Origin of the sequence: Streptomyces sp. NPDC059875, from assembly GCF_042731085.1 — a bacterium.
In the GTDB taxonomy this organism is placed as follows: Bacteria; Actinomycetota; Actinomycetes; order Streptomycetales; family Streptomycetaceae; genus Streptomyces.
On record NZ_JBHWJZ010000008.1, the window covers coordinates 109,225 to 219,439 of the forward strand.

Here is a 110,215-nt window from a genome sequence, read left to right on the forward strand (position 1 = left end):
GGTGGCGATCATGGAGGAGTTCATGGGGAGCCAGGTGCGGCGCTGGCCGGCGAGGGAGGCGGTGAAGCCTTCGGTGCAGCGCAGGACGTACGGGGCGCGGACGGTGCCGTACGGGGTGATCGCGTGCTTGGGCTTGATCTCCGTGACGGGGGTCGATTCGTGGATGGTGACGCCGAGGGCTTCGACGGCGGCGGCGAGGCCCTTGACGAGTTTCACGGGGTGGAGGCGGGCTCCGTGGGGGGTCCAGCTGGAGCCGACGGCGCCGGTGACGCGGATGCGGTCGGCGGTTTCGCGGGCGCCGTAGAGTTCGCGGTCCTTTTCGCCGAAGGCGAGCTCGACGGTGTGGAAGTCCTTGAGGCGGGCGAGCTGGGCGGGGGAGTGGGCGATCTCGAGGACGCCGCCTTGGTGGATGTCGGCGTCGATGCCTTCCTCGGCCGCGGCGCGGATGACTTCGGTGACCGTTTCGTTCATGGCGTGCTGGAGGCGGACCGCTGCTTCGTGGCCGTGGAGTGTGGCGTAGCGGTCGCGGCCGGCGATGCCGTTGTAGAGCCAGCCGCCGTTGCGTCCGGAGGCTCCGTAGCCGCAGAACTTGGCTTCGAGGAGGGTGATGTTGAGGAAGGGGACGGCCTTCTTGAGGTAGTAGGCGGTCCAGAGGCCGGTGTAGCCGCCGCCGACGATGCAGACGTCGGCGGTGGTGTCGCCGGGCAGCGGCTCGCGGGGGGCGGGGGTGCCGTCTTGTGCGTACCAGAACGAGATGCCGCCGTTGACCGTGCTGCTCATGGTGTTCCTCGATGCGAGTCATGCGTACGGAGAGGTGTGGGCGGGAGGTTACTGGATGGGTTGGGGGCCTTGGGCCCTTGGATCGGGGTCTTTCGGCGGCGGGGTGGGCGGGGGGTGCGCGCCTAGGTTCGGGGGTGCGGATTTCGTCGTTCCGAAAGGACCGTTTCATGCCCGTACGCAGGAGGGTTCGTGCTGTCGTGGCGCTGGCCGTGGCCGGGGTCGTCGGGCTTGCGGGGGTGGGGTGTTCGGCTTCGTCCGTCGAGGTTGCGAGGGTGGCCTCGGCCGGTCTGTCGACCGTGGTGGAGGGGCCGAGGATCGTTGTCGGGGAGGCGAAGGCGCCGCACACGGTGCGGGTGTATCTGGATCCGCGGTGCAGCTACTGCGCGAGGTTCGAGGAGGGCGGGGGCGTGGCGCTGGCGGAGGCGGCGGCCGCGGGGAAGGTGCGGATCGAGTACGTCGTGGCGTCGTTCCTGGACGCGCGGACGGGGGGTACGGCGTCGGCGCGGGCGGCGAACGCGTTGCGGGCGTCGGTGGAGGCGGGGAAGTTCGTGGAGTACCAGGCTGCGTTGTTCGCGGGTGGTGGGGCGGAGGATCCGTTGCGGGTGGCGGATCGGGTGGAGGGCTTGCGCGGGGCGGTGTTCGACCGGGCGGTGCGGGAGGAGACGTACAAGGGGTGGGTGGCGTCGGCTGAGCGGGCGTTCGAGGAGTCGGGGGTGGGTGGGACGCCGACGGTGCTGATCGACGGGGAGGCGGTGGCGGCCGGGAACGCGTTGTACGACCAGGAGGGTTTCGCGCGGGTGTTGAGGGATGCGGGGGTGTGAGTCGTCTGAGACGCGGGTCACATGGGGGTGTGTCACAGGGGGTCGGGCTGTCTCGTCTCAGGGGGTGTAGGCACGGACGACGACGGAGGAGCACACCATGGACGCGCGACTGAACTTCCTGACCAACCCGGCCGCGGGCAAGGCCATCAAGCACCTCATGGCCGCGGGCAAGGCGATCACGGACTCGTCGCTGCCGGCCGCGACGCGGGAGCTGGTGTCGCTGCGTGTGAGCCAGATCAACGGCTGCGCCATGTGCATCGACATGCACACGAAGGAGGCTGCCGCCGCGGGGGAGACTTCGGTGCGGCTGCACCTGGTGGCGGCGTGGCGGGAGGCGACGGTGTTCACCGAGGCCGAGCGTGCCGCGCTGGAGCTGGCGGAGCAGGGGACGCGGATCGCGGACGGGGCGGGCGGGGTCGGTGACGAGGTGTGGGCGGTTGCGGGCAAGCACTTCGACGAGGATCAGCTCACCGCTCTGGTGTTTCTGATCTCCTTCATGAACGCGGCGAACCGGCTGAACGTCATCACCCAGCAGCCGGCCGGCCACTACGTGGCCGGGCAGTTCCACTGAGAATCGGATCGGGGAAGAGGGGGGTCGGCGTGAGCAAGGTCGAGGAGTTCGAGGAGCTGCGGCCGCTGCTGTTCTCGATCGCGTACCGGATTCTGGGCAGTGTGAGTGAGGCCGAGGACGCGGTGCAGGAGACGTGGCTGCGCTTCGACGGCTCGGGGACCGTGCCCACGTCGACCAAGGCCTTTCTGTCGGCCGCGGTGACCCGGATCTCGATCGATGTGCTGCGTTCGGCGCGGGTGCGGCGGGAGGAGTACGTGGGGCCGTGGTTTCCCGAGCCGTTGCTGAGTGATCCGTACGAGGATCCGGCGCGGTCGGTGGAGCTGGCCGACTCGGTGTCGATGGCGGCGCTGTTGCTGTTGGAGCGGCTGAGTCCGTTGGAGCGGGCGGTGTTTCTGCTGCGGGAGGTGTTCGGCTTCGGGTTCGACGAGGTCGCCTCGGCGGTGGGGCGTTCGGAGGCGGCGTGCCGGCAGTTGCTGGTGCGGGCGCGGCGGCACATGGAGGCGGGGCGGCCGCGGTTCGACGCGGACCGGCGGGAGCGGCAGGAGTTGGCGACGCGGTTCTTCGACGCGTTGAGGGACGGCGATGTGGGCGGGCTGCAGGATCTGTTGGCCGCGGATGTGCAGCTGGTCGGGGACGGCGGCGGCAAGACTCCGCAGTTGGCCAGGACGGTTGTGGGTGCGGAGAACGTGGCGCGGCTGTTGGGTGCGTTCTTCCCGTGGTTGATCCGGGTCGATGTGACGTTGGAGCCGTCCGAGGTCAACGGCCAGCCGGGCGCGATCCTTCGTGACCGGGACGGCGGGATCCTGCAGGCGATGGTCCTCGATGTGCTCGACGGGCGGATCCAGGCGGTCCGGTCCGTGAGCAATCCCGACAAGCTCGGCCACTTGGGGCCGGTGGCGGACGCGTGGGCCACCCACGACGAGGTGAAGCAGGTGCGCCGTCAGGCGCACTGATCGCGGGGGCCTTCGATGTACGGGGTGGCGTCGCCGGTCCTGCGGACGGGGAGTCCGCGCTGGGCGGGGAGCAGGTGCTCGTCGCACGGGTGCTGCTGGCCCGGGCGGGGTGATCGGGTGCAGGCTGGGGGCATGATTCGTACTGCCACACCTGCCGATGTCCCCGCGATCCACGCGATGGTCCGTGAGCTCGCCGCGTACGAGAAGGCCTTGGACGAGGCCCGTGCGACGGAGGAGCAGCTGCGCGAGGCGCTGTTCGGGGAGCGTCCGGCGGCGTTCGCGCACATCGCGGAGTCGGACGAGGGCGAGGTGGTGGGCTTCGCGCTGTGGTTCCTGAACTTCTCGACGTGGCGAGGGGTGCACGGGATCTACCTGGAGGACCTGTACGTGCGGCCGGCGTGCCGGGGTGGCGGGTACGGGAAGGCGTTGCTGCGGGAGTTGGCGCGGATCTGTGTGGAGCGGGGGTACGGGCGTCTGGAGTGGTCGGTGTTGGACTGGAACACCCCGTCGATCAACTTCTACAAGTCGCTGGGGGCGAGGCCGCAGGACGAGTGGTCGGTGTACCGGTTGACCGACGAGGCGCTCGAGTCGTTGGGGGCGCGGGGGTAGGGACGTGCCGGCGGGCGCGGGGCCTTGCCCGCCTCCGCCTTCACCGGGTCCGGGCAGGCTCCTCTCAGGTGACGGGAGCCGACGACGGCCTCAGTCCCTGTGGACGGTCGGCGAATGCCTTCTCCGAGTCGACCTCGTAGCAGACGTTGATGCTCGAGTCCCCCAGGGTCGTGTCGACGTAGCGCTGGACGTCTTCGACGGACTTCGTCTCCCAGAGGCACGTCACCGCGGATCCTTCGACGTGCGGGTAGAACTGCAGCACCCGGGTGCCGTCGGGCGCTCCGGTGCCGTCGATGAGGGCCTGGCCGCGGGGAAACGCTGTTTCCGGATTCACTATCTTGTGCTGGGCCACGACGTACATGCGGTCCTCCTCGTCTGCCATCGCCCTACCTGGGGTCAGCCCCCGTCGGGGGACGTGGGCGTCAGGCCTGCGGGGCCGGGAGGTAGAACTCCAGCGCGATGTTGTCCGGGTCCTTGAAGTTGAGATGGAGCCCGGCCGGGTCCTCGACGACGGCGGAGTGGGTGATGTCCTGCTCGTCCAGCCGGGACTCCCAGGCCTCCAGCGCGGCCCGGTCGGCGACGTGGAAGGCGACGTGGTCCAGGCCGACCCGTGTCGGGTCGAAGACGTCCGCCTGGGACGTCGTCCCGTGGTTGCGGAAACCAAGGACGAAGGCGGGGGAGGCGACGGCCGTGAAGGGGCCGAACTCGTCTTCCACATCGAGAACTGTCTGGGTGTCAAACAGGCGGTTGTAGAAGTCCGCGCTTCGTTTCACGTCGCTCACTGTCAGAGTGAGGTGCCCGATTCCAGGGGCTTCAGGCATCGACGTCACCTCCTCACGGCGCACTCTGCCCTCCGATTCTACGCCGCGCGGTAGTCCGTGTATGGCACACGGTTCGCCGGGTCCTAGGGGATCAGGACCACCTTGCCGATCGTGCCCCGGGTCTCCAGGGCGTGGTGGGCCGTTGCCGCGTCGGCGAGGGGGAAGCGGTGGACGGCGGGGCGGAGGGTGCCTGCGGCGGCTGCGGCGAGGGAGGCGAGTTCGAGGTTGCGGACGTCGCCGCCCGCCTTCTGGATCATGACGGGGCCGAGGACGCTCTCTGAGGTGATGCCGCGGGTGGCGAGTTCCTCGGCGGTGAAGGTGAGCGGTTCGCCGTCGTGGGGACCCTTGCCGGACCAGCCGAAGACGACGTGGTGGCCACCCTTGCCGAGGAGGTCGACGGCGGCGCGGCCGGTGTCGCCGCCGACCGAGTCGAAGACGACGGTGGCGGTCCGCCCGTCGAGGAACGTACGGACCTTCTCCGGCCAGTCCGGGAGCTTGTAGTCGACGGCGAGGTCGGCGCCGTTCTCCCGTACGAGGGCGACCTTCTCGGGGCCGCCGGCGAGGCCGATGACGGTGGCGCCGGCGTTCTTGGCGTACTGGACGAGGAGGGTGCCGATGCCGCCGGCGGCGGCCGGGACGACGGCGATGGAGTCGGGGCCCAGGTCGGTGAACTGGAGGATGCCGAGGGTGGTGCGGCCGGTGCCGATCATGGCGACGGCTTCGGCGTCGCCGAGGGTGTCGGGCAGGGCGTGGAGCCTGGTGGTGTCGACGACGGCGAGTTCGGCGTAGCCCCCGGGGGCCAGGCCCAGGTGGGCGACGACGCGCTTGCCGAGCCAGGTCGGGTCGGTGCCCTCGCCGAGCGCGTCCACGGTGCCGGCGACTTCGCGGCCGGGGATCGTGGGGAGCTCGGCGGGGGCGGGGAACGGCCCGGTCCGGCCCATGCGCAGGGCGGTGTCGAGGAGGTGGACGCCGGCTGCGGTGACGGCGATCCGTACCTGACCGGGGCCGGGGACGGGGTCAGCGGTCTCCTCGTAGGTGAGGTTCTCGGCGGGGCCGAAGGCGTGGAGGCGGATGGCGTGCATGGCGGACTCCCCGAAATGTCGGTCGGTGGGTTACGGGCACCAGCCTCCGACCTCAAGCGGACTTGAGGTCAAGCCTCTTCGTGCGCAGCGCCAGCGAGACCGCCTCGACGGCGCTCGTGAACGACACCTCCGACAGCACTCCGGGCGCGGCGACCTGGTCGCCCGCGAGGTAGACGCCGTCGCCGCGGTCGATCGCGGGGCGGTCGCGCCAGGTGGTGCCGGGGCGGTCCAGCGCTCCCGTACGGCCGGCGCAGACGGCCTCGCGGCGCCACACCGTGCGCTCGCGCCAGCCGGGGAAGCCGAGGTCGAGCAGGCGCTCGGCGTGGGCGACGCCGTCGGCCTTGGAGGCGTCCGGTCCGATGGGGAGCTGGGCCTGGATCAGTTGCTCGCCGGCCGGGGCGAGGGAGGGGTCCTGGGCGGTGAAGCGCTCGATCCAGCCGGGTGCGTCGAGGTCCGAGACGACGAACGGGTCGCCCTTGCGCGTGCGCAGCGCCAGGTCGAACAGGACGGTGCGGCCGCTCTCCCAGGTCAGGCCGGGGTCGCCGAGGAGCCGGCCGGCCGCGGCGAGGGAGGTCGCGACGACGACCGGGCCGTCGGCGAGCGGCAGCTCGTCGAGCCGGGACGACATCTCGATCCGTACACCGAGATCCCACGCGCGCGAGGCCATGCGGTCGATCAGCTGCCCCCAGCCGCCGCGGATGTAGTGCGCCTCGGGCGGCATCGCGGCGGCCGCCCGGTGCAGCCGCTCCTGGACGAAGCGGGCGGAGAGCGCGCCGGGGTCGTGGTGGAAGAGGGCGACTGCGCTGTACGCGGCGGCCTGGCGGGCGGCCTCGGGGCCGGCGACGCGGGTGGCCCAGGTGTGGAAGTCGGTGTCGACGGGGGCCTGTTCGGCGGTCCGGAGGGTGTGGCGGAGGAAACCGAGGGGCGGGGTGCGGCGCAGGGCTCCGGCGTGGTGGAAGCGGAAGCGGGCGGCTTCGCGCAGCGGCAGGGGCGCGAGCGGGCCGAGGAGATCGCGCTGCGTGAGCCAGGTCCAGTGGGGGCCGCGGTTGTAGATCGCGTGCGGGCCCTCGTTGGTGCGGTACGGGCCTTCGGCCGTACGGGCGCGGCCGCCGAGGGTGTGGTGGGCCTCGTGGAGGGTGACCGCGGCCCCGGTCTCGGCGGCGGTGATCGCGGCGGTGAGTCCGGCGAATCCGCCGCCGATGACGGTGATGTGCTTCCTGCTGCGCTGCATGTGGTGCTCCCTCGTGTCGGTCTTACGGAGGGGACGGGGGAGGGGGCGCGGTTTGTGACATCGGGGCGTTGTCAGTGGCGTACGTCACGATGGGGGCATGGCGACAGGGAAGAAGAAGGTGGCGGGTGCGCGGCGGCCGGAGGTGCGGTTGCCGCCGCTCGTCGCGTACGACGGGGGGCTCGAGCCGGACGGGGACTACGACGGGCTGGAGTTCGCGGGGCTCGATCTGACCGGGCAGGACGGGGGCGGGGCGCGGTTCCTGGACTGTGGGGTGTGGGACTGCGGGGTGGACGGGACGCGGCTGTCCGGGGCGCGGGTGCTGGACTCCGTGCTGCGGGGGATACGGGGCGTGGGCACGGACCTGGCGGGGGCGTCGCTGCGGGACGTGGAGGTGGTGGACGCGCGCCTCGGGGGGACGCAGTTGCACGGGGCGGTCCTGGAGCGGGTGCTCGTCCGGGGCGGGAAGATCGACTATCTCAATCTGCGGACGGCGAAGCTGAAGGACGTCGTCTTCGAGGGGTGCGTGCTCGACGAGCCCGACTTCGGGGGCGCGGTGCTCGAACGGGTCGAGTTCCGGGACTGTGTGCTGAAGGGGGCGGACTTCAGCGGGGCCCGGATGAAGGACGTGGATCTGCGGACGGTGGAGCGCCTGGAGATCGCGCGCGGGGTGGACGCCCTGTCGGGCGCGGTGATCAGTACGGCGCAGCTGCTGGACCTGGCTCCGGTGTTCGCGGCGCAGTTGGGGGTGCGGGTGGAGGACTGACGTACGGACTCGGCTACGGAGTACCGATGACGAAGTACCGGTTACGGAGTACCGGTTACGCGAGTCGGGGGAAGCGGGCCTGGAGGTCCCAGACCACCGGGTTGTCGCCGAGGCCCTCGTGCATGTCGGTGAGGTCGGCGATCAGGTCGTGCAGGAAGTCACGGGCCTCGCGGCGCAGTTCGCGATGGCTGAAGGTGAGCGGGGGCTCGTCGCCCGGCATCCAGTCGGCCTCGACGTCCACCCAGCCGAAGCGCCGCTCGAAGATCATGACGTCGGAGGACTCGGTGAAGTCGAGCTCGGCGTACTGGGGCTTCGAGGACCGGCTGCCGCGCGGGTCGCGGTCGAGCTGCTCGACGATGTCGCACAGCGCCCAGGCGAAGTCGAGGACCGGCACCCATCCCCAGGCTGTGGACACCTCGCGGTCGGCCTTGGGGTCGGCGAGGTACACGTCCCCGCAGAACAGGTCGTGGCGCAGGGCGCGGACGTCCGCGCGGCGGTAGTCGGTCTGCGGGGGGTCGGGGAAGCGACGGGAGAGGGAGTAGCCGATGTCGAGCACGTCGTCGATGGTCCCACGCGCCCGGGACTCCGTCGCCCGCCCGGGACCCCGTCGCCCGCCCGGGGCCACCGCGCGGGCGGGACCACCGAGCGGGCGGGGCCCGTCGTCAGGTGCGCGTGCGGGCGGCGAGGAGGGCGCGGGCCATGCGGGGGCCCAGCCAGCGCTTGAAGCGGCGCAGGGGTTCCAGCTGCTCGGCCACCCGGTCGATCCGGTAGTAGAGCTGCGGCGGGACGTGGGGGAGCAGGGGCGAGTGGCGCTGGCCCAGGAGCGCGAACATCTGGCGCGGCTCCAGGCGCATGTAGCGGGGGAGGTTCTCGTACCACTGGGCGCTGTAGCGGGCCGCGCTCTGGGCCGACAGGAGCTCCGCGCGCCGCCGCCGCCCGTACCGGGTCAGGGCGGAGTCGAGGTCGCCGGCGGGGTCCCCGGCACGGGTCCCGCCGTCCCGCAGGGCGTCCGCGAGGGCGAGGGCGTCCTCCAGGGCCAGGGTGGTGCCGGCGCCGATCGAGTAGTGCGTGGTGTGGGCGGCGTCGCCGAGCAGGACGAGGTTGCCGCGGTGCCAGGCGCGGTTGGTCAGGGTGCGGAAGTTCAGCCACTGCGCGGCGGCCTCGTCGTCCTGCGCCCGGCCGATCAGCGCCTGGCCGTCCAGGAGGTCGGTGAAGATCTTCTCCAGGACGTTCAGGGTGTCCGCCTCGGACATCCCGTCCAGGCCGAGCCCCCGCCAGGTCTCCGGCGAGCACTCGACGACGCACGTGGACTGCTCACCGCTGAAGCCGTACGCGTAGCACCAGATCCAGCCGTGCTCGGTCTCCTTGAAGGCGAAGCTGAAGGAGTCGAAGACCTTGGTGGTGCCGAGCCAGATGTAGTGGTTGCGGCCGGTGGCGACCTCGGCGCCGAAGTGGGCGGCGTGGGCCTCGCGCAGCACGCTGTTGACCCCGTCGGCCGCGACGACCAGGTCGGCGTCCGCCAGTTCCGGGGCGTCGGGGCCGCTGATCCCGTGCTCGAACGCGACCCGCACGCCGAGCGATTCGGCCCGCTCCGCGAGGAGGGTGAGCATGCGGCGGCGGCCGATGCCGAAGCCCTCGTCGCCGCGGTGGACGGTCCGCTCGTCGCGGACGATGGCGACGCCGTCGGTCCACCGGACGGAGGCCTCGTCGATCGCGCGCGCCGACTCCGGGTCGCCGGCCCGCAGCTTGTCCAGGAGCCCGGCCCAGTAGGTCACGCCCCAGCCGTATGTGGAGCCGGCCGGGTTCCGTTCGTAGACGGTGATGTCGTGGGACGGGTCCTGCCGCTTCATCAGGATCGAGAAGTACAGGCCGGCGGGCCCGCCGCCGACGCAGGCGATCTTCACGTGCGCTCCCACTCAACGAACTCAAACGAGACGAACTGACACCCTGCGATGGATCGGCAACGCAGAGTAGCAGCGTCAGGGGAGCAGGCGCTGTTCCTTCGCCACGGCGACGGCGCCCGCACGTGTGTCCACGCCGAGCTTGGCGTAGATGCGGCCCAGGTGGGTCTTCACGGTCGCCTCGCTGATGAAGAGCGCGCGGGCGATCTCGCGGTTGGCGAGGCCGTGCGCGAGCTGGCCGAGGATGTCCCGCTCGCGGTCGGTCAGGGTGGGCCCGGCCGCTCCCCGCATCCGGTCCATGACCCGGCTGGCCACTGGCGGGGAGAGGGTCGTACGGCCCTGGGCGGCCGAGTGGATCGCGGCGAACAGCTCCTCGGGGCGCTCCGCCTTCAGGAGGTAGCCGGTCGCGCCGGCCTCGATGGCGCGGGTGACGTCCGCGTCCGTGTCGTACGTGGTGAGGACCAGGACGTGCACGCCGGAACCCGCCCCCGCGATCCGGCGGGTCGCCTCGACGCCGTCGATGCCGGGGCCGAGCTGAAGGTCCATCAGGACGACGTCCGGGCGCAGTTTGGCGGCCATCGCGACCGCCTCCTCGCCGCTGCCGGCCTCGCCGACGACCTCGATGTCGGGGGCGCTGCCGAGCAGGGCGAGCAGCCCGGCGCGGACGACGGCGTGATCGTCGCAGAGCAGGATCCGTACCGTCACGAGGGGACCTCCAGAGGGATGGCGACGGACAGCACCGTCCCCTCGCCGGGCGTGGACTCCACGGTGAGTGTGCCGCCGAGCTGCTCGGCCCGCACCCGCATCGCGGGCAGGCCGTGGCCGCGGACGCCGCTGCGGCGGGCGGCCCCGGCGTCGAAGCCGCGGCCGTCGTCGGCGATGTCGAGGACGACCTGGTCGTCGAGGTACGTCAGGGTCAGGGCGGCTGAGCCGGCGGCGGCGTGCTCGCGGACGTTGGCGAGCGCGCCCTGTGCGATGCGCAGCAGCGCCGACTGCACGCGTTCGGGCAGCGGGACCGGGGCGCCGTCGACGCGGAACGCGGCGGACTCGCGGCCCGCGAGGGTGCGCAGCGCCTCCTCCAGGCCGCCGCCCTCGGCGAGGTCGGCCGGGGCGAGGTCGTGGACGAAGCGGCGGGCCTCGGCGAGGTTGCGGTCGGCGATGGACTCGGCCGTACGGACATGGCGGCGGGCGGTCGACGGGTCGCTGTCCCAGGTGCGTTCGGCCGCCTGGAGCAGCATCTGCTGGCTGGACAGACCCTGGGCGAGGGTGTCGTGGATCTCCATGGAGAGCCGCTGGCGCTCCGCGAGGGTGCCCTCGCGGCGCTCGGTCGCGGCCAGTTCGCGCCGGGTGCGGATCAGGTCGTCGATCAGCGCCCGCTGGCGGTCCGCCTGGCGTTGCGCGTGGATGAAGACGGCGGTGGCGATCGCGGCGACGGCCGGCGGGGCGACGACGAGGTTGGGGTCGAAGCCGTCGTCCGAGAGCTGGGCCTGCGCGGTGACGACGAAGGCGGTGAGGAGGGTGACCAGGACGAGGGCGGCCCGGGGCCGGAGGGTGCGCAGGCCGGTGTAGAAGAGCGGGACCGCGCACCAGGCGAAGCTCGGCGCGAGGACCACCAGGACCATCCAGACCGCGACGACCGTGAACAGCCAGGCGATCCGGCGGGGGGTGGCGCGGGTGCCGAGGACGGGCCCCAGGAGGTACAGGGCGGCGAGGGCGCCGGAGAGGGCGACGATCCAGGGGCTGCGGTCCTCCCAGGGGTGGCGCAGCAGGAAGCGGGCCAGGGACGCGCCGAGGAGGAGGAAGAAGGCGACGTGCATGACCCGCGCCAGCCAGCGGGCGTCCGGGTCCTGCTCCACTGCGCGCCTCCTCTGACCTGGGGATACGTACCCATCCTGGCCCGGGAGGACCACGGGGGCATCAACCGATCGGCTGACAGCCCCGTCGTCCATCATGCGCGACGGGGGCAGCCGGTCCGTGGACCGTACGGGCCCGGAAACGGCCGGAGGATCGATGGCAGAGCGAACGAACGACACGCCTCGCCCACCGCCACAGCCTCAGAAGCCTCAAGGAGCCCTCCATGAAGAAGAAGATCCTCTTCGGTGCCGCCACCGTCGCCGTCGCCGCCGGTACCTTCGGGGCCGTCTCCGCGAACGCCTCCGCCCCGGCCGCCGCTCCCGCCGTCGCCGCCAAGGCCGACGCGACGGACAAGAACCTCCAGCAGACCACGCACCTGACGATCGAGGCCGCCACCAAGGCCGCGCAGGCCACCCTGGACGCCGCCGAGGACGAGAACCAGCGCGTCACGGTCGCCGTCGTGGACCGCAACGGCAACACCATCGTGACCCTGCGCGGCGACGGTGCGGGCCCGCAGTCCTACGAGTCCGCCGAGCGCAAGGCGTTCACCGCGGTCTCCTGGAACGCCCCGACCTCCGTGCTCGCGGAGCGCCTCGCCCAGGCCCCGAACCTGAAGGACATCCCCGGCACCCTGTTCCTCGCCGGCGGCGCCCCGGTGACCGTCAAGGGTGCGCCGATCGCCGGCATCGGTGTCGCCGGTGCGCCGAGCGGCGCCCTGGACGAGAAGTTCGCGCAGGCGGGTGTCGCGGCGCTCGCCCAGTAACACCCCTGCGTGCGCTCGCCGAGCACGTCCCGCGATCAGGACTCGGTGCCGCCCGGACCCCCGCCGGGCGGCACCGATCCCGTACCCCTGCCTAAGATCGGCAAGTGGATGTACGCAGCCGAGCCGCCCTGGCCGCCGTCGCCGCGCTGCTCGTCCTCGCCGGCTGCACCGGCGGTGGCGAGGACGGCGGGGGCGTCGGTGTGGACGTCGGCGGGGTGCGCGGCACCCCCGGCGCGGCGGGGCTGCGCGACCCGTTCTTCCCCAAGCTCGGCAACGGCGGCTACGACGTCACGCACTACGCGCTCGACCTCGCCTACGACCCGCGGAGCGGTCGGCTCGACGCCACCGCCATGATCACGGCCCGTGCCGGCCAGGACCTCAGCGCCTTCAACCTCGACCTCGCCGGCCTCACCGTCGCCTCCGCCTCCGTCGACGGCGAACCGGCCGCCGTGAACCGGGCCGGGAACGAGCTGACGATCCGGCCGCACGAGGACATCGACAAGGGCGCGGTCTTCCGTACGACGATCGCGTACTCGGGGGTGCCCGAGACGATCACCGACGCGGACGGCTCGCGGGAGGGCTGGCTCAGGACCCAGGACGGGGCGGTCGCGCTGGGCGAACCGGTCGGCTCGATGACCTGGTTCCCCGGCAACCACCACCCGTCCGACAAGGCGACGTACGACATCACCCTCACCGTGCCGCAGGGGACGCAGGGGATCTCCAACGGCGTACGGACGTCCGAGCGGACCGCGAACGGCCGGACCACCTCCGTCTGGCACTCCGCCGAGCCGATGGCGAGCTACCTCGCGACCGTGGGCGTCGGGCGGTACGAGACGAAGGTGTCGGCCACCCCCTCCGGGCTGCCCGTGCTCACCGCCGCCGACCCGTCCGTCGCCGAGAAGAGCGCCCCGCTGCTCGACCGGATCCCCGAACTCCTCGCCTGGCAGGAGGAGAACTTCGGGCCGTACCCGTTCTCCGCCACCGGTGCGATCGTCGAGCGGACCGGCGACGCCGGCTACGCGCTGGAGACCCAGACCAGGCCCGTCTTCCCCGAGGACTCCCTGACCCCCGAGATCCTCGTGCACGAGCTGGCGCACCAGTGGTACGGCAACTCGGTGACGCCCGCGACCTGGCAGGACATGTGGCTGAACGAGGGCTTCGCGGTGTACGCGGAGTGGCTGTACGCGGAGGACTTCGAGTCCGTTCCGGCGCAGGTGAACTTCGAGGCGGCCTTCGCCGTCGACGCCAACTGGGCCTTCCCGCCCGCCGAACCGCCGGCGGCGGAGAACCTCTTCGACCCGCCGGTGTACCAGCGGGGCGCGATGGTGCTGCACAAGATCCGGCAGCAGGTCGGCGACGACACCTTCCACGAGATCCTGACCGGCTGGGCGGCGGAACACCGTCATGGGAACGCCTCCACCGACGACTTCACCGCGTATGTGGACGAGGTGGCGGGCGAGGACCTCGACGAGGTGTGGGACGTGTGGCTGTACGGGGACGGGCGGCCGAAGAGCTCGGGTTAGCGGGGAAGAGCCCCGGCGCGGTCGTCGCGCCGGGGCTCTCCTGGTGTTCCGTACGTCAGAGGCGACGTCTCAACGGTCGCCTCTCAACGGTCGCCTCTCAGCGTTCGCCTCTCAGAGGTCGCGTCTCGGCGGTCGGCGTCTCAGAGGTTGACGCCGAAGTCGCGGGCGATGCCCTCGAGGCCGGAGGCGTAACCCTGGCCGACCGCGCGGAACTTCCACTCCGCGCCGTTGCGGTACAGCTCGCCGAAGACCATCGCGGTCTCGACGGCGGCGTCCTCGGAGAGGTCGTAGCGGGCGATCTCGCTGCCGCCGGCCTGGTTGAGGATGCGGATGTACGCGTTGCGGACCTGGCCGAAGTTCTGCGAGCGGTTGACCGCGTCGTAGATGGAGACCGGGAAGACGATCTTGTCGACGTTCGGGGGCAGCGCGGCGAGGTTGACGTTGATCTGCTCGTCGTCGCCGCCGCCCTCGCCGGTGCGGTTGTCACCGGTGTGGACGATGGTCTGGTCCGGGGTGGCCTTGTTGTTGAAGAAGACGAAGTGCGCGTCGGAGGCCACCTTGCCGGCGCCGTCGACGCCGATGGCGGAGGCGTCGAGGTCGAAGTCGGTGCCGGTGGTCGTACGGACGTCCCAGCCGAGGCCCACGGTGACGGCGGTGAGGCCCGGGGCCTCCTTGGTCAGGGAGACGTTGCCGCCCTTGGAGAGGCTTACAGCCATGGGAAGTGCCTTTCTTCGTGACCTTCGTGATGTCGTCACACGGGATAACGCGGACGGCGCCCTGCCGGTTCCACGGTGCGGGACCGGTGCGAAAACAGGATGACGGGTGGGAGCCGCTCCGGGGAACATGGATGGCATGTCCGGTCCGTATTTCATCCGCGGCTCCGTCTCGCTCCCCGAGGCCGAGCTCATGTGGCGTTTCTCGCGGTCGTCGGGGCCGGGCGGGCAGCACGTCAACACCAGCGACTCGCAGGTGGAGCTCCGCTTCGACCTGGCGTCGACGGAGGCGCTGCCGGAGGTCTGGAAGGCGCGCGCGCTCGAACGCCTTGCGTCGCGCATGGTCGGCGGGGTGGTGACCGTCCGCGCGTCGGAGCACCGCTCGCAGTGGCGCAACCGGGAGACGGCGGCGGTCCGCCTCGCGGCGCTGCTCGCGGAGGCGACGGCGCCACCGCCGAAGCCGCGCCGGGCGACGAAGATCCCGAGGGGGATCAACGAGCGCCGCCTGCGGGTCAAGAAGCAGCGCTCGGAGACGAAGCGGGGGCGGCAGGGGCGCGACTGGGGCTAGGCCCCGCCCCTGTGTGAGCGTCAGCCCAGGCGGCGGTACTTGCCCCTGAAGTACGTCAACGGCGCGCCGTCGGAGGACGGGAACGACGCCGTCAGGACACGGGCCACGACCAGGGTGTGGTCGCCGGCCACCACGCGGTTCTCCGTGCGGCACTCGAGGGTCGCCAGCGCGCCGCCCACGAGCGGGGCGCCGCTCTCCTCGCCACGGGTGTAGGGGACGTCCGCGAAGAGGAGACGGTCGCTCACCCGGCCCTTCATCGCGAAGCGGCCAGCGATGTGACGCTGGCTCTCGGAGAGGACCGAGACCGCCCAGACCGGGACCTCCGCCAGCAGGTCGTCCATGCGGGAGCCGTTGCGGAGGCTGACGAGCACCAGCGGCGGGTCGAGGGAGACGGACATGAAGGCGGTCGCCGTCATGCCGACGTCCTCTCCGCGCGGACCGTCGTCGGGGTCGTGGGCCGTCACCAGCACCACACCCGCCGCGAGGCGGGACATCGCCGCCCGGAACTCGTCGTTGCTCACCCCCTCAGCATGAGGGATCGCCAGATCCGAGGCGGGGGGCGGGGCGGGGGTCGTCGTCAGCACACCCCGCACGCTAGCCGCGCCCCGCGCCCCCGGCATCGGGCCCTGGGACCACTCCGGTCCCCCTCGCCGGACCTAGGACCTCCGCATCGGACGCCGCTCCCGGAGCCGTACCGCACCGTTCTCTTTGCGTTCAAGAAAGAACGGGAGCGCTTTCCGGCACCCCCTGCAACGCTTCATCACCTGTTGTGACTTGAGTCACAAGGGGCAGTATTTGTTGACCCTGTGTACCGGGTGCACAGCTCGCTGTGATTCAGTGGCAAGGACAATGCAGCACGAGAGCCGATGAGAACCCTGGAGTTGCTGTCGAGGTCTCGGGGAGAGCGAGCGATGGAGACCGAGTCGGAGCCGTACGTCCGTCTTGCGACCCTGCGGCAGCTGCATCAGGTCGTGGCAGACCTCAATACAGCCCGCAGTCTGGCGGACACCCTGCAGACCGTCGCCGACGGCATCGTCGCCGGCCTCAACTATGAGCTGGCCTGCGTCAACCTCGTGCGCCCCGACGGCGACCTCGTCGTCGCCGCCTTCGCCGGCAGCCCCGCCGCCGAAGCGCTGATCACCGGCCGCGTCGGCTCCCGCGAGTCCTGGGAGCGCCGCCTCACCATGGGCGTCGCCTGGGGTGACCTGCGGTTCATCCCGCACACCGAGGGCTGGGTCCTCATCGAGGACGACGTCCCGCAGTGGCACACCGAGGGCCCCGCCCCCCGCTTCGAGGACGAGTGGCACCCCCACGACCGCCTCTATGCCCCCATGTACGCCTCCGGTTCCGGCCGCGAACTCCTCGGAGTGATCTCCGTCGACCGCCCGCGCAACGGACGCCACCCCGGCCCCTGGGGCCAGGAGGCCCTGCAGATGTATGCCTCCCAGTCGGCGATTGCGATCAGCAACGCCCGGCTCCGAGCAAACATGCAGCGCGCCCTCGTCCGCCTCGAACGCGAGCAGCAGGCCCTGCGCGCCAGCGAAGAGTCCTTCCGGCAGGCCTTCGAGTACGCCCCCTCCGGCATGGCCATCGCCGAGATGGGCGGCGACCAGCACGGCCGCCTCCTGCGCACCAACGACGCGCTCTGCCGCCTCCTCGGCCGCCCCGCCTCCGCGATGCGCCGCTACTCCTTCGCCGACCTCGTCCACCCCGAGGACATAGGGACACTCCTCCGCACCTCAGCCGAGGGCGGCCGCGCCGAGCTCCGCCTCGGCCGCCGCGACGGCACCTACGTCTGGGTCTCCCTGCGCAACTCCGTCGTCGCCGACACCGCCGACGGCCCCCGCTTCCTCCTGACCCACGTCGAGGACATCGAGGAGCGCAAGCGCCACGAGCTCCAGCTGGCCCACCGTGCCTCGCACGACGCCCTCACCGGCCTGCCCAACAGCGCCGAACTGCGCTCCCGGCTCAGCGCCCGGCTCTGCGAGCGCCCGCACGCCACACCGGAGAGCGACTACGACGCCCCGTACGGGCACGAGCACAACTTCGGCTTCGACGCCGGTCCCGGCGCCGGCGGACCGTACGACCACCACGTCCACACCGTCGCGCCCGCCGGGGGCGAGGTCGACGACGGGACGAAGGGGCTCGCCGTCCTCTTCTGCGACCTCGACGGCTTCAAGTCGATCAACGACCGCTTCGGGCACCACACCGGCGACGCCGTCCTCATCGAGGTCGCCCGGCGGCTCACCACCGGCGTACGGGACGGGGACACCGTCGCCCGGCTCGGGGGTGACGAATTCGTCGTCCTCGCCGACGGCCTCGGCGCGGCCGACGCCGCCGACCTGGCCGTACGGCTGCGCAACGCGATCATTCCGCCGATCCGGGTCGACGGACGGGCGGTCAGGGTCGGGGCGAGTTTCGGCATCGGCTGGGCCGAGTGCGGCATGACCGTCGAAGAGGTCCTGAACTCCGCCGACCAGCGGATGTACATAGAGAAGCGGTCCCGGGCGAAGATCCACCGCCGCGCCGGATGACCCGTTTCGCGCCCGTTCCGTACGCCCCCCGTTACCCGTGGGTCACCTCCCGCTCGGTCAAGGGACGGATCGGCGGGTGGCCCGTTCGGGGTAGGCTCGGCCGGTCGGCGACGGCTGGCGAGCATGGATAGGAGTGACCAGGGATGGCTGCCGGTAACGACGGCGCGAACACGCCCGAGGACGACGATCCGTTCGGCTACCTGTACGCGGACGGCCAGGCGGCAGGCGCCCAGCCGCCGGGGCAGGCCGGTGGCTACGGCTACCCCGGACCGGCCGCGCAGCCGGGTGTCCCCAGAACCTCGTACAACCAGGTCAGGACCGTCGGGGAGCGCCAGTACGGCGGCCAGCAGCAGTACGGCCAGCCGCACGGGCAGGTCCCGCACCAGCCCGCGTACGGCCAGCCGAACCCGCAGTACGCCGCGCCCGAGACGTACCCCGGTGGCGAGCGGACCCGGCAGGCGCCGATCCCGCACCAGCGCGGTGGCGGCGGCGGTCGCGGACCCAACACCAAGGGGCTGCTGATCGGCGCGATCGCGGTCGTCGCGGTCGTCGTGATCGGTATCACCGCCGCCGTCATCAGCAACAGCGGTGGTGACAACACCGACGGTGGCACCGCGGGCGGCAAGCCGACCGGTGGGTCCACGCAGGTCCAGGAGACCCCCTCCACCAAGCCCAGCGCCGAGGAGACCCCGGCCGCGCTGCCGCAGCAGGACGCGGCGACGCTCAAGCTCGGGGGCACCGCGCTGCTCGCCAAGGACATCAAGGGCGCGGAGGGCCAGGACGGCCTGTACGTGACCGGATTCAACGCGGTCGGCTCGTCCGTGACCTGGCAGACAGAGGTGCCCGAGGCCGGCAATTACAAGATGGAAGTCCGGTACGCGATCCCCGCCAAGGACGCCAACGCCACCGTGACCGTCAACGGCAAGGCGAACACCAAGCCGATGAATCTGAAGAACTTCATCGGCTCCTCGGACCCGAACCCCGAGAAGAACTGGCAGACCACCTGGTCCCAGGTCTCGCTCGAGAAGGGTCAGAACACGATCATGCTCTCCTGCGCGGCGGGGAACCAGTGCGACGTGATCTTCGACTGGGTGAAGATCAGCAACCTCTGATCGGTACGGCTTCGGCAGGGCCCCGTGGAACAGGTTTCCGCGGGGCCTTCGCCGTGCCGGCTATGCCGCCTCGGCCTGCTCCGTCACCTTCACCCGGGTGAGCAGCTCCTCGTACGCCGACCGGTCGAACTCGCCCGCGACCGGTGAGAGCACCGTGGCCGCCGACAGGGCGACCGCGCGGGTCAGCCGGTCCGGCCACGGGAGCCCGTCGGTCAGCCCGGACAGCAGGCCCGCGACCGCCGAGTCGCCGGCGCCGGTCGGGTTGCCCCGCACCGCGGCCGGCGGGGCGGCGCGCCAGAGGCCGTCCGGGGTGGCGGCGAGCATCCCCTCCGGGCCGAGCGAGGAGACGACCGCGTGGGCGCCCCGGCGCCGGGCGTCGCGCGTGGCGCGGTGCGGTTCCCGGGAGCCGGTGAGCTGGGCGAGCTCGTCCGCGTTCGGCTTGACCACGTCGGGGCGGGCCGCGATGCCGCGCCGCAGGGGTTCGCCGCTGGTGTCGAGCAGGACCGGGACGCCGGCGCCGCGGGCGATCCGGATCAGCTCCGCGTACGCGCCGACATGGATACCGGGCGGCAGGCTGCCGCACAGGGCCACCGCCTCGGCGCCGGCGAGCAGCTCGGTGTAGCGCGCGGTGAACCCGGACCACTCGGCCGGGGTGAGCGTGGGGCCGGGCTCGTTGAGCTGGGTGGTGTCGCCGGTCGTGGTGTCGACGACCGCGACGGTACGGCGGGTGGTCCCGGTCGTCGGGACGAGCGCGTCGGTGAGCGGCAGCTCGGCGAGGTGGGCGCGCAGGACCTCGCCGGTCGGGCCGCCCGCGAAACCGGTGACGACCGTCTCGTACCCGAGGGCGGCGAGGACGCGGGCGACGTTGAGGCCCTTGCCGCCGGGGCGTTCGATCACCTGGGTGACGCGGTGGGAGGCGTGCGGGGTGAGGGCGGGGACGCGGTAGGTGAGGTCCAGTGCCGTGTTGAGGGTGACCGTGAGAATCACCTGCCGTACCCCCGTACGCCGTCGAAAGATCATGGAACAGCCGTAGAACGCGCCCCGATCATGCCAAACAGGCGGCGGTTGGCCCAGCCCCCGGACCAACCGCCGTGCAGGGAGTCCCTCGAAATCAGGCCACTTGGGGCTCAACCACCCAGGCGCCCTTGCGCATCACGCCCTTGACGTCGAAGTTCTCGTCGAGGACGACCAGATCGGCGTCCTTGCCGGGCTCCAGCGAACCGACCTTGTCGTCGATGCCGAGCACCCGCGCCGGGTTGGCGGAGATGGCCTGCACGACCGACTCGACGGGCAGCTTGTCGATCGTCGCCGCCCGCTTGAACGCGCGGTCCAGGGTGAGGGTCGAGCCCGCGATGGAGCCGCCCTCGACGAGCCGCGCGACGCCGTCCTTCACCTCGACGGCCAGCGGGCCGAGCGAGTAGAGGCCGTCACCGAAGCCCGCCGCGTCCATCGCGTCCGTGATGAACGCGACGCGCCGCGGCCCCGCGTGATGGAACGCCAGCTCCAGCGAGGCCGGGTGCAGATGGGTGCCGTCGTTGATCAGCTCGACGGTGATGCGCTCGTCCTCCAGGAGCGCGGCGATCGGGCCGGGGGCGCGGTGGCCGAGGCCGGGCATCGCGTTGTAGAGGTGGGTGGCGACGGTGGCGCCCGCGTCGATGGCCTCGACGGTCTGCTCGTACGTCGCGTCGGTGTGGCCGATCGCGGCGATCACGCCGTGTTCGGCGAGCAGGCGTACGGAGTCGATGCCACCGGGCAGCTCGGTCGCGAGGGTGACCATCCTGGCCTGCCCGCGGGCGGCGTCGATGAGCTTGCGGACGTCGGCCGGATCGGGGTCGCGCAGCAGGGTCTCGTCGTGGGCGCCCTTGCGGCACGGGGAGATGAACGGCCCCTCGAAGTGGATGCCGGCGATGTCGCCCTGCTCGGCCAGCTCGGAGAGCAGACCGGCGCGCGTGCTCAGGAAGTCCAGCTCGCCGGTGACGAACGAGGCGACGACGGTGGTGGTGCCGTGCAGCCGGTGGGTGTGGACGCCGGTGAGGATGTCCTCGACGGTGCCGGAGGTGAAGGAGGCTCCGCCGCCGCCGTGGTTGTGCATGTCGACGAAGCCGGGGACGACCCAGTGGCCGGTGAGGTCGAGCGAGGGTGCGTCGGAGGGCGCTCCCCCAAGCTCTCGGCTGCGCTCGAGCAGGGAGGTGCCCCCATCCGCGATGCGACCGCCGTCGACGATCACCCGTCCGTTCTCGACGATGCCGGTCGGCAGCACCACGCGGGCTCCGGCGAGAACTGTGCGATCGGCCATCAGGCGGATACCTCCGAGTCGGGCTCGTTGTGGGCGTGGGGTGCGGTCGGTCGCTCGGCGAGCAGGTCCCAGGCGAGGAGGCCCGCGCCCAGGCATCCGGCGGTGTCTCCGAGGGCCGCCGGGACGACGGCGGGCAGCTTCTGGAACGTCACGCGTTCCTCCACCGCGGCCCTCAGTGGTGTGAACAAGGTTTCCCCGGCCTCGGCGAGACCGCCACCGATGATGAGCGTGCGGGGGTCCAGCAGGGTGAGCGCGGTGACCAGGCCGTCCGCGAGGGCGTCGACGGCGTCCTGCCAGACCTGGACGGCCCGGGCGTCCCCGGACTCGACGGCCTTGGCGCAGTCGGCGGCGTCGGCGTCCGGGTCGCCGGAGGCGGCGGCCCAGGCGAGGGAGACGGCGGAGGCGGAGGCGTACCGCTCCAGGCAGCCGCGCTGGCCGCAGCCGCACTCGGCGCCACCCGGGCGGACCACGATGTGGCCGATCTCGCCGGCGTAGCCGTGGGCGCCCGCCTCGATGGCTCCGCCGATGCCGATGGCGCCGGCGATCCCGGTGCCCAGGGGCACGAAGAGGAAGCGGTCGGCGCCGTTCCCGGCGCCGATGCGGCCCTCGGCGAGGCCGCCGGTGCGGACGTCGTGACCGAGGGCCACGGGGATGCCGTCGAGGCGTTCGCTGAGCAGGGCGCGCATCGGTACGTCGCGCCAGCCGAGGTTGGCGGAGTAGGCGGCGATGCCGTTCGCGGCGTCGACGATGCCGGGGACGGCGACGCCGGCGGCCGCGGCGGGCTGCCCGTACCGCTCCAGACCGTAGGCGCGCAGCTCGGCGGCGAAGTCGAGGATCGTCTCGACGACGGCCTCGGGGCCGCGCTCGCGCCCGGTCGCGCGCCGTGCCTCGTGGAGCAGGGTGCCGTCCGCCCCGACGAGGGCGGCCTTCATGCCGGTGCCGCCCACATCGAGGGCGATGACGTGTCTCACGGGGACAGTCTCGCGTGTCACGGCCCGAAAGGTCTAGTCCACTGGACGATATTGTTGCGCGGTCATACAAATGGCCCGCGGGTGGTGCGCGCGATCCCGAAGCGATACCCGAGTGGTGTAGACCTTATGCTTCCTCTCCTGTGAAAATCACAGCTCAACGACGAGCAAGAGGGTGGGGCAACGCTGTGCAGCGGCGATTCCTTGGACTGACCGCGACGATCGCCGCGCTGGGCCTGACCGCGGGTCTCTCCGGCTGCGGCCTGACCGGCGCCGACAACGACGGCGTGACCCTCGAGCTCGTCGCCGCCGACTACGACCTCACCGGCGGCGACACCACCAAGAAGTACTGGGACGAACTCACCGCCGCCTACGAGGCCACCCACCCCGGCGTGCAGGTCGAGGTCCAGATCGAGTCCTGGAACGACGTCGACCGCAAGGTCGCCGAGATGGTCAAGGCCGACCAGGCCCCCGACATCGCCCAGATCGGCGCCTACGCCGACTACGCCGCGGCCGGTGAGCTCTACTCCGCCGACGAGCTGCTCTCCATCCCCGTCCAGGCGAACTTCCTCGCCCCGCTCAAGTCCGCAGGCGAGACCAAGCGCACCCAGTACGGTCTGCCGTTCGCCGCCTCCACCCGGCTGCTCTTCTTCAACCAGGAGCTCTTCGACCGGGCCGGGATCACCGAGGCGCCGAAGACCTGGGCGGAGCTGGCCGCCGCCGCCCGGAAGCTGAAGGACGACGACGTCCCCTACCCCTTCGCGCTGCCGCTCGGCCCCGAGGAGGCGCAGGCCGAGACGATGATGTGGCTGCTCAGCGGTGGCGACGGCTACACCGACGCCACCGACCGCTACCGCATCGACTCCGACCAGAACATCCAGACCTTCGACTGGCTGAAGAAGAACCTGGTCGAGAAGGAGCTCACCGGCCCCGTCGCCCCCGCCAAGCTCAACCGCAAGGACGCCTTCGCCGCGTTCTCGCGCGGCGAGGTCGGCATGCTCAACGGGCACCCCTCGCTCATGCAGGAGGCGGAGAAGAAGGGCGTCAAGGTCGGCAAGGTCGCGCTGCCGGGCGTGAACGGCAAGGCCAAGGCGTCCATGGGCGTCGCCGACTGGATCATGGGGTTCAAGCAGAACGGCCACCGCAAGGAGATCGGCGAGTTCCTCGACTTCGTCTTCAGCGACGAGAACGTGCTGAAGTTCGCGGGCGGCAACGACCTGCTGCCGGTGACGGTCAGCGCGTACTCCCGGATGCAGAGCGAGGAGGAGCACAAGAACCTCCGCGAGTTCCTCAAGGAGCTGCCGAACTCCCAGCTCCCGCCGGTCGGCAAGACGTCCTGGGCCCAGGTCAGCGAGAACATCAAGCAGAACATCGGCAAGGCCGTCACTCCGGGGCAGAAGCCCGCCGAGGTGCTGGGGAAGCTCGCACGCGAGGCGACGGAGGCGGAGAGCGCGGAATAAGTTGGGTCGTATGACCAACGATGAGGAACTGGGCGGCGCCCTCGGCCTCGGCGAACGCGAACGCGCCGTGCTCGCCCTGGAGCGCCGCTCCTGGCCCGGTCCGGGCGCCAAGGAGCGGGCCGTCCGCGAACAGCTCGGCCTGTCCGCGACGCGCTACTACCAGCTCCTCAACGCGCTCCTCGACGACCCGCGGGCCCTGGAACACGACCCGGTGACCGTCAACCGGCTGCGCCGGGTCCGTGCGGAGAAGGAGCAGCGCCGCTGAGGGGCGGCGTCGCCAGGGGCGCAGCGGTCGAGGAGCACCGCCGCTCTCGGGCAGCGATGCCAAGGGGCAGCGCCGCCGGGTCCGCGTCGGTAGGGTCGTCGTATGGTCAGCAGCCTTCCGCACCCGACCACACCCGCAGGCCGCGACGGCCTGGCCGCGCTTCTCGCGCGGCCGGACAAGGCCGTCGTCGCCCTCGACTTCGACGGGACGCTCGCCGAGATCGTCCCCGACCCCGAACAGGCCCGCGCCCACCCCGGCGCCGTGGCCGCGCTCACCGCCCTCGCCCCCGAAGTCGCCTCCATCGCGGTGGTGACCGGCCGCCCGGCCGGGGTCGCGGTCCGCTACGGCGGCTTCGCCGGCGTCCCCGGCCTGGAACACCTCGTCGTCCTCGGCCACTACGGCGCGGAGCGCTGGGACGCGGTCACCGGCACCGTCCAGGCCTCCGCCATCCACCCCGGCGTGGCGTCCGTCCGCGCCGAACTCCCCGGCTTCCTGGACAGCGTCGGCGCCTGGCCGGGCACCTGGATCGAGGAGAAGGGCCGCGCGGTCGCCGTCCACACCCGCCGCTCCACCGACCCCCAGGCGGCCTTCGAGGCCCTCAAGGCCCCCCTCTCCGACCTGGCCGCCCGCCACGGCCTGGTCCTGGAACCGGGCCGCATGGTCCTCGAGCTGCGCCCGCCGGGCATGGACAAGGGGGTGGCCCTGGCGGAGTACGTACGGGAGGTGGGCGCCGGTTCCGTGCTGTACGCGGGCGACGACCTGGGCGACCTCCCCGCCTTCGCGGCGGTGGAGAAACTCCGCTCGAACGGCACCCCGGGCCTGCTGGTCTGCAGCGGCTCCACCGAGGTCACGGAACTCGCCGAACGCGCCGACCTGTCGGTCCCGGGGCCGGGGGCGGTGGTGGGGTTCCTTTCGGCCTTGGCGGAGCGTATTCGGCCACATTCCGGCTAAGGGGCTCGGCCGTCGTGCGGCGGTGGCACCCTGTGGCGGCAGTGATGTGGCGGACGTGATGTGGCGGACGACGGGGGTTGCAGTGGCGGACGACGTGGCCGACGGCGCTTGGCTCGACCTCTCCGACGCCGTGGGGCTGCTGCGGGACCAGCTGGCGTCCGCGCAACGCGCCGCCGACGGATCCGACATCCGCTTCCGCGTCGGCGAGGTCACCGTCGAGTTCGCCGTCCAGCTGACCCGTACCACCGGGGGAGGCGGCGCCCTGCGCTTCGGGGTGGTCGGCGCCGACGGCAAGCGGGAGCACGCGAACAGCACGACGCACCGCCTCCAGATCACGCTCCACCCGCGGTCGGGTGGCGCCGGCGGCGGAGCGGCCGGCGGGGGAGACCTGGAGATCGGCGACACCGACTGGGCGTGACGCGGACCGGCCTCGGGGGTGGCTGTGAAGTTCGAGCGTGTGGTGCAGGTCCACGGGTCCGATGACGGGGCGGGCGGCTCCTTCGGGACCGGCTGGCTCATCGGCCCCGGACTCGTCCTGACCGCGGCGCATCTCCTGCGTACCGACAAAGGACGGCTCCGCCCGGCCGCCGTCGAGTTCCCCTGGGCCACCGGGGCCGGGCGACGGCGGGCGGCCACCGTGGTGTGGATCAGGTACGACGACATCGTCGACGCCGCGCTGCTCGCCGTGGCCGAACCCGACGGGCACGACCTGGGAGCACCGCTGCGCTGGGGCGACCTGGTCACCGCCCGGCCCGCCCACCCCGTGGAGTCGTACGGCTTTCCCCGCCTGCAGGCCGTCCCGGCGGCCGGCCGGCGCCACGAGGAACACCTCACCGGAAGGATCAGCCCCGGCACGGTCGGCTCCGCCCGCCGCTGGGAGCTGCTGAGCGACGACCCGCTCCCCGCCGGGGACGGCGCCGGTGCGGGCTGGGCCGGCATGTCGGGCGCCCCCGTCTTCAGCGGCGACCTCCTCCTCGGCGTGATCCGGCGCGACCGGCGCGCGCCCGCCGGCTCCCGGCTCGTCGCCACCCGCGCCTGCGAACTCCTCGCCGACGAGAGCTTCCGCACCGCCCTGCGTGGCCGGTCGCCGGCCGGCCCCGAACCCGTCGCCGAACCCGCCGAGCTCGCCCCCCTCCTCGAACCGACCGTGCCCGAGCGGGATCTGCGTTCCCCCGCGATGCTGCTCCGCGCGGACGTCGAGGCCACGCCGTTCCGGGGCCGGCAGTCGGAGTGGCGGCAACTCCTCGACTGGTGCCTCGGCCCCAGCGGGGCCCGCGGCCCGAACCTCACCGTCCGCGTCCTGACCGGTCCCGGAGGCCAGGGCAAGAGCCGACTGGCCAGACGGCTCGCGGCGGCCGTCATGAAGGAACCGGGCTGGGCCGGCGGCCTCCTGCGCGCCGATCTCGGCGACGAGACCTGGCAGGGTGCGGGAGCCGGGTCCGCGACGGACGAGGGACTGGCGGTGATCGGCGCCTGCACCCGGAACCTGTTCCTCGTCGTGGACTACGCCGAGTCCCGCCCCCGTTGGATCCGCCGTCTCATCGAGCAGGCCCGCAAGGTGGCTGCAGCCGGCCGCACCGTCCGGATCCTGCTCGTCGCCCGCTCCTCCGGTGGCTGGCAGCTCGATCCGTACGACACGAGCGCGGCCACCCACGAGATCCTCGCCTCCGCCCTCACGTACGAACTCGGCCCGCTGGACGTGACCGCCGAGGACCGCCGCGCCGCCTTCGACGCGGCACTCCACGGACTCGCGGGCCTCCTCGGACGGACGGAAGGCCACGAGGGGCACGACTGGGGCGCCGTCGCCGACCGGGTCGAAGCCCCCGCCGACCTGACCGGCAGCCGCTACGCCACGGCCCTGAACGTGCAGATGGAAGCCCTGGCGGCGCTGCTCCAGGCGGGCCCCGAGCCCCTGGTGCCGGAACCCGGCGAGGCGGTCGAGGCGACCCTCCTGCGCCACGAGGAGCGCTACTGGGCGCGCGCGTTCGCCGCGCGCGGCGAACAGCCGCTGCCCATGCCGCTCCTGCGCCGGATCGTCGCGGCGGCCACGTTGTGCGGCGCGGCCGACGAGGACGAGGCGATGGCGGTGGTGTCCCGGGTGCCGGGGCTCGGCCCGGTCCGGGCGTGGGAGCTGGCGGAGTCGATCCGCCGGCTGTATCCGGCGGCGCACGACGCGTACTGGGGGATGCTGCAGCCCGACCGGGTCGGGGAGTTCCAGGCGTCGCGGGTCGTGGGTGAGGTGCCGGGGCTGCTGCCCGCGCTGATCGCCGGCGCGACGGCCGCTCAGCAGGTGCAGGCGATGACGGTACTGACCCGTGCGGTGGTGGCCCACGCGAACGGTGGCCGGACGGGACAGCGGGATGTGGTGCTGGGGCGGCTCGGGGCGCTGGTGGACGGGCCGTTGCTGGGCGTGGACGTGCTCAGGACGTGCGCGGCGGCGCTGCCCCCGAGCTCCGACGCGCTCGCCCGGTTCGCGGTCCGCCTCACGGATCGGCTGGTGCGGAGGTATCGCGAGGGGGTGGGGGAGGAGGACGGACTCGCCTGGGCGTTGGGGCAGTTGGCCGAGCGCAGGGACGCGGTCGGTGACTGGCGCGCGGCGCTGAAGGCGGCCGAGGAGGCGGTGGCCCTGCGGCGGGCGGAGCCGAGGGCGGGGAGCATCGCGTACGAGCGGCGGCTCGCGGAGGTGCTGGTGCCCCTGGCGACCCTGTACTGGAGGCTCGAGCAGTGGCGAGAGGCTCTGACGCTGGCCGAGGAGGCAGTGAGGCTGAGCCGGCACGTGGCGGAAGCCGAACCGGAGGTGGGCCAGGAGCCGTTGGCGAAGGCGCTGCTGCTTCTGGCGAGGACGTACCAGGACGCGGCCAGGCCGGAGGAGTCCGTACCGCTGGCGAGCGAGGCCGTGCGCATCCGTCGGACACTGGCGGACGGCGACCCCGCGCGCGAGCCGTTCTGGGCGTCCGCGCTGCGTGTCCTGGCCAACAGTCAGACGCTCATGGGGGCCACGGCGGAGGGGTCGGCCACGGCCGAACGCGCGCTCACCGTCGAGCGGAGGCTGGCCAGGGAGAACCCGGATGCCCATCTGGCGTCGCTGGCCGGCGCGCTGCACGCGTTGTCCTACCACTACTGGCGCGCCGGCGCGGACGAGGTGAAGTCGAAGGCCGCGTCCGAGGAGTCCGTGCGCCTCCGGCGTCGACTTGCCGTCGGCAACCCGGACACATACGGACACGGTCTCGCCGGCGCGCTGGTGAACCTGGCGGCGAGTCAGCCCGACGAGGAGGCTCTGCGGACTCTGGACGAAGCGCTGGCGATCCACGCGGAGCTGGACGACCCCCCGCTGGTGAGCGGTGGTTCGCTACGGCTGCTGCACAGCAACCAGGCCTACTGCCTGTGGCAGCTGTCGCGGACGGACGAGGCGATCGAAGCGGTGACGAATGCGGTCGCACTCGGACGGATGCTGTACGCGGACAACGCGGCGCTGTACGGCGAACGGCACGCCAACGACCTCGAGAAGCTGGCGCGGTATCTGCACGATTCGTCGCGACGGACGCAGGAGGCGATCGACGCGATCCGCGACTGCGTGGAGGTCCGGCGGTTTCTCGCGGCGGCCCAGCCGTCCGCGGCCGAAGCCGACCTCGCCTTCGCCTGCTATCTGCTCGGCTGGTACCTCAACGAGGCGGAGCGGAGGCGGGAGGCGGAGGAGTCCGTGCGGGAGGCGCTGGAACGGTACGCGCCGTGCTGGACCGTCGCACCGGACCTCGTGGCGAGCGACTACGCCACCTGTCTGGGGCTGGCCGCCACGATCAAGGAGTCCGAGGGCCGCTACGGCGATGCGCGTGCCGATCGGGAGCGTGCCGTGGAGATCCTCCGTGCCGCGGCGCGGAGATCGCCCGAGATGCGTGGGTCGCTCGCTTGGCACCTGTGGGCCTCCGCCGAATCCGCGTTCACCGAGGGCGGGATGCGCCAGTACCTGCGGGGGCTTCCCGCCGCCCGCGAGGCCACCGAGATCTACGCGCTCCTCGCCGACAGCCGACGGCCGAGGCCCGACGCCAACCTCCAGGGCGCGGCGAGCATGTGGGTGATGCTCCTCACGGCCTGTGGACGGTGGACGGAGGCCGCCGAACTGCGGCACCGGTACGGATTGCACGGTTTCTGAAGAGCCGGAAGAAGAGCCTGAAGGAGAGAGGTCACATGGCAGAGGGTCAGGACGCGCCGGAGACGGACGACGAACCGGAGCTCATCTTCGAATCCCTGGACAAGTTCGTCGGCGAGTACCTGTGCGTGATCCTGCGCCGCCGGGTGGACGGGGAGCACCTCGCCTGGTGCGCCGACTGGTGGCGGCACCCCGAGGCGGTCGCCCGTCTCGCCGCACTCTGGCGTGCCTTCGAGTACCTGAGCACGGACCCGGCTCTGGGGTTGACGAGCTGGTGGGTGCACCACGCCGATCCCCACCTGGCTACCCTGCTGAACCCTCTTTGGGGTCCGTTCGCGCTGTGTACGGGCACCGACGGGCACAGCGACGCGCTGGGCGAACTGCCGAACAACCCTGCCCCGCCGGAGATGTGGGACCACCCCGCGTTCTCGTTGTCGGCCGCCGACCGGCCCCGGGATCAGACCTGACGCAGCGCCTCCAGCTGCTTCAGGAACCACTGCTGCGGCGGCAGCGCCGTCGCCGCCGCGGCCAGGCGCTTCGAGCGGTCCGCGCGCTCGGCGGCCGGCATCGTCAGGGCCCGGTGCAGGGCGCGCGCGGTCTCGGAGACGTCGAAGGCGTTGACCGTCAGCGCGTCCTCGCGCAGCTCGTCGTACGCCCCCGCGCCGGTCGAGAGGACCAGCGCACAGCCCGCCTCCGACACCACCGGGATCTCCTTCGCCACCAGGTTCATCCCGTCGCGGACCGGGTTGATCAGCGCCACGTCCGCCATCCGGTAGGCCGCGAGCGAGCGCGGGAAATCGTCCTTCACCGAGAGCAGCACCGGCTGCCAGTCGTGCGTGCCGAACTCCGCGTTGATCCCCTGTGCCAGCTCCGCCACCGACGCCGTGTACGCGCGGTAGACCGCCAGGTCCTGGCGGGACGGGTAGGCCGAGGCCAGGTGAACGACTTTCCCCCGCCATTCCGGGTGCTCCTGGAGCAGCTCCCGGTAGGCGAGGAGGCCGCGCGCCACGTTCTTCGACAGCTCCGTACGGTCCACGCGCACGATCGTCATCCGGTCGCCGACGTCGGCCCGCAGCGCGGCGAGGCGGTCGTCGACCTCGGAGGTGTGGGCGAGCGCCCGGAGATCGTCCCCGTCGACGCCCAGGGGGTGGATCTGGACGCGGGTGCGCCGGGGCTCGCCGCCCGCGCGGCGGTGGTGCACCCCGCGCCAAGGGTCGCCGGTCGGCCAGTGCCCGTCGGCCGCCCCTTCCGCACTGTCGATCTGCGCCCCGGCGATGAACGAGGAAGCCCATCCCCAGGTGTGGAAACCGAGCTCGTCCGCGCCGAGCATCCCCCACAGCAGCTCCTCGCGCACGTCCTCCGGAAGCATCCGCAGATACTCCGGCGACGCCCACGGCGTGTGCGTGAAGTGGCCGATCCGCAGGTCGGGACGGAGCTCCCGCAGCTGCCCCGGCACCAGCGCCAGGTGGTAGTCCTGCACCAGGACCGCCGCGCCCTCGGCCGCCTGGGCCGCCAGTTCCTCGGCGAAGGCCCGGTTGTAGGTCCGGTACGACTCCCAGCGGCGCCGGAACTCCGCGTCGAAGACCGGCTCGTGCGGGATGTCGTACAGGTGGTGGTGCAGGAACCACAGCACCGAGTTCGCGATCCCGTTGTACGCGTCGGCGTACACGTCCGGGTCGATGTCCAGCATCCGTACGCCGGGCTCGGACACCCCGCGCCGGACCGCCTCGCGGTCGCCGTCCCCGAGCGCCGCGCACACCCACACGCTGTCCTCCGAGGACACCGCACTCAGCCCGGACACGAGGCCGCCCCCGCCGCGCCGGGCACTGAGCGTGCCGTCGGCGGCGAGGGCGTACGAGACCGGACCCCGATTGGACGCCACAAGCACAGAAGCCATGTCGCGAACCTAGCCCGTCACGTAAACGCTCAAACGTACGTATACAAGTGTGGCGAATCCACGCCTTCGCGCCTAGTGTTCGCGCCGGCCGCGCAGCGCCGCCTTCGCCACCACGCCCGTCGCCGCCAGGGCGAGGGCGACACCGCCGAGCAGCCACAGCCGTTCATCACTGCTGCCGGTCTCGGCCATCGAGCCGCCGGGGCCGTGCGGCGGGATCGGGCGCGGCTGGTGGGTGGTGGGGGCCGGCGGCGACGAGGGGATCGGTGTGGGCGAGGTCGCCGACTCCGAGGGCGACGGCGACGGATCCACCGGGTCCGTCGGCGAAGGCGTCGGGCTGGGGCTCGGGTCCGGCTTCGGCGGGGTGATCACCGGCGCCACCGCGCAGGCCGGGTCCGCGCTGCCGTCTCCGCAGTTCAAGCGCGGCGACTCCACCTCGACGCTGTTCAGGAGCTTGCCGTCCCCGCTCACCGGGTCCTTCACCGGTACGGAGAAGGCGAGCCCGGAGGGGACGTACGTGTCGCCCGTCGTGGTGAAGGTCAGCTCCGCCGACCGGGCACCGACCGGGATCGCCCCGTCCGGGATGTCGAAGGCCTTGGCGTCGATGCCGAGGTTGTTCGTCAGCTCGGGCGCGAGGGCACCGTCGTCCTCGCTGACGAAGAAGTTGTTCGTGTTGCCGGTGTGCGCCTCGGCGACGTTCCTGCCGTCGACCAGGAACCTGTCCCCCGGCGTGTTCCAGTCGCCCTCGTACGCCGTGACGCTCGCCCGCGCCTTGCCGGTCGTGCGGTGGAAGCCGTCCACGGTGACCGTCGTCGCGGGGGAGGTGGAGCGCTGGAGCACGTGCCCGCCGTAGACGTACACATGGCGGCGGTCCGGCGCGTGCGTCGCCTCGGGCCCGGGGAACTCGTAGACGACCGTCAGGGACCAGCCCGCCACGCAGCCCTTGCCGTTCGGCGCCCAGATGTTGCCGACGGCGACCTGCGTGTCGCCGCCGCGTACGCCCGCGAAGGCGGCGGTGACGTCCGACTCGCCCGTGTAGTAGTGCGGGCCGCTGGTGTCCGGCGGGTCCGTGACCATGGAGTCGATGGAGACCGTCGTCTCGGCGCCCGCGCCGACCCGGATGTGCGGCGCGGTCGTCGCGTGGTCGCCCGCCGAGGGCACGACGTCGGCGCCGGAGATGTCGCAGCGCCCCAGCTGCGCCCCGCTCGGCCCCTTGTACGTGCCGTCGTTGCCGCCCCAGAAGAGCCGGGCGTAGGCGACCTTCGCGCCCGCCGGGATCTCCACGCGGCCGGTGCTGGAGCCGTAGCCGTCGGCCATGGAGGCGGTGTTGATCCGCTCCATGACGAAGGTGTTGTTGTTGTCGCCGCCCTGGCCTGCGGCGGCGGCGACACAGCGCGCGGCCAGGTCGGCAGGGGCGGTGGGGCAGCCCATGACCGTGTTGCCGATGGTCCTGAAGTCGCCGTACAGGGACTCCTCGTACCGCTTGCCGAAGGGCTCCACCACGTCCGCCGTGGCCGGACCGGCCGGACCGGCCACGGCGAGGGACAGCGAGCCGAGCACCGCAAGCATGGTCATTCGATATGTGAACCGCATAAAACGGAAATTTAGGCAAAATGCGTCATCATTTGGTGTTACGCCACGCGGCGGTGCGCGTACTCCGTGATGTCGAGCATCGGCGGCCGCTCCTCGGTGTCCACGGCGTACGTCCGCGGCGTGAAGCCCTTCCCGTCACCCCGCTCGAACTGCGTCAGCCGCGGCCGCACCAGATGTCCGCGGGACAGTCGCAGCTGCGCCGTCCGGTAGATCGCCGCCGCCATCCGGCCGAGCGCCTGCCCGTCCTGGTGGCGGTGCTTGCGGACCCCGACGTCGACCTGGGCGAGGGCGTCGAGGCCGACGGTGTGCAGTGCGTCGACGAGGAGGCCCAGCTCCACTCCGTAACCGACGGGGAAGGGCAGCCTCTCGAGCAGCGAGCGCCGCGCCGCGTACTCTCCGCCCAGCGGCTGGACGAAACCGGCCAGTTGCGGCCAGTGCAGATTCAGCAGCGGGCGGGCCACCAGCTCCGTCACCCGGCCCCCCTGGCCTGGAGTCTTGCCGGAGGCGAGCCCGTCGAATTCCGTGCCGAGCGGGCGGTCGTACATCGCCTTCACGAAGTCGACGTCCGGCTCGGTGAGGAGCGGGCCGACGATGCCGGTGACGAAGTCGGCGGAGAAGTCCCTCAGGTCCGCGTCGACGAAGCAGACGATGTCACCGTCGGTCACCATCAGTGACCGCCACAGCACCTCGCCCTTGCCGGGCACGGCCGGTATCCGCGGGAGGATCTCGTCCCGCGCCACCACCCGCGCCCCCGCCGCCGCCGCGACCTCCGCGGTACGGTCGGTGGAACCGGAGTCGATCACCACGAGTTCGTCGACCAGCGGGACCGCCTCGGACATCAGCTCGCGGCGGATCACCGAGACGATGTCGCCGACCGTCGCCTCCTCGTCGAGCGCGGGCAGCACGACGCTGACCGTCGTGCCCCGCTTGGCGGCCAGCAGCTGCTCCAGCGGACGGTCTGCCACGGACCAGGACCGCCGGGCCAGCCAGCGCTCCACTTCATCCAGCAAGGTGATCTCCATCTCGCGGTTCGGACGACCATCTCAAGCGTCCATGCCTTCGGTTACAGTCTTGAACAACGCGGAAGCCCGATGCATGTCGGGGTGCCACCCGCGTCCTACAACCGAATACCGCTCATCCAGAGGGGCAGAGGGAAACGGCCCGTTGAAGCCCCGGCAACCCTCCAGTCGGTCTCGTCCGCAGTCGTCGCACTGCGCCCGCGAGGCTCCCGGCTAGGGAAGGTGCCAAATCCGTCTCATGGCGACGTTCGTCATGGGAAAGATGAGGAGAAAGGGCCTCGCCTCCATGGCTGTACAGACTGTTTCCACCACCACTCAGACGGTTGACCTCGGTCCGGCTTCCGGACTCTCCTGTCGTGAATGCGGTGAGAAGTTCCCCCTCGGCCCCATTTTCGCCTGCGAGCTGTGTTTCGGCCCGCTCGAAGTCGCGTACGACCTTCCCACCGGTGACCCCGAGGCGCTGCGCAAGCAGATCGAGGCCGGCCCGGCGAACATCTGGCGCTACGCCCCGCTGCTGCCCGTCCCCGCCGACGTCGCCGAGAAGCCGAACCTGAACCCGGGCTGGACCAAGCTCGTCCAGGCCGACAACCTCGCCCGCGAGCTGGGTGTCGAGCCGGGCAAGCTCTACGTCAAGGACGACTCCGGCAACCCGACGCACTCCTTCAAGGACCGCGTCGTCGCCCAGGCCCTCGAGGCCGCCCGCGCCTTCGGCTTCACCACCCTGTCCTGCTCCTCCACCGGCAACCTGGCCGGCGCCGTCGGCGCCGCGGCCGCCCGCGCCGGCTTCCGCTCCTGCGTGTTCATCCCGCACGACCTGGAGCAGGGCAAGGTCGTCATGGCCGCCGTCTACGGCGGTGAACTCGTCGGCATCGAGGGCAACTACGACGACGTCAACCGCTTCTGCTCCGAGCTCATCGGCGACCCGCTCGGCGAGGGCTGGGGCTTCGTCAACGTCAACCTGCGCCCGTACTACGGCGAGGGTTCGAAGACGCTCGCGTACGAGATCTGCGAGCAGCTGGGCTGGGTCCTGCCCGACCAGCTCGTGATCCCGATCGCCTCCGGCTCGCAGCTCACCAAGATCGACAAGGGTCTGCAGGAGCTCATCAAGCTCGGTCTCGTCGAGGACAAGCCGTACAAGATCTTCGGCGCCCAGGCCGAGGGCTGCTCCCCGGTGTCGACGGCCTTCAAGGCCGGCCACGACGTCGTACGGCCCCAGAAGCCGAACACCATCGCCAAGTCCCTCGCGATCGGCAACCCGGCCGACGGCCCGTACGTCCTCGACATCGCGCGCCGCACGGGCGGTGCGGTGGAGGACGTCGACGACGAGCAGGTCGTCGAGGCGATCAAGATCCTGGCCCGTACCGAGGGCATCTTCGCCGAGACGGCGGGCGGCGTGACGGTCGGCGTGACGAAGAAGCTGATCGAGGCCGGTCTCATCGACCCGAGCCTCACCACGGTCGTGCTCAACACCGGTGACGGCCTCAAGACCCTGGACGCGGTGGCAGACACCTCGCAGGCGACCGCCACCATCAAGCCGAGCCTGGACGCGTTCCGCGACGCCGGCCTGGCCCACTGACCCCCCTCGTTACGGAAGGCAGCACCACATGAGCGTCAAGGTCCGTATCCCCACGATCCTCCGTACCTACACGGGCGGCCAGGCCGAGGTCCCGGCGGAGGGCGCGACCCTGTCCGAGGTCATCGCCGACCTGGAGAAGAACCACACCGGCATCGCCGCCCGCGTCCTGGACGACCAGGGCAAGCTGCGCCGCTTCGTGAACGTGTACGTCAACGACGACGACGTCCGTTTCGAGCAGGGTCTGGAGACGGCGACGCCGGACGGCGCCGGAGTCTCGATCATCCCGGCCGTCGCCGGCGGCTGCTGAACCACACGGACCGCTTCGAGTTACCCACGGTCATCTGAATTGCCCCCTCCGCGAGTAAGCGGAGGGGGCAATTCTGCATGGTTGAGCGCGGTAGAGTTGGGGAAGTCCCCCCGGCTCCTCTCCGCTGCTTGTGCCAGACGCATATGAGAATGCGTCCGCACCCGACAAGATGCAGCCAAAGTGTTCGAGTGTTGTGTACCTTCTGCGCACTTTGCCGGGCCCGACTTGCCCCGGAATTCAGTGAATTCTCCTCAATTCTCCTTTACGGCGTGCCCAGAATTCTCGTCCGATTGACCTGTTGCAGAGGGCAGTTGGGCAGATACATTCAGCCGCGGTCGACGCGTTCCGGCGCAGGGTCTGACCCGGGTCCGCGAAGTGCGGTCCCGCGCAAGGGCCAGTAATAGGGGAGTTAGGCATGGCTCAGGGCACCGTCAAGTGGTTCAACGCGGAGAAGGGCTACGGCTTCATCGCGGTCGACGGTGGTGCGGATGTATTCGTCCACTACAGCGCGATCCAGATGGACGGTTACCGCACCCTTGAAGAGGGTCAGCGGGTCGAGTTCGAGATCTCGCAGGGCCAGAAGGGTCCGCAGGCGGACATGGTCAAGCTCGCCGTCTGAGCACGGCGCGATCGGCCACCACGTACGCACTCACGCCGAGGGGTCCGCATCCTGACCAGGATGCGGACCCCTCGTGCGTGTCCGGAGTCCCCCCGTGGGCCCCTTCCGATCTGTGGGAGTCGCTTGCACTCGCATGGGCCGAGTGCTAATCATTGGCGTTAGCACTCTGAAGGTGAGAGTGCTTACGAGGATCGGGCAGACGAGGTCCGCGGCCAGGTGGGGCAAGGAACCATCGGGTACGCAGGCCGTCCGTCGCGGGCGTCGGCGCGGTCCTGGAGCGTTATCCACCCCATGTCCGGGAGGACCACTTCACATGGCCAAGATCATCGCGTTCGACGAGGAGGCACGGCGCGGTCTCGAGCGCGGGATGAACCAGCTCGCCGACGCCGTCAAGGTCACCCTTGGCCCCAAGGGCCGGAACGTCGTCCTCGAGAAGAAGTGGGGCGCCCCCACGATCACCAACGATGGTGTGTCCATCGCCAAGGAGATCGAGCTCGAGGACCCGTACGAGAAGATCGGCGCCGAGCTGGTCAAGGAAGTCGCCAAGAAGACGGACGACGTCGCCGGTGACGGTACGACCACCGCGACCGTCCTCGCCCAGGCGCTCGTCCGCGAGGGCCTGCGCAACGTGGCCGCCGGCGCCAACCCGATGGCCCTCAAGCGCGGCATCGAGAAGGCCGTCGAGGCCGTCTCGGGCGCCCTGCTCGAGCAGGCGAAGGATGTCGAGACCAAGGAGCAGATCGCTTCCACGGCCTCCATCTCCGCCGCCGACACCCAGATCGGCGAGCTCATCGCCGAGGCGATGGACAAGGTCGGCAAGGAAGGCGTCATCACCGTCGAGGAGTCCCAGACCTTCGGTCTGGAGCTGGAGCTCACCGAGGGTATGCGCTTCGACAAGGGCTACATCTCGGCGTACTTCGCCACCGACATGGAGCGTATGGAGGCGTCCCTGGACGACCCGTACATCCTGATCGTCAACTCCAAGATCTCCTCCGTGAAGGACCTGCTCCCGCTCCTGGAGAAGGTCATGCAGTCGGGCAAGCCGCTGCTGATCATCGCCGAGGACGTCGAGGGCGAGGCCCTGTCGACCCTGGTCGTCAACAAGATCCGCGGCACCTTCAAGTCCGTCGCGGTCAAGGCTCCGGGCTTCGGCGACCGCCGCAAGGCCATGCTGAACGACATCGCCATCCTCACGGGCGGCACGGTCATCTCCGAGGAGGTCGGCCTCAAGCTCGAGAACGCCGGCCTGGACCTGCTGGGCCGCGCCCGCAAGGTCGTCATCACCAAGGACGAGACCACGATCGTCGACGGCTCCGGCGAGAGCGACCAGGTTGCCGGTCGCGTCAACCAGATCCGTGCCGAGATCGAGAACTCGGACAGCGACTACGACCGCGAGAAGCTGCAGGAGCGCCTGGCGAAGCTCGCCGGCGGTGTTGCGGTCATCAAGGCCGGCGCCGCGACCGAGGTCGAGCTCAAGGAGCGCAAGCACCGCATCGAGGACGCCGTTCGCAACGCGAAGGCGGCCGTCGAGGAGGGCATCGTCGCCGGTGGTGGCGTGGCCCTGCTCCAGGCCTCCTCGGTCTTCGAGAAGCTCGAGCTCGACCTGTCGGGCGACGAGGCCACCGGTGCCGCGATCGTGAAGCTGGCCCTCGAGGCCCCGCTGAAGCAGATCGCCGTCAACGCCGGCCTCGAGGGCGGCGTCGTGGCGGAGAAGGTCCGCAACCTGCCCGTCGGCCACGGCCTGAACGCCGCGACCAACGAGTACGTGGACCTCATCGCCGAGGGCATCATCGACCCGGCGAAGGTGACGCGCTCCGCCCTGCAGAACGCGGCCTCGATCGCCGCGCTGTTCCTGACCACCGAGGCCGTCATCGCCGACAAGCCGGAGAAGGCCTCCGCGGCCGCTCCGGGCGGCATGCCGGGCGGTGACATGGACTTCTGAGCCACGGCTCGGTAGATCCTGGTTGTACGACGAGGGCGGCACTCCCTGCTGGGGGTGCCGCCCTCGGGCGTTCGGGGTGATGCTGGGAAGAGAGTCCCCAGAGGCGGGAGCGATCCATGATCACGCTGCTGACGACACCGACCGACCGCGAGCTGGTCATCACCCGAACCTTCGACGCCCCGCCCGCCCGCGTCTGGGAGGCGTGGACGAAGCCCGAGCACGTCCGCCGGTGGTACGGGGTCGCCGCCCTGACCACGACGGTCTGCGACATCGATCTCCGGATCGGCGGCGCCTGGCGCTGGGGCCAGCAGGCGCCGGACGGACAGGAGATCGTGTTCTCGGGGGCGTACGAGGAGATCGTCCCGGGCGAGCGGTTGGTCTACACGGAGACCTTCGAGCTGATGCCGGGTCCGCCGGTCCATGTGACCCTCACCTTCGACGACACCCCGGACGGCGGCACGGCCCTGACAAGTACGTCGCTCTGGCCGTCGACGGAGATCCGGGACCAGGCGCTGGCCACCGGGATGGAGGACGGGGTGAAGGAGGAGTACGACCGGCTGGCCGAGTACCTTCGCACGATGTGAGCCTGATCGTTCCCCGGCTGGCGGCCGGGGCCTTTGAACTGCGCCGCTGGGAGCGGGCCGACCTGCCCCTCGTGGAGGAGGCGTCGACGGACCCGTACATCCCGCTGATCACCACCGTCCCGCCGGTGTACTCGGAGGCGGAGGGCGAGGCGTTCGTCCGCCGCCAGTGGACCCGCTCCGAGACCGCTGCCGGCTACCCCTTCGTCATCGTCCGGCGCCGCGACGCGCGGCCGGTGGGCATGATCGGCCTCTGGCTCCGCGACCTCACCGAGGGCCGCGCGACCCTCGGCTACTGGATCGCCCCGTCCTGCCGCGGCGAGGGCGCGGCCGGGGCGGCGCTGACGGCGGTGAGCGCGTGGGCACTGGGTGAACTGGGCATCCCGCGCCTCCAGTTGCTCGTCGAACCCTGGAACGATGCCTCGGCCCGGACGGCGGAGCGGGCGGGCTTCGTACGGGAGGGGGTGCTGCGGTCCTGGCAGGAAGTGGGCGGGGAGCGCCGGGACATGGTGATGTACGGGAGGGTGCGGGGCGGAACGCTTCGGGGGCCGGGGGCGGGGGAAGGCTGAGGGGAACGGGATCGTGGGGGTGGAGTCGATGGGTCGGTTACAGCCGCTGTACCTCACTCACCACGGGAAGCTGTTGCCCCGGCAGACGCGTCACGATCCGGTCGCCCCGCTCGACGGGAAGGTCCGCGTCCACGAGCACTCGTTCCATCGGCTGCTCGACGGGCGGCGGGCGCCCTCCCTCTTTCTTGTGCGGACTCCGGGGCCCCGTGACGGTTCGGGGGACCTCGTCTCGTGCACGGCGGAGGCCTGCGGCCGGTGGGTGACGGCCGCCGTCGCGTACGCCACCGCCGTGGACGACGTCAGCGCCGAACTGGAGGCCGCCTACCGTCGGGCCGTCGCCGTCCCGGGGTGGAAGCAATTCGCTCTGCGCCGCGCCATGGGCGAGTGGGAGGAGACGCGGCGGCGGTACGAGTGGGTGATGCGGGAGGCCGGTGAGGCGTACGAGCCCGTCGGCCGGGAGATCCGGCAGGCGATCGAGGCCGAGAAGAGGAAGGCCGCCGCGCGGGCGCGGGAGCTGGCCCGGGAACAGGAAGAGGGCAGGCGCCGCAGGGCGCTGCTCGCCGAACGGCCGCTCTGGGGCTGGGCGGTGGTGACGGAGGTGGGCTGGCGGGCCGCGTACGCCTTCCGGCACGACGTCGCCCACGGCGAAGCGCCCGCGACGACTCCCCTGGACGAGAGCCCCCGGGTGGACCTGTCGGGGCTGCGGCAGGCGCTCAAGGACCTGGATCTCCCGACCGTGGTGTGGGACGACGCCGCGCTCGCCGAGACGGAGCGCGAGCTGGAGGGCGTCGGCTTCGGGAGCTGGTGGCAGGAGCTGTTCCACGAGAACTACAAGACGTTCACCTCGCCCCCTCCCCGCCCGGCCCCCTTCCCGCGGAGCAACCCGTCCGGTGGCACCGCCACCGGAGGCTCGGGGGGCTTCAGCAGCGGCTACGGCTGCGGTGGCTTCAGCTGCGCCGGCGGTGGCTACTGATGGTGGCGAGTTGGCGTGTGCTGACGGCGTCGACCTCGGCCCGGAGCGCTGAGGCCGACGCCGACGCGTACGCAGACGGGGCAGTCACCTCTTGAGGCTCACCAGGTGACCGGACGGCCGCCGAAGGCCACCGCGAGGCGGCCGTCCGAGGCGTAGGACCAGCTCAGGGCCCCGGTGTACGAGGAACACCGGGAGCCGTTCGAGCCGGACCAGAACTGGTTCGAAGCGTCGACGTCACCGATGGTCCGGTCGTTCGTCCCGCTGCTGGTGGGGCGGCAGGAGGTGTTGCCCCGGAACACCGAAGTGCCGGCGTCGAACGAGAAGTTGCGCTGGGCATTGTCGATCGCGATGTTGTTCGACACCGTCATCGTGCCCGGGTTGCTGTTGTACGTGAACCCGTGCTTGCCGTTGTGGAAGGCGATGCTGCGCCGGACGACGTGGTCGACCGCGATGTCCTCGCCGCCGAGCTTGTAGCCGTTGCGGTCGCCGTTGCCGGCCTGGGACCCGTCGCTGAGGGTGCCGTTGTCGTACGCCAGGGAGTCCTCGATGGTCACCGGGCCGATCGGTCCGGTGTCCGTCTTGGTGTACAGGTCCCAGCCGTCGTCGATGTTGTGGTGGGCCACGGCGTAGCGGAAGACGTTCCCGGTGCCGACCGTGAGCTTCGCGGCGAAGCCGTCGGCGTCCTCACCGTCGGAGTCGGCGTTGTCGTGCGACTCCGCGCTCAGGACGAGGTTGTCCGACGGCCACTGCTCGCGGGGCGTGGTGGAGGCGATGCGGCCGAGCTGGAGGCCGGTGTCGCGGTTGAAGCGCGTGACCGTGCGCTCGATGACGTTGTCGCTGCCGCCGACGTAGATGCCGTTGTCGCCGGCGCGCTCGACGACGATGCCGTTGACGTGCCAGTACGAACCGTTCAGGGCGAGGCCGCGGTTGGCCGGGTCCTCGGTCATGGCGGAGAAGTTCAGGACCGGGGTCTCACCCGGGTAGGCGGACAGCTTCTTCAGCGCGCCGGCCGTGCCGTTGTTGCCGGGCGGGATGGTGATCGTCGTGGAGTGGCTGTAGGTCCCGCCGCGGAGGTAGATCGTCCCGCCGGCGGAGATGCGGGTGATCGCGGAGGTGAGCGTCGTCGGGTCGGACTGTGTTCCGGCGGCGCTGTCCGTTCCGTTGGGAGCGACGTACAGCGCGGTGCCGGCCGGCGGCGGGCCGTCGGCGGTCGTGACGTTCAGGGAGTCGACGTTGGGCAGGCCGGCGGCGGTGGTGGGGTTGAGCCGGATGGTGTTGCTGCCCGCGTTCAGGGTGACGGTCAGGGTCTTGGTGGCCCAGGTGGTCCAGGCGCCCGTGGCCTCGAACGACGGCGTCTGCACGGTGGATCCGTTGACGACGAGGCCGGCCGGCCTCGCGGCGGTGGTCCCGTTGGCGAACCGGACGGCGAGCGTCGCCGTTCCGGCGGCCGGAGCGTTCACGGTGAACTGGACAGAGGCGCCTACGGCGTTGGTGCCGTTGCAGAACCCGCTGCCGGAGAAGCCGGACCAGTCGGAGTCGATGGTGCCGGTGCAGACGGCGGGGGCGGCCTCGACTTCGTACAGAGTGGATGCGGCGTGCGCCGTGCTTCCGGACAGGGCGACGAGGGTTCCAGCCAACAGGCTGACGCAGGCGGTGACGGATCGCAGATGCATCGTGGGCATCGTGAGGTCTCCTGTGGGGGAGGGAAGGCGTTCCGGGACTGGACGAGAAAGCGCTTTCCCCGGAAGCTAGGGGTGCCGTCACGGACGCGTCAATAGTCATGTACGTGATTACTGTTCAGATGGCTGAACTTCGAGGGGTGGTGACGCCGCCCCGTGCGGCTCGCCGGCCGGGGCTCCTCTTCGCGGGCCCCGGCCGTCTCGGGGGCGGTCGTGCTACTCGTCCCGTTCCCAGCCGAGGTGCTCGAAGACCTCGTCCCAGAACGCGGATTCGGCCACGTTCCAGTCCTGGCCGATCATGCGCTCACGCAGATCGGCGGCGGCCGCCGCGCATACGGCGTCGTCGGTCGATTCCAGGGCGTCGCTCGACTCGGCGATGAGGCCGAGGAGCAGGGCCAGCTGAGGGAGGGAATCGGCGGCAGGGCCCTGCCAACCGTCCGCGTGGTCCCAGCCGTTGGGGTCGTAGTGGGTGATGCCACCGTCCGCCGCTTCGAGCATCAGGTGCTGGTCGCCCCGGACGACCACGGTGAAGCTGAAGTTCTTGGGCGGGGAGTCGTCGTCGGGGTAGCGGCGGCCGTAGATCTCGTCGGAATCGAACGGTTCCAGCCCGTCCTCGTCCCGCACGTGCCGCGTGTCGATTCCCGCGACGCCGAGGTGGACGGCAGGGAAGCCGACCGTGAGCAGGAACTCCCTCGACGGGGCATCGGTCAGCTCGGCCGGCAGGTCGGCCTCGTCCGGTCGCCAGAGCGAGCCCTCGCCCAGCCGTTCCTCCAGCCACACCGCGTCCGGTATCAGCGGAGTGTCTTCGCTCTTCATTGCGTGGCCCCCATGAGTTACGCGTCGTCCCTTCATTGCCGGCCCCAGTCAATCGCACAGCCGCTCACGACGGCGGCGCCGGGGGGCTAGCCCCACCCCGTACCGTCCTGGTCGCCGGATGGGAGCGTGAGGCCCCGTCAACAAAGCTTGTCGCATGACGACTTACGGACGTACCGGCCTCGTTCTCGCCCTCTCCGCCGCCGCCGTCGCGGCCTCCCTCACCACCGTCGCCCGAGCGGCCGACACCGGCGCGGGGCTCGACTGGGAGCGCTGTGGACCCGTGGGGCTCGGGCAGGAGTGCGCGACGCTCTCCGTGCCGCTCGACTACAGCGACCCCGACGGCCGGCAGGTCCCCCTGGCCGTGTCCCGGATCCGCAGCACCAGTCCCGAGGCGCGGCGCGGTGCGCTCGCGGTGATCCCGGGCGGGCCCGGGAGCTCCGGCGTGCAGCGGCTCTCGCAGAAGGGCGCGGCGCTGACGAAGGAACTGGGCGGGGCGTACGACCTCGTCGCCATGGACCCGCGCGGGGTCGGCGGCAGCGTGAAGGCGAGCTGTGGGCTCGACGAGGACGACCGGTGGATGGTCAACCTGCGGTCCTGGCCCGGCGCCGACGGGTCGATCGACGAGAACGTCGAGCGCTCCCGGCGGATCGCCGAGACCTGCCTGCGCAACGGCGGCGACGAGCTGCGCAGCATGACCTCGGCGAACCAGGCACGGGATCTGGACCGGTTCCGGCAGGCGCTCGGGGAGGAGAAGCTCTCCGCGTGGGGGGTGTCGTACGGCACGTACGTCGGGGCCGTGTACGCGCAGAAGTACCCGCAGCACACCGACCGTTGGGTCCTCGACAGCAGCAGTGACCCGAACCCGAAGCTGGTCGCGCAGGGCTGGATGCGGTACATGGCGCAGGGCGCCGAGGACCGGTTCCCCGACTTCGCGGCGTGGGCGGCGCACCCGGACCGGGCGAAGGAAGGGCTGCGGCTCGCCGAACGGCCCGCGGACGTACGGTCGTCGATCCTGGACCTGGCCGCGCGCCTGGACCGCGAGCCGAAGGAGTCGACCACCCCGGGCGTGCCGCTGACCGGGAACGTGCTCCGGCAGGCCCTGCAGAACGCCCTGTACGCCGACACCTCCTTCGCCGGCTTCGCCCAGCTGGTCGTCGCGGCCCAGAACCCCACCGCGAAGCCGGTCCTGCCGGGGATGCTCGCGGCGCCGCTGCCGGACACCGACGCGGCGATCACGGTCGGCGTGATCTGCAACGACGTGAAGTGGTCCGGTTCGGTCCACTCCTACCGGCGCGCGGTGACCGTGGACCGGGCCCGCCACCCGCTCACGGCCGGACTGCCCGCCAACATCACCCCCTGCTCCTTCTGGAAGGCGCCGGAGGAGAAGCCGACGCGGATCACGTCCGAAGGCCCCTCCAACATCCTGATGATCCAGAGCCTCCGCGACCCCTCCACCCCGTACGCCGCCGGCCTGAAGATGCGCGCCGCCCTGGGCGAGCGCGCCCGCCTGGTCACGGTCGACCAGGGCGGGCACGGGATGTACCTGGGCAACGGGAACGCGTGCGGGAACCGGGCCGTCACGGAGTTCCTGCGTACGGGCGTGCGGCCGGCCTCCGACACGCACTGCGCGAACGGGGTGGCGGACTGACGCGACGCCGAACGTTCCCTGGCGGACCCCGTACGCGGAGGAGGGCGGCACCCCGGTCGGGGGTGCCGCCCTCGTCTCCGTACGTACGTCAGACCTTCACGGGCTCCGGGGCCTGCGGTGCCTCCGGGGCCTCCGGGGCCGGCGTGCCGCCGGACGCCACCGGGACCTCCACCGGGTCCGTCTCCACGTCGAACTCCTCCAGGAGCTGCTTGCTGAAGCCCCAGAAGTACGTGGCCACGAAGCCGACCGCATAACCGACCAGCAGACCGCCCGCGTAGATCGCGATCGTCTCGCCGAGGCCCTTGTTGCCGTCGAGGAGAGGGAACAGGGCCCAGCCCGACGGGCCGATCGCCGTCGAGCCGACCTTGTCGCCCAGCATGTTGAACAGGCCGACGAAACCGCCGCCGAACGCGCCGCCGACGCAGGCCGTGATGAACGGGCGGCCCAGCGGAAGCGAGACACCGTAGATCAGCGGCTCACCCACACCCAGGAAACCGGCCGGGAGGGCGGACTTGATGGTGCGGCGGATCGAGCCGTTGCGGGGGAGCTTGACGTAGACGGCCACCGCCGCGCCGACCTGGCCCGCGCCCGCCATCGCCAGGATCGGGAGGAGGACGGTGAAGCCCTGCTGCTCGATCAGCGTGGTGTGGATCGGGATCAGGGCCTGGTGCAGGCCCAGCATCACGAGCGGCAGGAACAGACCGCCGAGGACGAAGCCGGCGCCCGCGCCCGCGTTGGCCAGCAGCCAGTTGGCGAAGTCGCCGATCGCGGTCGAGATCTCACCGGCCACGAACATCAGGCCGAAGATCGTGACCAGCCCGGAGACCAGGACCGTGAGGGTCGGGGTGACCAGGACGTCGAGCGCCTCGGGGACCCAGCGGCGGCACCACTTCTCGACGTACACCGCGAGCACCGCCGCGCCGAGCGCGCCGAGCACACCGCCCTGCCCGGGCGACAGGGTCTGGCCGAAGGCGTCGATCTTCGCGACGCCGGGGAAGACGATGATCGCCGCGACCGCGCCGCCCAGGATCGGCGTACCGCCGAACTCCTTCGCCGTGTTGAAGCCGACGAAGACCGCGATCAGCGCCATGAACCCGCTCGCCATCGCCGCGAGCGCGGGGGTGACGGACGGCAGCCAGCCCAGGTTGATCAGCAGGCCGTTGAGGCCGGCGATGATGCCGCAGCCGATGAGAGCGGGGATCAGCGGGACGAAGATGTTCGCGATCCGGCGCAGGAACAGCTTGAACGGGGTGGCGTTCCTGGCCTTCTGCGCCGCCTTGATCGCCGCGCCCTGAGCCGCCAGGTCGTCCGCGGACGGCTTGGGAGCCGCGGCCACCAGCGCCTCGAACTCCGGCGTCACCCTCGCGACCGTGCCCGGGCCGAGCACGATCTGGTACGTGTCGTCCTCCACCACACCCATCACGGACGGCAGGGCCTTCAGGGCCTCGTCCTGGACGAGCGAGCGGTCCCGCAGACCCAGCCGGAGCCGGGTCATGCAGTGGGCCACGGAGCCGATGTTCTCTGCGCCGCCGACGAGGGGGAGGATCGCGGCGGCGATGGCGCGGTTCTTGTCGTCTGTGCTCATGGTGCGGTGGTGCCTTGCTGTGCGGGGGCGGGGGGAGGGTCAGGGAGTGCCGTCGGCGTGGAGGGCGGCCCGCAGATGGCCCGCCGAGTCGGTGAGCCGCTGGTCGGCGGCCTTGGCATCGATGTCGGCGAGGATCATCAGGATCGCGGTCTTCACCTCGCCGTCCGCGGCGGCGAGCGCGGTCTCGATCTGCTCGTCCGGGGCGCCGGTGGCGAGGGAGACGATCCGCCGCGACCGTGCCTGGAGCTTCTCGTTGGAGGCGCGGACGTCGACCATCAGGTTTCCGTACGTCTTGCCGAGCCGGATCATCGTGATCGTCGAGATCATGTTGAGGACCAGCTTCTGGGCCGTGCCCGCCTTCAACCGGGTGGATCCGGTGAGGAGTTCGGGGCCGGTGACGACCTCGATGCCGTGCTCGGCGGCGGCCGCGAGACCGCTGTCCGCGTTGCAGGACAGGCCGATCGTCAACGCGCCCCGCTTACGGGCGTGTTCGACGGCGCCGATGGCGTACGGGGTGCGGCCGGAGGCGGAGACGCCGACCACCGTGTCGTTCGCGGTCAGCCCGAGGGCGGCCAGGTCCTCGGCGGCGAGCTCCGCCGAGTCCTCGGCTCCCTCGACCGCCTTCACCATCGCCGAGGGGCCGCCCGCGATCAGGCCGACGACCTCCGAGGGGTCGGTGTTGAAGGTCGGCGGGCACTCGCTGGCGTCGAGGACGCCGAGCCGGCCGGCCGTGCCGGCGCCCGCGTAGATCAGCCGGCCGCCGCGCGCCATGCGGGCGGCGGTGGCGTCGATCGCGGCGGCGATCAGCGGCAGCTGCGCGGCGACGGCGGCCGGGACGGTCTGGTCCTCGGCGTTCATCAGCGCGGCGATCTCGGCCGTCGGGAGCTGGTCGATCTCGGCCAGCTCCGGACGGAACGCCTCGGTGGCGAGGGTGGCCAGCTGGGCGCGCAGTTCGGAGTACGTAGCAGACACGTGCGGCTCTTTCGGTGCTCTGGTCAGCGGGTGCGGGGCGAGTGGCGGTGCGCGAGGGCTTCGTACGAGGCCGCGAGGGCAGGGGCCGCCGTCTCGTACGTACGTTGTGTGACGCAGGTGAACAGGCAGTCCACGACCAGGAGTTGGCTGGTGCGGGACGACATGGCCGCGGGGCGCAGCTCGCTCTCGCGGGCGGTGGAGGTGGTCAGGATGTGGTCGGCGTACTGCGTCACGGGCCCGTCCGGGCGGCCGGTGATCGCGACGGTGGTCGCGCCGTGGTCGAAGGCGACGCGCAGCGGTTCTATGACGTCGCCGGTGGAGCCGGAGTGGGTGATGGCGATGGCGACGTCGCCGGAGCGGAGCTGCACGGCGTTGGTGACGGCGAGGTGCGGGTCGCTGTGCGCGTGCGCGAGGAGGCCGATGCGGAGGAGCTTCTGGCCGAGGTCCTGGGCCACGAGGCCGGAGGCGCCGACTCCGTAGATGTCGATGCGGCGGGCGGCGGCGAGGGCGGCGACGGCGGCGCCGAGCTGGACGGTGTCGAGCCCGGCCGCGGTGTCGGCGAGGGTCTGCTGCTCGTCGTAGGCGAGCTTGGCGACGACGTCGGCGATCGGGTCGTCGACGGCGATGTCGGCGGTGACGGAGGGGGCGCGGCCGGACTGCTGCTGTGCGGCGAGGCCGGCGAGCGCGAGGCGCAGGTCGCGGTAGCCGGGGTAGCCGAGGAGGCGGGCGGTGCGGACCACGGTCGCCTCGCTGGTGCCGGTCAGCTCGGCGAGGCCGGTGACCGTGAGGGCGGCGCAGCCGGCCGGGTCCCCGGCGACGGCTTCGGCGACCCGCTGCATGGAGCGGGTCATGGACGGCGCGAGGGTACGGACCTTGGCCGCGAGGGCGGCGGGTGCGGGCGGGGCGTCGTTGCCGGACGCGGGGGAGGGTACGGTCCCGGGTCTGGCCTGGCCGCTGAAACTTTCCTTCACGTCATTGGTCACACCTGAAAGATATTTTCGGCCGGTGGGAGCGTCAAGACCCCTTGGGTCCCGAAGGGCCACGAAGGGTCCCGGAAGGGACCCGGATGAGTCCTGGATGAGTCCCGGATGCGGGAGGGACCTTCGCCCCTGAGGCTTGTCGGGTGACAATGTTGTGCATGGACGACATCGACCCCCTGGAGCAGGCGCTGCATGCCGCCCGTGCCCTCGTTCTCGCCGATCTGGCGGCGCGGGACGTGGCCGCGGCCGAGGTCGTGTCGATGGTCGAGGACGCCGTCACTCATCGCCGGTGGTGGGTCGAGCAGTGGCCCGAGGGCATCACGTACGTCGCCGGGCTCGTCGCTCAGGACGTGCAGGACGCGCTCCTGGAGCGGTACGGCCGCTGGCCGCTCTGCCCGGTCTGTTCCTCCGGCGACCCGCACGCCCTGGACGTCGAACCCGAGCTCGGCCCGGACCCGCACTGGGTCTGCGGCAAGGCGGGTGTGGTCGTGGCCCCGGTCGGCGGTCTGATGTGACCCTCTACATCGACCCGCCGACCTGGCCGGGCCACGGCCGCATGTGGTCGCACCTCGTCAGCGACGTCTCGCACGAGGAACTCCACGCCTTCGCCGCCGAGATCGGCGCCCCGCCGCGCGCGTTCGAGCGCGACCACTACGACATCCCGTCGGAGCGGTACGCGGATGCGGTGGCGGCGGGCGCGGTCGAGGTCGGCTCGAAGGAACTCGTCCGACGCATCACGGAGGCGGGGCTCCGGCGGCCGAAGGGGCGGCCGACGCCGTAGGGCGGTGTTCCCTGGGGCCTGCCTTTCGTGACAGGCCCCAGGGGAGGGTGAGGCTCAGTAGCTGTAGGCCACGCCGTGCGTCGCCGCGATCTTGCCCGAGGCGTAGTCGTCGTGGATCTTCACCGGGTTGCCGTCGACGTTCCGTACCTTCAGCGTCATACGGATCTGGGTGCAGCCGCCGAGCTGTGCCTTCGTCAGGCGCAGGGTGTTCGCCGCCGTCTGGTGGTGCTTGGCGTTGGTGATGTTCCACACTGAGACCGGGCCCTTGATCGGGCCGCCGCACAGCGCGCCGTCCGCGTTCTTGGGCTGCGCCTCGGCCCACGTCTCGACGCGTGTGAAGGTGTAGTTCTCGGTGCCGCCCGAGCAGATCGAGGAGCCGGCCGCGCAGGTCGACAGCGCCGCGTCCTGGTAGACGACGATGTCCTCGCCCGTCGGGGTGTTGGTGGAGCCGAGGGTGCTGGCCGTGGTGCCGCGGGCGACGGTGGTGCCGCTGCCGGCGAGCAGCGTCCAGCGGGACATCGAGGAGTGGGTCTCCCTGGCCAGTTCGGCTCCGGCGGGGACGCGCATGGTGACGGTGCGGCCGCCGGTGATGATCGAGGAGTACGAGAGGATCGACAGGCGGCAGGTGTAGCTGCCGTCCGCTGGCGCGATGAACAGCCAGCGGAGCCCGGCGGTCAGCGAGGTCTCGCCCGGCGGCACCAGGTTCGCCGCCCAGTAGACCCCGGCCTCCGTCTCGGTCGGCAGGGCTGTGCCGTCCGCGTTGCGGCAGCGGATGGCGAAGGTGTTGCCGATGTTGTCGCCGGCCCCGACGGCCGAGACCGGGCCCGTCGAGAAGTACCGGGACCGCAGGACCGACCGTTCGCCGGCGAGCGCGTCGAAGGCGATCTCCGTACCCGGAACGTCGAGGTACGTGTCGGCGTACCGCGTCACTTGGTACTCGAAGTCCGTCGAGGCCGCGGTGGCAGGTGCGGCGCCGAGCAACGAGCCGCCCAGGGCGAGTGCGAGGACGCCGACCGCCGCCCGGCCAAGGCCCTTGATTCTGTTGAGTTCCACTGTGCTCTACCCCCCGGGTGTGGTGTGCGACGGCGATCATCGCACACCCGTGCGACCGCCCTGTCAGTCGCCTGTGAGCGCCGTACGGGAGGTGACGAGCTCCTCCTCCGGCTGTGCGGCGGAGGAGGCCACCACGCGCGAGCGGGACGTGTGCAGGCGCAGTGCGAGTGCGACCGTCGCCAGGGCCACGACCGTCATCGCCGCGCCCGCCCACGCGGTCGCCGCGAAGCCGAAGTCGGCGTCGATGACCGTGCCGCCGAACCAGGGGCCCGCGGTGTTGCCCAGGTTGAACGCGGCCGTCGTCGTGGCGCCCGCGAGGGTCGGGGCGGCGCCGGCCACGTTGAACATGCGGGCGTTGAGGGCCGGTGCGGTGTAGAAGGCCGAGACGCCGAGGAGGAAGGAGAGGGCGATCACGGCGACCGGGCTGGAGGCGAAGAGGGCCAGGGCCGCCAGGAGGATCGTCGAGGCGGCGATGCCGCTGAGCAGGACCCCGAAGAGGTGGGCGTCGGCGACCCGGCCGCCGATCGTCGTACCGATCAGCGCGCCGATGCCGAAGAGGCCGAGGATCGCGGAGACCCAGCGGGCGTCGATGCCGGCGACGTCGGTGATGACCGGGGCGAGGTACGAGAACGCGCAGAAGACGCCGCCCGCGGCGAGCGCGGTGATCACGATCGAGAGCAGGACCTGGCGGTCGCGGTAGATCACCAGCTCGTGCTTGAGGCGGGGCTTGGTCTCGGGGAGGGGGATGTGCGGGATACGGGTCGCCACGCCGACGAGCGCGATGGCGGAGGCCACGCCGACCGCCCAGAACGCGGAGCGCCAGCCGAGGTGCTCGCCGAGGAAGGCGCCGGCGGGGACGCCGAGGACGTTGGCGATGGAGAGGCCGCCGATCATGACCGCCATGGCGCGGGCGCGCGAGCCGACGGGGACCATCGCGATGGCGACGGCGGCGCCGACCGCCCAGAACCCGGCGCAGGCGAGCGCGCTCACGACGCGCGAGGCGAAGAGCACGGCGTAGTTCGGCGCGAGGGCGCCGACGACCTGGCCGAGACCGAAGACGGTGATCAGGGCGACCAGGGTCGTCTTGCGGGGGAGGCGGAGGGTCGCGACGGCGAGCAGCGGGGCTCCGACGACCATGCCGATGGCGAACGCCGAGATGAGGAGGCCGGCGCGGGGTATGGAGACGTTCATGTCGTCGGCGATGGGTTGGACGAGGCCGGACAGCATGAATTCGCTCGTGCCGAGCGCGAAGACGGACAGCCCGAGGATGTAGACCGCGAGGGGCATACGGGTCGGGGAGGGTGCGGCAGCGGGTGCGGTGGGCTCGGCAGGCGTTGACGGCATGACATGCGTCAACCCGAGGGTTGGGCCTGACATTCCCGGGTGACGGTACGTCTCGCGATGTGGACGTTACGTGAGTGTCGCCAGCTCGCGCTCCAGGTTCCTGCGCGCCTGGGTCTCCCAGGCCGCCGCTCCGTACGGGGTGCGGAACAGGCGTGGCAGGGAGAGGAGCTGACGGAGGACCGCTGCGCGGCCCTCTCTGAAGGCGTCCTCCGGGACGAAGGCGTACTCCTCGCGGACCGCCCGCGCATACCCCCCGTACGTATCCTCGTCCGTCGCCAGGATCGCCAGGTCCGCGTCGCAGAGGGCCTCGCCGTTGATGTCGCCGTCCGCCGGGTCATGGGTGACGGTCAGGCGGACCAGGCGGGCGACCTCCGCCACCTCGTGGGGAGTGAGGCCGGCCTCCGTCAGGGCCTTTTCGGCCAGGGTCGCCGAGCGTTCCTCGTTCTCCGAGCGGTCCGGGCGGTAGACCGCGTCGTGGAACCAGGCGGCCAGCCGGACCAGCTCCAACTCCCCGCCCTCGCCGCCCTGGTCGGCGAGTTCGTCGATGCGGTCGAGGACCGCCCGCAGGTGGTCCACCGTGTGGTACCTGCGCTGCGGCTCGGCCCAGCGGGCCAGCAGGTTCCGGCCGTACGGGACGGGGTCCGGGCCCTCGCGGCCCGCCCGGGCCGCGAGCAGCGTCGACGTCCAGCGGTCCAGCAGGCCCTGCTCCGAGGGCTCCGAGGCTTCGGTCATGGCCGCATTCTGCCACCCTTACATACCCCCCATGGGTATGCTACGGTGCTCCGCGAAGGTACCCCCTAGGGGTATGTGCGAGAGAAGGAGCAGGGCAATGTCAACCGTCAATCCCCGGCGTTGGTGGGCACTTGTCGTGCTCGCCGCCGCCCAGTTCATGGTCATCATGGACACCTCGATCATCGGGGTCGCGCTCCCCGAGATGCAGAAGGACCTGGGCTTCTCGCAGAGCGAGCTCCAGTGGATCTTCAACGCCTACGTCATCGTCTTCGGCGGGCTCCTGCTCCTCGGCGGCCGTCTCTCCGACCTCGTCGGCGCCCGCAAGATCTTCGTCTCCGGCTGGGCGATCATGATCGCCGGCTCGGTCGTCGCCGCCGCCGCGCAGACCGCCTGGGTGGAGATCGTCGGCCGCGCGGTCCAGGGTGTCGGCGGTGCGCTGATCGCGCCGTCCGCCATGACCCTGCTCATGATGCTCTTCATGCACGACCCGAAGGAGCTCGGCAAGGCGATGGCGCTCTACGGCGCCGCGGCCCCCGCCGGCGGTACCGCGGGCGTCTTCCTCGGCGGTGTCTTCACCGAGTGGATGAGCTGGCAGTGGGTCTTCATCATCTACATCCCGATCGGCCTCGCCACCCTCGCCGCCACCAAGCTGCTCCCGGCCGTCGAGTCCCGCCGCGGCTCCGTCGACATCCTCGGCGCCGTCGCCGTCACGGCCGGTCTCGCGCTCGCCGTGTTCGCCGTCGTCCGGGCCCCCGAGGTCGGCTGGGGCGCCACCGCCACCATCCTGGAGCTGGTCGGCGCGGCCGCTCTCCTCGTCCTCTTCTTCGTGATCCAGAAGTCGGTCCGCGAGCCGCTCATGCCGCTCAGCGTGTGGCGCGTCCCGCGCCTCGGCTCGGCCAACCTGGCGATGACGCTGCTCGGCGCCGCGTGGATCCCGATGTGGTACTTCCTCAACCTCTACCTCCAGCAGGTCCTCGGCTACGGCGCGTTCGCCTCCGGCGCCGCCCTGCTCCCGATGACCGTCCTGCTGATGATCTTCATGACGGCGATCACCGCCCGGCTCATGGGCAGGTTCGGTGCCAAGCCGCTGATCGCGGGCGGTCTGCTGGTCCTGGCGGCCGGTCTTGTCTGGCTGGCGGCCGTCCCGCCGACCGGCACCTTCCTCGTCGACGTCCTGCCCGCCTCGCTGGTCGCCGCGCTCGGCATGTCCCTGGCCTACATCCCGGCGATGATCGCCGCGATGGCCGGCGCCCCGCAGGAGCAGGCCGGCCTCGCCTCCGGCATCGTCAACACCACCTACAACGTGGGCTCCGCCCTCGGTCTGGCCGCGCTCACCGCCGTGGCCATGTCCCAGGGCGCCGACAGGATCGGTGACCTGCCCGCCCTCACGGACGGCTTCTCGGCCGCCTTCATCGGCGCCGCGGTCATCGCCGCCGTCGGCGGTGTGATCACGCTCCTCGTCATGAAGAGCGACAAGTCCCTCGCCGCCGAGTCCGCCCCCGCCCCGCAGGGCGACAAGGTCTCCGTCTGAGACGCGCTTCCGCGAGTTCCAAGGGGCCGCCCGATGTCCACCCCGGACATCGGGCGGCCCCTTTTCCCGGAGCGGCCCCTTTTCCCTGATGAGAGGAAGACACGATGGACATCCGCACCCGAGCCGTGCACGTCGTCGACGAACCGCCGGAGGAGGGCAGTCGGCCGCTCTCGGTGCCGCTGGTGCAGTCCTCGGCGTTCGCCTTCGACTCGGCCGAGGCGCTCGCCGAGGCGATGGCGGGACCCGACGGCCGGTACGTGTACAGCAGGCGCGGCAATCCCACCGTACGCGCCCTGGAGCAGACCCTCGCCGGGCTCGAAGGCGGCGCCGGAGCGATCGCCTTCGCCTCCGGCATGGGCGCCATCAGCGGTGTCCTGCTCGCCCTGCTGCGGCCCGGCGAGCGGGTGATCGCCCAACGGTGCCTGTACGGGGGGACCTACGCGGTCCTGTCGGATCTCGCCGAGCGGTACGGGGTCGACGTCACGTACATCTCGGGCGACGACGTAGCCGAGTTCGAGGAGGCGGCGGCCGCCGCCCGCGAGCCCCGGCTCCTCGTCCTGGAGACCATCGCCAATCCGACCGGCCACGTGCCCGATCTCCCCGGTCTGTCGGCGGCCGCCCGGCGCCGCGGAGTCACCTCCCTGGTCGACAACTCCCTCGCCTCGCCCGTCCTCTGCCGGCCCCTGGAGCTCGGCGCGGACATCGTCGTCCACTCCACCACCAAGTACCTCTCCGGCCACTCGGACGTCCTCGGCGGCGCCGCGGTCTTCGCCGACGACGCGCTGCGGCGCGCGGTGTGGCCGCGGACGGTCGAACTGGGCGCCTGCGCCGACCCGTTCGCCGCCTGGCTGACCCTGCGCGGCCTGCAGACGCTGCCGCTGCGGATGCGCGAGCACTGCGCCAACGCCGCCGTCCTCGCCGAGCGGTTCGCCGCCCGCCCGGACGTGCCGGCCGTCCACCATCCGTGGCTCGCGGGCCACCCCTCGTACGACACGGCCCGCAAGGTGCTGTCCGGAGGCGGCGGGATGCTCTCCTTCGAGCTCGCCGGCGGCCGGGAGGCGGGCCGGGCTTTCATCGAGCGGGTACGGATCGCCCGGCTCGCGCTCTCCCTCGGCGGCGTCGAGACCCTCGTGACCCACCCCGCGTCCACCTCCCACCGGGAGCTGGACGAAGCGGCCCTGCGCGCCGCCGGCATAGGCGCCGGTCTCGTGCGGGTGTCCGTCGGCATCGAGGACGTCGAGGACCTGTGGGGGGACTTCGAGCAAGCGCTCGACCAACCCCTTCTTTTGGGTTGACAAAATAAATGAGCAATTCGTAGATTGGGTGATGTCAGAGAACGCCAGGGAACGACCATCCTCTAGGTCAAGGGGGGCGCGCGATGCGCTACTTCGAGGACTTCCGGCCGGGCGACGTCCATGAACTGGGCACCGTCACCGTCACCGCGGAAGAGGTGCTGGAGTTCGGCAGGCGCTTCGACCCGCAGCCCTTCCACACGGACCACGAGCTCGCCGCGCGCTCGCAGTTCGGCGGGCTGATCGCCAGCGGCTTCCACACCCAGGCGATGTTCATGCGGCGCTACGTGGACGGTCTGCTCGCCTACAGCGCCTGCATGGGCTCGCCCGGTATCGACGAGGTGCGCTATCTGCGCCCCGTACGACCCGGGGACGTCCTCACCGCCCGCGTGGAGATCCTTGGCTCCACCCCGTCGCCGTTCAACCCCGCCACCGGCACCGTCAAGCCACGGTGCACGCTCGTGGCCACCGACGGGACGGCCGTGTTCAGCATGATCCTGCACAGCATCTTCCGGCGCCGTCCCGCCGGTTCCGAGGCCGGCCATCTGTCGTCGATGCCCGCGGCCGAGGACCCCGTTGCCTGTGCGCGCGTCAGCGCCTGAACACGGCCGTCCGTATCTCTCCATCACACGAAGGGGGACCTCCTGTGGAGGCCGTATCCCGCACCGCCCAGTGGACCGCCGCAGCGCGCGCCGTGGAGACCGAGCGCGAGGACCGGCTGTTCGCCGATCCCTACGCGCGCATCGTCGCCGACGACATCGGCTTCGAACTGCTCGACCGCTACGCCGGCGCCGGCACCGTGCCGTTCCTCGCCATCCGCACCACCTATCTGGACCGCGCCATCGTCGAGGCGGTCGAGAAGCGCGGCATCCGCCAGGTCGTCTTCCTCGCCGCCGGCATGGACACCCGCTTCTTCCGCCTGCCCTGGCCCGACGGCGTCACCGTCTACGAGCTCGACCGCCCGGCGCTCCTGGAGGCCAAGGCGAAGATGCTCGCGGGCGAGCCCGCCCCGGCCGGCCGCACCCGGATCACCGTCCCCGTCGACCTGACCCAGGACTGGACCGGCCCCCTGAAGGAGGCCGGCTGGAAGAGCGACGAGCCCGTTCTGTGGGTGGTCGAGGGACTGCTGTTCTTCCTGCCCGAGCAGGCCGTACGGACCCTCATCTCGACGCTCTCCGCCCACGCGGCGCCCGGCTCCGTGCTGCTCGGCGACGTCATCTCCCGGGCCGCCCTGGAGAATCCGCTCTCCCGCCCGTTCCTCAACGCGCTGAAGGAGGACGGCAATCCGTGGCTCTTCGGCACCGAGGAGCCCGAGGCGCTGCTCGCCGCCTGCGGCTGGGAGGTACGGGAGATCAAGCAGCCCGGCGAGGACGGCGCCGACTTCGACCGCTGGCCCTACCCGGTCCCGCCCCGCAACGTGCCCCGCATCCCGAGGTCGTTCCTCTTCACGTGCGACCTCCCCGCGTTCGACGAGGAGAAGGCCGCATGAGCACCGCGCACGAGTTCCACCAGAAGGTCATCACCGACGCCGGTGCCGCCGTCCGCGGCCTGACCGTCGCCCTCGGCGAGCGGCTCGGTCTCTACAAGGCCCTGGCCGCCTCCGGGCCGCTCACCTCCGAGCAGCTCGCCGAGAAGACCGGCACCAACCCGCGCTACATCGAGGAGTGGCTGCACGCCCAGCTCTCCGCCGGGTACGTCGAGCGTCACCCGAGCTCCCTCACGTACACGCTGCCCGCCGACCACGTCGAGGTCCTCGCCGACCCGAAGGCCGTCACCTTCGCCGCGGGCTTCTTCACCGCCCTCAAGGCGCTGTACGCCACCGAGGACCTGCTCGTCGAGGCGTACCGCACCGGCGACGGCGTCGGCTGGGCCGAGCACGACGCGGCCCTCGACACCGGTATGGGCTCCTTCTTCCAGCCGACCTACGAGCACAAGCTCGTACCGGACTGGCTGCCGGCCCTGCACCAGGTCACGGACAAACTGAAGGGCGGCGGCACCGTCGCCGACGTCGGCTGCGGCGTCGGCCACACCACCCTGCTGATCGCCAAGGCGTTCCCCGAGGCCACGATCCACGGCTTCGACTACTCCGAAGAAGCCATCTCGATCGCCCGGCAGCTCGCCGAGGAGGCCGGCCTCTCCGACCGGGTCGTCTTCGAGGTCGCCGCCGCCGACGACTATCCCGGCTCCGGCTACGACCTGGTCACCTTCTTCAACGCCCTGCACGACATGGGCGACCCGGTCGCCGCCGCCCAGCACGTCCACAAGTCCCTGGACGCGGACGGCACCTGGATGCTCGTCGAGTCGAACGTCTCGCCCGCCGACATCGACACCAACACCCCCGCCGCGCGCATGTTCATGGCCCTGTCCGCCGTGATGTGCCTGCCCGTCGCGGTCGCCCAGCGCGGCCCGCACGCGCTCGGCAACCACTCCGGCGAGAAGGCCTTCCGCGCCATCGCCGAGGAGGCCGGCTTCACCCGCTGGCGGCGCGCCACCGAGACCCCGGTCAACGCGGTCTACGAAGTCCGGCCCTGAACGCCCCAGGTCCCCGCAACCCCGAGTGGCGCGTGAGCCCGACTCAGGGCCCCGGAGGCGAACCGAGCCCCAAAGAAAGAGGAGTTCACCATGGGCGTCAGCGCCCCCCTGCCCGTCACCGACCGGTTCATGGAAGTCCTGGAGCGGCTCAGCTCCCGCTCCATCGAGGAGTACTACAACCCCTACCAGCAGTTCGACTGGCCCGACCGGCTGGAGGAGAAGCAGCTGTGGATGACGCCGGAGCTGCTCACCGTCTACGGCACCCCGTACTACGACGAGCTGGGTGAGGAGACGATCCAGAAGCTGTCGAAGTGGGAGTCGATCAACTTCTACAGCCTCAACGTGCACGGCATCCGCGAGCTGCTCATCGAGGTCGTCGGCCGCATCCACATGCCGGGCTTCGAAGTCCCCTCCGACTTCTTCCACCACTTCATCGGCGAAGAGAACGAACACATGTGGTTCTTCGCCGAGTTCTGCCGCCGCTACGGCAACAAGATCTACGGCTCGACCGCGATGCGCGCCGACTCCGCCTGGGAGCCGGAGGTGGAGAACTTCCTGGTCTTCGCCCGCATCCTGTTCTTCGAGGAGCTGGTCGACCACTACAACATGCGGATGGCCCAGGACGACTCCCTGTGCCACACCATCCGCGAGGTCAACCGCATCCACCACCAGGACGAGTCCCGCCACATCGCCTTCGGCCGCGAGCTCGTCTCGCTGCTCTTCGCCCGGATGCGCGAGGCGGTGCCCGCCGCGCGGGTCGCGGAGGTCGAGGCGTACCTCAAGCGGTACGTCGTCTACAGCGTCAACTCCCTCTACAACCCGCACGTCTACCGCGACGCCGGTGTGGCCGACCCGCTGGCCCTGCGCAACGCGCTGGTCGCCGACGAGCGCCGCCGTCCGTACGAGCGCAAGGCCATCCGCAAGCCGCTCGCCTTCTTCCTGAAGACCGGGATCTTCTCCGACGACACCCTGCCCGTCGTCTGAGGGCGCTCGATCGACAGATCACCCGAGAGGTGAAGAGACCATGACCGTGACGACCCCCGCGAACGTCGGGGCCCCCGGGGAGACCAGGGGACTGCCGTCCCTCGGCCCCGAGGCGACCGCGCTGCTCCGGCTCCTCGACGACACCTTCGAGAGCTGGGGAGTGACCGCGGGCGCCCGCCCGATGACGATGCCCCCGCTGCTGCCGGCCGCCGACCTGGCCCGGCTCGACTACTACGACAACTTCCCCCACCAGGCCGTCGTCGCCGCCCCGCTCGACCTGGAGCGCCGCGAGACCTCCGCCTTCTGTACCGACACCGGCTGCTTTCCGTGCGACGCGCTCGAACCCGCCGCGCTCGGACTGCCCTCGGCGTCCTGCTACGCCGTCTACCTCGACCACCAGGGCCGGCAGGTCGCCGACGACACCCTGGTGACCGTCTGCTCCTGGTGCTTCCGCAAGGAGACCCATTACGAAGGCATGCGGCGCCAACTCGGCTTCCGCATGCGGGAGATCGTCGCCATCGGCGCGCGCGAGCACGCCGAGACGCATCTCGCCGACTTCACCGACCGGATCCACTCCTTCGCCGCGGCGCTCGACCTTCCGCTGCGCCGGGAGGCCGCGTGCGACCCCTTCTTCGACAAGGGCGGCTCCAAGGCGGTGCTCCAGCGCCTCACCCCGGTGAAGCACGAGTTCCTGTACGAGGACCTGGCGATCGCCTCGGTCAACACGCACCGCAACTTCTTCGGCGAGCGCTGCGCCATCACGCTCGCGTCGACCGGCGGACCCGCGTTCACCAGCTGTGTCGCCTTCGGCCTGGAGCGCTGGCTGTCCGCGCTGACCCGGCGCCACGGCAGCTGGGACGCGGCCACCCGGGCGGTACGGGACGCGGTCGGGCCGGTGATCTGACGTGCCGGCCCGACCCGTCGCCCCGCCGGCGGGCGGCCTGGGCTGGGCGAACCTCGGCATGGACATCGTGTCCGTCAACCGTGTCCGCGCGCTCCTCGCCCAGTACGGCGAGGTGTTCTTCGAGCGGATGCTCACCCCCGGCGAACTCGCCGACTGCCGTACTTCCACCGGGCTCGACGTACTGAGTCTGTGCGGCCGGATCGCGGCCAAGGAAGCGGCCTTCAAGACCCTCCGGGTCCGGGGCAGGTTCCTGCCCTGGACCGACATCGTCGTACGGCGAACCGAGGGCGGCTGGCCCCTGGTGGAACTGCACCGGTCGGCGGCCGAGATGGCCGCCGGATCCGGGATCACCGAGATCACCGTGTCCATCAGCCACGACGTGGACTACGCGGTGGCGGTGGCCGCCCCCATCATCGCCCCCACTTCCGTACCCAGTAGCTAGAAGGAGAAGCACCATGGCCGACGGCCTGCAGCAGGTGAAGAACTGGATCCTCGAGCGTCACCCCGAGCGCGAGGACATCGCGCCCGACCTCGACCTGATCGAGAACCGGCTCATCGACTCGCTGTCCTTCGTCGAGTTCGTCTTCCTGCTGGAGCAGGAGAGCGGCCGGTCCATCCAGATGGAGACCCTGGAGGTCGAGGAGATCCGGACCCTCGCCGCCATCGGGACGCACTTCTTCGCGGACACCCGCGCGGAGGTGGGCCAGGCATGAGCAGCCGGCGCCTGTTCACCTCGGAGTCGGTGACCGAGGGACATCCCGACAAGATCGCCGACCGGATCAGCGACACCATCCTCGACGCGCTGCTCGCCGACGACCCGAACGCGCGGGTCGCGGTCGAGACCCTGCTCACCACGGGGCTCGTGCACATAGCGGGCGAGGTGACCACCACCGCGTACGCCCCGATCGCGAAGCTGGTGCGCGAGGCGATCCTCGACATCGGCTACGACTCCTCCGCGAAGGGCTTCGACGGCGCTTCGTGCGGCGTCTCGGTGTCCATCGGCGCCCAGTCGCCGGACATCGCCCAGGGCGTGGACACGGCGTACGAGAGCCGGGTCGAGGGCGGCGCGGACGTGCTGGACGCCCAGGGCGCCGGCGACCAGGGCCTGATGTTCGGCTACGCCTGTGACGACACGGCCGAGCTGATGCCGCTGCCGATCGCGCTGGCGCACCGGCTGTCGCGCCGGCTGACGGAGGTCCGCAAGAACGGGACCGTCCCGTATCTGCGGCCGGACGGCAAGACGCAGGTCACCATCGAGTACGACGGCGACCGTCCGGTCCGTCTGGACACGGTGGTGGTCTCGTCCCAGCACGCGGCGGACATCAGCGTCGAGGGTCTGCTGGCGCCGGACATCCGGGAGTTCGTCGTCGAGGCGGAGCTGAAGGCGCTCGCCGAGGAGGGCGTCAACCTGGAGTCGGACGGCTACCGGCTGCTCGTGAACCCGACCGGGCGGTTCGAGGTCGGCGGCCCGATGGGCGACGCCGGCCTGACCGGCCGGAAGATCATCATCGACACGTACGGCGGCATGGCCCGTCACGGTGGCGGCGCGTTCTCCGGCAAGGACCCGTCGAAGGTCGACCGGAGCGCCGCGTACGCGATGCGCTGGGTCGCCAAGAATGTCGTCGCGGCGGGCCTGGCCCGGCGCTGCGAGGTGCAGGTCGCGTACGCGATCGGCAAGGCGGAGCCGGTGGGCCTGTTCGTGGAGACCTTCGGCACGGGCACGCTGCCGGACGAGGCGATCCAGTCCGCCGTGACGAGCGTGTTCGACCTCCGGCCGGCCGCGATCATCCGCGACCTGGACCTCAAGCGGCCGATCTACGCGCAGACGGCGGCGTACGGCCACTTCGGCCGCGAACTCCCGGACTTCACCTGGGAGCGCACGGACCGGGTGGACGCCCTGAAGAAGGCCGCGGCCGCGCCGCAGGAGCGCGGCGGCGTCGAAAGGGAGTGGGGGCACCTCCCGCCGAAGGCAGGGGGAGCGCGCAGGGCGCGAGGAACGAGCGACCGAGCACGGTCGACCGTCGACGCCGACTCGAGCGCTCCGGAGGCGCAAAAGGGCGAAGGGGTCTGACGTCATGCGTATCGCTGTCACGGGATCCATCGCGACCGACCATCTGATGACCTTCCCCGGCTGGTTCAGCGAGCAGCTGCTCGCCGACCGGCTCGACCGGGTCTCCCTGTCGTTCCTCGCCGACAACCTGGAGGTCAGGCGCGGCGGAGTGGCAGCGAACATCGCCTTCGGGCTCGGCGTCCTCGGACTGCGCCCGGTCCTCGTGGGCGCGGTCGGCGCCGACTTCGAGCCGTACCGGATCTGGCTGAAGGACCACGGTGTGGACACCGACTCGGTGCGCGTCAGCGCGTCGCTCCACACCGCCCGGTTCGTCTGTACCACCGACCGGGCGCAGAACCAGATCGCCACCTTCTACGCCGGAGCGATGGCCGAGGCCCGCGAGATCGATCTGCGGGACGTCGTCGCCCGGGCCGGGCGTCTGGAACTGGTCCTGGTCTCCCCGGACGACCCCGAGGCCATGCTCCGGCACACCCGCACCTGCCGCGAGCTCGGGATCCCGTTCGCCGCCGACCCGTCGCAGCAGCTGGCGCGGCTCGGCCGGGACGAGGTGCGGGAGCTGGTGGACGGCGCGCGCTGGCTGTTCTCCAACGAGTACGAGACGGCGCTCCTCGGCGAGAAGTCGGGCTGGTCGGAGGAGGAGATCCTGCGCCGGGTCGGCGCCTGGGTCACCACCCACGGCGAGGCCGGCGTCCGTATCCGCGGCGCGGGCCGGGACACCCTGGCCGTGCCGGCCGTACGGGTCCCCGGGGTCGTCGACCCGACCGGCGTCGGGGACGCCTTCCGTGCCGGGTTCCTCGCCGGGACGGCGTGGGGCGTGCCGGAGCGGTGCGCGGCGCAGCTCGGCTGCGCGGTCGCCGCCACCGTCCTCGACTACGTGGGGACGCAGGAGTACCGGCTGCACCGGGAGGCGCTCCTGGACCGGATCAGGACGACGTACGGCATCGGCTGCACGGCCGAACTGCTCGGTCATCTCAGGGGGTTGTCATGAGGCGGTCGCTGCGGGACGAGTTCGCCACCCGGGTCGTCGTGGCCGACGGGGCGATGGGCACCATGCTCCAGGCCGCCGATCCGACGATGGACGACTTCCAGAACCTGGAGGGCTGCAACGAGGTCCTCAACCTGACGCGGCCGGACATCGTCGCCTCCGTCCACGACGCCTACTTCTCGGTGGGCGTGGACTGCGTCGAGACCAACACCTTCGGTGCCAATCTGGCGGCGCTGGCGGAGTACGGCATCGAGGACCGCGTCTACGAGCTGTCCGAGGCCGGCGCCCGCATCGCCCGCACCACCGCCGACGCCCACACGGCCCGCGACGGCCGGCCCCGCTGGGTCCTGGGCTCCATCGGCCCCGGCACGAAGCTGCCGACCCTCGGCCACATCACGTACGAACCGCTGCGCGACGCCTACCAGCAGAACGCGGAGGGGCTGCTCAGGGGCGGCGCCGACGCCCTGCTGATCGAGACCTCGCAGGATCTGCTCCAGACGAAGGCGGCCGTCATCGGCGCCCGCCGTGCCCTGGAGTGGTGTGGGCTCGACCTGCCGCTGATCGTGCAGGTGACGGTGGAGACGACCGGGACGATGCTGCTCGGCTCGGAGATCGGGGCGGCGCTCACAACCCTGGAGCCGCTCGGCATCGACATGATCGGGCTGAACTGCGCGACCGGCCCGGCCGAGATGGCCGAGCACCTGCGGTACCTGTCGCGGCACGCCGGGATCCCGGTGTCGGTGATGCCCAACGCCGGTCTCCCGGTGCTCACCTCGGACGGCGCCCACTATCCGCTGTCCCCGACTGAACTGGCCGACGCCCAGGAGCGTTTCGTACGGGAGTACGGGCCCGCGCTCGTCGGCGGCTGCTGCGGTACGACCCCGGAGCATCTGCGGGAGATCGTGGACCGGGTCCGGGGCGCGGCCGTGCCTGCCAGGACCCCGGTCGCGGAACCGGGCGCCTCCTCGCTCTACAGCCATGTGCCCTTCCGCCAGGACACCTCGTACCTGGCGATCGGCGAGCGGACGAACGCCAACGGTTCGAAGAAGTTCCGCGAGGCCATGCTGGACGGCCGCTGGGACGACTGTGTCGAGATGGCCCGCGACCAGATCCGCGAGGGCGCGCACATGCTCGACCTGTGCGTGGACTACGTCGGCCGGGACGGCACGGCAGACATGGCCGAGCTGGCCGGCCGTTTCGCCACCGCCTCCACGCTGCCGATCGTGCTCGACTCGACGGAGCTCGGGGTGCTGCGGGCCGGTCTGGAGAAGCTCGGCGGCCGGGCCGTCATCAACTCGGTCAACTACGAGGACGGCGACGGGCCGGAATCGCGGTTCGCGCAGGTCACGGCGCTCGCGAAGGAGCACGGGGCCGCGCTGATGGCCCTGACGATCGACGAGGAGGGGCAGGCCCGCACGGTCGAGGCGAAGGTCGCGATCGCCGAGCGGATCATCGCCGACCTGACGGAGAAGTGGGGGATCAGGGAGTCGGACATCCTCATCGACTGTCTGACGTTCACGATCTGCACGGGGCAGGAGGAGTCCCGGCGCGACGGCATCCACACCATCGAGGCGATCAGGGAGCTCAAGCGCCGCCACCCGGACGTCCAGACCACGCTGGGCCTGTCCAACATCTCCTTCGGCCTCAACCCGGCCGCGCGGATCGTGCTGAACTCGGTCTTCCTCGACGAGTGCGTGAAGGCGGGGCTCGACTCGGCGATCGTGCACGCGTCGAAGATCCTGCCGATCGCCCGCCTGGAGCCGGAACAGGTCGAGGTCGCGCTCGATCTGATCCACGACCGGCGGAGGGAAGGGTACGACCCGCTCCAGCGCCTGCTTGAGCTGTTCGAGGGCGCGACGGCGAAGTCTCTGAAGGCCGGGAAGGCCGAGGAGCTGCTCGCGCTGCCGCTGGAGGAGCGCCTGAAGCGCCGGATCGTCGACGGCGAGAAGAACGGCCTGGAGGCCGATCTGGACTCCGGCCTGGAGGCGCGGCCGGCGCTGGAGATCGTCAACGACATCCTGCTGGATGGGATGAAGACGGTCGGCGAGCTGTTCGGCTCGGGACAGATGCAGCTGCCGTTCGTGCTCCAGTCCGCCGAGGTCATGAAGACGGCGGTGGCGTACCTCGAACCGCACATGGAGAAGACGGACGCGGACGGCAAGGGCACGATCGTGCTCGCGACCGTACGCGGCGATGTCCACGACATCGGCAAGAACCTCGTCGACATCATCCTGTCCAACAACGGCTACAACGTGGTGAATCTGGGGATCAAGCAGCCGGTCTCGGCGATCCTGGACGCCGCCGAGGAGCACCGCGCGGACGTCATCGGCATGTCCGGCCTGCTGGTGAAGTCCACGGTGATCATGAAGGAGAACCTGGAGGAGCTGAACGGCCGCGGGCTCGCCGCGAAGTTCCCCGTGATTCTGGGTGGCGCGGCGCTGACCAGGGCGTACGTCGAGCAGGACCTGCACGAGCTGTACGCGGGCGAGGTGCGCTACGCCCGCGACGCCTTCGAGGGCCTGCGGCTCATGGACGCGCTGATGGCCGTCAAGAGGGGTGTGCCCGGGGCCGTCCTCCCGGAGCTGAAGCAGCGCCGGGTGCCGAAGCGGGAGGCCTCGGTCCTGGAGGTACGGGAGCCCGAGCCTGCCGGCCGCTCCGACGTGGCCACCGACAACCCCGTACCGGAGCCGCCGTTCCTCGGCACCCGGGTCGTCAAGGGCATCCAGCTCGCCGAGTACGCGTCCTGGCTCGACGAGGGCGCCCTGTTCAAGGGCCAGTGGGGGCTCAAGGACGCCGGGACGATCGAGTCGGAGGGCCGGCCGCGGCTGCGCGGCTGGCTGGACCGGCTCCAGACCGACCAGCTCCTCGAAGCGGCCGTGGTGCACGGCTACTTCCCCTGTGTGTCCAAGGGCGACGACCTGATCGTCCTGGACGAGGACGGAGGCGAGCGGACCCGCTTCACCTTCCCCCGCCAACAGCGGGGCCGCCGCCTCTGTCTGGCCGACTTCTTCCGCGCCGAGGACTCGGGGGAGGTGGACGTGCTCGCGCTCCAGGTCGTCACGGTCGGCTCGCGGATCGGCGAGGAGACGGCGAAGCTCTTCGCCGCCGACGCCTACCGCGACTATCTCGAACTGCACGGCCTGTCCGTGCAGTTGGCCGAGGCCCTGGCCGAGTACTGGCACGCGCGGGTGCGCGCGGAGTGGGGGATCGCCGGCGCTTCGGAGCCGGCGGGCATCGAGGGCATGCTGCGGACCGAGTACCAGGGCTGCCGGTACTCGCTCGGCTACCCGGCCTGCCCCGACCTGGAGGACCGGGCGAAGATCGCCGAACTCCTCGGACCCGAGCGGATCGGGGTCGAGCTCTCGGAGGAGTACCAGCTGCACCCCGAGCAGTCGACGGACGCGTTCGTCGTCCACCACCCGGAGGCGAGCTACTTCAACGCGGGAGGTCGGCGGTGAGGCCGACGTACTCCTTCGAGTTCTTCCCGCCGAAGAGCGAGCGCGGGGAGACGGTGCTGTGGGACGCGATCCGAAGGGTGGAGGCGTTCGCGCCGGACTTCGTCTCCGTGACGTACGGCGCGGGCGGCTCGTCACGCGACCGGACGATCGAGGTGACCAAGCGGATCGTCGCCGAGACGACCCTGCGGCCGGTCGCGCACCTGACGGCGGTGGGCCACTCGGTGGCCGAACTGCGGGCCATCATCGGCGCGTACGCGGACGCCGGCATCCGCGACGTGCTGGTCCTGCGCGGAGACCCTCCGGGCGACCCGCGCGGTACCTGGACCCCGCACCCGCGGGGCTTCACCTACGCGTACGAACTGGTGGAGCTGGTGCGGTCGTTGGGGGACTTCCGGATCGGGGTGGCGGCCTTCCCGGAGGGCCATCCGCGGTCCGCGGGTCCCGAGAGCGATCTGGAGCACCTCGTCGCGAAGTGCCGGGCGGGCGCGGACTACGCGATCACGCAGATGTTCTTCGACCCGGAGGACTATCTGCGGCTGCGGGACCGGGTGGCCGCCGCCGGCTGCGCGACCCCGATCATCCCGGAGATCATGCCGGCGACGGACGTCCGCCAGATCCGCCGGTTCGCCGAGCTGAGCGACGCCGCCTTCCCCGAGGACCTGGCCCATCGTCTCGAGGCGGCCAAGGACGACCCGGCGACCGCGTACCGGATCGGCGTCGAGCACGCGACGGCGATGGGGCTGCGGCTGCTGGACGAGGGCGCGCCGGGCCTGCACTACATCACGCTGAACAGGTCCACTGCGGCCCTGGAAATCCACCGAACGATTCAGAGCGCGAGGAGCGTTGCACATGTCTGATTACAAGGTCGCGGACATCTCGCTGGCCGAGTTCGGCCGCAAGGAGATCACGCTGGCCGAGCACGAGATGCCCGGTCTGATGTCGATCCGCCACGAGTACGCGGAGTCGCAGCCGCTGGCCGGCGCCCGGATCACCGGCTCCCTGCACATGACCGTGCAGACCGCCGTCCTGATCGAGACGCTCGTCGCGCTCGGCGCGCGGGTGCGGTGGGTGTCGTGCAACATCTACTCGACCCAGGACCACGCGGCCGCCGCGATCGCCGCCGCCGGGATCCCGGTCTTCGCCTGGAAGGGCGAGACCCTGGAGGAGTACTGGTGGTGTACGGAGCAGGCGCTGACCTGGCCGGACGCCGTCGGCCCCAACATGATCCTGGACGACGGAGGCGACGCCACGCTCCTCGTCCACAAGGGTGTGGAGTACCAGAAGGCGGGCGAGGTGCCGGACCCGTCGACGGCGGGCAACGACGAACTGCGGGTCGTCCTCGAGCTGTTGAAGAGCACCACGCTCGACTGGGCGGCGCTGGCGTCCGAGATCCGCGGCGTGACGGAGGAGACCACGACCGGTGTCCACCGTCTCTACGAGATGATGTCCGAGGGCACTCTGCTGTTCCCGGCGATCAACGTCAACGACGCCGTGACCAAGTCGAAGTTCGACAACAAGTACGGCTGCCGCCACTCCCTCATCGACGGCATCAACCGCGCCACCGACGTTCTCATCGGCGGTAAGACGGCGGTGGTCTTCGGCTACGGCGATGTGGGCAAGGGCTGCGCCGAGTCGCTGCGCGGCCAGGGTGCGCGCGTCATCGTCACCGAGATCGACCCGATCTGCGCGCTGCAGGCGGCGATGGACGGCTATCAGGTGGCGACCCTGGACGATGTGGTGGAGACGGCGGACATCTTCATCACGACCACGGGCAACAAGGACATCATCATGGCCTCGGACATGGCCAGGATGAAGCACCAGGCCATCGTCGGGAACATCGGTCACTTCGACAACGAGATCGACATGGCCGGCCTGGCCAAGATCGACGGCATCGTGAAGGACGAGGTGAAGCCGCAGGTCCACACGTGGACGTTCCCCGACGGCAAGGTCCTGATCGTCCTCTCCGAGGGACGCCTTCTCAACCTGGGCAACGCGACGGGCCACCCGTCGTTCGTGATGTCGAACTCGTTCGCGGACCAGACCCTGGCCCAGATCGAGCTCTTCACCAAGCCGGAGGAGTACCCGACGGAGGTCTACGTGCTGCCCAAGCACCTGGACGAGAAGGTCGCCCGCCTCCACCTCGACGCGCTGGGCGTGAAGCTGACCGAGCTTCGCCCCGAGCAGGCGTCGTACATCGGGGTCCCGGTGGAGGGCCCGTACAAGCCGGACCACTACCGCTACTGATGTGTACCGCCGATGTGCGTGATCCCTGGCTCCCGGACCGGTTGCTGCGGACGGAGCGGGACGCGCTGATGCCCCTGCTGCGGCGCACTCCGGAGGCGTCGTTCGACCTGCGCACCGCCTGCCCGGGCTGGACGGCCCGGCAGGTGCTCGCGCACTGCGCGGCGGCCCTCGTCAGGATCGTCGAGGGCCGGCTGGAGGAGGGCGTGTTCCTGCCGGAGGCCAACGCGGCCGACGTCGCCGAGCGGGAGTCCTGGCCGCTCGGCCGGATCCTCGACGAACTGGAGCGCGGCTTCACCGAGGCCGGCCCGGTGATCGCGGCGACGGAGAACGGCACGCTGGACGCGGTGGCGCTGGGGGAGTGGGTCCACGCCGGAGACGTACGGGAGGCCTTCGGCGAACCCGGCGCGTACTGCGGAGCCAGCCTGGAGCTCGCTCTCCCGCTCCTGTCGGTCACGAGCCGCCGACGGGAGACCCCGGCCCTCGTCGGCGTCCTGCCGGACCGCCCCGAGCCCGTCTCGCTCGGCAACGAGATCGCCGGCCGCCCACCGGCCCGCTTCCACGGCGACGCGGCGACCCTGATCCGCATCTACTCGGGCCGCCCCCTGGTCCGCACCCGGTACGCCCTGACGGGCGCGACGGAACAGGAACTCCTCATCTACCGCTAGCCCCGTCGGCCGGCCCGTTCACCCCGACCTGCCCTCCGTGGACCCGCAGACGAAGGGAACCTCATGACCACGCTCGATCAGCTCCTGCACGCCCAGGCGGCGGAAAGACCCGACGACATCGCCGTCGTCTGCGCGGACGGGACGCTCACCTTCCGCGAGCTCCACGAGGGCGCCGCCGTCCTCGGCGCCTACCTGAAGGATCTCGGCGTCGCCCCGGACGACCGCGTCGGCGTCCACGTCGACCCCTCGCTCGAACTCGTCATCGGCGCGTGGGGCGTCGTCCGCTCCGGCGGTGCCTACGTACCGCTCTCCCCCGAATACCCCGAAGAACGCCTGCGCTACATGGTCGAGGACAGTGGCGCCCGGATCGTCTTCACCCAGGAACGCTTCCGCGCCCGCGTCGCCGAACTCGCCCCGCCCGGCACCACCGTCGTCACCCTCGAGGACGCGGTCCAGCACGCCTGGCTCACGGCTGCCGGTGCCGAACCGCGGCCCGAAGACCCCGAGTCGTCGCCCGATCGGCTCGCGTACGTCATCTACACCTCCGGCTCCACCGGTAAGCCCAAGGGCGTCATGGTCGAGCACCGATCCCTCGTCTCCCAGCTGCGCTGGATGGCCGCCGAGCACGGTCTCGAACCCGGTGCCGTCGTCCTCCAGAAGACCCCGATGAGCTTCGACGCCGCCCAGTGGGAGATCCTCGCCCCGGGCGTCGGCGCCCGCGTCGCCGTCGGGCCGCCCGGGGTGTACCGCGACCCGGAGGGGCTGATCGACGCCGTACGCGCCCACGGGGCGACCCTGCTCCAGTGCGTGCCGACGCTGCTCCAGGCCCTGCTCGACACCGAGCGGTTCGCGTCCTGCGCAAGCCTGCGCCGCGTCTTCTCCGGCGGCGAGATCCTCTCCCGGAACCTCGCCGTCCAGCTCCTCGCCGAGCTGCCGGACACGGCCGAGCTGGTCAATCTCTACGGCCCGACCGAGTGCACGATCAACGCCTCCTCGCACACCGTCGACCGCGCGACCGTCGCCGACGGGCCCGCCGCGATACCCATCGGCCGGCCCGCCCACGACACCACCTTCCGTATACGCGACGGCGAGCTGTGCATCGGCGGGGTCCAGGTGGCGCGGGGATACCTGGACCGGCCCGAGCTGACGGCGGAACGATTCATCACCACGGACGACGGCGAACGCCTCTACCGCACCGGCGACCTCGCCCACTCGCCCACCGGGTGGACGGGGCGGCGGCGACCCCGGCGTCCCGGCTCGTCCGGCTGCACGCGGAGGGTGCGCAGTCCCCCGTCTACTGCTGGCCGGGGCTCGGCGGCTACACCATGAACCTGCGGTTCCTGGCCGAGGAGGCCGGCATCGACCGGCCCTTCTACGGGGTGCAGGCGCACGGCGTCAACCGGGGCGAGACGCCGTACTCCACGATCCGGGAGATGGCGGCGGCCGACGTCGCGACGATCCGGCGGCGGCAGCCCTCCGGTCCGTACACGCTGTGGGGGTACTCCTTCGGCGCGCGGGTGGCCTTCGAGTCGGCGCACCTGCTGGAGGCGGCGGGGGAGCAGGTGGAGCATCTGTTCCTGATCGCACCCGGTTCGCCGAAGGTGCGGTCCTCGTCGGCTGAGGGCGGTGCCTCGTACGCGAACCCCGGGTTCGTGACGATCCTGTACTCGGTCTTCGCGGGCGCGCTCGAGGAGGTGCCCGGGGTCGCGGACCGCGCGTCGTTCGTCGCGTACGTCGCGTCCCGATTCCCGGCGCTGGACCCGGAGTTGATCGGACGGATCACGGCGATCGTGGAGGAGACCTTCGAGTTCACGTACACCTTCAGGGAGCTGACGGAACGGCAGGTCGGCTGCCCGGTGACGATCTTCAAGGCGCGCGGCGACGACTACTCGTTCCTGGAGGAGACCGAGGGCTGGTCGGCCCGTCCGCCGACGGTGGTGGAGCTGGACGCGGACCACTACAGCCTGCTGCGGCAGCCGGATCTCCGGGAGCTCGTGAAGAAGATCAGGTACCGGCTGGGGCGGTAGCCCTTTCGGTCCCGTCGCCGTGCGGGGGATGGGCGGTGCTGCTCGACTGAGGCGGAGAAGTACCGCATCCCCCATGCGCAGCAGAGAGCGGGTACCACCATGGCGGTCATCGTCGTCGTCGAAATGCCGGGCGTCACGAAGGAGCAGTACGAGGAGAACCACAGCAAGATCCACGCCGCATCGTGGTGGCCGGTCCCGGGCTTCGTCTCCCACGCGGGGGCGCCGGCCGACAACGGCTGGTTCGTGGTGGATGTCTGGGAGTCGAGGGAGGCGTTCCAGGGGTTCATGGAGAAGGCAGGGCCCACCTTCCAGGAGGTCGGCATGCCCCAGATCCAGCCGAAGATCTACGAAGCGGTGCACGTGGACATCGGTTAGCGGAGCCGCGCCCCGCGGGAAAACCCGTTGCCGGGCCAGGGCCCCGCGCGCCACCCTTCGGCGCATGACTTCCCACCCCGTGCCGAGCCCGGTGGCCGACCTCTTCTCCGCCGAAGGACGCCTGAAGGCGATCCCGCGCAGGGCGCCGCGTCGCGCGCAGCTCCTCGCCCATCTGGCCGAGACCCTCTTCGAGCCGACCCGCTCCTACAGCGAGCGTGAGGTCAACGAGGCGCTCCTGACCGTCCACGAGGACTTCCCGGCCCTGCGCCGCTACCTGGTGACCGGCGGCCAGCTCTCCCGTACGAAGGACGGCGCCGCCTACCGCCGACAGCAGCAGCCCGGCTCCCCCGGAGGCGCGATCCCCGCCGTCGCGTGACCGCCGCGGTGGTGGCCGGCCTGCTCGCCGGCTACGGCATCGCGATCCCGGTCGGCGCGGTCGGCGCCTACCTGGTGGCGGTCACGGCGCGCACGAGCTGGCGTACGGGCGCGGGCGCTGCCCTCGGCGTCGCGGCGGCGGACGGTGTGTACGCCCTGGTGGCGGTCCTCGGCGGCTCGGCGCTCGTCCCGCTCCTCACCCCGGTGATGACCCCGCTGCGGTGGGCCTCGGCGGTGGTCCTGGTGGGCCTGGCGCTGCGTGCGGCCTGGACGGCGGTACGGGCGTACCGGGCACGCGACCACGCGACCCGCGAGGACGGCGACAGCCCCCTGACCCCGCTGCGGGCCTTCCTCACGTTCCTGGGCATCACGATCCTGAACCCGATGACCGTGATCTACTTCGTGGCCCTGATCCTCGCGACGGGCCCCTCGGGTCCGGCCACGCCCCTGGACCGTACGGCCTTCGTGCTGGCCGCCCTGATCGCCTCCGCCAGCTGGCAGCTGTTCCTGGCCTCGGGCGGCGCCCTCCTGGGCCGCGGCCTCACCGGCCCCCGGGGGCGGCTGGCGACGGCGCTGGTGTCGAGCGCGCTGATCGGGGGGCTGGCGATCCATCTCGTGAGCTGATCCTGTGGACCGTCGCGAGCCGCTCGTTCGACACGTTCGCGGGCAGCACTCGCCCCGACGACCTCGCGTTCAGCCCCGGGGGGCGTGGTCAACGCCGTGGCCTTCAGACCTGACGGGAAGGCCGTCGCCTCGGTGAGCAAGGACCTGGTCTACGTGAGCGAGCTCGCCTAGCCGGGCTCGACGGGCTGGAGCCGGAGCATCGGGATCTCGGGCCGTACCTTCGCGATCGCGGCGAAGTCGTCGTCCACATGGATCAGCGTGAGGCCGTGGTGCGCGGCGGTCAGCGCGATGAGGATGTCCATCGGCGACGGCCCGCGGTGATGCCCGATCCTCACCAACTCCCGTTGCACGGCGATGACCTTCGGCCAGGGATCGTCCAGCTCGGGAACCCAGCCGAAGGTCTGGCTGAGCATGGTGAAGAACGGCTCGTGGTCGCGATCGGCTCGGAGGCCGGGCATCAGCTCGGCCTCCACGGGCGGACAGATGGCCACCTGGCCCCGAGCCACACGTCCGGGCCAGGGATCGCCCACCTGGCGCCGGAGGATCCGCCATACGGCCGACGTGTCGGCAAGGTAGTTCACAGCCCCGACCGCTCCCGCTCTTCGAGAACGTCGAAGTCGAGGAAGTCCTCGGCGTTGTCCTGCAGCCAGCGGAGCGCCCTCGCGCGGTCGTCCGCGCTGATCGCCGCCGCTATCGTCAGCGCACGGTTGATGGTGTCGCGCTTCGTCTTGGTGCCGAGCTGCTGCTGGGCGAAGGCCAGCATGTCGTCGTCGATGTCGACCAGCGTCTTGGACATGGGGACCTCCGCGTGACGGATGTATATACGGTATCCGTCAGTATATATCGCTGGAGTGTCCCGTACTCCCATGCCGGGCCTGGGCGGCCACTGGGCTCGTACGATCGGCCCATGGACCACGTCACCCTTCAGGCCGCCGCGACGCCGAACGCTCCCGCTCTCGTCCTCCGCCCCTGGCGCAAGGACGACGTGGCCGCGCTGGTCGACGTGGCCGGGGATGCCGAGCTGCGGCGATGGACGAGTACGTCGGTGGACGACGCCGCCGACGGCGCGCGGTACGTCGAGGTGCAGCAGCACGGCTGGGAGACCGGGACCAGGCTCGCCTTCGCGGTGCTCGAAGACGGGCGGCTCGTCGGTCATACGGTCCTCAAGGACGTCACGCCGGGAGTCCCGGCGGCCGAGGTCGGTTACTGGACCGCGGCGCACGCGCGCGGCCGGGGCGTGGCCTCGCGCGCCCTGGAGGCGCTCACCGACTGGGCCTTCGCCACGTTCGAGGCCGACGGACTGACCCGCCTGGAACTCCTGCACCAGGTGGGCAACCTCGGCTCGTGCCGGGTGGCGGAGAAGAGCGGGTACGGGCTCGACCGCATCCTGCCCGCGTCGCCGCCCGCCCACCCCGGCGACGGGCACGTCCACGTACGGCACGCGGTCACGGTCCGGCTGGTGGAAGCAGCAGGACATGCCGGTGCTCAGGCGGCACGATGACACGATGGAAAACGTTCGACAGATCGTCAGTTCAGGATCGCCGCTGGAACCGCAGATCGGATTCTCCCGCGCCGTACGGACGGAGCAGCACGTCGCCGTCGCGGGAACCGCGCCCATCGGGGACGACGGCACCACCGTCGGACCCGGCGATGTCTACGCCCAGACCGTGCGGTGCCTCGACATCGCCGAGCGGGCGCTGCGCGAGGCGGGGGCGTCGGTCGAGGACGTGGTGCGGACGCGCATCATGCTGACCGACGTCACGCGGTGGAAGGAAGCCGCACGGGCGCATGGCGAACGGTTCGCCGCCGTCCGGCCCGTGACCACGTTCGTCGAGGTCTCCCGCTTCATCGAGCCCGACTGGCTCGTCGAAGTGGAGGTCGACGCGGTGATCGGCCGGCCAGCAGGGCCGCCGTCGTGAGCGCGGCGAGCGCTCCCGCCACCATGACACCCCGCTGGGAGCGCCAGGACATCACCGACCAGCACGACTGGGCGGACAGCAGGGACCCGGCGCTCAGCCACGACCCGACGGACGCCGCAGACGCGGCGGACCCGACCGATCCGACGGAGAGCACGGATCCGACGGACCCGATGGAGAGCACCGACCCCACGGACCCGATCGACAGCACCGAGTCCCGGGACCAGAGCGAGAGCTTGGACATGGCCCCGATCGTAGGCGTTACGGGGCCTTGAGGCCGTGAATGGAGGGGGTCCAGCCGGGCCCTGGGGCCGTGCGCAGTAACGCCGCCCCCAGCCGGGCGGCGTTCCGCGTGGCGCGCCCCGGGGCCGGGGTGCGGGGTCGGCAAGCTGGAGGCATGGATGACAGCGTGGACGGCGGTACGGGGCGTGGAGCCCGGCTTCAGTCTTCGGCGCGGGGGTGGCTGTCCCTGCAGTTGGCCGTGCTGGGGTTCGTGGGTCTGTGCGGGGTGCTGAAGGGCGGGGGAGAAACGTCGGCGCCCAGAGGGGTGGAGGCCGTGGCGGGGGTGCTCGTCCTGCTGGCCCTGCTTGTCGCCTGCGTGGCGACCTGGCTGGTCGGACGGACCGCCTGGCCGGTGCTCGGCTTGGGCGGCGCCGGCGCCGACCCGGAGGCGCCGGCCGAGGTCGCGCGGGCCGCGCGGCGGCTGCGGGCCGGACTCGTGCTGACGTTCGTGGCCGTGGCCCTGATGGCGGCGGCCGCCACCGCCGGCTGGTGGCCGCAGAAGGAGGGGGCCGCCGGGTCGAAGGGGCTGGTCGAGGTGACGACCTCGGCGGGGACGTTGTGCGGCGAGCTGAGGTGGCCGGAGGTGGCGGGGGCGGTGCGGTTGAGGGTGTCGGGTGGTCAGGCCGTGGACATCAGCCTCTCCGAGGTGTCCACGGTCGCCCCCGTCGAACGCTGCGCCTGAGCGCCCCGACCGGGTCCGGCTGCACCCCAGTGCGCGGTCGGCTCACGTGGGCTCAGTCGATGTGCACGATCTGGAACGCCTCCGCCATCCGGCCCGTCGGCAGGCCGCCCGCCGTCGCGTGTTCGCTCAGCCAGTCCCGTAGCAGGCCCGCCAGGTCGTCGAAGTGGGCCGTCTGGGAGGTGTGGATCCGCAGCGCCTCGACCTTGCGGTCGAAGACGCCGGTGACGTCCACGTACTGATTGGGCGTCGGGCCCGTCATCAGCCACAGCTCGTGGACGATCCACGGCTCCAGGCCCTCCTCCTTCAGGAGCGAGGCGTGGGCGAAGGGGTTGCGGGCCTCCGGGTAGATCGCGCGGAGGCAGGCGTCGCCGACCGCGCGGTGGTCGGGGTGGAGGTCCGCCACGCGCGCCCAGTTGATCTCGGGGGAGGGGATGATAGCCCGCTGCGGGCGCACCTCGCGGATGACCCGGCACAGGTCGCGGCGGAGTTCCACGCTCGGCTCCACGAAGCTGTCGGGGTAGCCGAGGAAGCGGACGTCCGCGACTCCGCTGAGCTTGGCGGAGTGGACCTGTTCGGCGCGGCGCAGGTCCGCCATCGCCTGGCGCGGGAGCTGTTCGTCGTAACCGCCGGCCCCGCCGTCCGTGACGATGCAGTACGTGACGCGGGTGCCGCGCTCGATCCACTGCATGACCGTGCCGCTGACGCAGAACTCGATGTCGTCCGGGTGGGCGGCCACCACGAGCAGGGATGCGGGGGCGGTGCGATCGGTGCGGTCGAAGTCCTCCATGGGGCCAGCCTGTTGGGGTGGCGGGGGCGTCGCAAGGCCATCTCGTGGCGTGAACTGGACATGGCACTTACGCGCCACTCAAAAACTTGGTAGGTTCAAATCATTGGGAGTGTCGGGTGAACGTGCTTGGAGGGTGACCGGTATGTGCAGGATCTTCGGCTCCTTCGCCGCCGGGGCGGCGGCCCGCGCGGCCCGCCCCGAGGCGGCCGAGCTCTCGGCGGTGTCGGCCCGCCAGCGGCACGGCGGCCCCGACGAGCACCAGGTGCTCAGCGGGGCCGGCTGGTCGCTCGGGTGCGACCGGCTCGCCGTCACCGACCCCTGCGGCGGGCAGCAGCCCTACCGGCTGCCGCACCTGCCCGGCGTCCTCGCCGTCCTCAACGGCGAGATCTACAACCACGCGTCGCTGCGCCGGCACCTCGCCGGACGCGGCCACCGCTTCCCCGACCGCTGCGACGGCACCGTGCTGCCCGCGCTGTACGCGGAGTACGGCCCCGCGTTCGCCGAGCACCTCGACGGCATGTTCGCCGTCGCGGTCCTCGACCTGAGGCCCGGGCGCACCCAACTCGTCCTCGCCGTCGATGACATGGGCATGAAGCCCGTCCACTGGCACCACGACGCCGCCGACGGGTCCACGCGGTTCGCCTCCGAGATCCCGGCGCTCCTTGCCTTCGAGGGGGTACGGATCGCCCCGCGCGAGGACTCCCTCGACACCGTCCTCGCCACCCGTACGTCGTTCTCCGCCCGCACCGCGCTCGACGGCATCGAGGTGCTGCCGCCGGGCGCCACCGCCGTGATACGGCCCGGCGCCCGACCGGTCGTACGGCGCCGAGCCCCGCAGGTCGCAGCCCCTGTGGGCGACACCCAGGACGTCCTGCGGCGCGAGGTGCGGCGGCTGGCCGAGGCCGAGGTGCCCGTGTGCGCGATCACGAGCGGCGGCCTCGACTCCGGGCTCGTCACCGCTCTCGCCGCCGAGTACGCCCGCGAGAGCGACGCGCCGCCGCTGCACACCTTCCACCTCACCTACCGGGGCAAGTGGCCCGACTCCGAGGCCGCGTACGCCCGTTCCGTCGCCCGCCGCGCCCGCACCACGCACCATGAGGTGGCGCTCGACCCCGACGAGCTCGCATCGTTGCTCACCCGTACGATCCGCCACCTCGGCCAGCCCAACGCCGATCCCATCGCGCTCTCCACGTACGCCCTGTTCCGGGCGGTACGGGAAGCCGGGTTCACCGTGGCCCTCGCGGGGGACGGCGCGGACGAGCTCTTCGGCGGGTACGAGCGGATGCGTGCGGCGCTCGACGCGCCGGAGGGCGCGGACTGGGCGGGGGCCTACGCGGACGCGCTGTCGGCGGCGCCCCGGATGCTGCGCGAGCACCTGTACACCTCGTCCTACCGGGCGTTCATCGCCGACCAGGGCTCGGCGGCCGACCGGATCGAACAGGAGCTGCGCTCGGCGGAGGCGGCCGGCGCGGACCGGATGGTGGCGATGACGGCCTTCGAGACGCGGTGGCGACTGCCCGCGTACCACCTGCGGCGCGTGGACCATCTGTCGATGGCGTGGGCCGTCGAGGCGCGGATGCCGTTCTGCCAGCCGGGGGTGGTGGCGCACGCGCGCTCGCTGCCGCCGGCGGCGCTGCGGGGGAAGCGGGCGCTGTACGAGGCCGGGGCCGACCTGCTGCCGCCCGCGGTCCTCGCGCGCCCCAAGCAGCCCTTCACGCTGCCGCTCGCGGCGATGCTGGCCCCGGGCGGCCCGCTGTTCGACACGGTCCGCGAACTCCTCTCCCCGGCCCGCCTCGTCCTGGGCGGCAAGGTCCGCGCCGACCGCGTCCGAAAGCTCCTCGCCCGCCACTCCGAACGGCCCTCACAACAGGACGCGTTGGCCCTGTGGGGCCTGGCGGTCCACGAACTGTGGTCGGACGTCGTCCAGGGCATGAGGATCCCGGTGGGTTGTGCGGCGTGACGGGCCCGGGCGTGGATCCGTCATGGCGGCCGTCGTGCGGGCCGAGGGCGCGCCCGGGCCGACGCTCGTCGTGGAGTTCGGACAACTGCCGTGCGGCGCGGTGGCGTCGGCGGAGGAGCTGGGCGGGCTGCGCGCAGCCCTCGCCCGTACGCCGTACGCGCGACTGAACAAGATCGCGCTGTACGGCCCCTCCGCCGACCGCGCCGACCCCGCCGACCGCGCCACCTCCGCCGACCGCGCTGACCCCGCCGACCGCGCCACCTCCGCCGACCGCGCTGAACCCGCAGAGCGTGCCACCTCCGCCGACCGCGTCCCGCGCGGCGGCCGCGTCGGCCGTGTCGGCCCCGTTCTCGACTACCGCTTCGTGCAGGCCCTCCCCGGCGGCGGATTCGACTTCCGGGCCGGCTGTGGGCACTCCCTCCTCGCCTGTGTGGTGGCCGCCGGGCGACCCGGCCCCGTCACCGTCCGTGCCGTGACGACGGGCGACGTCGTCCACTGCACGCCCGAGCCCGGCCCCGGGGGCGCGTACACCCTCCGCTTCCGACGGTCGCCCGACGGCCCCCGCACCCTCCCCACCGGCCGGCCCCTCGACGTCCTCGCCGGGGTGCCCGTGTCCCTCGTCCGGTACGGGAATCCGTACGTCTTCGTCGACGCCGCGCACCTGGGGATCCGTACCGACGACGCGCTGTTCCGGGCCGGCGACGACACTCTCCGGCGGCTGCTCGCGTTGCGGGCGCACGCCGCCCGCGTGCTCGGGCACGCACCGCACTCCGCCCTGCCCAAGATCGCCGCGTTCACGGCCGGTCCGGGCGGGACCGCCGTCCGGGCGCTCACCGTCGGCGGCTGGCACCCCCGGCTCGCGCTCACCGGCGCCGCCGCGCTCGCCGCCGCGGCCGCGCTGCCCGGTACCGTCGTGCCCGGCCTGCGTGGGCGGCCCGTCCGTACGCCGGGCGGCACCGTCACCGTGTCCGCCGACGCGCATCACGTCGCCGTGCACCACAAGCGCGCCACCGTCGTCGACAGGCTCGAACTGCCGTGGCGTATCCACGCAACGGCGTGAATGCGCACCCCTCTCACCGCGCTCCGACACCGATTCCTCTGCCACGCTGAATTCGACCGGCAACCGGTATCCATGGGGAGAGCGGACGAGCATGAAATTCGAGAATCTGCGTGTCGTCGTGACCGGAGCGTCCCGCTATTTCGGCCGCGCGCTCGCCGTCGGATTCGCCCATCTCGGCGCCGAGGTCTACGTCTCGGCCCGCACCGTCGAGGCCGCCGAGCGCACCCGTACCGAGGTCATGGGCTCCGCCCGGGACCGTATCCACGCGTTCGGCTGCGACCTCAGCAGGCCCGCCGAGATCCGCGAGTTCGCGGCGCGGGTCGGCGAACGCACCGACCGGGTCGACCTGCTGGTGAACAACGGCGCCCGCTGGCTCGACGGCATGGACCTGGAGGCGGCCAGCGACGACCAGATCGTGGAGACGATCGAGTCGACGGCCGGCGGCACCGTCCTGATGGTCAAGCACTTCCTGCCGCTGCTGCGCGGCTCGCTGCGGCCCGACATCGTCAACATGGTCGCCGTGCGGGACGCCGAGGGCGCCTCCGCCGCCGCGGGCGCCGCCCACGAGGCCTTCTGGGCGGCGAAGAGCGCGCAGGCGGGCTTCGCCGACATTCTCTCGCGCCGCCTCCGGCCGTCCGGCGTCCGCGTCTTCTCGCTCTTCCCGCCGGATTTCTCCACCTCCGATCCGCGGTTCGCGGAATGGGACGGCTCGAATCCCGACGGAATAGCGCCGGACGAGAAGCTGACCACCCAGGCCCTCTTCGAATGCATCGTCTATGCCGTCGAGCAGCCCCGTGACTGCTTCATCCGCTCCTTCCACTTCGAACCTCGCTGAGGTTCACGCCCTCGCTGAAGCTCACCGCACCACAGCGTCAAGGAGGTCCCATGAGCACCCCTGTCTGGATCACCGCGACCCCTCCGGCCACCCATGGCGAACTGCACATCGGCCATCTCGCGGGGCCGTACGTCGCCGCCGACGTCCTGTCCCGATTCCTGCGCGCCGAGGGCGAACCCGTACGGTTCACCACCGGAACCGCCGACCACGCCAGCTCCGTCGAGGTCCGGGCGCTGCGCCACCACCGCAAGCCCGAAGAGGTCGCCGAGGGCTACCGCGCGGCGATCACCGCCGACTGGCTGCGCTCGGGCGTGGAGTTCGACCACATCGTCAGGCCGCGCCGCGACCGCGGCTACGGCCGCTGGGTGCAGGACCTCTTCAGCCGGCTGTACGCGCAGGGCGTCATCGCGCCGCGCACGCGTCTCCTGCCGTACTGCGAGCCGTGCGAGCGCTGGCTGTACGGCGCGCACGTCACCGGCACCTGCCCGCACTGCGGCGTGGCCAGCGACGGCGGGATGTGCCACGAATGCGCCCGGCCCAACGACGGCGGCGACCTGATCGCGCCCCGGTGCTCGCTCTGCGACACCCCCGCGCTGTCCCGTCGCTGCCGCCGGCTCTACATCCCCCTCGAGCCCTTCCGCGAGACCCTCGCCGACTACTGGGCCACCGCCGGCCTCCCGCCCCGGCTCGCCGCGCTGTGCGAATCGCTGGTGGAGGACGGGCTGCCGGACATCGCCGTCGGCCACCCGGCCGACTGGGGGCTCGAGGTGCCGGTCGAGGGCTTCCCCGACCACCGCGTCGACGGCTGCTTCGAGGCCGCCGCGATGCATCTGTTCGGCTACGACACCAAGGGCCCGCTGCCCCGCCGCGCCATCCACTTCTGCGGCTTCGGGCACGCCTTCTGCCACGCGGTGCTGCTGCCGGTGATGCTCCTCGCCCAGGACATCAAGCTGCCGCAGGACTTCTGCGTCAACGAGTCCTACGTGATCGAGGAGGGCGTCCAGGAGGGCAACGTCTGGGCGCTCGACCTGCTCACCGAGTACGGCTCCGACACCCTGCGCCGCCATGTCCTGCAGGCCCGCCCGCTGGGCCGCCGCACGGTCTTCCACCGGGACCGGCTCGCCGTGGCCCGTCGCGAGCTGGACGAGAACTGGAACAGCTGGCTGGCGCGGCTCTTCGCCTCCGTACGCGAGGAGTGCGCCGGGCTCGCCCCGCAGGCGCTGCCCGGCGGCACCGGCTGGGAGATCCTGGAGCGCCGGCTGCACCGGGCCGTCGAGGACCTGCGCGAGGCGTACGGCCCCGATGCCTTCGACCCCCGGCGCGCGGTCGCCGTCCTCGACGAGGTGGTCCGCTCGGTGGCCGACTTCGGCCATGTCAACGCCCATGAGCGCTGCCGGCCGACCACGGCCTGCCGTCATCTCCCGGCTCTGGCCACGCAGCTGGCCGTCGCGTCGGCGCTGTCCGCGTGGGCGCGGCCGGTGATGCCGGAGGGCGCCGACCGGCTGGCCGCCGCGCTCAAGGTCGAGCCCGGCCGGCCGATCGACACCTCGGCCCTGACCGGACCCTTGCCGGGCACCCGGCTCGCTCCGCCGTCCGGTCCCGTCTTCGGTTTCTGACGTCTTCGGGTTCGGATCCACCCCCAGCCCCCCACCCCCCCATCCCCACCCGCCGCGTGGCCGTGCGCGACGCAACGCAGGGACACGTGGCCCGCCCTCACAGGAGCCCCACGTGTCTCTGCGCGTCGCCATGCTCAGCGTCCACACCTCCCCGCTCCACCAGCCCGGAACCGGGGACGCCGGCGGGATGAACGTCTACATGGTCGAGCTCTCCCGGGCCCTCGCCGAACAGGGTGCCGAGGTCGACCTGTTCACCCGCTGCCGCGGCGAGGGCCGCCCCCCGCTCGTCGATCTCGCGCCCGGCGTCCGGGTCCGTCATCTGCACGCGGGCCCGCGCCGGGCGCTGCCCAAGGAAGCCATGCCGGGTCTCGTCGTGCCGTTCTCCCTGGCCCTGCTCAAGGAGGACCGGCGCTACGACCTGGTCCACTCCCACTACTGGCTCTCCGGGCAGGCCGGCCGCATCGCCTCGGCCGGCTGGCGGATACCGCTGGTCCACACCGCGCACACCCTGGCCCGGGTGAAGAACGCGGCCCTCGCGGCGGGCGACACCCCCGAGCCCGAGCACCGGATCCGCGGCGAGCACCAAGTGGTCCACTCCGCGGACCGGTTGATCGCCAACACGGTCGACGAGGCCGAGGCGCTGCACGCGCTGTACGGGGCGGCGGGGCCGCGCACCGAGGTGGTGCGGCCGGGCGTCGATCTGCGCACCTTCGGGCCGGGGGAGGGGCGTGCGGCGGCCAGGGCGAGGCTCGGGCTGCCGGCCGATGCCTTCATCCCCCTGTACGCGGGTCGCATCCAGCCCCTCAAGGGCCCCGACGTGCTCGTACGGGCGGTGGCGGAGCTGCTGGCGATGGCGCCTGATCTCCGCCGTCGGCTGCTCGTCCCGGTCGTCGGGGGGCACTCGGGGGCGAGCAGGGAGGGTTCGGCCTGGCAGCTGGCGCGCGAGCTGGGGGTCACCGATGTGCTGCGGCCCTGTCCTCCTGTACCGCAGGCGCTGCTCGCGGACTGGTACCGGGCGGCCGACGTGCTCGTGGTGCCCTCGCGCAGCGAGTCCTTCGGACTGGTGGCCCTGGAGGCGCAGGCCTGTGGGACGCCGGTGCTCGCGGCGGCGGTGGGCGGGCTGCCGACGGCGGTGTGGGACGGGGTGACGGGGCTGCTCGTCCGGGGCCACGACCCGGTGGAGTACGCCCGCCGGCTGCTGTGGCTGGCGGCGCATCCCCAGGCGCGGGCGACGATGGGGGAGGCGGCGGTCTGCCACGCCCGGGGGATGAGCTGGCGCGCTTCCGCCGCCCGGACGATCGAGGTGTACGAGGCGGCTCTGGGGGACGCGGGGAGGGGCGCGAGGGGCGTGGGAAGGGATGGGGCAGGAGCGGCGGCACGCCCCTGCCCCGACGGCCTCTCTCTCCTGGAGGAACGAGAAGGCCGCACCACAAGCCTAGCATCTCTTTTGGTCTGACCAAAGGTATGGAACGCTCCGGATTTGTCAATTCCGTTGTATGGCAGGCGCATTGGCGGAATGACGCATCCACGCCATGGCAGATCCACGCATGGAGAAACTCTGGATCCGTTTCCCGGGGCGGGCCACCATGGAGATGTCTTCAGGGAGCGCCCGGCGGCACGGGCCCCCGAAGTCGGAATTCGCATTCCAACTCCTGGAGGAATCATGTCTGCTGTGCGTATCCCGGCCGTCCGCAAGACCGTCCGTCAGTTCGCCGTCGCCATGGTGGCGTGTATGGCCGTCGCGGGCGGCGCCGCTCTGGTCGCCGCCCCCGACGCCACCTCGGCCTCGACCTCCCGGCAGGCCGGCGCGGACAACGACTGGCCGAACGTGAGCCCGTCCCCGGTCGCGCCCACCAACTGACATGACATCGCGCTGAATTCAGCTGGGGAGTCAGCGGTAATCAGCTGAGAACAGGAAAGCCCCGCGGTCGCCGTCCGGCGACTGCGGGGCTTCTTCGTGCCCGAAGTGGATTTCCCGGTTCAGTCGAGCCAGCCGAGGCGCACCGCGCGCACCCCGGCCTCGAATCTGCTGGACGCCCCTAATTCCTGCATGAGTTCGGAGAGCATCCGACTCACCGTCCGTAACGACACCCCGAGATTCCGGGCGATCTTCTCGTCCTTCATGCCCGAGGCGAGCATCTGGAGCGCCGCCCGCTGCTGCTCCGAGAGCCCGTCGCCGCCCCGCTCCGGCGCCGCGTCGTCTCCGTACGGGGTCGCGGTGTGCCAGCAGTGCTCGTACAGGCCCAGATAGGAGCGGACGAGAACGGAGCCGCGCGCCAGGATCGCGCCCTCGCGGGGCTCCTCGGGCCGGATCGGCACCAGCGCGAACTGCTGATCGGCGATGATCATGTTCATGGGGATGACGGGCGCCAGTCGGATCTCCACGCCCAGCGCGACGCGCCGGCTCAGCAGTTCCGCGAGCTCGGGCCGCGCCGCGTCCCGGCTGCGGTAGATGGCGCGGACCCGCACACCGTTGCCGATCTGGCGCCGGTCCCGGTCCAGCATCCGCTCCGGGATCTGCCGGTTGGGCCCGCCGGGGTGCATGGAGGCCGAACTCTCCTGCATCACATCGGTGATGTCCTCGAGCGCCTGCTGGATCCTGCGGTAGTCGGTGATGGCCTCGACGGCGATCTCGGAGCGGGCGAGCGCCCCCGCGCGGAGGAAGGTTTCCGCCAGCGTCTCCAGGGTGCTGTAGGCCTTGTCGGCCTCGGCCAGATGATCCCGCAGCCGCTCGCGCTCGCGTTCCAGCAGGCGCAGCAGGGCGATCTCGGGATCGACGGTGGCCACCGTGTCCGTGTCCGGTTTCCAGCTGGCGTCCCGGACGTCGGCGATCGTGGCATGGGTCTCGGTCGTCGGCACGATCAGGCCGAGGGAGGTCAGTTCGGCGCGACATCGCTCGTACTCCTCCGGGGCGAGCCGCAGCGCCGCACAGGCCTCCCCGAAGCTCGACACGCCTCGCCTGCGCAGCTCCTGATAGAGGATCAGAAGGGGTTCGGCGCCCGGCTCTTCCGTGCCGTCGTCCGTCGTGGCCATGGCGCAGTGACCCCCCTCGTCGATCCCCGTCTCCCCCCACCACCCTGTCACAGGGCGCGGCGGATGTCCTCGCACGGTTCCGGCCCCGTCCCCGCGGACGGGCCCTCGCGTCACACGTCCCGTTCGTGCACCTCGCCGTCGAGGAGTCCGAGCCTGGCCGCCTTCACCCCGGCCTCGAACCTGCTCGCCGCGCCCAGTTCCTGCATCACCTCGGAGAGCAGCCGGCTGACCGTGCGCAGGGACACGCCGAGGTTCTTCGCGATCTGCTCGTCCTTGATGCCGGAGGCGAGCATGCGCAGCGCGACCCGCTGCTGCTCGGAGAGCCCGTCGCCGTCGTGCTCGGGCTTGTCCTCGTCGCCGTGGCGCGTGGCCGCGTGCCAGCAGTACTCGTACAGGGCGAGATAGGAGCGGACCAGGCCGGGGCCGCGCGCGAGGATCGCGGCGGAGCCCGGGTCGTGCGCGTCGGTGGGCAGCAGCGCGAAGTTCTCGTCGGCGAGCACCATGTTCATCGGTACGACGGGGGAGAACCGGACCTCCACCCCGAGCGCCGCCCGCTCCTCCAGGTGCTGCGCCATGTCCGGTACGGAGCTGATCCGGCGGCTGTACACGGCGCGGACGCGGACGCCGCGGGCGATCCAGCGCCGGTCGCGTTCCAGCTCCCCGGCCATGTCCTCGCGCCGTACGGAACCGGTGTGCAGGGAGTGCACCGAGCCGAGGACGGCGTCGCCGAGGCCGGCCAGCTCCTGCCGGATGCGGTGGGGGTCGGAGACGATCTCGACCTCGACCTCGGAGCGGGGGGCGGCGCCGGCGCGGAGGAAGGGGCCGGCCAGGGTCTCCAGGGTGACCTGGGCGCGGCTGGTCTCGGCGAGCCGGCTCTCGAGCCGGTCGCGCTCGCACTGCAGGAGGCGGACCAGGGCGACATCGGGGTCGACGACCGCGTGGGCGTCGGACGCGGCGGCTTTGATCAGGCCGAGGGTGGCGAGTTCGTCACGACATCGTTCCCGTTCCTCGGCGGTGAGGGCGAGTCGGTCCGCGACCTCGTCGAAGGCCGAGGGGGAAGCGAAGGCGGAGGCTGTGGACGCTGATGTGGAGAGGGACCGGGCGCGGAGCTCGAGGTAGACCGCGAGAGCCTGATCGCTTCCCGTACGCGTCCCGGTGGCGTTTTTGGACACAGCGCAGCAGACTCCCCTCGGATCCGTTCGGATCCCGTTGAATCGCCCCGCTAGACCCTGCCACAGATTCGAACGCGACGCATGGTGTTCAAGCCGTCTCAGTGCGACGCGGAGGTCTGTGCGCAGTCGGGGCACAGGCCCTTGAAGACGATCTCGGCGTCGGTGGTCCGCCAGCCGGGAAGGCTCCCGCGGGGCGGGGCGGGCGCCTTGGCGTCGACGTTCTCCACGCGGCCGCACTGCACGCAGAGGGCGTGCTGGTGCGGGGGGCCGGAGATCTCGAAGACGGCCGGTAGTCCGGGGCGGTCGAACTTGCTGACCAGGCCGGTCTCCTGGAAGTGCCGGAGCATTTCGTACACGGCCTGGCTGGTGAGCGTGCCGAGGCGCTCGCGGGCGGTGGCGGTGATCGCCTCCACGTCGAGATGGCCGGCCGAGGCGAGCACCGTGAGCACCTCGAGGCGCGGGCCCGTGACCCGCAGCCCGACGTCGCGCAGGCGCTGGATCACCGCCTCGCGGCCCGTCAGCTCATCCACGACTGCCATCTTCTCCGCCCGCCACCTGGTCGACCTGGTCGGCTCAAACTTTTGCAGGCATCGTACCTCTTGGCTTTCCTTGATGTCAGTCGTCCGCACGACAGACGAGCAGCACGCTCTCGGTCCGTTCGTCGATGCGGTGCCGCCGCCGGCCCTCGATGTGCAGGCCCGCGGAGTGCAGTTCGGCCGCGAGCCGTTCGGGGTCGACGATCCACTTGTCGGTGGTCAGCACGGCCCGCTCGGTGGAGAGTTTGCCGGTCCGGGCGGCGTAGTACGTGATCCGCTCGCTCATCTCCGCCAGGTCGAAGACCTGCCGGGCGACCACCCACTCGTCGATGCCGTCGAACCGCGGGACCTGGAAGGCCCAGGTCCGCCGCGGTTCGGCGACGAGTCCGGGGAGCAGGTGGGAGGTGTAGTCCAGGGCGAGGGCGCCGCCGGTGTCCAGGTGCGAGGCGATCTCGCGCAGCAGACCGGGGCGGGCCCGCGGGGGGACGGCGGACACCATGGCGCCGGCGAGCAGCGCGAGCCGGTAGCTGCCGTGCAGGCGGAGTTCGGTGAGATCGGCGCGGGTGGTCACGATCAGTTCGGCGACCTGGGGGCCGATGCGGTGGGCCCAGGCCTGGAGCCGCTCCAGGGCGGCGGCGTCCCGGTCGACGGCCTCGACGGCGAAGCCGTGCCGGGCGAACGGGACGGCGAGCCGCCCGGCGCCGGAGCCGAGGTCGAGCACGGGGCCGGGACCGCCGGTGGCGCGGGCGAGGCCGAGGTAGCGGACGATGTCCGCGCTGTGGGGGCCGAGCAGGGCGTCGTACAGCCAGACGGAGTCCTCGTCGCCGGGGGCGACGGACTCCAGTCCGGGGAGGGTGTCGGAGGTGAGGTCGTATCGGGACGGCAGGACCGGCGCGAGCGCGGCGCCGCTCTGTTTCTGCATCGCTCCTCCAGGGGCTCGCTCGGTCCATGCCGTCCGGACGAGGTCCCGTGCCGCCGGGCCCGCGCCGCGGATCCATCCTGGCGGGGGTGGGGGAGCGGGATCCAGCGATCGAGGCGGCGTGAACACGCGATGGCGTTCATCTGCCACCGGGTTGTGGGCAACTGCTCCGCAGGGCTGGGGGTCCCCCCAGACTTCGTCCGGGGGGACCCCCACCGCCCCAGCGGGACAGTTGCCCACACGGGCGTGGGGTGGCGGGCGTCGCCCCGGTGGGGCGCGTAGGTCAGAGCTCGCGGGTCAGGCGGGTCGGGGTCAGGGGGGTGAAGCCCCTCGTCTCGTAGAAGGGGAGCGACGGGTCCGACTCCGTCGGGAGGCTCACGCGTTGTTCCCCCGCCCCGAACCCCCGCATGCGCTCCGTCGCCGCCGCCAGCAGCGCCGACCCCACGCCCCGCCGCCGCGAACCCTCCGCCACCGCCAGCGCGTACAGCTCGCCCTCGCCCGGGAGCGGCACCCCGCTCGCCGCCGCGCCGACGACCGTGCCGGCCGCGTCGGTGGCCACCAGCCAGCCCAGCCAGCCCGGCGCGCCACCCGGAATTTCAATTTCCGCACGGATACGGGGAAGTGCACATTGCGTGGAGACAAGGCGGCGCGTAGGGATTTCGCCGAGTATTCCGTCATAGCTGCCGCGAATGGCGTCGGCCAGCAGCCTGGATATCGTCGTCGCGTCCCCGGCCGCAGCCGTCCGCACGCCAGCCAGCTGCATTGGTTCGTACCCTTCGATGTGCCGAGCCTGAGCGCCAACGTACCCACGATAGCCGGGAATTCAGAGCGATGTGACCGATGCGAAATCTACGAATTCACTTAGTAATTACGTAGTGAACCGAGTCAATTAGCCGGGGAAGGAACAGCAGGCGATGATCAGCGGCGCCACCGCGAGACCCGCCGCACCGATCGTCAACAGCCCCCGCAGCACCGGATGTCCCGCGCTGTGCGGCGTGAGGATCCGCCGCATCCGCAGCGCCGCCGACGGCCCGCCCGCCGCGAACGCCTCGCGCGGCGCCTGGCCCGAGGCGAGCGCGTACAGGGCGGTGGCCAGCGCGTCGCGCGTGCAGCGCCGCAACGCCCGGTCGTCCGCCGCCATTTCGAGCAGCAGCGGCACCGCCGTCCCGCCGTGGCGCGCCAGCGGAAGCCGCGGGAACACCGCCGCGAACCCCTCCGCCGCCGCCACCAGGAGGTGGTGCCGCCCGGAGATGTGGGCCCGCTCGTGCGCGAGTGCCGCCGCCAACTGGGCCTCGGTGAGCGTGTCCACCGCCCCCGAGGAGACCACGACCCGGCGCGAGCGGCCCGGCAGGCAGTACACGGCCGGCCGCGCATGGTCGAGCACGGTCGCCCGCAGCGCCGGGTCGTACCGTCCGACCAGCCGCAGCACCCCCGCGTGCCGCAGCCTCGCCCGCCTGGCCCGCACCAGCTCCCGTGCGTAGCCGGCGGCGGGCAGCGCGAGCACCGTGAGGGCCAGGGTGAGGGCCAGGTATTCGCGGACGGTGAGGGTGAGGAGCGCCTCCGGGGCGGGGAACCGGAGCCCCAGGTAGACGTCGCCCAGCCGGTGGCTTGCGGCCGCCGGCAGCACCAGGTGGGCGGGCAGCAGCGCGGCCGATGTGGCGAACACCGCGCCGCTCACCGCCCACACCGCCAGCGCGAGCCGGGGCACCTGCTGGGCCCAGCGGGCCCGCACCAGGAGCCAGGGGACCAGGAGCCCGGAGGACAGGACGAGCCCGAGCGGCGGCAGGAGGTGGTGGTTCACCCGACCTCGCCGCCCTGTGGGCGCCGGGCGGACCGCAGCGCCGCGTCCAGGGCCTGCATGTCCTCGTCGGAGATGGTCTCCACGAAGCGCAGCAGCGCGGCCGGCCGGTCGGCGCTGTCGCCGAGGGCGTCCTGCATCAGGGCCGCGGTGTACTCCTCGCGGCTGCGGACCGGTTCGTACAGCCAGGCCCTGCCCGCCTTCTCGCGGCGGAGCCAGCCCTTGCGGTGGAGGATGTCCGCCACCGTCATCACCGTCGTGTAGGCGACCCGGCGCCCCAGATTTATGTCGTCGACGATCTCGCGGACCGTGGCGGGCCGTTGCCAGGCCCACAGCCGGTCCATGATCTCGGCCTCCAGCTCTCCCAGCCGGCGCACGCGCATCCCCTCCCCCTCAGGTCCTGCACGGGCCGCCCATCGTACGGGCCGTTCATTCGGCGAAGATATACCCCCCAGGGGTACGATGGCCCGATGTCGACCCTCATGAAGAACCGCCCCTGCGCGAAGGTCTGCGGCCCCGGTCTGCCCGGTTCGGTGGAGCTGACGCTCCTCCGTTCGGTGCTCGGGCTCTGTCTTCGCCTGAGCGTCCGACTGTCCGCCGACTGCCCTTCGCACAAGGGCGGTTGATCCCCCACGAGAAGATCGAGGAGGCTTACGTTCTGATCAGCCGGGCGATGGCCTTGGAGGCCTCGCCCACCTTCACCTTCGCCTGGTCCCCGCCCTGGGCGATCGCCTCGGTGACACAGCAGCTGAGGTGCTCGTCCAGGAGGGCCACGGCGCAGGACTGGAGGGCCGCGTTGATGGCGGAGACCTGGGTCAGCACGTCGATGCAGTAGACGTCCTCGTCCACCATCCGCTGCACGCCCCGGACCTGGCCCTCGATGCGCCGCAGGCGCCTGATGATGTCTTCCTTGTGCTGTCCGTAACCGGCCACGGCGGCCTCCTCGGATGTCCGCAGGGATGTCGGCGGTATGTCAGCGGTCGGCGGCCTGGAAGCCGCGCAGGCGCAGGCTGTTGCCGACCACGAAGACCGAGGAGAAGGCCATCGCGGCCCCCGCGATCATCGGGTTGAGCAGACCCGCCGCGGCGAGCGGCAGGGCGGCCACGTTGTAGGCGAAGGCCCAGAACAGGTTCGAGCGGATCGTGCCGAGCGTCTTGCGGGAGAGCCGGATCGCGTCGGCCGCGGCCCGCAGGTCCCCCCGTACGAGCGTCAGGTCGCCGGCCTCGATGGCGGCGTCCGTGCCCGTGCCCATCGCCAGGCCCAGGTCGGCCTGGGCGAGCGCGGCGGCGTCGTTCACGCCGTCGCCGACCATGGCGACCGAACGTCCCTCGCCCTGAAGGCGCTTGACGACGTCGACCTTGTCCTGCGGCATGACCTCGGCGATGACCTCGTCGATGCCGACCTCGGCGGCGACGGACTCGGCGACGGCCTTGTTGTCACCGGTCAGCAGGATCGGGGTCAGGCCGAGCGCGCGCAGCCGCCGGATGGCCTCGGGGCTGGTCTCCTTGATGGCGTCGGCGACCTCCAGGACCGCACGGGCCTCCCCGTCCCAGGCCACCGCGATCGCCGTCTTCCCGGCCTTCTCGGCCGCGCCCTTGGCGGACTTCAACGACTGCGGCAGCTCCATCGCCCACTCGGTGAGCAGCTTCTCGCGGCCGACGAGGACCGCGTGGCCCTCGACGACGCCCTGCACGCCGAGGCCGGGGATGTTGGCGAAGTCCTCGGGGGTGGGGAGCGTACCGACCTTGGCGGCGGCGCCGGTCGCGACGGCCTGGGCGATCGGGTGCTCGGAGGAGTGCTCCAGGGCGCCCGCGAGGCGCAGCACGTCGGTCTCGTCCGTGCCGGCGGCGGTGTGGACCTTGATCAGCGTCATCCGGCCGGTCGTGACCGTCCCGGTCTTGTCGAGGACGATGGTGTCGACCTTGCGGGTGGTCTCCAGGACCTCCGGGCCCTTGATGAGGATGCCGAGCTGCGCGCCGCGGCCGGTGCCGACCATGAGCGCGGTCGGGGTGGCCAGGCCCAGGGCGCACGGGCAGGCGATGATCAGGACGGCGACGGCGGCGGTGAAGGCGGCCGTCAGACCGGAGCCGGTGCCGAGCCAGAAGCCGAGGGTGCCGAGCGCCAGCGCGATGACGATCGGTACGAAGACGGCCGAGATCTTGTCGGCGAGGCGCTGGGCGGCGGCCTTGCCGTTCTGGGCGTCCTCGACCAGCTTGGCCATCCGGGCGAGCTGGGTGTCGGCGCCGACGCGGGTGGCCTCGACGACGAGCCGGCCGCCGGCGTTCAGGGTGGCGCCGGTGACGGAGTCGCCGACGGAGACCTCGACCGGCACGGACTCGCCGGTGAGCATGGAGGCGTCGACGGCGGAGGAGCCTTCGACGACGGTGCCGTCGGTGGCGATCTTCTCGCCGGGGCGGACCAGGAAGCGGTCGCCGACCTGGAGTTCGGCGGTCGGTACGGTGACCTCGCGGCCGTTCCTGAGGACGGTCACCTCCTTCGCGCCGAGCTGCATCAACGCCTTGAGCGCCGCGCCCGCCTTCCGCTTGGAGCGGGCCTCGAAGTACCGCCCGGCGAGGATGAAGGCAGTGACGCCGGCCGCGGCCTCCAGGTAGATGTTCCCGGCGCCGTCGGTGCGGGCGATCGTGAACTCGAAGGGGTGCGTCATCCCGGGCGTACCGGCGGTGCCGAAGAACAGCGCCCACAGCGACCACAGGAACGCGGCGATCGTGCCGACGGAGATCAGCGTGTCCATCGTGGCCGCGCCGTGCTTGGCGTTGGTCCAGGCGGCCTTGTGGAAGGGCCAGGCGGCGTAGACGACGACGGGCGAGGCGAGGGTGAGGCTGAGCCACTGCCAGTACTCGATCTGGAGCGCCGGGATCATCGCCATCGCGATGACGGGGACGGCGAGGGCGACGGCGGTGATCAGCCGCTGCTTGAGGGGCCGCAGCTCCTCGTCGGCCTTCTCCTCGTCGGTGGGCCCGTCCGTGCCGCCGGACTCGTCCTTCGGGGGCGTCGGCTCCTGGGCGGTGTAGCCGGTGGCCTCGACGGTGGCGATCAGGTCGGCGACGGAGATGTCGGCGTCGGCGTCGAAGGTGACCTTCGCCTTCTCGGTGGCGTAGTTGACGGTGGCCTCGACCCCGTCCATGCGGTTGAGCTTCTTCTCGATACGGGCCGCGCACGAGGCGCAGGTCATGCCGCCGATGGCGAGCTCGACCTGGGCGGCGCCGGGGGTCGTCGTGGTCATTCCTGCTCCTCGGTATCGCGGAGTTCGGGGGCCGGGGCCCATGGGTGGACGGGCCCCGGCGGCCGGGGTGGGGCTCGGGCCTGTCCGGCGGATCGGGGTCGGACAGGTCCTGGGGCCGGACGGTCAGGCGCGGCCGGTGAGTTCGTAGCCGGCGTCGTCGACGGCGGCGGCGATCGCGGCGTCGTCGGGCGCACCGCCGGTGGTCACGGTCACCAGGCCGCCGGCGACGTCGACGTCCACGGAGATGACGCCGTCCAGCGCGGCGACGGAGGTGGTGATGGCGGTCTTGCAGTGTCCGCAGGTCATGCCCGACACCGCGTAGACGGTCGCGGTGCTGTCGGCGACGGCGGTCGCGGTCGCCGCCTCGCCGGCGTCGGTCGAGCAGCTGCCGTCGGGAGTACAGCAGGAAGACATGGGTTCCTCCTCGGTAGCGATACCCTGAGGGGGTATCTGGAACTGAGTCCAATGTATACCCCCCCAAGGTATGCGACGCAAGGCCCCACTCGACTTGACTTGATACCCCCCAGGGGTATGGTGAAGTGCATCGAACGGTTACTCACGTACGGGAGAGCTGCCATGAACACCGGAGTGAAGATCACCGCCTTCGCCGCCGCGCTCGCCGCGACCTTCGGGACCGCGTACGGGGTCGGCAAGGGCGTCGGGCCCGTGGGCGAGCCCGCGAAGGCCGGGCACGGGGAGCACGCGGCCGCCGCCGCGAAGCAGGACGGCGCGGGTGGGCACGCGGGGCACGAGGAGGGCGCCGCGAACGCGCCCGCCGCCGGTGGCCTCCAGGTCTCCGAGGGCGGCTACACGCTGGCCATGGAGACGCCGAAGCCGGCCGCGGGCAAGAGCGTGCTGAAGTTCTCGATCAAGGACGCGGGGGGCAGGAAGGTCACCGCGTACACCACCGAGCACGGCAAGGAACTGCACTTCATCGTGGCCTCGCGGGACCTCACGGTCTACCGCCACCTGCACCCCGTGCGCGCGGCCGACGGCACCTGGTCGACGCCTGTCGACCTCCCCGTCGCCGGTGGCTACAAGGCCTTCGCCGACTTCAAGCCGGCCGGGAAGGGCGCCAAGGGCGTGACCCTGGGTGTGGACCTGTCCGTACCCGGCGCGTACACGCCGCAGCCGCTGCCGGCCGCCGCGCCGACCGCGACCGTCGACGGCTATCAGGTCGCGCTGGGCGGCACCCTCGACCCGGGCAGGGCGGGCGAGCTGAAGCTCACGGTCTGCAAGGGCGGCAGGCCGGTCACCGACCTGGAGCCGTACCTCGGGGCGTACGGTCACCTCGTCGCCCTGCGCGACGGGGACCTCGCCTACCTCCACGTCCACCCGAACGAGGGCGGGCCCGGCCCGGACGTCTCCTTCACGGCGACGGCGCCGAGCGCCGGGACGTACCGCCTCTTCCTGGACTTCCGGCACGGCGGGAAGGTGCGGACGGCGGCCTTCACGGTGCACGCGGGCACCGGTCACGCGACCGCCCCTGCGCCGACGGGCAGCGCCACGCACGATGCGGGAGGCCACGCGCACGGCTAGTCTGGTCATTGGACTAGACCTGTAGCCGTCATTCATGGAGGAATGGGCTCGATGAGCAACCGTGCAGTCCTTGAGGTGATCGCCCTCGACGCGGAGGACGCGGTCGCCGCCCAAGCGGGCGGGGCGGACCGCCTCGAGCTGGTCACCGACATGGCGGCGGACGGGCTGACCCCGTCGCGGACCGGCTTCGAGGCGATCCGTGGAGCCGTGGACATTCCGCTGCGCGTGATGCTCAGACTCACCGACGGCTTCGCGGCCGGCGACATCGACGCGCTGGTGGCCCGCGCTTCGGACCTTCGGGGGGCGGGCGCGGACGAGTTCGTGCTCGGCTTCCTGACGGCCGATGGCGATCCGGACCTGGTGGCGGTCGAGCGGCTGATCGCCGTCCTGGACGGCTGCCGCTGGACCTTCCACCGGGCGATCGACCGCGCGCCGCACCGCGACGCGCTGCGCAAGCAGCTCGCGGACCTGCCGGGCCTCGACACCTACCTCACGGCGGGCGCGCCGACCGGCGTCGACGACGGCCTGGACGTCCTCAAGGCCGAGGCCGCGCGGGCCGGCGAGCCGGGCTACGAGCCGCAGATCCTGGTCGGCGGCGGCCTGCGCCTCGACCACCTCCCGGAGCTGCGGGCGGCCGGCCTCGACGCCTTCCACATCGGCGGCGCGGCCCGCCCCCAGGGCTGGACGGCCCCGGTCTCGGCACCCGCGGTCCGCGTCTGGCGCGAGGCCCTGGACGCGTAGGACGGACATACCGCGGGCCCGCCACGTCCGGCCGCGGGCCCGCGGGAACGACAAGGGGCGCCCCCTCCGAGGAGGGGGCGCCCCTGTGGGGTGCCGGGGTTCAGGTCAGTGCGCCGTGGAGTTCCTGCGGCGCTTCCACCAGATCGCGGCTCCGCCGGCCGCGAGGAGGGCCGCTGCCAGGCCGGCCACCGTGCCCATCCGCGTACCGGTGTCGGCGAGTCCGCCGTCCGCCTTGGGCGGCTGGGTGTGGCCGCCGTTGGTGGGTGCCGGGGTGGACGGGGTCGGGCTCGACGGGTCCGTCGGGGTGGGGGTCGGGTCCGGCTTGCCGGTGCCGCTCGGCGTCGGCGTCGGCTCCGGCGTGGGGTCACCGGTCGGCGTCACGTGGGTGTTGCCACCCAGAAGCTGCGTCCCGGTGTCGCGGTAGTCCCGCGGTGCGATCTTCGAGCGGTCGGTGACCTGCGGCAGGCGCGGGTTCTCGATGTCGAAGCGGACCTTGGGGATGTTCTGCCGCGGGGACTTGGAGAAGTCCACACCGCCGACGGTGTACGTGTAGACGAGGCCGCCGTACTCGCGCTCGAACTTGTAGTCGCCCTCCCTGAAGGACTTCACGTACCGCTGGTAGACGTCGTTCTTGTCCCACTTCTCGCCGCGGATCGGCCAGCTCTTCACGTCGTTGCTGCCGATGATCCGGTGGTAGTCACCGGCCTTCTTCGCGTCCTGCTGCATGACCCACTCCGCCGCCACCCGGGAGGTGTAGACCCGGCGCAGGTCGGCGTAGATCGGCTCGTCGCTCTTGTTGATCTTCTCTTCGATCTTGGGGATGACGTACTGCTCGATCAGCCGCTGGTTGTGCTGGATCTGCGCCTCGGTGAGGTTGCACTTCTCGCCCGGGACGGGGGCGCTGAACTCCTGCGGCACCGACTTCACCTTCAGCGGGGCGTCCAGGATGTAGATGCCGCCGTCCTGCTCGCGCACCTGCGCGGGCTTCGGCTCGATCCAGTTCCGCACACTGTGCAGGCACGGGGCGCCGTCCACGCGGGTGAGGGAGTCCCAGACCCGGGCCGCGTCCTCGTCCTTGGGGTTCAGGAACGCCGCGTAGTCGTGCTTCATCTGGAGGTCGGCCTCCAGGAGCACGCGTCCGGCGTCGGTGGTGCCGAACTTCTGGTCCATGACCCGGTTCGGCTCGTCCGGGTTGAGGTTCACCCAGAACTTCTCCGGGGTGAGCGCCATCCACGTGAAGAACGAGTCCGAGATGAGCTGGGCCTTCTCCTGGCCTCCGAAGGAGGGGTTCTCGTCCGCGTCCGGGTTGATGCCGGCCTTGTACGAGTAGTCCAGGCCCTTGCCGTTGACCGGGGTGCCGACGTAGCGCAGCTCAAGGGTGGAGAAGTCGACGCCGCCGGGGCCGCGCATGCGCTGCGAGGCGTTCCCGTCGGCGCGCTCGGCCGCGGCGATGCGCCGGGCCTGCTCCTTGTTCTTCGGGGAGCCGTTGGACGTCCGGTCCGCGGCGCCGTTGGCGGAGCAGATGCCGCCCGCGGCCGCGAGGGTCATGGTGCCGGTGCCCGCGGTCTGGCAGGCGGGGTTCAGGCTGCCGGAGGGCTTGTTGTAGCCGGTGTTGTTGTTGTACTTCGGCTGGGGCGTCGCGGTGTGCTTGTAGCTGCCGATCTTCCCCTTGCCGTTGGCGTCGACCTCGGCGAGCTTCCGCTTGGTGGCGTCGTCGGGCTCCTCACCGAAGATGTAGACGACCTTCCAGCCCCGGGCGGCGAGGGCCTTGTCGACGTGGATCTCCTTGTAGTCGAAGCGCCCTCCCGCCTTGTACTCGTAGATCGTCTTGGTCCTGGGGTTGACCGCGTCGAACCGACGGTCCTTGTTCGGGAACCTGTCGCCGAGTTCCTTCTTCAGCTCCTCGTGGAGCTTCTTGTCGATGCCCTTGAGCGAGCCCTGGCACAGCCAGTCCGGGCCGCCGAGCTTGTAGTGCCGGGTGACCTGGCGCTCGAAGCCGGCGCCTCGCTTGCCGTTGCCTTCGAGGCGGATGACGCTCTTCAGCCACCCGTCGAAGTCGGTCTTCGACCACCGCTTACTGGCGTCGGTGTTCGCCTGGTTGCGGTTCCAGCGCGCGTAGATCTGCTTGTGGCGGTCGTTCGGCCACTTCTTGGGGTCCTTGCCGTAGCTCTGCAACTCCCGCTCGCTGGCGGGAAGCTGGAGCCCGTCGTAGCCGAGGGACGGGTTGTCGTAGTCGTAGACGTACTGCTCGGCGTTCGGGGTGGCGTCCCGGCCGTTGGCGCCGGGCAGACTGCCGGCCGGCGGGGCCGTGTCCGGGGTGCCGTACTTCTGGTCGCAGCGGTTACGAGGCGCGGCCGTGGCGTCCTGGGCGTCCAGGAAGGGCAGTCCACCGGCGAGGAGCCCGGCGCTGACGGCGATGACCGCCGCGCGCACACCGAAGCGGGTACGTATTCGGGTGAGATAGCTCAACTGGGTTCCCTGGGGGCAGGGAGGAAAACGGGGCAGCGCGCACAGCCCCCGTCATGACGCTGCCATGACACACACTAGGGCAGCCCGTTCCCGTTGGCGAAGGGCGCCACGCGGGGCGTGAGTTGCGCAACTGCCGGGTGTGGCTGACTCGTTCCTCGCCGGATCGGGGCCCTAGGGTCATGGGCATGACCCGAGGACAGACTGTGCGCACCGCCGGAGTACCGGACCTCATCGTGTGGATCGACCACGTTCCGGAGGCGATCGACCGGCTGCGGGAGGAGAGCCTTCCCGAAGAGACGCGGCTCGATTTCGACGTGGAGTCCCTGTCGCGGCTGGAGGCGGCCTTGTTGCGCCACTACGCCCCGGACGCGTCGGCGGAACCGGACGTCGCACTCGTGAACGACACCATGGCCTATCTCGGTGAGGTCCTGCTGACGGTCGCGGGCGGAGGATGGGGCTGGGACACGGAGCCGGTCGGTGAGGTGGAGGGGCATCCGGTGGTGGTGCCGGACGCCGCGCTCGGGCTCGAACCGGTGGCCCCGATGCTGCTGATCGAACGGGCGCTGAGCAGCCGTACCGGCGAGGAGTTCGCGGCGGCCGCGCGGCGGCTGAGCGACGCCGTGGCCGGGCTGCGCGAGGAGCGGCCGGACTGGGAGCCGGTGAAGGAGCACACGCCGGGGGTGGACCCGGAGCCGGAGGTCGCGCTCCATCCTTGGCTGGCCGGCTGGCTCGCCGAACGGGAGCGGGCGTTCGCCGCCTGGGTCGAGGAGACCGGGCGGCCGGCGGAGACCTGGGACTTCTCCGCCGCCTCGCTCGACGTGCTGGAGCGGCTCACCAAGGAACGGTTCTCCTCCGGCCCGCACTTCGAGGCGTCGGAGCCGGAGTCGTTCCTCCAGGGCGCCGCCTGGTACCTGGGGGAGGTGGCGCGGCGCTCGCGGGGCGCGGCGTGGAGCTACATGGACCCGGAGGAGCACGACACCACATGGGCGGGCCAGCCGTACCTGACCCAGCCGGGGGTACGGGACGGCAACATCGCCTCGCCCATGGCGGAGCTGTACGCGGCCTCGGTCATGGCCGGGGAGGGCGAGAGCGGCGTGCTGCGGGAGCGGCTGAGCTGGTACAAGGAGAGCTGACGCCCCCGGGCCGGGGCCGGCCCAGGCTTACCCGACCCACGATGGCGTCGCGCCCGTGGGCACCGCAGGCACGGGGAGCCCGGGCCTGGCAGGGGCACCGTCCCGTGTGCCCACCCTCCCCCAGACTTCGTCCGGGGGGACCCCCACCGCCCCAGCGGGACGAATGCCCACAACGGGGGCCGGGTCACCGGCCGCCCGACACCCTCAGCACCGTGCCCGTCGTGTACGACGCGTCCTCGGACAGCAGCCACGCCACCGCAGCCGCGATCTCCGACGGGCGACCCGGGCGGCCAAGGGGGATCGTGGCGGCCGCCTTCGCCGGGCGGTCGGGGTCGCCCATCGTCGCGTGCATGTCGGTCTCGACGATGCCCGGGGCGACCGCGTTGACCCGGATGCCGTCCGGGCCCAGCTCCTTGGAGAGGCCCATGGTCAGGGCGTCGGTCGCCGCCTTCGTCGCCGCGTAGTGGACGTAGTCGCCGGGGCTGCCGAGCGTGGCCGCGGCGGAGGAGATGTTCACGATCGCCCCGCCGCCGTGCGCGGCCATGTCGCGGGCGGCGCGGCGGCAGCACAGCAGGTAGCCGAGGAGGTTGACCTCCACGACCCGGCGCAGGTCCTCGGTCGTGGCGTCCGCGAGGCGCCCCAGCGGGCCCGTCACGCCCGCGTTGTTGACCAGGCCGGTCACGGGGCCCAGTTCGGCCTCGGCCGTGTCGAACAGCCGCTCCACGTCCGCCTCGACCGACGTGTCCGCCCGCACCACGACACAGCGCGCGCCCGCCTCCCGGACCGCCCGCGCCGTCCTCTCCGCGGCGGCGGCATCGCGTACGTACCCGAGCACGAGATCGTGCCCCTCGGCCGCCAGGCGTACGCAGGTCGCCGCGCCGATCCCGCGGCTGCCGCCGGTGACGACGGTCGTCCTCGACATCGTGTTCCACCCTTCTCGCGGTCGCGCCGCCCCACCGTAATTCGTTGGCCCGAAGGAGCGGCCGCTGGCTAGCCTCCCGGCCATGGTCGACATCGTGCGCAGACTCATCGCCGCCCAGTTCCCGCAGTGGGCGGAGCTGCCCGTCGCGCACGTTCCGTCGGCGGGCACGGACAACGACATGTTCCGCCTCGGCGACACGATGTCGGTCCGGCTGCCGAAGACCGCCGACACCGCCCGGGCCATCGGCAAGGAGCAGCGCTGGCTGCCGCACCTCGCCCCGCACCTCCCGCTGCCGGTGCCGGTGCTGCTGGGCAGCGGCGTCCCGGGCGACGACTTCGCGCTGCCCTGGTCGGTGTACGGATGGCTCGACGGCGCCAACGCCTTCGACGAGCCGATCGTCGATCTCGCCCACGCCGCAGTGGAGTTGGGCCGCTTCGGCGTCGCGCTGCGGAGCGTGGACGCCGGCGGCGGTCCGAGGTCCTTCCGCGGTGGCCACGTCACCGAGTGGACGGGCGACGCCATCGACCGCGCCCTCCGCGACCTCGGCGCCGACGGCACGATCGACGGCGCCGCCGCGACCGAGGCGTGGGAGTCGGTTCTGCGCCTTCCGCAGTGGGACGGCGAACCCGTCTGGGTCCACGGCGATCTGCTGCCCGGCAACCTGCTGACCCGGGAGGGGCGGCTGAGCGCCGTCATCGACTTCGGCGCCGTCGGCACCGGCGACCCGGCCTGCGACATGATGGCCGCCTGGACGCTCCTCACCGCCGAGACCCGCCCGCTGTTCCGCGAGGCCGCCGAGGTCGACGACGCGACCTGGGCACGGGGCCGGGGCTGGGCGCTGGCCTGGGGCCTGGTGACGGAGCACTACTACCGCGTCACCAACCCCGTCCTCGCCGCGGTCGCCCACCGCGCCTGGTCCGAGGCCCTCCCCGAGTACGCATCCGGTGCCTGAGGTTCGCGCACGGGGCTGTTCATCACGACCCGCAGGCCTCACCATGCTGCTGATTACTCGTGCGTAACACCTCGTAGGGGGAAGCGTGTTGAGGCTCCGTGTCGCGATCGTTCCGCTGCTCGCCCTGCTGTCGCTGCTTCTCGCCCAGGCTCCCGCACAGGCCGCGGCCCGCACCCCCGTCGTCTTCGTGCACGGCTACAACGCGGACCCCGGTGTCTGGGGCGGACTGCGCGAGGACCTCAAGGCGGACGGGTACACCGACGCCGAACTCTTCTCCTTCGGCTACGACACCCACCGGTCCGTCAACGAGGTCATCGCCGGCGAACTCGCCGCGTACGTCGAGAACGTCAAGCGGCAGGCCGGCGCGAGCCGGGTCGACCTCGTCGCCCACTCCTTCGGCAGCCTCGTCACCCGCTGGTACGTGAAGTTCGACGGCGCCGGGCAGTCCTCCGTGGCCCACTGGGTCTCGCTCGCCGGCCCCAACCACGGCACCAGCACCGCCTGGGCCTGCGCCCTGTGGGACCAGGCCTGCCGTGACATGACCCCCGGCTCGTACGTGCAGAAGCGGCTCGCGGAGGGCGACGAGACGCCCGGGGCCGTGCGCTACGCCACGTGGTGGTCGAACTGCGACGAGGTCATCAACCCCGACAGCAGCGTGCCGCTCACGGGCGCCACCAACAACGCCGCGGGCTGCCTCGACCACAACGCCCTGCTCGGCGACGACACGGTCTCCCAGGGGGTCCGCGCCTTCCTCCGCTCCTAGGCCAGTTGGGGAGGCAGCGGCGAGGAGTGAAGGACCGTCAGGCCCGACACGGCACGCGTCAGAGCCACGTACAGCCGCCGCAGGCCCGTCCGCTCGTCCGGCTCGCCGTCCACGACCGCCGCCGGGTCGTCCAGGACCACGTAGTCGTACTCCAGACCCTTGGCCAGCGAGGCCGGGACCAGCGTCAGCCGGGACTCGGCCGTCGTCTCCTCGCCGGGGGAGAGGTACGCGAGCCCGGCCGCCGTCAGCGCCTCCGCGAGCGGCGCGATCCGCGCGTCGGCGGCGATCAGGCCGATGGAGCCCTCGTGCACCAGCGACTCCACGCACGCCGCGACCACCGCCGCGTCGAGCTCCGTCGCCTCGGCAGCCCGGACCGTCAGCGAGCCCGGGTTCTCACGGACCGACTCGACGGCCGCCAGGCCCGGGGACATGTGCGGCAGCAGCCTGGACGCGTACGCGATGACCTCGCGCGGCACACGGAAACCGGCGGTCAGCTCCTCCACCACGGCCTCCGGCTTGCCCAGATGCCCCAGCGCCTGGGCCCAGCTCTCCGTCGCCCACGGGGTCGTGCCCTGCGCCAGGTCGCCGAGGATCGTCGCCGAGCCGGTCGTGCAGCGGCGCCCCACCGCCCGGTACTGCATCGGGGACAGGTCCTGCGCCTCGTCCAGGACCACATGCCCGAGCGAGTGCGTGCGCTCCACCAGGTCCTTCGCCTCGTCGATCAGGACCGCGTCCGCCGCCGACCACTTCGCCGACTTCACCGAGCGGGCGGGCTTCGCCCACAGCAGCAGCTTCTGCTCGTCCGCCGACAGCAGGCCCTCCGCGTGCGCCGCCAGGAAGTCGGGGTCGCTCAGCAGCCGCAGCACCAGCTTCGCCGGGTCGACCGCGGGCCAGACCGCCTTCACGACCGCCTTCACCGCCGCGTTGCGGGCCACCGCGTCCTGCACCCGGTCGTCCGGGGCCTCGCCCGCCTGCTCCATCCGTACCAGGACCGCGTGCGCGATGCGCTGCGGGAGCGCGTCGTGGGCGGCGCCGTAGCGGATGTTCCGGTCGAGCAACTCGCGGACGATCTCCTCCAGTTCGTACGCGGGGACCCGCCAGCGGCGCGAGCCGCGCACCACCATCAGCGGCTCGGTGGGCAGTGTGACGTGCGAGCGGACCGCGCGGCGCAGGACCTCCGCCATCCGCGCATCGCCCTTGACGACCGCCGTCGCCGCCTCGTCCGTCCCCCGCACCTCGACGTGCGCCACCAGGTCGTCGACGGTCGCCTGCCGCACCTCCAGCTCGCCGAGCGCGGGCAGGACCTGCTCGATGTAGTGCAGGAAGGAGCGGTTCGGGCCGATGACGAGCGTGCCGGTGCGCGCCAGCCGCTCCCGGTGGGCGTAGAGGAGGTACGCGACCCGGTGCAGACCCACGGCCGTCTTTCCGGTGCCCGGGCCGCCCTGGACGCAGACGGTGCCGGACAGCCCCGAGCGGACGATCTCGTCCTGCTCGGGCTGGATGGTGGCGACGATGTCCCGCATCGGACCCACGCGCGGACGCTCGATCTCCGCCTGGAGCAGCTTGCTCGTGCGCGACCCCCCGGCGGAGCCGGAAAATGTCAGCGCCTCGGGGTCGGAGAGGTGCTCGTCCTCGTACGCGGTGAGCTCGCCGCCCGTGTAGCCGAACCGGCGCCGCAGACCGACGTCCTGCGGGTCCTTCTTCGACGCCCGGTAGAACGGCTGCGAGACCGGCGCGCGCCAGTCGATCACCATCGGGTCGCCCTGAGCGTCGTGGACGTGCCGCCGGCCGATGTAGAAGCGCTGCCCCTCCTGCGTGGTGTGCAGGTAGTCGAGCCTGCCGAAGAACAGCGGGGTGTGGGAGAGGTCGGCCAGTGCCTTGATCCGCTCCTCGATCTGGGCCTGCAGGACGACGGCGTTGACCCAGTTCGCGGTGACGTCCTTGATGTCGAGCGCCTCGGCGTCCTCGCGCATCGCACGCAGCGCGGCGCGGGAGTCGGCGAGATGGGCGCGCTCGCGCGCGAGCGGGTCGGACGGGGACATGCGGAAGCCTCCAGGTGCGCGGACATGCCAGGACGGCCGCCGGTTTCCGACCGGACGGCGACACTCCACGGAGGGAGGCGGGGAAGTCGGAGAGTGTAGCTTCGGGGGTGCGGATGAGGCGAATGGTTTTGCGTGCCGGACGGCTCTGGTCGGACCCGTAGGGGTGGGTCCGTCCTGAGGGGGACGAAGGTTTCCACCCCCAGCCTGATGTGTTCGGAATGTCCGAATTCCATCATGGAGGCATGACCACAGCGACCTTCACCCCGGACCGTACGATCCCCCGCTCGCACCGCCTCGCCCTCGCGCTCCGCGCGATACGCGCCTACGGCGGCGCCGCCGTGAGCGTCGTCCTCCTCGGCGAGTACGCCGAAGAGGCGGGGGTCAAAAACCCTCGACCCGAGTACGTGGGGGGCCCGGACTGAGTACGACCGCCCATGCCCGGCCCCGACCCCCGATGATGTGATCGGGGCATGACGACGACCCCGGCATCCCAGGCAACGGCGGCACCCTCCACGACCACGGCGTCGCAGGCGACGGCAGCTCCGACGACGACGCCCGACCCGACGGCCCCGTCCGTCCGCGCGCTGCGGATCCTCGCCTTCGGCGGCCTCCTGGCGCTCTTCGTCTCCCTCGTCCTCACCGGGATCGTCGCGCTCGACGACGCCATCGGCGGCGACGGCAAGAGCGGCGGCGCCGTAGCCGCGGCCTTCTGGGCGCTGGGACTGGGCGCTCTGGCCGGCCTCACCGCCGCCGTGACGCCGCGCGCGGCCCTCGCGTACCGCGTGCGCACGTGCGCGGTGGCCCTCCAGTACACGCTGGCCGTGATCGCCCCGGTGATCGCGATGATGGACTGACCGCCGTTCTCGTCTCGCCGCCCTCTGTCCTAGGCGGGCGGGGTCAGCCGGCGCACCAGGGCGACCGCCTCGTCCGTGCGGCCCGCCCCGCAGGTGCGCAGGATCTCGGCCAGGCCCGGGTGTCGGGCCTCGACCAGGGCGGCCGCGTCCAGGAGGTCGACCGCCCCCGCCGTCGACGTGAGCAGATCGCGCAACCGCCGTACGAACCGGAGATCGGCGTCCGCCGCGGACTCGGCCGCGAGGGCCGCGTCGCCGGTGACGGCGGAACCGAGCGAGTCCTGGCCGGGGGTCCGGCTGGCGCGCACCTCGGCGAGCCTGGCAGGTACCGCCGAGGCCGGCACCTCACCCGTGCGGATGTCGCGGGCCAGGTGCAGCAGCGCGGAGAGCCGCGCCGCGGCGTCGGGGTTGGCGATCCGCGCGCGCTGTCCGCGCATGACGAGACTGAGCATGGCCGGAGAGACCCCCAGGGTCTCCGCGAGACCCGACTGGGTCACTCCGAACAGGGTGCACAGCTCCCGGCAGAGCTCCCCCAGGGGGGCTCCGTACCACTGACGCTGAAGTTCCAGATTGCGTGCCGTCGTGGTCTGGTCCATGTCCTCACGCTAGGGCGATCGATTGACACTTGTCAAAGGAAGTTTTCATGTGTCAATCTCCGGGTGGAAGGCATCCGCCGGCACCTCACTAGCTGATTGGTCATCACCATGCCCTGGAAGCACACCTCTTCGCTGCTCGCCGTCGTCGTGGCCGCCGGCCTGACGCTCACCGCCTGCTCTCAGGAGGTCGGCTCCGACGCCAAGGGTGGCTCGAGCGCCTCGTCCAAGCCCTCCACCGCGGCCGCCGAGCCCTCGGACTCCGCCGAGCCGTCGGACGCGTCCGGCGCGGTGGAGGCCCCCAAGGACCTGCCCGCAGGACTTCCCCTTCCGGAAGGGGAGTTGACGTCGGTCACGGGCAACACCGGCGCCTACGTCCTCACGTACCGCACCGAAGACTCCAAGGCGGTCCTGGACCAGTACCGCAAGGCCCTGGAGGGCGCCGACTACACGGTCGTGGACATCGCCGGCACCTTCACCGCAACCTCGGGCGCGAACGCTGTACAGATCACCACCAGTGGGGACCTGGTCATCCTCACCCTCGCCGGCTCCTGAGCACCCGCCCTGCCCCGGGGATACCCTTCCCTGCATGGAGGCAGGGGGGATGCTCGCCGACCGGTACCGCCTCGTCGCGCCGGTCGCGCGCGGGGCGCAGGGCACGGTCTGGCGGGCGGTCGACACGCACGGCGGCGGTGACGTCGCCGTGAAGGTGCCAGGGGGGACGTGCGGGAACGCGGACGTCGAGTCGCTGCTCAGGCTGGTCTGCGAGCAGTCCGTACGTATCGGGCACCCGCACGTCCTCGCACCGCTGGACTGGTTCGTCCGGGACACCGAGGCCTGGCTGGTACTGCCGCTCGTGCGCGGCGGCACCCTCGCCGGACTGCTCGCCGACTACGGCGAACTGCCCCCGTCGGTCGCCCTGTTGATCGCCGAGCAGCTCCTCGACGCGCTGGCGGCGGTGCACGCCGCCGGGTTCGTGCACCGTGATGTGAAGCCCTCGAACGTGCTGCTCGCGGCGACCGGCGAGGGCCGCCCGCACACCTTCCTCGCCGACTTCGGCGTGGCCCGCGTCCTCCCGCACCTCCAGCTCACCTCGCCCGCGTACGTGCCGGGCACCCCGGACTACCTCGCACCGGAGATCCGCGCCGGGGCGGTCAGTACACCGGCCCAGGACGTCTACGCGGCCGGACTGGTCCTGCGCTCCCTGGGCGGCGGCCCGCCCGCCCTGGCCGCGGCGATGCTCGCCGACCGCTCGGAGGACCGTCCGTCGGCCGCGGCGGCCCGCGATGAGATTGCCCGGGCGCGGCAGGCCCTCGGTCCCGAGCGGTGGCCGGTGATCTGGGCGGACGAGCCCTTCGTCGTTCCGGACCAGTTCGGCGACGCCCCGCCGGCCCCGGCCCGGGACCAGTTCGGCGACGCCCCGCCGGCCCCGGCCCTCCCGGCCGCCCCGCCGGTCGTGCCGGGACGGCGACGCGCCGCGGGTGTGTGGGTGGTGGCGGCTGCCGTGGCCGGTGCCGCGGTGATCGCCGTGGCGGCGACCGTCGCGCTGACGGCCGCCGAAACCGAGAAGGGCAGCCCGCCGCCCCGGACCGTACCGGCCGACACCGTCATCGGCCCGGCGGACCCCGAGGGCCCCACAGCCTACACCGAGTGCACCTCCGACGAGGAGCTCGACCTCGAGTTCAGCCCGGAGGGTTACGCGCTCCTCTGCGCGCACGTCCCCGGCACCCGACGCTACGAGTGGACCCCCAGCAGCGGCTAGCCGACCGGCTCCTCGCCCGCCATCAGCTCGTCCGCGTCGACGATCCGGTACGCGTACCCCTGCTCGGCCAGGAACCGTTGGCGGTGCGCCGCGAAGTCCTGGTCGATCGTGTCCCGCGCGACCACCGAGTAGAAGTGCGCCTGGTGGCCGTCGGCCTTCGGCCGCAGCACCCGTCCGAGGCGCTGTGCCTCCTCCTGGCGCGAGCCGAACGTGCCCGAGACCTGGATCGCGACCGTCGCCTCGGGCAGGTCGATCGAGAAGTTCGCGACCTTCGAGACGACCAGCACGCTGATCTCGCCCTCGCGGAACGCGTCGAAGAGCTTCTCGCGCTGCGCGTTCGACGTCTCGCCCTTGATGACCGGCGCGTTCAGATGCTCGCCGAGCTCGTCCAACTGGTCGATGTACTGGCCGATGACGAGGATCTGCTGCCCGGCGAACTTCTTCACCAGGGCCTCCGTCACCTTCCGCTTCGTCGCCGTCGTGGCGCAGAAGCGGTACTTCTCCTCCGGCTCCGCCGTCGCGTACGCGAGGCGCTCCGAGTCCGTCAGATTGACCCGGACCTCGACGCAGTCGGCGGGCGCGATGTACCCCTGCGCCTCGATCTCCTTCCACGGCGCGTCGAAGCGCTTGGGGCCGATCAGCGAGAACACGTCCGACTCGCGCCCGTCCTCCCGGACGAGGGTCGCCGTGAGCCCGAGCCGCCGCCGGGCCTGCAGGTCGGCGGTGAACTTGAAGACCGGCGCGGGCAGCAGATGCACCTCGTCGTAGACGATCAGGCCCCAGTCGCGGGAGTCGAAGAGCTCCAGGTGCGGATAGATGCCCTTCCGCTTGGTCGTCAGGACCTGGTACGTGGCGATGGTGACCGGCCGGATCTCCTTCTTCGTACCGGAGTACTCGCCGATCTCGTCCTCGGTCAGCGAGGTCCGCTTCACCAGCTCGTGCTTCCACTGCCGGGCCGAGACGGTGTTCGTGACGAGGATCAGGGTGGTGGCCTTCGCCTGCGCCATCGCACCGGCCCCGACCAGCGTCTTGCCCGCGCCGCAGGGCAGCACGACGACCCCGGAGCCGCCGTGCCAGAAGCCCTCGACGGCCTGCTTCTGGTACGGGCGGAGCGCCCAGCCGTCCTCGGCGAGGTCGATCCGGTGCGCCTCGCCGTCCACGTAACCGGCGAGGTCTTCGGCCGGCCAGCCCAGCTTCAGGAGCGTCTGCTTGATCTGTCCGCGCTCGGAGGGGTGCACGGCGACGGTGTCCGGGTCGATCCGGGCCCCGACCAGCGGCTGCACCTTCTTCGAGCGGAGGATCTCCTCCAGGACGGGCCGGTCGGTGGTGGTGAGGACGAGGCCGTGGGTCGGGTGCTTGGAGAGGGTGAGCCGGCCGTAGCGGGCCATGGTCTCGGCGACGTCCACGAGCAGCGCGTGCGGCACGGGGTAGCGCGAGAACTCGACGAGCGCGTCGACGACCTGCTCGGCGTCGTGCCCGGCGGCGCGGGCGTTCCACAGGCCGAGCGGGGTCACCCGGTACGTGTGGATGTGCTCGGGCGCCCGCTCCAGTTCCGCGAAGGGCGCGATGGCTCGCCGGCAGGCGTCGGCCTGCTCGTGATCGACCTCCAGGAGCAGCGTCTTGTCGCTCTGGACGATGAGTGGTCCGTTCACGCGGTCAACCTTTCAGGGAGCGGCAACCATCCAGTGTGCCTGACCGCGGCCCGGTGGACACGGGCCTGCCCACGATGGGGCCACCACAGGCCCACCATGCGCCCACCACGGGCCCGGTCGATCTCGCCCGACGACGCGGTCAGACCTGGTCGTCCGCCAGTTCCGCGACGCCCGTGATGCGGTGCAGGGGGTACGTGCGGACCTCGTCCGCCGTGTGGTCGTAGCCCGTCACGAAGCCGCCCTCGACCCGGACCGGGGCGATGACCCGCTGGCTGGCCGCGCCCTCCGCGTTCACGTAGCCGATCCAGACGGCCGAGCCGGTCATCGCGGCCGCCTGGACCGTGGCCAGGGTCTCGGCGGCGGAGGTGCGGGGGAGTTCTCCGGGGGCGGGCGTCGTGCCCTCGGGGCGCTCCTTGCGGACGGCCGTCGAGGCGAGGTCCCCGGCCCGGATCGCGCGGACCGCCGCGCCGAGCAGGGTCGTGTCCGGGGCGGGCGGGCCGTCGGGGACGGGAACGGGCGCGGTGCGGGCGCCGGTGCGGTAGGCGTCGGCGCGGGTGATCAGGACGTCGCCCGCCGCGGACTCGGCGGCCGGGGCGTACCCCATCGACCGCAGCCCCTCGAGCAGCCCCGCCGGGTCCGTCTGGGCGGCGAGCACGGTCGGCGCAAGGCGGCGCAGCCGCAGCGACGCGGACCGCTTGTCGGCCAGGATCTCGCCGAGGAGCGCGTCGTCGTCGCAGCGGACGTAGGCGGAGGCGGCGCCGATCCGCAGATGGCCGTGTTTCCGCGCCACGTCGTCGATGAGGTACGAGAGCGGCTGCGGAACCGGCGTACGGGAGTGCGCCGTCAGGAAGTCGTGCAGGTCGGAGGCGCTGCGTCCGGCGTCGAGCGCGCGGCGCACGGAGCCGGGTGTGAAGCGGTAGACGGTCGCCCCACCCTTCGACTCCACGTCCGCGAGCACGGAGAGCATGTCGGCGAGCGGCCGCTGGAGCGGCCCGGGCGCGACCGCGGTGAGGTCGGCCTGGAGCAGCACGTGGTCGACGGCCTCGGGGAGGAGCGGGGCGAGCAGGGTCGCGGCGCGGGAGGCGGCGACGGACAGCTCGACGCCGTGGACGGCCACCGGCTCGGTCACGGCCTCGGCGAGGGGCAGGTTGAGCAGCGCACGGGCGGGCGAGGCGAGGGCCCCGCGGCCGGTGATCCCGAGCAGCTCGGCCTCGGAGAGCGTCCACAGGGCGATCCGGGAGCGGAGGTCGGTGGAGGTGGGGGCGGTGCTGTACGCGGTGGTGGTGCCGTACGCGGTGGCGGTGCCCGCGCCGGCGAGGTGCCCTGACACCGCGCCCGCGCCGCCGCCCGTGAGATGCCCTGATACCGGGCCCGCGCCTGTGCCTGTGCCCGTGCCCGTGCTCGCGCCGAGTGCCGAACCCGCTGCCTGGGAGCCCCCGCCGGCCGCCGGTCCCGCGCCCGGCCCCGCAGGCCTGGCCGCCGCGCCCCGCAGCGGTCGCTCCCACCGCAGTCGCGCCAGCAGCGCCTCCGGGTCCGCCGCCGAGCCCGGCGGCAGCGTGGCCTGCAAGGTGAGGACCCGCCGCCGCACCTCCGGCGCCGCGCCCCGGTCGAGGTCCGGGCCCAGCGCCGACAGCGCACGGCCCTTCGCGTCCTGGCCGCCGACCAGGCCGGCGGTACGCGTCCCCACCAGCCAGGCCGTGACGAGCCGGGCCCAGCGTTCGGCCGCCGGCAGGTCCAGCCAGTCGTCGTACGCGGGCGTCGGCGCGTACCGCTCGTCCGCCTCGCCGTCCGAGGCGAGCAGCCCCGCCGCGTAACAGAGCTCCACCCAGAACGCCGCGACCGGCTCCGCGACGTCCAGCGCGACGGCCGTCCGCTTGAGGTCCCGTACCGACAGACCGCCCGAGCGCAGGACGGCGGGACCGCCCTGGTTCCAGGCCTTCAGCAGCTCCTCGACCGTCGCGAGCGCCGTGTACGCCTGGCCGGCCGCCGCGCTGTCCACAACCTGGGGACGGTATTCGCGCAGGACGGCCAGTGCGGGCGCGTGCGGCTCGGGCGACCGGTGGGCCCGGCCGCCGCGCAGATGCAGCGCCGCCTCCCGGGGCAGGACGACCGTACGGGGCGAGGCCGGCAGCAGCAGGCCGCGGTCGCGCAGCCAGCGCACCGGCGGGGCGGGGTTCGCCGTCACCTCTCCGTACGGCGGGCCCCACACCAGCCGGTCGAGCACGGCCAGCGCCTCCGGCGGCGCCGTGTCGAGCAGCGCCCCCATCCGGTCCCGGTCGGTGAACAGCTCCGTCAGCGCCGCCACCGCCGAGACCGGGTCGTGCGTCGCGGGCAGCCCGGCCGTCGCGATGATCTCCTGGATCCGGCCCGGCGACATCCCCGCCGTGGCCTCGGAGACCGTCGGTCCGAGACCGGTCGGGGACGGGTGCTGCGGCGAGGGCGCGAGCAGCTCACGGGCGGTCCGCACGAGCCGCAGCCGGTCCTCGTCGCCCCACACCAGCGCCTGTTCGCGCAGCACCTCCACCGCGCGCGGCAGCGCCGCCTCGATGGCCGCGTCGCCGTCGTCGCCGGTGAGCAGGGCGAGGAGTACGGGATACGGGGCGGGGTCCGGCGCCACCGCCAGCGCCTCGGCGGTCTGGAGCGTGAAGCGGTCGAGCCGCTCGAGCGCGCGGACGACGGAGCCGCGGGTGCCGGCCCGGGTGGCGAGCTGGGTCAGATCGTTCGGTACGGGCGAGAGCAGATCCGGGCGCGCCCGCAGCAGGGCGGCAAGCCCCTCGTCGCCTCGCGCGCGCAGCGCCTCCGCGAGCGTGCGCGGCGCAGCGGCGGCGCCAGTTCCTCCGGGCACGTGCGCCTCCCGATCGAGCTCACCGATCCCCATCCGCCCCACGTTAGCCCCTGCGCGGGCGCTAACGTCGGGGCGTACCGGCTGTGGAGGGGCACTGTGGGGATCGAGAGCGACCAGTTGGTCTTCGACTATCTGAGCCGGGTCGGCGATCTGGCACAGCAAAGGCACCTTCCGTCGAGCATGCGGATGCGACTCGTGTCGTCGCTGCGGGGCGAGATCGACCGTCGGCGCGCCACGTACGGCCAGGAGAGTCCGAGCGCGATCCGCGGCATCCTCGAGCAGTTGGGGAGCCCGGACGAGGTGGTGGACCGGGCGGCGGGGACGCCGGGGGCACCGGAGCGGCGGGGGCGGCTTGCGAAGGAGAGCGCCGTACCGAGCCCGCGTACGGAACCGGAACCGGGACCGGAACCGGGACCGACTCCTCCCCACCTCGCGGGCACGGACGAGGTCGGGGCGGCCGACACGGAACCGGACTGGTGGAGTCTCGACGGCGCGCCGGAACCGCGGCCGGGGGACGACCTGGTGCCGGGGTTCAGGGGCGGGGTGGAGATCCCGGAGCTGCTGAAGCCGCCGGAGGAGGAGGGAACGGAGGAGCCCGGCGAGGAGTCGGGACCGCCGGCGCCGCGCCGTGGGTGGCGACGCGTGCTGCGCCGGCCGGTTGCGGAGCCGGTGGAACAGGTGGAAGGGACGGAAGA

The 110,215-nt window shown here is 71.8% G+C and carries 110 protein-coding genes, 1 pseudogene and 1 riboswitch (2 of these 112 running past the window's edge); of the genes and pseudogenes, 67 read left to right on the forward strand and 44 right to left on the reverse strand.

Going from position 1 to position 110,215, the window contains the following annotated elements; genetic code table 11:
• Positions 1-780: the 5' portion of an NAD(P)/FAD-dependent oxidoreductase gene (locus tag ACFV9D_RS12565; protein WP_385144551.1), read on the reverse strand. It extends 612 nt beyond the left edge of the window; only the first 780 of its 1,392 coding nucleotides appear in the window; its start codon is at positions 778-780; the stop codon falls past the left edge of the window.
• 167 nt (positions 781-947) lie between these two features.
• Here ACFV9D_RS12565 and ACFV9D_RS12570 point away from each other — a divergent pair, with 167 nt between their 5' ends.
• The 4 genes from ACFV9D_RS12570 to ACFV9D_RS12585 all read left to right on the forward strand — a co-directional run bounded on the left by ACFV9D_RS12570 (position 948) and on the right by ACFV9D_RS12585 (position 3,734).
• Complete coding sequence (locus ACFV9D_RS12570; protein ID WP_385144553.1) at positions 948-1,601, forward strand: DsbA family protein; 654 nt, start codon at positions 948-950, stop codon at positions 1,599-1,601.
• A gap of 97 nt (positions 1,602-1,698) precedes the next feature.
• Entirely contained in the window at positions 1,699-2,172 is a 474-nt protein-coding gene (locus ACFV9D_RS12575) for a carboxymuconolactone decarboxylase family protein (RefSeq protein ID WP_385144555.1), read from the forward strand.
• Between the two features lie 29 nt (positions 2,173-2,201).
• A complete protein-coding gene (locus tag ACFV9D_RS12580; protein ID WP_385144557.1) occupies positions 2,202-3,125 on the forward strand; it encodes an RNA polymerase sigma-70 factor in 924 nt (307 codons plus the stop codon).
• Between the two features lie 132 nt (positions 3,126-3,257).
• Positions 3,258-3,734, forward strand: coding sequence for a GNAT family N-acetyltransferase (locus ACFV9D_RS12585; RefSeq protein WP_385144559.1), 477 nt, complete (start codon positions 3,258-3,260; stop codon positions 3,732-3,734).
• A gap of 64 nt (positions 3,735-3,798) precedes the next feature.
• Here ACFV9D_RS12585 and ACFV9D_RS12590 read toward each other — a convergent pair whose 3' ends face one another.
• The 4 genes from ACFV9D_RS12590 to ACFV9D_RS12605 form a co-directional block, all read right to left on the reverse strand.
• Positions 3,799-4,116, reverse strand: coding sequence for a hypothetical protein (locus tag ACFV9D_RS12590; protein ID WP_385144561.1), 318 nt, complete (start codon positions 4,114-4,116; stop codon positions 3,799-3,801).
• A gap of 40 nt (positions 4,117-4,156) precedes the next feature.
• Positions 4,157-4,555, reverse strand: coding sequence for a VOC family protein (locus tag ACFV9D_RS12595; RefSeq protein ID WP_385144563.1), 399 nt, complete (start codon positions 4,553-4,555; stop codon positions 4,157-4,159).
• Positions 4,556-4,638: 83 nt separating this feature from the next.
• Positions 4,639-5,637: a zinc-binding dehydrogenase gene (locus ACFV9D_RS12600; protein WP_385144565.1), complete on the reverse strand. Its 999-nt coding sequence runs from the start codon at positions 5,635-5,637 to the stop codon at positions 4,639-4,641.
• 52 nt (positions 5,638-5,689) lie between these two features.
• Positions 5,690-6,868: an NAD(P)-binding protein gene (locus ACFV9D_RS12605; protein ID WP_385144567.1), complete on the reverse strand. Its 1,179-nt coding sequence runs from the start codon at positions 6,866-6,868 to the stop codon at positions 5,690-5,692.
• Between the two features lie 97 nt (positions 6,869-6,965).
• Between ACFV9D_RS12605 and ACFV9D_RS12610 the strand changes: the two genes are divergently transcribed.
• Positions 6,966-7,631 (forward strand): pentapeptide repeat-containing protein, encoded by a 666-nt coding sequence (locus ACFV9D_RS12610; RefSeq protein WP_385144569.1) that lies wholly within the window; start codon positions 6,966-6,968, stop codon positions 7,629-7,631.
• Positions 7,632-7,686: 55 nt separating this feature from the next.
• On the opposite strand, the gene ACFV9D_RS12615 is transcribed toward ACFV9D_RS12610, so the two are convergent.
• From ACFV9D_RS12615 to ACFV9D_RS12630, 4 genes are all read right to left on the reverse strand, one after another.
• Positions 7,687-8,187, reverse strand: coding sequence for a hypothetical protein (locus tag ACFV9D_RS12615; RefSeq protein WP_385144571.1), 501 nt, complete (start codon positions 8,185-8,187; stop codon positions 7,687-7,689).
• 106 nt (positions 8,188-8,293) lie between these two features.
• Positions 8,294-9,535: an FAD-dependent monooxygenase gene (locus ACFV9D_RS12620; RefSeq protein WP_385144921.1), complete on the reverse strand. Its 1,242-nt coding sequence runs from the start codon at positions 9,533-9,535 to the stop codon at positions 8,294-8,296.
• A 75-nt stretch (positions 9,536-9,610) separates the two neighbouring features.
• Positions 9,611-10,237: a response regulator gene (locus ACFV9D_RS12625; protein WP_385144573.1), complete on the reverse strand. Its 627-nt coding sequence runs from the start codon at positions 10,235-10,237 to the stop codon at positions 9,611-9,613.
• Positions 10,234-11,349, reverse strand: coding sequence for a sensor histidine kinase (locus tag ACFV9D_RS12630; protein ID WP_385144923.1), 1,116 nt, complete (start codon positions 11,347-11,349; stop codon positions 10,234-10,236). Before ACFV9D_RS12630 ends, ACFV9D_RS12625 begins: the two co-directional genes overlap by 4 nt.
• A gap of 260 nt (positions 11,350-11,609) precedes the next feature.
• Here ACFV9D_RS12630 and ACFV9D_RS12635 point away from each other — a divergent pair, with 260 nt between their 5' ends.
• Positions 11,610-12,149, forward strand: a complete 540-nt coding sequence (locus tag ACFV9D_RS12635; protein ID WP_385144575.1) for a heme-binding protein — start codon at positions 11,610-11,612, stop codon at positions 12,147-12,149.
• Positions 12,150-12,253: 104 nt separating this feature from the next.
• Positions 12,254-13,672 (forward strand): M1 family metallopeptidase, encoded by a 1,419-nt coding sequence (locus ACFV9D_RS12640; RefSeq protein WP_385144577.1) that lies wholly within the window; start codon positions 12,254-12,256, stop codon positions 13,670-13,672.
• A 140-nt stretch (positions 13,673-13,812) separates the two neighbouring features.
• Here ACFV9D_RS12640 and ACFV9D_RS12645 read toward each other — a convergent pair whose 3' ends face one another.
• Positions 13,813-14,388 (reverse strand): TerD family protein, encoded by a 576-nt coding sequence (locus tag ACFV9D_RS12645; RefSeq protein WP_385144579.1) that lies wholly within the window; start codon positions 14,386-14,388, stop codon positions 13,813-13,815.
• A gap of 127 nt (positions 14,389-14,515) precedes the next feature.
• On the opposite strand from ACFV9D_RS12645, the gene arfB reads away from it, so the two are divergent.
• Positions 14,516-14,953, forward strand: coding sequence for an alternative ribosome rescue aminoacyl-tRNA hydrolase ArfB (gene arfB / locus ACFV9D_RS12650; RefSeq protein ID WP_385144581.1), 438 nt, complete (start codon positions 14,516-14,518; stop codon positions 14,951-14,953).
• Between the two features lie 20 nt (positions 14,954-14,973).
• Here arfB and ACFV9D_RS12655 read toward each other — a convergent pair whose 3' ends face one another.
• The gene (locus tag ACFV9D_RS12655; RefSeq protein WP_385144583.1) at positions 14,974-15,537 is read right to left on the reverse strand and encodes a flavin reductase family protein; all 564 of its coding nucleotides are present in this window, start codon (positions 15,535-15,537) and stop codon (positions 14,974-14,976) included.
• 327 nt (positions 15,538-15,864) lie between these two features.
• Here ACFV9D_RS12655 and cdgB point away from each other — a divergent pair, with 327 nt between their 5' ends.
• Together cdgB and ACFV9D_RS12665 are read left to right on the forward strand one after the other, a co-directional pair.
• Entirely contained in the window at positions 15,865-17,487 is a 1,623-nt protein-coding gene (gene cdgB, locus ACFV9D_RS12660; protein WP_385144585.1) for a diguanylate cyclase CdgB, read from the forward strand.
• Between the two features lie 143 nt (positions 17,488-17,630).
• On the forward strand, positions 17,631-18,599 hold the full coding sequence (locus ACFV9D_RS12665) for a CBM35 domain-containing protein (protein WP_385144587.1): 969 nt from the start codon (positions 17,631-17,633) through the stop codon (positions 18,597-18,599).
• 60 nt (positions 18,600-18,659) lie between these two features.
• On the opposite strand, the gene ACFV9D_RS12670 is transcribed toward ACFV9D_RS12665, so the two are convergent.
• The 3 genes from ACFV9D_RS12670 to ACFV9D_RS12680 all read right to left on the reverse strand — a co-directional run bounded on the left by ACFV9D_RS12670 (position 18,660) and on the right by ACFV9D_RS12680 (position 21,866).
• Complete coding sequence (locus tag ACFV9D_RS12670) at positions 18,660-19,586, reverse strand: 1-phosphofructokinase family hexose kinase (protein WP_385144925.1); 927 nt, start codon at positions 19,584-19,586, stop codon at positions 18,660-18,662.
• 124 nt (positions 19,587-19,710) lie between these two features.
• Positions 19,711-20,895: an N-acetylglucosamine-6-phosphate deacetylase gene (nagA, locus tag ACFV9D_RS12675; RefSeq protein ID WP_385144589.1), complete on the reverse strand. Its 1,185-nt coding sequence runs from the start codon at positions 20,893-20,895 to the stop codon at positions 19,711-19,713.
• The gene (locus ACFV9D_RS12680; RefSeq protein ID WP_385144591.1) at positions 20,895-21,866 is read right to left on the reverse strand and encodes an ROK family protein; all 972 of its coding nucleotides are present in this window, start codon (positions 21,864-21,866) and stop codon (positions 20,895-20,897) included. Before ACFV9D_RS12680 ends, nagA begins: the two co-directional genes overlap by 1 nt.
• Before the next feature lie 185 nt (positions 21,867-22,051).
• Here ACFV9D_RS12680 and ACFV9D_RS12685 point away from each other — a divergent pair, with 185 nt between their 5' ends.
• From ACFV9D_RS12685 to ACFV9D_RS12710, 6 genes are all read left to right on the forward strand, one after another.
• Entirely contained in the window at positions 22,052-23,323 is a 1,272-nt protein-coding gene (locus tag ACFV9D_RS12685) for an ABC transporter substrate-binding protein (RefSeq protein WP_385144593.1), read from the forward strand.
• Between the two features lie 10 nt (positions 23,324-23,333).
• Positions 23,334-23,588 carry a DUF3263 domain-containing protein gene (locus ACFV9D_RS12690; protein ID WP_385144595.1) on the forward strand — a complete coding sequence of 85 codons (255 nt, stop codon included), beginning with the start codon at positions 23,334-23,336 and terminating at the stop codon, positions 23,586-23,588.
• A 102-nt stretch (positions 23,589-23,690) separates the two neighbouring features.
• A complete protein-coding gene (gene otsB, locus ACFV9D_RS12695) occupies positions 23,691-24,539 on the forward strand; it encodes a trehalose-phosphatase (protein WP_385144597.1) in 849 nt (282 codons plus the stop codon).
• A gap of 82 nt (positions 24,540-24,621) precedes the next feature.
• The gene (locus tag ACFV9D_RS12700) at positions 24,622-24,957 is read left to right on the forward strand and encodes a trypco2 family protein (protein WP_385144599.1); all 336 of its coding nucleotides are present in this window, start codon (positions 24,622-24,624) and stop codon (positions 24,955-24,957) included.
• A gap of 24 nt (positions 24,958-24,981) precedes the next feature.
• Positions 24,982-28,689 (forward strand): trypsin-like peptidase domain-containing protein, encoded by a 3,708-nt coding sequence (locus tag ACFV9D_RS12705; RefSeq protein WP_385144601.1) that lies wholly within the window; start codon positions 24,982-24,984, stop codon positions 28,687-28,689.
• A 35-nt stretch (positions 28,690-28,724) separates the two neighbouring features.
• The gene (locus ACFV9D_RS12710; protein WP_385144603.1) at positions 28,725-29,153 is read left to right on the forward strand and encodes a DUF4913 domain-containing protein; all 429 of its coding nucleotides are present in this window, start codon (positions 28,725-28,727) and stop codon (positions 29,151-29,153) included.
• On the opposite strand, the gene ACFV9D_RS12715 is transcribed toward ACFV9D_RS12710, so the two are convergent.
• From ACFV9D_RS12715 to ACFV9D_RS12725, 3 genes are all read right to left on the reverse strand, one after another.
• Positions 29,144-30,583 (reverse strand): trehalose-6-phosphate synthase, encoded by a 1,440-nt coding sequence (locus tag ACFV9D_RS12715; RefSeq protein WP_385144605.1) that lies wholly within the window; start codon positions 30,581-30,583, stop codon positions 29,144-29,146. The genes ACFV9D_RS12710 and ACFV9D_RS12715 overlap by 10 nt on opposite strands.
• Positions 30,584-30,655: 72 nt before the next feature.
• Positions 30,656-32,155, reverse strand: a complete 1,500-nt coding sequence (locus tag ACFV9D_RS12720; RefSeq protein ID WP_385144607.1) for a hypothetical protein — start codon at positions 32,153-32,155, stop codon at positions 30,656-30,658.
• Positions 32,156-32,211: 56 nt separating this feature from the next.
• Positions 32,212-33,183: a glucosyl-3-phosphoglycerate synthase gene (locus ACFV9D_RS12725; protein ID WP_385144609.1), complete on the reverse strand. Its 972-nt coding sequence runs from the start codon at positions 33,181-33,183 to the stop codon at positions 32,212-32,214.
• A gap of 121 nt (positions 33,184-33,304) precedes the next feature.
• A riboswitch (SAM riboswitch) is annotated at positions 33,305-33,461 on the forward strand.
• On the opposite strand from ACFV9D_RS12725, the gene thrC reads away from it, so the two are divergent.
• The 7 genes from thrC (at position 33,455) to ACFV9D_RS12760 (ending at position 39,759) form a co-directional block, all read left to right on the forward strand.
• The gene (gene thrC / locus ACFV9D_RS12730; RefSeq protein WP_385144927.1) at positions 33,455-34,768 is read left to right on the forward strand and encodes a threonine synthase; all 1,314 of its coding nucleotides are present in this window, start codon (positions 33,455-33,457) and stop codon (positions 34,766-34,768) included. Its footprint overlaps the riboswitch before it by 7 nt.
• Before the next feature lie 28 nt (positions 34,769-34,796).
• Complete coding sequence (locus tag ACFV9D_RS12735) at positions 34,797-35,075, forward strand: MoaD/ThiS family protein (protein ID WP_361857748.1); 279 nt, start codon at positions 34,797-34,799, stop codon at positions 35,073-35,075.
• Positions 35,076-35,490: 415 nt separating this feature from the next.
• Positions 35,491-35,694 (forward strand): cold-shock protein, encoded by a 204-nt coding sequence (locus ACFV9D_RS12740; RefSeq protein WP_005315736.1) that lies wholly within the window; start codon positions 35,491-35,493, stop codon positions 35,692-35,694.
• 313 nt (positions 35,695-36,007) lie between these two features.
• Complete coding sequence (groL, locus tag ACFV9D_RS12745; RefSeq protein ID WP_385144611.1) at positions 36,008-37,636, forward strand: chaperonin GroEL; 1,629 nt, start codon at positions 36,008-36,010, stop codon at positions 37,634-37,636.
• Between the two features lie 116 nt (positions 37,637-37,752).
• Positions 37,753-38,220 carry an SRPBCC family protein gene (locus ACFV9D_RS12750; protein WP_385144613.1) on the forward strand — a complete coding sequence of 156 codons (468 nt, stop codon included), beginning with the start codon at positions 37,753-37,755 and terminating at the stop codon, positions 38,218-38,220.
• Positions 38,217-38,786 (forward strand): GNAT family N-acetyltransferase, encoded by a 570-nt coding sequence (locus tag ACFV9D_RS12755; protein WP_385144615.1) that lies wholly within the window; start codon positions 38,217-38,219, stop codon positions 38,784-38,786. The genes ACFV9D_RS12750 and ACFV9D_RS12755 overlap by 4 nt, the downstream gene beginning before the upstream one ends.
• 28 nt (positions 38,787-38,814) lie before the next feature.
• Positions 38,815-39,759, forward strand: a complete 945-nt coding sequence (locus ACFV9D_RS12760) for a hypothetical protein (protein WP_385144617.1) — start codon at positions 38,815-38,817, stop codon at positions 39,757-39,759.
• Between the two features lie 98 nt (positions 39,760-39,857).
• On the opposite strand, the gene ACFV9D_RS12765 is transcribed toward ACFV9D_RS12760, so the two are convergent.
• Both ACFV9D_RS12765 and ACFV9D_RS12770 read right to left on the reverse strand, forming a co-directional pair.
• Positions 39,858-41,432 (reverse strand): CBM35 domain-containing protein, encoded by a 1,575-nt coding sequence (locus ACFV9D_RS12765; protein ID WP_385144619.1) that lies wholly within the window; start codon positions 41,430-41,432, stop codon positions 39,858-39,860.
• A 222-nt stretch (positions 41,433-41,654) separates the two neighbouring features.
• The gene (locus tag ACFV9D_RS12770) at positions 41,655-42,254 is read right to left on the reverse strand and encodes a hypothetical protein (RefSeq protein ID WP_385144621.1); all 600 of its coding nucleotides are present in this window, start codon (positions 42,252-42,254) and stop codon (positions 41,655-41,657) included.
• 154 nt (positions 42,255-42,408) lie between these two features.
• Between ACFV9D_RS12770 and ACFV9D_RS12775 the strand changes: the two genes are divergently transcribed.
• Positions 42,409-43,902, forward strand: coding sequence for an alpha/beta hydrolase (locus ACFV9D_RS12775; RefSeq protein WP_385144623.1), 1,494 nt, complete (start codon positions 42,409-42,411; stop codon positions 43,900-43,902).
• Positions 43,903-43,990: 88 nt separating this feature from the next.
• On the opposite strand, the gene ACFV9D_RS12780 is transcribed toward ACFV9D_RS12775, so the two are convergent.
• From ACFV9D_RS12780 to ACFV9D_RS12790, 3 genes are read right to left on the reverse strand one after another with little or no spacing between them, the layout of a single operon-like run.
• Positions 43,991-45,487: a PTS transporter subunit EIIC gene (locus ACFV9D_RS12780; protein ID WP_385144625.1), complete on the reverse strand. Its 1,497-nt coding sequence runs from the start codon at positions 45,485-45,487 to the stop codon at positions 43,991-43,993.
• A 39-nt stretch (positions 45,488-45,526) separates the two neighbouring features.
• Complete coding sequence (gene murQ / locus ACFV9D_RS12785; RefSeq protein WP_385144627.1) at positions 45,527-46,459, reverse strand: N-acetylmuramic acid 6-phosphate etherase; 933 nt, start codon at positions 46,457-46,459, stop codon at positions 45,527-45,529.
• 23 nt (positions 46,460-46,482) lie between these two features.
• Complete coding sequence (locus ACFV9D_RS12790) at positions 46,483-47,442, reverse strand: MurR/RpiR family transcriptional regulator (protein WP_385144629.1); 960 nt, start codon at positions 47,440-47,442, stop codon at positions 46,483-46,485.
• Positions 47,443-47,597: 155 nt separating this feature from the next.
• Between ACFV9D_RS12790 and ACFV9D_RS12795 the strand changes: the two genes are divergently transcribed.
• Positions 47,598-47,954, forward strand: coding sequence for a hypothetical protein (locus tag ACFV9D_RS12795; protein ID WP_385144631.1), 357 nt, complete (start codon positions 47,598-47,600; stop codon positions 47,952-47,954).
• Positions 47,951-48,220, forward strand: a complete 270-nt coding sequence (locus ACFV9D_RS12800; RefSeq protein WP_385144633.1) for a DUF4031 domain-containing protein — start codon at positions 47,951-47,953, stop codon at positions 48,218-48,220. The genes ACFV9D_RS12795 and ACFV9D_RS12800 overlap by 4 nt, the downstream gene beginning before the upstream one ends.
• Positions 48,221-48,274: 54 nt before the next feature.
• On the opposite strand, the gene ACFV9D_RS12805 is transcribed toward ACFV9D_RS12800, so the two are convergent.
• From ACFV9D_RS12805 to ACFV9D_RS12815, 3 genes are all read right to left on the reverse strand, one after another.
• On the reverse strand, positions 48,275-49,273 hold the full coding sequence (locus tag ACFV9D_RS12805) for a hypothetical protein (protein WP_385144634.1): 999 nt from the start codon (positions 49,271-49,273) through the stop codon (positions 48,275-48,277).
• A 63-nt stretch (positions 49,274-49,336) separates the two neighbouring features.
• On the reverse strand, positions 49,337-50,560 hold the full coding sequence (locus ACFV9D_RS12810) for a Cmx/CmrA family chloramphenicol efflux MFS transporter (RefSeq protein ID WP_385144636.1): 1,224 nt from the start codon (positions 50,558-50,560) through the stop codon (positions 49,337-49,339).
• Between the two features lie 123 nt (positions 50,561-50,683).
• A complete protein-coding gene (locus ACFV9D_RS12815; protein WP_385144638.1) occupies positions 50,684-51,349 on the reverse strand; it encodes a hypothetical protein in 666 nt (221 codons plus the stop codon).
• A 97-nt stretch (positions 51,350-51,446) separates the two neighbouring features.
• Between ACFV9D_RS12815 and ACFV9D_RS12820 the strand changes: the two genes are divergently transcribed.
• The 20 genes and pseudogenes from ACFV9D_RS12820 to ACFV9D_RS12915 all read left to right on the forward strand — a co-directional run bounded on the left by ACFV9D_RS12820 (position 51,447) and on the right by ACFV9D_RS12915 (position 71,416).
• Positions 51,447-52,880, forward strand: coding sequence for an MFS transporter (locus tag ACFV9D_RS12820; RefSeq protein WP_385144640.1), 1,434 nt, complete (start codon positions 51,447-51,449; stop codon positions 52,878-52,880).
• Positions 52,881-52,984: 104 nt separating this feature from the next.
• A complete protein-coding gene (locus tag ACFV9D_RS12825) occupies positions 52,985-54,175 on the forward strand; it encodes a trans-sulfuration enzyme family protein (RefSeq protein ID WP_385144642.1) in 1,191 nt (396 codons plus the stop codon).
• Positions 54,176-54,258: 83 nt separating this feature from the next.
• Entirely contained in the window at positions 54,259-54,774 is a 516-nt protein-coding gene (locus ACFV9D_RS12830) for a MaoC family dehydratase (protein WP_385144644.1), read from the forward strand.
• A gap of 44 nt (positions 54,775-54,818) precedes the next feature.
• The gene (locus ACFV9D_RS12835) at positions 54,819-55,661 is read left to right on the forward strand and encodes a class I SAM-dependent methyltransferase (RefSeq protein ID WP_385144646.1); all 843 of its coding nucleotides are present in this window, start codon (positions 54,819-54,821) and stop codon (positions 55,659-55,661) included.
• On the forward strand, positions 55,658-56,704 hold the full coding sequence (locus tag ACFV9D_RS12840; protein WP_385144648.1) for a class I SAM-dependent methyltransferase: 1,047 nt from the start codon (positions 55,658-55,660) through the stop codon (positions 56,702-56,704). The genes ACFV9D_RS12835 and ACFV9D_RS12840 overlap by 4 nt, the downstream gene beginning before the upstream one ends.
• A 90-nt stretch (positions 56,705-56,794) precedes the next feature.
• Positions 56,795-57,688, forward strand: a complete 894-nt coding sequence (locus ACFV9D_RS12845) for a diiron oxygenase (RefSeq protein WP_385144650.1) — start codon at positions 56,795-56,797, stop codon at positions 57,686-57,688.
• A 40-nt stretch (positions 57,689-57,728) separates the two neighbouring features.
• Positions 57,729-58,592: a hypothetical protein gene (locus tag ACFV9D_RS12850; RefSeq protein ID WP_385144652.1), complete on the forward strand. Its 864-nt coding sequence runs from the start codon at positions 57,729-57,731 to the stop codon at positions 58,590-58,592.
• A 1-nt stretch (position 58,593) separates the two neighbouring features.
• Positions 58,594-59,034 (forward strand): holo-ACP synthase, encoded by a 441-nt coding sequence (gene acpS / locus ACFV9D_RS12855; protein WP_385144654.1) that lies wholly within the window; start codon positions 58,594-58,596, stop codon positions 59,032-59,034.
• A gap of 13 nt (positions 59,035-59,047) precedes the next feature.
• Positions 59,048-59,305 (forward strand): phosphopantetheine-binding protein, encoded by a 258-nt coding sequence (locus ACFV9D_RS12860; RefSeq protein WP_385144656.1) that lies wholly within the window; start codon positions 59,048-59,050, stop codon positions 59,303-59,305.
• Positions 59,302-60,504, forward strand: a pseudogene (metK, locus tag ACFV9D_RS12865) (methionine adenosyltransferase); the annotation flags it as partial. The gene ACFV9D_RS12860 and the pseudogene metK, both read left to right, overlap by 4 nt.
• Before the next feature lie 163 nt (positions 60,505-60,667).
• Positions 60,668-61,651: a carbohydrate kinase family protein gene (locus ACFV9D_RS12870; protein WP_385144658.1), complete on the forward strand. Its 984-nt coding sequence runs from the start codon at positions 60,668-60,670 to the stop codon at positions 61,649-61,651.
• On the forward strand, positions 61,648-65,106 hold the full coding sequence (gene metH / locus ACFV9D_RS12875; protein ID WP_385144660.1) for a methionine synthase: 3,459 nt from the start codon (positions 61,648-61,650) through the stop codon (positions 65,104-65,106). Before ACFV9D_RS12870 ends, metH begins: the two co-directional genes overlap by 4 nt.
• Entirely contained in the window at positions 65,103-65,963 is an 861-nt protein-coding gene (gene metF, locus ACFV9D_RS12880; RefSeq protein WP_385144662.1) for a methylenetetrahydrofolate reductase [NAD(P)H], read from the forward strand. The genes metH and metF overlap by 4 nt, the downstream gene beginning before the upstream one ends.
• The gene (gene ahcY, locus ACFV9D_RS12885) at positions 65,956-67,350 is read left to right on the forward strand and encodes an adenosylhomocysteinase (RefSeq protein WP_385144664.1); all 1,395 of its coding nucleotides are present in this window, start codon (positions 65,956-65,958) and stop codon (positions 67,348-67,350) included. Before metF ends, ahcY begins: the two co-directional genes overlap by 8 nt.
• Positions 67,350-68,015, forward strand: a complete 666-nt coding sequence (locus ACFV9D_RS12890; protein ID WP_385144666.1) for a maleylpyruvate isomerase family mycothiol-dependent enzyme — start codon at positions 67,350-67,352, stop codon at positions 68,013-68,015. Before ahcY ends, ACFV9D_RS12890 begins: the two co-directional genes overlap by 1 nt.
• 63 nt (positions 68,016-68,078) lie before the next feature.
• Complete coding sequence (locus ACFV9D_RS12895) at positions 68,079-69,344, forward strand: amino acid adenylation domain-containing protein (protein WP_385144668.1); 1,266 nt, start codon at positions 68,079-68,081, stop codon at positions 69,342-69,344.
• Positions 69,341-70,042, forward strand: a complete 702-nt coding sequence (locus tag ACFV9D_RS12900; protein WP_385144670.1) for a thioesterase domain-containing protein — start codon at positions 69,341-69,343, stop codon at positions 70,040-70,042. Before ACFV9D_RS12895 ends, ACFV9D_RS12900 begins: the two co-directional genes overlap by 4 nt.
• Before the next feature lie 99 nt (positions 70,043-70,141).
• The gene (locus ACFV9D_RS12905) at positions 70,142-70,417 is read left to right on the forward strand and encodes a hypothetical protein (RefSeq protein ID WP_385144672.1); all 276 of its coding nucleotides are present in this window, start codon (positions 70,142-70,144) and stop codon (positions 70,415-70,417) included.
• Between the two features lie 64 nt (positions 70,418-70,481).
• The gene (locus tag ACFV9D_RS12910) at positions 70,482-70,793 is read left to right on the forward strand and encodes a DUF2087 domain-containing protein (protein ID WP_385144674.1); all 312 of its coding nucleotides are present in this window, start codon (positions 70,482-70,484) and stop codon (positions 70,791-70,793) included.
• Positions 70,790-71,416, forward strand: coding sequence for a LysE/ArgO family amino acid transporter (locus ACFV9D_RS12915; protein WP_385144676.1), 627 nt, complete (start codon positions 70,790-70,792; stop codon positions 71,414-71,416). Before ACFV9D_RS12910 ends, ACFV9D_RS12915 begins: the two co-directional genes overlap by 4 nt.
• Before the next feature lie 167 nt (positions 71,417-71,583).
• Here the strand turns inward: ACFV9D_RS12915 and ACFV9D_RS12920 are convergent, their stop codons facing one another.
• Entirely contained in the window at positions 71,584-71,997 is a 414-nt protein-coding gene (locus tag ACFV9D_RS12920; RefSeq protein ID WP_385144678.1) for a PIN domain nuclease, read from the reverse strand.
• Positions 71,994-72,212 carry a type II toxin-antitoxin system VapB family antitoxin gene (locus tag ACFV9D_RS12925; RefSeq protein ID WP_385144680.1) on the reverse strand — a complete coding sequence of 73 codons (219 nt, stop codon included), beginning with the start codon at positions 72,210-72,212 and terminating at the stop codon, positions 71,994-71,996. Before ACFV9D_RS12925 ends, ACFV9D_RS12920 begins: the two co-directional genes overlap by 4 nt.
• A gap of 111 nt (positions 72,213-72,323) precedes the next feature.
• Between ACFV9D_RS12925 and ACFV9D_RS12930 the strand changes: the two genes are divergently transcribed.
• The 4 genes from ACFV9D_RS12930 (at position 72,324) to ACFV9D_RS12945 (ending at position 74,296) form a co-directional block, all read left to right on the forward strand.
• On the forward strand, positions 72,324-72,917 hold the full coding sequence (locus tag ACFV9D_RS12930) for a GNAT family N-acetyltransferase (protein ID WP_385144682.1): 594 nt from the start codon (positions 72,324-72,326) through the stop codon (positions 72,915-72,917).
• A 4-nt stretch (positions 72,918-72,921) separates the two neighbouring features.
• Positions 72,922-73,335, forward strand: a complete 414-nt coding sequence (locus tag ACFV9D_RS12935) for a RidA family protein (RefSeq protein WP_385144684.1) — start codon at positions 72,922-72,924, stop codon at positions 73,333-73,335.
• Positions 73,332-73,607: a hypothetical protein gene (locus ACFV9D_RS12940; RefSeq protein WP_385144686.1), complete on the forward strand. Its 276-nt coding sequence runs from the start codon at positions 73,332-73,334 to the stop codon at positions 73,605-73,607. Before ACFV9D_RS12935 ends, ACFV9D_RS12940 begins: the two co-directional genes overlap by 4 nt.
• A 122-nt stretch (positions 73,608-73,729) precedes the next feature.
• The gene (locus tag ACFV9D_RS12945) at positions 73,730-74,296 is read left to right on the forward strand and encodes a hypothetical protein (protein WP_385144688.1); all 567 of its coding nucleotides are present in this window, start codon (positions 73,730-73,732) and stop codon (positions 74,294-74,296) included.
• A gap of 52 nt (positions 74,297-74,348) precedes the next feature.
• Here ACFV9D_RS12945 and ACFV9D_RS12950 read toward each other — a convergent pair whose 3' ends face one another.
• Entirely contained in the window at positions 74,349-75,083 is a 735-nt protein-coding gene (locus ACFV9D_RS12950; protein ID WP_385144690.1) for a PIG-L deacetylase family protein, read from the reverse strand.
• Positions 75,084-75,225: 142 nt separating this feature from the next.
• On the opposite strand from ACFV9D_RS12950, the gene asnB reads away from it, so the two are divergent.
• The 6 genes from asnB to ACFV9D_RS12980 all read left to right on the forward strand — a co-directional run bounded on the left by asnB (position 75,226) and on the right by ACFV9D_RS12980 (position 82,415).
• Positions 75,226-77,043, forward strand: a complete 1,818-nt coding sequence (gene asnB, locus ACFV9D_RS12955) for an asparagine synthase (glutamine-hydrolyzing) (RefSeq protein WP_385144692.1) — start codon at positions 75,226-75,228, stop codon at positions 77,041-77,043.
• Between the two features lie 22 nt (positions 77,044-77,065).
• Entirely contained in the window at positions 77,066-78,103 is a 1,038-nt protein-coding gene (locus ACFV9D_RS12960; RefSeq protein ID WP_385144694.1) for a PrpF domain-containing protein, read from the forward strand.
• Positions 78,104-78,194: 91 nt separating this feature from the next.
• Positions 78,195-78,938: an SDR family oxidoreductase gene (locus tag ACFV9D_RS12965; RefSeq protein ID WP_329117748.1), complete on the forward strand. Its 744-nt coding sequence runs from the start codon at positions 78,195-78,197 to the stop codon at positions 78,936-78,938.
• 50 nt (positions 78,939-78,988) lie between these two features.
• Positions 78,989-80,554, forward strand: coding sequence for a class I tRNA ligase family protein (locus ACFV9D_RS12970; protein ID WP_385144696.1), 1,566 nt, complete (start codon positions 78,989-78,991; stop codon positions 80,552-80,554).
• 112 nt (positions 80,555-80,666) lie between these two features.
• A complete protein-coding gene (gene mshA, locus ACFV9D_RS12975; RefSeq protein ID WP_385144698.1) occupies positions 80,667-82,010 on the forward strand; it encodes a D-inositol-3-phosphate glycosyltransferase in 1,344 nt (447 codons plus the stop codon).
• A 207-nt stretch (positions 82,011-82,217) separates the two neighbouring features.
• On the forward strand, positions 82,218-82,415 hold the full coding sequence (locus ACFV9D_RS12980; protein WP_385144700.1) for a hypothetical protein: 198 nt from the start codon (positions 82,218-82,220) through the stop codon (positions 82,413-82,415).
• 119 nt (positions 82,416-82,534) lie between these two features.
• Here the strand turns inward: ACFV9D_RS12980 and ACFV9D_RS12985 are convergent, their stop codons facing one another.
• From ACFV9D_RS12985 to ACFV9D_RS13015, 7 genes are all read right to left on the reverse strand, one after another.
• On the reverse strand, positions 82,535-83,587 hold the full coding sequence (locus ACFV9D_RS12985) for a LuxR C-terminal-related transcriptional regulator (protein WP_385144702.1): 1,053 nt from the start codon (positions 83,585-83,587) through the stop codon (positions 82,535-82,537).
• Between the two features lie 110 nt (positions 83,588-83,697).
• Positions 83,698-84,759, reverse strand: coding sequence for a LuxR C-terminal-related transcriptional regulator (locus ACFV9D_RS12990; RefSeq protein WP_385144704.1), 1,062 nt, complete (start codon positions 84,757-84,759; stop codon positions 83,698-83,700).
• A 98-nt stretch (positions 84,760-84,857) separates the two neighbouring features.
• The gene (locus ACFV9D_RS12995) at positions 84,858-85,298 is read right to left on the reverse strand and encodes a Fur family transcriptional regulator (RefSeq protein WP_385144706.1); all 441 of its coding nucleotides are present in this window, start codon (positions 85,296-85,298) and stop codon (positions 84,858-84,860) included.
• A gap of 76 nt (positions 85,299-85,374) precedes the next feature.
• On the reverse strand, positions 85,375-86,217 hold the full coding sequence (locus ACFV9D_RS13000; RefSeq protein WP_385144708.1) for an SAM-dependent methyltransferase: 843 nt from the start codon (positions 86,215-86,217) through the stop codon (positions 85,375-85,377).
• 280 nt (positions 86,218-86,497) lie between these two features.
• Entirely contained in the window at positions 86,498-86,773 is a 276-nt protein-coding gene (locus ACFV9D_RS13005; protein ID WP_385144710.1) for a GNAT family N-acetyltransferase, read from the reverse strand.
• A 330-nt stretch (positions 86,774-87,103) separates the two neighbouring features.
• Positions 87,104-88,015, reverse strand: coding sequence for a M56 family metallopeptidase (locus tag ACFV9D_RS13010; RefSeq protein WP_385144711.1), 912 nt, complete (start codon positions 88,013-88,015; stop codon positions 87,104-87,106).
• Positions 88,012-88,389: a BlaI/MecI/CopY family transcriptional regulator gene (locus ACFV9D_RS13015; RefSeq protein ID WP_385144929.1), complete on the reverse strand. Its 378-nt coding sequence runs from the start codon at positions 88,387-88,389 to the stop codon at positions 88,012-88,014. The genes ACFV9D_RS13010 and ACFV9D_RS13015 overlap by 4 nt, the downstream gene beginning before the upstream one ends.
• Before the next feature lie 93 nt (positions 88,390-88,482).
• On the opposite strand from ACFV9D_RS13015, the gene ACFV9D_RS13020 reads away from it, so the two are divergent.
• Positions 88,483-88,638, forward strand: a complete 156-nt coding sequence (locus tag ACFV9D_RS13020; RefSeq protein WP_385144713.1) for a hypothetical protein — start codon at positions 88,483-88,485, stop codon at positions 88,636-88,638.
• Between the two features lie 25 nt (positions 88,639-88,663).
• Here the strand turns inward: ACFV9D_RS13020 and ACFV9D_RS13025 are convergent, their stop codons facing one another.
• The 3 genes from ACFV9D_RS13025 to ACFV9D_RS13035 all read right to left on the reverse strand — a co-directional run bounded on the left by ACFV9D_RS13025 (position 88,664) and on the right by ACFV9D_RS13035 (position 91,670).
• On the reverse strand, positions 88,664-88,945 hold the full coding sequence (locus tag ACFV9D_RS13025; protein ID WP_015035316.1) for a metal-sensitive transcriptional regulator: 282 nt from the start codon (positions 88,943-88,945) through the stop codon (positions 88,664-88,666).
• A gap of 40 nt (positions 88,946-88,985) precedes the next feature.
• On the reverse strand, positions 88,986-91,256 hold the full coding sequence (locus tag ACFV9D_RS13030) for a heavy metal translocating P-type ATPase (protein ID WP_385144715.1): 2,271 nt from the start codon (positions 91,254-91,256) through the stop codon (positions 88,986-88,988).
• Positions 91,257-91,379: 123 nt separating this feature from the next.
• On the reverse strand, positions 91,380-91,670 hold the full coding sequence (locus tag ACFV9D_RS13035) for a cation transporter (RefSeq protein WP_385144717.1): 291 nt from the start codon (positions 91,668-91,670) through the stop codon (positions 91,380-91,382).
• Between the two features lie 162 nt (positions 91,671-91,832).
• Between ACFV9D_RS13035 and ACFV9D_RS13040 the strand changes: the two genes are divergently transcribed.
• Together ACFV9D_RS13040 and ACFV9D_RS13045 are read left to right on the forward strand one after the other, a co-directional pair.
• A complete protein-coding gene (locus ACFV9D_RS13040; RefSeq protein WP_385144719.1) occupies positions 91,833-92,795 on the forward strand; it encodes a hypothetical protein in 963 nt (320 codons plus the stop codon).
• 51 nt (positions 92,796-92,846) lie between these two features.
• The gene (locus ACFV9D_RS13045) at positions 92,847-93,536 is read left to right on the forward strand and encodes a copper homeostasis protein CutC (RefSeq protein ID WP_385144721.1); all 690 of its coding nucleotides are present in this window, start codon (positions 92,847-92,849) and stop codon (positions 93,534-93,536) included.
• A 105-nt stretch (positions 93,537-93,641) separates the two neighbouring features.
• On the opposite strand, the gene ACFV9D_RS13050 is transcribed toward ACFV9D_RS13045, so the two are convergent.
• Positions 93,642-96,005 carry a hypothetical protein gene (locus ACFV9D_RS13050; protein WP_385144723.1) on the reverse strand — a complete coding sequence of 788 codons (2,364 nt, stop codon included), beginning with the start codon at positions 96,003-96,005 and terminating at the stop codon, positions 93,642-93,644.
• A 185-nt stretch (positions 96,006-96,190) separates the two neighbouring features.
• On the opposite strand from ACFV9D_RS13050, the gene ACFV9D_RS13055 reads away from it, so the two are divergent.
• Positions 96,191-97,138 carry a hypothetical protein gene (locus ACFV9D_RS13055; protein ID WP_385144725.1) on the forward strand — a complete coding sequence of 316 codons (948 nt, stop codon included), beginning with the start codon at positions 96,191-96,193 and terminating at the stop codon, positions 97,136-97,138.
• A 184-nt stretch (positions 97,139-97,322) separates the two neighbouring features.
• On the opposite strand, the gene ACFV9D_RS13060 is transcribed toward ACFV9D_RS13055, so the two are convergent.
• Positions 97,323-98,060 carry an SDR family NAD(P)-dependent oxidoreductase gene (locus ACFV9D_RS13060; RefSeq protein WP_385144727.1) on the reverse strand — a complete coding sequence of 246 codons (738 nt, stop codon included), beginning with the start codon at positions 98,058-98,060 and terminating at the stop codon, positions 97,323-97,325.
• A gap of 82 nt (positions 98,061-98,142) precedes the next feature.
• Here ACFV9D_RS13060 and ACFV9D_RS13065 point away from each other — a divergent pair, with 82 nt between their 5' ends.
• Together ACFV9D_RS13065 and ACFV9D_RS13070 are read left to right on the forward strand one after the other, a co-directional pair.
• On the forward strand, positions 98,143-99,012 hold the full coding sequence (locus tag ACFV9D_RS13065) for an aminoglycoside phosphotransferase family protein (RefSeq protein WP_385144729.1): 870 nt from the start codon (positions 98,143-98,145) through the stop codon (positions 99,010-99,012).
• Positions 99,013-99,097: 85 nt separating this feature from the next.
• Positions 99,098-99,775 (forward strand): esterase/lipase family protein, encoded by a 678-nt coding sequence (locus ACFV9D_RS13070; RefSeq protein ID WP_385144731.1) that lies wholly within the window; start codon positions 99,098-99,100, stop codon positions 99,773-99,775.
• Here ACFV9D_RS13070 and ACFV9D_RS13075 read toward each other — a convergent pair.
• Positions 99,772-101,817, reverse strand: coding sequence for a HelD family protein (locus tag ACFV9D_RS13075; RefSeq protein WP_385144733.1), 2,046 nt, complete (start codon positions 101,815-101,817; stop codon positions 99,772-99,774). The two genes, ACFV9D_RS13070 and ACFV9D_RS13075, sit on opposite strands and share 4 nt — an antisense overlap.
• 242 nt (positions 101,818-102,059) lie before the next feature.
• Between ACFV9D_RS13075 and ACFV9D_RS13080 the strand changes: the two genes are divergently transcribed.
• Positions 102,060-102,239 (forward strand): hypothetical protein, encoded by a 180-nt coding sequence (locus ACFV9D_RS13080; RefSeq protein WP_385144735.1) that lies wholly within the window; start codon positions 102,060-102,062, stop codon positions 102,237-102,239.
• 48 nt (positions 102,240-102,287) lie between these two features.
• The gene (locus ACFV9D_RS13085; RefSeq protein ID WP_385144737.1) at positions 102,288-102,671 is read left to right on the forward strand and encodes a hypothetical protein; all 384 of its coding nucleotides are present in this window, start codon (positions 102,288-102,290) and stop codon (positions 102,669-102,671) included.
• A gap of 29 nt (positions 102,672-102,700) precedes the next feature.
• On the opposite strand, the gene ACFV9D_RS13090 is transcribed toward ACFV9D_RS13085, so the two are convergent.
• Positions 102,701-103,264: a DNA-binding protein gene (locus tag ACFV9D_RS13090; protein ID WP_385144739.1), complete on the reverse strand. Its 564-nt coding sequence runs from the start codon at positions 103,262-103,264 to the stop codon at positions 102,701-102,703.
• 108 nt (positions 103,265-103,372) lie between these two features.
• Between ACFV9D_RS13090 and ACFV9D_RS13095 the strand changes: the two genes are divergently transcribed.
• Entirely contained in the window at positions 103,373-103,816 is a 444-nt protein-coding gene (locus ACFV9D_RS13095; RefSeq protein ID WP_385144741.1) for a hypothetical protein, read from the forward strand.
• A gap of 34 nt (positions 103,817-103,850) precedes the next feature.
• Entirely contained in the window at positions 103,851-105,023 is a 1,173-nt protein-coding gene (locus ACFV9D_RS13100; protein ID WP_385144743.1) for a serine/threonine-protein kinase, read from the forward strand.
• Here ACFV9D_RS13100 and ACFV9D_RS13105 read toward each other — a convergent pair.
• Both ACFV9D_RS13105 and ACFV9D_RS13110 read right to left on the reverse strand, forming a co-directional pair.
• Positions 105,020-106,675, reverse strand: a complete 1,656-nt coding sequence (locus ACFV9D_RS13105) for a DNA repair helicase XPB (RefSeq protein WP_385144745.1) — start codon at positions 106,673-106,675, stop codon at positions 105,020-105,022. The two genes, ACFV9D_RS13100 and ACFV9D_RS13105, sit on opposite strands and share 4 nt — an antisense overlap.
• Before the next feature lie 139 nt (positions 106,676-106,814).
• The gene (locus ACFV9D_RS13110; protein ID WP_385144747.1) at positions 106,815-109,553 is read right to left on the reverse strand and encodes a helicase-associated domain-containing protein; all 2,739 of its coding nucleotides are present in this window, start codon (positions 109,551-109,553) and stop codon (positions 106,815-106,817) included.
• A gap of 63 nt (positions 109,554-109,616) precedes the next feature.
• Between ACFV9D_RS13110 and ACFV9D_RS13115 the strand changes: the two genes are divergently transcribed.
• Positions 109,617-110,215, forward strand: the 5' portion of a protein-coding gene (locus tag ACFV9D_RS13115) for a hypothetical protein (protein ID WP_385144749.1). Its footprint extends 373 nt past the window's final position; only the first 599 of its 972 coding nucleotides appear in the window; it begins with the start codon at positions 109,617-109,619; its stop codon lies beyond the right edge, outside the window.

What these genes read in the sequence shown, in the direction of transcription:
- ACFV9D_RS12840 (WP_385144648.1), top strand. Translation starts at nt 55,658, where the DNA reads ATGAGCACCGCGCACGAGTTCCACCAGAAGGTCATCACCGACGCCGGT.
- ACFV9D_RS13100 (WP_385144743.1), top strand. Translation starts at nt 103,851, where the DNA reads ATGGAGGCAGGGGGGATGCTCGCCGACCGGTACCGCCTCGTCGCGCCG.
- ACFV9D_RS12925 (WP_385144680.1), bottom strand. Translation starts at nt 72,212, where the DNA reads ATGTCCAAGACGCTGGTCGACATCGACGACGACATGCTGGCCTTCGCC.
- ACFV9D_RS12775 (WP_385144623.1), top strand. Translation starts at nt 42,409, where the DNA reads ATGACGACTTACGGACGTACCGGCCTCGTTCTCGCCCTCTCCGCCGCC.
- ACFV9D_RS13035 (WP_385144717.1), bottom strand. Translation starts at nt 91,670, where the DNA reads ATGTCTTCCTGCTGTACTCCCGACGGCAGCTGCTCGACCGACGCCGGC.
- ACFV9D_RS12930 (WP_385144682.1), top strand. Translation starts at nt 72,324, where the DNA reads ATGGACCACGTCACCCTTCAGGCCGCCGCGACGCCGAACGCTCCCGCT.
- ACFV9D_RS13020 (WP_385144713.1), top strand. Translation starts at nt 88,483, where the DNA reads ATGTCGACCCTCATGAAGAACCGCCCCTGCGCGAAGGTCTGCGGCCCC.
- ACFV9D_RS12980 (WP_385144700.1), top strand. Translation starts at nt 82,218, where the DNA reads ATGTCTGCTGTGCGTATCCCGGCCGTCCGCAAGACCGTCCGTCAGTTC.
- ACFV9D_RS13065 (WP_385144729.1), top strand. Translation starts at nt 98,143, where the DNA reads ATGGTCGACATCGTGCGCAGACTCATCGCCGCCCAGTTCCCGCAGTGG.
- ACFV9D_RS12710 (WP_385144603.1), top strand. Translation starts at nt 28,725, where the DNA reads ATGGCAGAGGGTCAGGACGCGCCGGAGACGGACGACGAACCGGAGCTC.
- ACFV9D_RS12720 (WP_385144607.1), bottom strand. Translation starts at nt 32,155, where the DNA reads ATGACCATGCTTGCGGTGCTCGGCTCGCTGTCCCTCGCCGTGGCCGGT.
- ACFV9D_RS12795 (WP_385144631.1), top strand. Translation starts at nt 47,598, where the DNA reads ATGGACGACATCGACCCCCTGGAGCAGGCGCTGCATGCCGCCCGTGCC.
- ACFV9D_RS13045 (WP_385144721.1), top strand. Translation starts at nt 92,847, where the DNA reads ATGAGCAACCGTGCAGTCCTTGAGGTGATCGCCCTCGACGCGGAGGAC.
- ACFV9D_RS12585 (WP_385144559.1), top strand. Translation starts at nt 3,258, where the DNA reads ATGATTCGTACTGCCACACCTGCCGATGTCCCCGCGATCCACGCGATG.
- ACFV9D_RS13090 (WP_385144739.1), bottom strand. Translation starts at nt 103,264, where the DNA reads ATGGACCAGACCACGACGGCACGCAATCTGGAACTTCAGCGTCAGTGG.
- ACFV9D_RS12665 (WP_385144587.1), top strand. Translation starts at nt 17,631, where the DNA reads ATGGCTGCCGGTAACGACGGCGCGAACACGCCCGAGGACGACGATCCG.
- ACFV9D_RS12950 (WP_385144690.1), bottom strand. Translation starts at nt 75,083, where the DNA reads ATGGAGGACTTCGACCGCACCGATCGCACCGCCCCCGCATCCCTGCTC.
- ACFV9D_RS12995 (WP_385144706.1), bottom strand. Translation starts at nt 85,298, where the DNA reads ATGGCAGTCGTGGATGAGCTGACGGGCCGCGAGGCGGTGATCCAGCGC.
- ACFV9D_RS13095 (WP_385144741.1), top strand. Translation starts at nt 103,373, where the DNA reads ATGCCCTGGAAGCACACCTCTTCGCTGCTCGCCGTCGTCGTGGCCGCC.
- ACFV9D_RS13055 (WP_385144725.1), top strand. Translation starts at nt 96,191, where the DNA reads ATGACCCGAGGACAGACTGTGCGCACCGCCGGAGTACCGGACCTCATC.
- ACFV9D_RS12815 (WP_385144638.1), bottom strand. Translation starts at nt 51,349, where the DNA reads ATGACCGAAGCCTCGGAGCCCTCGGAGCAGGGCCTGCTGGACCGCTGG.
- ACFV9D_RS12870 (WP_385144658.1), top strand. Translation starts at nt 60,668, where the DNA reads ATGCGTATCGCTGTCACGGGATCCATCGCGACCGACCATCTGATGACC.
- ACFV9D_RS12895 (WP_385144668.1), top strand. Translation starts at nt 68,079, where the DNA reads ATGACCACGCTCGATCAGCTCCTGCACGCCCAGGCGGCGGAAAGACCC.
- ACFV9D_RS12645 (WP_385144579.1), bottom strand. Translation starts at nt 14,388, where the DNA reads ATGGCTGTAAGCCTCTCCAAGGGCGGCAACGTCTCCCTGACCAAGGAG.
- ACFV9D_RS12985 (WP_385144702.1), bottom strand. Translation starts at nt 83,587, where the DNA reads ATGGCCACGACGGACGACGGCACGGAAGAGCCGGGCGCCGAACCCCTT.
- ACFV9D_RS12825 (WP_385144642.1), top strand. Translation starts at nt 52,985, where the DNA reads ATGGACATCCGCACCCGAGCCGTGCACGTCGTCGACGAACCGCCGGAG.
- ACFV9D_RS12575 (WP_385144555.1), top strand. Translation starts at nt 1,699, where the DNA reads ATGGACGCGCGACTGAACTTCCTGACCAACCCGGCCGCGGGCAAGGCC.
- ACFV9D_RS12735 (WP_361857748.1), top strand. Translation starts at nt 34,797, where the DNA reads ATGAGCGTCAAGGTCCGTATCCCCACGATCCTCCGTACCTACACGGGC.
- ACFV9D_RS12960 (WP_385144694.1), top strand. Translation starts at nt 77,066, where the DNA reads ATGGCGGCCGTCGTGCGGGCCGAGGGCGCGCCCGGGCCGACGCTCGTC.
- ACFV9D_RS12605 (WP_385144567.1), bottom strand. Translation starts at nt 6,868, where the DNA reads ATGCAGCGCAGCAGGAAGCACATCACCGTCATCGGCGGCGGATTCGCC.
- ahcY (WP_385144664.1), top strand. Translation starts at nt 65,956, where the DNA reads ATGTCTGATTACAAGGTCGCGGACATCTCGCTGGCCGAGTTCGGCCGC.
- ACFV9D_RS13040 (WP_385144719.1), top strand. Translation starts at nt 91,833, where the DNA reads ATGAACACCGGAGTGAAGATCACCGCCTTCGCCGCCGCGCTCGCCGCG.
- ACFV9D_RS12595 (WP_385144563.1), bottom strand. Translation starts at nt 4,555, where the DNA reads ATGCCTGAAGCCCCTGGAATCGGGCACCTCACTCTGACAGTGAGCGAC.
- ACFV9D_RS12590 (WP_385144561.1), bottom strand. Translation starts at nt 4,116, where the DNA reads ATGGCAGACGAGGAGGACCGCATGTACGTCGTGGCCCAGCACAAGATA.
- ACFV9D_RS12820 (WP_385144640.1), top strand. Translation starts at nt 51,447, where the DNA reads ATGTCAACCGTCAATCCCCGGCGTTGGTGGGCACTTGTCGTGCTCGCC.
- ACFV9D_RS12690 (WP_385144595.1), top strand. Translation starts at nt 23,334, where the DNA reads ATGACCAACGATGAGGAACTGGGCGGCGCCCTCGGCCTCGGCGAACGC.
- ACFV9D_RS12610 (WP_385144569.1), top strand. Translation starts at nt 6,966, where the DNA reads ATGGCGACAGGGAAGAAGAAGGTGGCGGGTGCGCGGCGGCCGGAGGTG.
- ACFV9D_RS12965 (WP_329117748.1), top strand. Translation starts at nt 78,195, where the DNA reads ATGAAATTCGAGAATCTGCGTGTCGTCGTGACCGGAGCGTCCCGCTAT.
- groL (WP_385144611.1), top strand. Translation starts at nt 36,008, where the DNA reads ATGGCCAAGATCATCGCGTTCGACGAGGAGGCACGGCGCGGTCTCGAG.
- ACFV9D_RS12850 (WP_385144652.1), top strand. Translation starts at nt 57,729, where the DNA reads ATGACCGTGACGACCCCCGCGAACGTCGGGGCCCCCGGGGAGACCAGG.
- ACFV9D_RS12715 (WP_385144605.1), bottom strand. Translation starts at nt 30,583, where the DNA reads ATGGCTTCTGTGCTTGTGGCGTCCAATCGGGGTCCGGTCTCGTACGCC.
- ACFV9D_RS12570 (WP_385144553.1), top strand. Translation starts at nt 948, where the DNA reads ATGCCCGTACGCAGGAGGGTTCGTGCTGTCGTGGCGCTGGCCGTGGCC.
- ACFV9D_RS12900 (WP_385144670.1), top strand. Translation starts at nt 69,341, where the DNA reads ATGAACCTGCGGTTCCTGGCCGAGGAGGCCGGCATCGACCGGCCCTTC.
- nagA (WP_385144589.1), bottom strand. Translation starts at nt 20,895, where the DNA reads ATGGCCGATCGCACAGTTCTCGCCGGAGCCCGCGTGGTGCTGCCGACC.
- ACFV9D_RS13030 (WP_385144715.1), bottom strand. Translation starts at nt 91,256, where the DNA reads ATGACCACGACGACCCCCGGCGCCGCCCAGGTCGAGCTCGCCATCGGC.
- thrC (WP_385144927.1), top strand. Translation starts at nt 33,455, where the DNA reads ATGAGGAGAAAGGGCCTCGCCTCCATGGCTGTACAGACTGTTTCCACC.
- ACFV9D_RS13110 (WP_385144747.1), bottom strand. Translation starts at nt 109,553, where the DNA reads ATGGGGATCGGTGAGCTCGATCGGGAGGCGCACGTGCCCGGAGGAACT.
- ACFV9D_RS13075 (WP_385144733.1), bottom strand. Translation starts at nt 101,817, where the DNA reads ATGTCCCCGTCCGACCCGCTCGCGCGCGAGCGCGCCCATCTCGCCGAC.
- ACFV9D_RS12770 (WP_385144621.1), bottom strand. Translation starts at nt 42,254, where the DNA reads ATGAAGAGCGAAGACACTCCGCTGATACCGGACGCGGTGTGGCTGGAG.
- ACFV9D_RS12630 (WP_385144923.1), bottom strand. Translation starts at nt 11,349, where the DNA reads ATGCACGTCGCCTTCTTCCTCCTCCTCGGCGCGTCCCTGGCCCGCTTC.
- ACFV9D_RS12635 (WP_385144575.1), top strand. Translation starts at nt 11,610, where the DNA reads ATGAAGAAGAAGATCCTCTTCGGTGCCGCCACCGTCGCCGTCGCCGCC.
- otsB (WP_385144597.1), top strand. Translation starts at nt 23,691, where the DNA reads ATGGTCAGCAGCCTTCCGCACCCGACCACACCCGCAGGCCGCGACGGC.
- ACFV9D_RS12600 (WP_385144565.1), bottom strand. Translation starts at nt 5,637, where the DNA reads ATGCACGCCATCCGCCTCCACGCCTTCGGCCCCGCCGAGAACCTCACC.
- ACFV9D_RS12945 (WP_385144688.1), top strand. Translation starts at nt 73,730, where the DNA reads ATGGATGACAGCGTGGACGGCGGTACGGGGCGTGGAGCCCGGCTTCAG.
- ACFV9D_RS12765 (WP_385144619.1), bottom strand. Translation starts at nt 41,432, where the DNA reads ATGCATCTGCGATCCGTCACCGCCTGCGTCAGCCTGTTGGCTGGAACC.
- ACFV9D_RS12935 (WP_385144684.1), top strand. Translation starts at nt 72,922, where the DNA reads ATGGAAAACGTTCGACAGATCGTCAGTTCAGGATCGCCGCTGGAACCG.
- ACFV9D_RS12905 (WP_385144672.1), top strand. Translation starts at nt 70,142, where the DNA reads ATGGCGGTCATCGTCGTCGTCGAAATGCCGGGCGTCACGAAGGAGCAG.
- ACFV9D_RS12750 (WP_385144613.1), top strand. Translation starts at nt 37,753, where the DNA reads ATGATCACGCTGCTGACGACACCGACCGACCGCGAGCTGGTCATCACC.
- ACFV9D_RS12780 (WP_385144625.1), bottom strand. Translation starts at nt 45,487, where the DNA reads ATGAGCACAGACGACAAGAACCGCGCCATCGCCGCCGCGATCCTCCCC.
- ACFV9D_RS12910 (WP_385144674.1), top strand. Translation starts at nt 70,482, where the DNA reads ATGACTTCCCACCCCGTGCCGAGCCCGGTGGCCGACCTCTTCTCCGCC.
- ACFV9D_RS13080 (WP_385144735.1), top strand. Translation starts at nt 102,060, where the DNA reads ATGACCACAGCGACCTTCACCCCGGACCGTACGATCCCCCGCTCGCAC.
- ACFV9D_RS12970 (WP_385144696.1), top strand. Translation starts at nt 78,989, where the DNA reads ATGAGCACCCCTGTCTGGATCACCGCGACCCCTCCGGCCACCCATGGC.
- ACFV9D_RS12860 (WP_385144656.1), top strand. Translation starts at nt 59,048, where the DNA reads ATGGCCGACGGCCTGCAGCAGGTGAAGAACTGGATCCTCGAGCGTCAC.
- arfB (WP_385144581.1), top strand. Translation starts at nt 14,516, where the DNA reads ATGGATGGCATGTCCGGTCCGTATTTCATCCGCGGCTCCGTCTCGCTC.
- ACFV9D_RS12760 (WP_385144617.1), top strand. Translation starts at nt 38,815, where the DNA reads ATGGGTCGGTTACAGCCGCTGTACCTCACTCACCACGGGAAGCTGTTG.
- ACFV9D_RS13060 (WP_385144727.1), bottom strand. Translation starts at nt 98,060, where the DNA reads ATGTCGAGGACGACCGTCGTCACCGGCGGCAGCCGCGGGATCGGCGCG.
- ACFV9D_RS12845 (WP_385144650.1), top strand. Translation starts at nt 56,795, where the DNA reads ATGGGCGTCAGCGCCCCCCTGCCCGTCACCGACCGGTTCATGGAAGTC.
- ACFV9D_RS13085 (WP_385144737.1), top strand. Translation starts at nt 102,288, where the DNA reads ATGACGACGACCCCGGCATCCCAGGCAACGGCGGCACCCTCCACGACC.
- ACFV9D_RS12740 (WP_005315736.1), top strand. Translation starts at nt 35,491, where the DNA reads ATGGCTCAGGGCACCGTCAAGTGGTTCAACGCGGAGAAGGGCTACGGC.
- cdgB (WP_385144585.1), top strand. Translation starts at nt 15,865, where the DNA reads ATGGAGACCGAGTCGGAGCCGTACGTCCGTCTTGCGACCCTGCGGCAG.
- asnB (WP_385144692.1), top strand. Translation starts at nt 75,226, where the DNA reads ATGTGCAGGATCTTCGGCTCCTTCGCCGCCGGGGCGGCGGCCCGCGCG.
- ACFV9D_RS12890 (WP_385144666.1), top strand. Translation starts at nt 67,350, where the DNA reads ATGTGTACCGCCGATGTGCGTGATCCCTGGCTCCCGGACCGGTTGCTG.
- ACFV9D_RS12810 (WP_385144636.1), bottom strand. Translation starts at nt 50,560, where the DNA reads ATGCCCCTCGCGGTCTACATCCTCGGGCTGTCCGTCTTCGCGCTCGGC.
- ACFV9D_RS13000 (WP_385144708.1), bottom strand. Translation starts at nt 86,217, where the DNA reads ATGCAGAAACAGAGCGGCGCCGCGCTCGCGCCGGTCCTGCCGTCCCGA.
- metH (WP_385144660.1), top strand. Translation starts at nt 61,648, where the DNA reads ATGAGGCGGTCGCTGCGGGACGAGTTCGCCACCCGGGTCGTCGTGGCC.
- ACFV9D_RS12830 (WP_385144644.1), top strand. Translation starts at nt 54,259, where the DNA reads ATGCGCTACTTCGAGGACTTCCGGCCGGGCGACGTCCATGAACTGGGC.